The organism is bacterium (assembly GCA_019695335.1).
GTDB lineage: Bacteria > CLD3 > CLD3 > SB21 > SB21 > JABWBZ01.
In genome coordinates this window covers 1-102,872 of the sequence record JAIBAF010000004.1, presented here as the reverse complement: position 1 = coordinate 102,872, position 102,872 = coordinate 1, and the positions used below count along the sequence as shown (strand labels likewise).

91 protein-coding genes are annotated in these 102,872 nt (G+C 43.0%); 45 read left to right on the top strand and 46 right to left on the bottom strand.

The window, feature by feature from the left end; genetic code table 11:
* The 11 genes from K1X84_02100 to K1X84_02050 all read left to right on the top strand — a co-directional run.
* The coding region (locus tag K1X84_02100; GenBank protein ID MBX7150404.1) for an ABC transporter permease at window positions 1–326 on the top strand (326 nt) is incomplete at its 5' end.
* 39 nt (window positions 327–365) lie between these two features.
* Window positions 366–2,732, top strand: coding sequence for an ABC transporter permease (locus K1X84_02095; protein ID MBX7150403.1), 2,367 nt, complete (start codon window positions 366–368; stop codon window positions 2,730–2,732).
* 31 nt (window positions 2,733–2,763) lie between these two features.
* Window positions 2,764–5,139 (top strand): ABC transporter permease, encoded by a 2,376-nt coding sequence (locus K1X84_02090; GenBank protein MBX7150402.1) that lies wholly within the window; start codon window positions 2,764–2,766, stop codon window positions 5,137–5,139.
* A gap of 35 nt (window positions 5,140–5,174) precedes the next feature.
* On the top strand, window positions 5,175–6,284 hold the full coding sequence (locus tag K1X84_02085) for a hypothetical protein (GenBank protein ID MBX7150401.1): 1,110 nt from the start codon (window positions 5,175–5,177) through the stop codon (window positions 6,282–6,284).
* 19 nt (window positions 6,285–6,303) lie between these two features.
* Window positions 6,304–8,697, top strand: coding sequence for an ABC transporter permease (locus K1X84_02080; GenBank protein MBX7150400.1), 2,394 nt, complete (start codon window positions 6,304–6,306; stop codon window positions 8,695–8,697).
* A 133-nt stretch (window positions 8,698–8,830) separates the two neighbouring features.
* Complete coding sequence (locus K1X84_02075) at window positions 8,831–11,224, top strand: ABC transporter permease (protein ID MBX7150399.1); 2,394 nt, start codon at window positions 8,831–8,833, stop codon at window positions 11,222–11,224.
* A gap of 63 nt (window positions 11,225–11,287) precedes the next feature.
* The gene (locus tag K1X84_02070; protein MBX7150398.1) at window positions 11,288–13,687 is read left to right on the top strand and encodes an ABC transporter permease; all 2,400 of its coding nucleotides are present in this window, start codon (window positions 11,288–11,290) and stop codon (window positions 13,685–13,687) included.
* Window positions 13,680–14,438 (top strand): hypothetical protein, encoded by a 759-nt coding sequence (locus K1X84_02065; protein ID MBX7150397.1) that lies wholly within the window; start codon window positions 13,680–13,682, stop codon window positions 14,436–14,438. The genes K1X84_02070 and K1X84_02065 overlap by 8 nt, the downstream gene beginning before the upstream one ends.
* 19 nt (window positions 14,439–14,457) lie before the next feature.
* Window positions 14,458–16,830, top strand: a complete 2,373-nt coding sequence (locus tag K1X84_02060; protein ID MBX7150396.1) for an ABC transporter permease — start codon at window positions 14,458–14,460, stop codon at window positions 16,828–16,830.
* A 44-nt stretch (window positions 16,831–16,874) separates the two neighbouring features.
* Window positions 16,875–19,283, top strand: coding sequence for an ABC transporter permease (locus K1X84_02055; protein MBX7150395.1), 2,409 nt, complete (start codon window positions 16,875–16,877; stop codon window positions 19,281–19,283).
* An 88-nt stretch (window positions 19,284–19,371) separates the two neighbouring features.
* The gene (locus tag K1X84_02050; GenBank protein MBX7150394.1) at window positions 19,372–20,037 is read left to right on the top strand and encodes an ABC transporter ATP-binding protein; all 666 of its coding nucleotides are present in this window, start codon (window positions 19,372–19,374) and stop codon (window positions 20,035–20,037) included.
* Window positions 20,038–20,075: 38 nt separating this feature from the next.
* Here K1X84_02050 and K1X84_02045 read toward each other — a convergent pair whose 3' ends face one another.
* On the bottom strand, window positions 20,076–20,465 hold the full coding sequence (locus K1X84_02045) for a response regulator (GenBank protein MBX7150393.1): 390 nt from the start codon (window positions 20,463–20,465) through the stop codon (window positions 20,076–20,078).
* Window positions 20,462–22,711 (bottom strand): PAS domain S-box protein, encoded by a 2,250-nt coding sequence (locus K1X84_02040; protein MBX7150392.1) that lies wholly within the window; start codon window positions 22,709–22,711, stop codon window positions 20,462–20,464. Before K1X84_02040 ends, K1X84_02045 begins: the two co-directional genes overlap by 4 nt.
* Window positions 22,712–23,266: 555 nt before the next feature.
* On the opposite strand from K1X84_02040, the gene K1X84_02035 reads away from it, so the two are divergent.
* The 16 genes from K1X84_02035 (at window position 23,267) to K1X84_01960 (ending at window position 40,558) form a co-directional block, all read left to right on the top strand.
* Window positions 23,267–24,844 (top strand): S41 family peptidase, encoded by a 1,578-nt coding sequence (locus K1X84_02035; GenBank protein MBX7150391.1) that lies wholly within the window; start codon window positions 23,267–23,269, stop codon window positions 24,842–24,844.
* A gap of 11 nt (window positions 24,845–24,855) precedes the next feature.
* Window positions 24,856–25,974, top strand: coding sequence for an alpha/beta hydrolase (locus K1X84_02030; GenBank protein ID MBX7150390.1), 1,119 nt, complete (start codon window positions 24,856–24,858; stop codon window positions 25,972–25,974).
* Window positions 25,975–26,049: 75 nt separating this feature from the next.
* Window positions 26,050–26,403 (top strand): YciI family protein, encoded by a 354-nt coding sequence (locus tag K1X84_02025; protein ID MBX7150389.1) that lies wholly within the window; start codon window positions 26,050–26,052, stop codon window positions 26,401–26,403.
* The gene (locus K1X84_02020) at window positions 26,400–27,677 is read left to right on the top strand and encodes a sigma-70 family RNA polymerase sigma factor (GenBank protein ID MBX7150388.1); all 1,278 of its coding nucleotides are present in this window, start codon (window positions 26,400–26,402) and stop codon (window positions 27,675–27,677) included. The genes K1X84_02025 and K1X84_02020 overlap by 4 nt, the downstream gene beginning before the upstream one ends.
* A gap of 49 nt (window positions 27,678–27,726) precedes the next feature.
* Window positions 27,727–28,806 (top strand): histidine kinase, encoded by a 1,080-nt coding sequence (locus K1X84_02015; GenBank protein ID MBX7150387.1) that lies wholly within the window; start codon window positions 27,727–27,729, stop codon window positions 28,804–28,806.
* Between the two features lie 6 nt (window positions 28,807–28,812).
* Window positions 28,813–29,616 carry a LytTR family DNA-binding domain-containing protein gene (locus K1X84_02010; protein MBX7150386.1) on the top strand — a complete coding sequence of 268 codons (804 nt, stop codon included), beginning with the start codon at window positions 28,813–28,815 and terminating at the stop codon, window positions 29,614–29,616.
* An 81-nt stretch (window positions 29,617–29,697) separates the two neighbouring features.
* Window positions 29,698–30,825, top strand: a complete 1,128-nt coding sequence (locus tag K1X84_02005; GenBank protein MBX7150385.1) for a helix-turn-helix domain-containing protein — start codon at window positions 29,698–29,700, stop codon at window positions 30,823–30,825.
* 218 nt (window positions 30,826–31,043) lie between these two features.
* The gene (locus tag K1X84_02000) at window positions 31,044–31,676 is read left to right on the top strand and encodes a TetR/AcrR family transcriptional regulator (protein ID MBX7150384.1); all 633 of its coding nucleotides are present in this window, start codon (window positions 31,044–31,046) and stop codon (window positions 31,674–31,676) included.
* 137 nt (window positions 31,677–31,813) lie between these two features.
* Window positions 31,814–33,109 (top strand): TolC family protein, encoded by a 1,296-nt coding sequence (locus tag K1X84_01995; GenBank protein ID MBX7150383.1) that lies wholly within the window; start codon window positions 31,814–31,816, stop codon window positions 33,107–33,109.
* 28 nt (window positions 33,110–33,137) lie between these two features.
* Complete coding sequence (locus K1X84_01990) at window positions 33,138–34,187, top strand: efflux RND transporter periplasmic adaptor subunit (protein ID MBX7150382.1); 1,050 nt, start codon at window positions 33,138–33,140, stop codon at window positions 34,185–34,187.
* Between the two features lie 46 nt (window positions 34,188–34,233).
* Window positions 34,234–34,611, top strand: a complete 378-nt coding sequence (locus K1X84_01985) for a hypothetical protein (protein MBX7150381.1) — start codon at window positions 34,234–34,236, stop codon at window positions 34,609–34,611.
* A 24-nt stretch (window positions 34,612–34,635) separates the two neighbouring features.
* Window positions 34,636–37,785 carry an efflux RND transporter permease subunit gene (locus tag K1X84_01980; protein MBX7150380.1) on the top strand — a complete coding sequence of 1,050 codons (3,150 nt, stop codon included), beginning with the start codon at window positions 34,636–34,638 and terminating at the stop codon, window positions 37,783–37,785.
* Between the two features lie 153 nt (window positions 37,786–37,938).
* Complete coding sequence (locus K1X84_01975) at window positions 37,939–39,024, top strand: outer membrane protein assembly factor (GenBank protein MBX7150379.1); 1,086 nt, start codon at window positions 37,939–37,941, stop codon at window positions 39,022–39,024.
* Window positions 39,025–39,119: 95 nt separating this feature from the next.
* Complete coding sequence (locus K1X84_01970; GenBank protein ID MBX7150378.1) at window positions 39,120–40,094, top strand: alpha/beta fold hydrolase; 975 nt, start codon at window positions 39,120–39,122, stop codon at window positions 40,092–40,094.
* The gene (locus tag K1X84_01965; protein MBX7150377.1) at window positions 40,091–40,306 is read left to right on the top strand and encodes a hypothetical protein; all 216 of its coding nucleotides are present in this window, start codon (window positions 40,091–40,093) and stop codon (window positions 40,304–40,306) included. The genes K1X84_01970 and K1X84_01965 overlap by 4 nt, the downstream gene beginning before the upstream one ends.
* A gap of 39 nt (window positions 40,307–40,345) precedes the next feature.
* Entirely contained in the window at window positions 40,346–40,558 is a 213-nt protein-coding gene (locus K1X84_01960; protein ID MBX7150376.1) for a hypothetical protein, read from the top strand.
* Between the two features lie 4 nt (window positions 40,559–40,562).
* Here the strand turns inward: K1X84_01960 and K1X84_01955 are convergent, their stop codons facing one another.
* The 5 genes from K1X84_01955 to K1X84_01935 form a co-directional block, all read right to left on the bottom strand.
* Window positions 40,563–41,729, bottom strand: a complete 1,167-nt coding sequence (locus tag K1X84_01955) for a hypothetical protein (GenBank protein ID MBX7150375.1) — start codon at window positions 41,727–41,729, stop codon at window positions 40,563–40,565.
* 3 nt (window positions 41,730–41,732) lie between these two features.
* Window positions 41,733–42,407 (bottom strand): hypothetical protein, encoded by a 675-nt coding sequence (locus K1X84_01950; protein ID MBX7150374.1) that lies wholly within the window; start codon window positions 42,405–42,407, stop codon window positions 41,733–41,735.
* 177 nt (window positions 42,408–42,584) lie between these two features.
* A complete protein-coding gene (locus tag K1X84_01945) occupies window positions 42,585–44,558 on the bottom strand; it encodes a hypothetical protein (protein MBX7150373.1) in 1,974 nt (657 codons plus the stop codon).
* A gap of 28 nt (window positions 44,559–44,586) precedes the next feature.
* On the bottom strand, window positions 44,587–45,123 hold the full coding sequence (locus K1X84_01940; GenBank protein ID MBX7150372.1) for a hypothetical protein: 537 nt from the start codon (window positions 45,121–45,123) through the stop codon (window positions 44,587–44,589).
* 150 nt (window positions 45,124–45,273) lie between these two features.
* The gene (locus K1X84_01935; GenBank protein MBX7150371.1) at window positions 45,274–45,912 is read right to left on the bottom strand and encodes a response regulator transcription factor; all 639 of its coding nucleotides are present in this window, start codon (window positions 45,910–45,912) and stop codon (window positions 45,274–45,276) included.
* 142 nt (window positions 45,913–46,054) lie between these two features.
* Here K1X84_01935 and K1X84_01930 point away from each other — a divergent pair, with 142 nt between their 5' ends.
* Window positions 46,055–47,413 (top strand): sodium:solute symporter family protein, encoded by a 1,359-nt coding sequence (locus K1X84_01930; GenBank protein ID MBX7150370.1) that lies wholly within the window; start codon window positions 46,055–46,057, stop codon window positions 47,411–47,413.
* Here K1X84_01930 and K1X84_01925 read toward each other — a convergent pair.
* The 8 genes from K1X84_01925 to rho form a co-directional block, all read right to left on the bottom strand.
* A complete protein-coding gene (locus K1X84_01925; protein ID MBX7150369.1) occupies window positions 47,410–50,265 on the bottom strand; it encodes a hypothetical protein in 2,856 nt (951 codons plus the stop codon). The two genes, K1X84_01930 and K1X84_01925, sit on opposite strands and share 4 nt — an antisense overlap.
* A 12-nt stretch (window positions 50,266–50,277) precedes the next feature.
* Window positions 50,278–50,607 carry a hypothetical protein gene (locus K1X84_01920; GenBank protein ID MBX7150368.1) on the bottom strand — a complete coding sequence of 110 codons (330 nt, stop codon included), beginning with the start codon at window positions 50,605–50,607 and terminating at the stop codon, window positions 50,278–50,280.
* A 51-nt stretch (window positions 50,608–50,658) separates the two neighbouring features.
* Window positions 50,659–51,327, bottom strand: a complete 669-nt coding sequence (locus tag K1X84_01915) for an ankyrin repeat domain-containing protein (protein MBX7150367.1) — start codon at window positions 51,325–51,327, stop codon at window positions 50,659–50,661.
* A 14-nt stretch (window positions 51,328–51,341) separates the two neighbouring features.
* Window positions 51,342–51,770, bottom strand: coding sequence for an OsmC family protein (locus tag K1X84_01910; protein MBX7150366.1), 429 nt, complete (start codon window positions 51,768–51,770; stop codon window positions 51,342–51,344).
* Between the two features lie 125 nt (window positions 51,771–51,895).
* Window positions 51,896–52,318: a GNAT family N-acetyltransferase gene (locus tag K1X84_01905; GenBank protein MBX7150365.1), complete on the bottom strand. Its 423-nt coding sequence runs from the start codon at window positions 52,316–52,318 to the stop codon at window positions 51,896–51,898.
* Between the two features lie 23 nt (window positions 52,319–52,341).
* A complete protein-coding gene (locus tag K1X84_01900) occupies window positions 52,342–53,547 on the bottom strand; it encodes a site-specific DNA-methyltransferase (protein ID MBX7150364.1) in 1,206 nt (401 codons plus the stop codon).
* A 3-nt stretch (window positions 53,548–53,550) separates the two neighbouring features.
* The gene (locus tag K1X84_01895) at window positions 53,551–54,675 is read right to left on the bottom strand and encodes a PQQ-dependent sugar dehydrogenase (GenBank protein MBX7150363.1); all 1,125 of its coding nucleotides are present in this window, start codon (window positions 54,673–54,675) and stop codon (window positions 53,551–53,553) included.
* 49 nt (window positions 54,676–54,724) lie between these two features.
* A complete protein-coding gene (gene rho, locus K1X84_01890; protein ID MBX7150362.1) occupies window positions 54,725–55,822 on the bottom strand; it encodes a transcription termination factor Rho in 1,098 nt (365 codons plus the stop codon).
* Window positions 55,823–55,972: 150 nt separating this feature from the next.
* Between rho and K1X84_01885 the strand changes: the two genes are divergently transcribed.
* From K1X84_01885 to K1X84_01855, 7 genes are all read left to right on the top strand, one after another.
* Window positions 55,973–56,533 (top strand): hypothetical protein, encoded by a 561-nt coding sequence (locus K1X84_01885; protein MBX7150361.1) that lies wholly within the window; start codon window positions 55,973–55,975, stop codon window positions 56,531–56,533.
* A gap of 68 nt (window positions 56,534–56,601) precedes the next feature.
* Window positions 56,602–56,937 (top strand): YciI family protein, encoded by a 336-nt coding sequence (locus K1X84_01880; GenBank protein ID MBX7150360.1) that lies wholly within the window; start codon window positions 56,602–56,604, stop codon window positions 56,935–56,937.
* Between the two features lie 47 nt (window positions 56,938–56,984).
* The gene (locus tag K1X84_01875; protein MBX7150359.1) at window positions 56,985–57,329 is read left to right on the top strand and encodes a YciI family protein; all 345 of its coding nucleotides are present in this window, start codon (window positions 56,985–56,987) and stop codon (window positions 57,327–57,329) included.
* A gap of 2 nt (window positions 57,330–57,331) precedes the next feature.
* Window positions 57,332–58,006, top strand: a complete 675-nt coding sequence (locus K1X84_01870) for a DUF2461 domain-containing protein (protein ID MBX7150358.1) — start codon at window positions 57,332–57,334, stop codon at window positions 58,004–58,006.
* Window positions 58,007–58,044: 38 nt separating this feature from the next.
* Window positions 58,045–58,413 (top strand): VOC family protein, encoded by a 369-nt coding sequence (locus K1X84_01865; protein MBX7150357.1) that lies wholly within the window; start codon window positions 58,045–58,047, stop codon window positions 58,411–58,413.
* A gap of 77 nt (window positions 58,414–58,490) precedes the next feature.
* Window positions 58,491–59,750, top strand: coding sequence for a sigma factor, ECF subfamily protein (locus tag K1X84_01860; protein MBX7150356.1), 1,260 nt, complete (start codon window positions 58,491–58,493; stop codon window positions 59,748–59,750).
* A 262-nt stretch (window positions 59,751–60,012) separates the two neighbouring features.
* A complete protein-coding gene (locus tag K1X84_01855) occupies window positions 60,013–62,742 on the top strand; it encodes an insulinase family protein (GenBank protein ID MBX7150355.1) in 2,730 nt (909 codons plus the stop codon).
* A gap of 75 nt (window positions 62,743–62,817) precedes the next feature.
* Here K1X84_01855 and K1X84_01850 read toward each other — a convergent pair whose 3' ends face one another.
* The 18 genes from K1X84_01850 to K1X84_01765 all read right to left on the bottom strand — a co-directional run bounded on the left by K1X84_01850 (window position 62,818) and on the right by K1X84_01765 (window position 81,209).
* Entirely contained in the window at window positions 62,818–63,666 is an 849-nt protein-coding gene (locus tag K1X84_01850) for a hypothetical protein (protein MBX7150354.1), read from the bottom strand.
* 99 nt (window positions 63,667–63,765) lie between these two features.
* Window positions 63,766–64,794: a hypothetical protein gene (locus tag K1X84_01845; protein MBX7150353.1), complete on the bottom strand. Its 1,029-nt coding sequence runs from the start codon at window positions 64,792–64,794 to the stop codon at window positions 63,766–63,768.
* A 103-nt stretch (window positions 64,795–64,897) separates the two neighbouring features.
* A complete protein-coding gene (locus K1X84_01840) occupies window positions 64,898–65,836 on the bottom strand; it encodes a hypothetical protein (GenBank protein ID MBX7150352.1) in 939 nt (312 codons plus the stop codon).
* Window positions 65,833–67,209, bottom strand: coding sequence for a sigma-54 dependent transcriptional regulator (locus K1X84_01835; GenBank protein ID MBX7150351.1), 1,377 nt, complete (start codon window positions 67,207–67,209; stop codon window positions 65,833–65,835). Before K1X84_01835 ends, K1X84_01840 begins: the two co-directional genes overlap by 4 nt.
* Window positions 67,210–67,297: 88 nt before the next feature.
* Window positions 67,298–68,707 (bottom strand): HAMP domain-containing histidine kinase, encoded by a 1,410-nt coding sequence (locus K1X84_01830; GenBank protein ID MBX7150350.1) that lies wholly within the window; start codon window positions 68,705–68,707, stop codon window positions 67,298–67,300.
* 44 nt (window positions 68,708–68,751) lie between these two features.
* Window positions 68,752–69,063, bottom strand: coding sequence for a hypothetical protein (locus tag K1X84_01825; GenBank protein MBX7150349.1), 312 nt, complete (start codon window positions 69,061–69,063; stop codon window positions 68,752–68,754).
* Between the two features lie 203 nt (window positions 69,064–69,266).
* Entirely contained in the window at window positions 69,267–69,953 is a 687-nt protein-coding gene (locus tag K1X84_01820; GenBank protein MBX7150348.1) for a hypothetical protein, read from the bottom strand.
* 88 nt (window positions 69,954–70,041) lie between these two features.
* On the bottom strand, window positions 70,042–71,169 hold the full coding sequence (locus K1X84_01815) for a helix-turn-helix domain-containing protein (GenBank protein ID MBX7150347.1): 1,128 nt from the start codon (window positions 71,167–71,169) through the stop codon (window positions 70,042–70,044).
* Between the two features lie 3 nt (window positions 71,170–71,172).
* On the bottom strand, window positions 71,173–72,210 hold the full coding sequence (locus K1X84_01810) for a leucine dehydrogenase (GenBank protein MBX7150346.1): 1,038 nt from the start codon (window positions 72,208–72,210) through the stop codon (window positions 71,173–71,175).
* 12 nt (window positions 72,211–72,222) lie between these two features.
* Window positions 72,223–73,326 (bottom strand): hypothetical protein, encoded by a 1,104-nt coding sequence (locus K1X84_01805; protein MBX7150345.1) that lies wholly within the window; start codon window positions 73,324–73,326, stop codon window positions 72,223–72,225.
* A gap of 54 nt (window positions 73,327–73,380) precedes the next feature.
* On the bottom strand, window positions 73,381–73,965 hold the full coding sequence (locus K1X84_01800; GenBank protein MBX7150344.1) for a YceI family protein: 585 nt from the start codon (window positions 73,963–73,965) through the stop codon (window positions 73,381–73,383).
* A 153-nt stretch (window positions 73,966–74,118) separates the two neighbouring features.
* Window positions 74,119–74,733: a LysE family translocator gene (locus K1X84_01795; GenBank protein MBX7150343.1), complete on the bottom strand. Its 615-nt coding sequence runs from the start codon at window positions 74,731–74,733 to the stop codon at window positions 74,119–74,121.
* Between the two features lie 14 nt (window positions 74,734–74,747).
* Window positions 74,748–77,129: an ABC transporter permease gene (locus K1X84_01790; GenBank protein MBX7150342.1), complete on the bottom strand. Its 2,382-nt coding sequence runs from the start codon at window positions 77,127–77,129 to the stop codon at window positions 74,748–74,750.
* A 33-nt stretch (window positions 77,130–77,162) separates the two neighbouring features.
* The gene (locus K1X84_01785; GenBank protein MBX7150341.1) at window positions 77,163–77,708 is read right to left on the bottom strand and encodes a pyridoxamine 5'-phosphate oxidase family protein; all 546 of its coding nucleotides are present in this window, start codon (window positions 77,706–77,708) and stop codon (window positions 77,163–77,165) included.
* 11 nt (window positions 77,709–77,719) lie between these two features.
* Window positions 77,720–79,180 (bottom strand): amino acid decarboxylase, encoded by a 1,461-nt coding sequence (locus tag K1X84_01780; GenBank protein ID MBX7150340.1) that lies wholly within the window; start codon window positions 79,178–79,180, stop codon window positions 77,720–77,722.
* Complete coding sequence (locus tag K1X84_01775; GenBank protein ID MBX7150339.1) at window positions 79,180–79,887, bottom strand: RraA family protein; 708 nt, start codon at window positions 79,885–79,887, stop codon at window positions 79,180–79,182. The genes K1X84_01780 and K1X84_01775 overlap by 1 nt, the downstream gene beginning before the upstream one ends.
* 22 nt (window positions 79,888–79,909) lie before the next feature.
* Complete coding sequence (locus tag K1X84_01770) at window positions 79,910–80,425, bottom strand: hypothetical protein (GenBank protein MBX7150338.1); 516 nt, start codon at window positions 80,423–80,425, stop codon at window positions 79,910–79,912.
* Window positions 80,426–80,651: 226 nt separating this feature from the next.
* Window positions 80,652–81,209 (bottom strand): DinB family protein, encoded by a 558-nt coding sequence (locus tag K1X84_01765; GenBank protein ID MBX7150337.1) that lies wholly within the window; start codon window positions 81,207–81,209, stop codon window positions 80,652–80,654.
* Window positions 81,210–81,326: 117 nt separating this feature from the next.
* Here K1X84_01765 and K1X84_01760 point away from each other — a divergent pair, with 117 nt between their 5' ends.
* Complete coding sequence (locus tag K1X84_01760) at window positions 81,327–82,241, top strand: LysR family transcriptional regulator (protein MBX7150336.1); 915 nt, start codon at window positions 81,327–81,329, stop codon at window positions 82,239–82,241.
* Window positions 82,242–82,279: 38 nt separating this feature from the next.
* On the opposite strand, the gene K1X84_01755 is transcribed toward K1X84_01760, so the two are convergent.
* The 7 genes from K1X84_01755 to K1X84_01725 form a co-directional block, all read right to left on the bottom strand.
* Window positions 82,280–82,741: a hypothetical protein gene (locus K1X84_01755; protein MBX7150335.1), complete on the bottom strand. Its 462-nt coding sequence runs from the start codon at window positions 82,739–82,741 to the stop codon at window positions 82,280–82,282.
* A 111-nt stretch (window positions 82,742–82,852) separates the two neighbouring features.
* On the bottom strand, window positions 82,853–83,686 hold the full coding sequence (locus K1X84_01750) for a formylglycine-generating enzyme family protein (GenBank protein MBX7150334.1): 834 nt from the start codon (window positions 83,684–83,686) through the stop codon (window positions 82,853–82,855).
* A complete protein-coding gene (locus tag K1X84_01745; protein MBX7150333.1) occupies window positions 83,683–84,822 on the bottom strand; it encodes a tetratricopeptide repeat protein in 1,140 nt (379 codons plus the stop codon). The genes K1X84_01750 and K1X84_01745 overlap by 4 nt, the downstream gene beginning before the upstream one ends.
* 13 nt (window positions 84,823–84,835) lie before the next feature.
* Window positions 84,836–86,023 carry a hypothetical protein gene (locus K1X84_01740; protein ID MBX7150332.1) on the bottom strand — a complete coding sequence of 396 codons (1,188 nt, stop codon included), beginning with the start codon at window positions 86,021–86,023 and terminating at the stop codon, window positions 84,836–84,838.
* A gap of 147 nt (window positions 86,024–86,170) precedes the next feature.
* A complete protein-coding gene (locus tag K1X84_01735; protein ID MBX7150331.1) occupies window positions 86,171–88,372 on the bottom strand; it encodes a carbohydrate binding family 9 domain-containing protein in 2,202 nt (733 codons plus the stop codon).
* On the bottom strand, window positions 88,373–89,482 hold the full coding sequence (locus K1X84_01730) for an MBL fold metallo-hydrolase (GenBank protein MBX7150330.1): 1,110 nt from the start codon (window positions 89,480–89,482) through the stop codon (window positions 88,373–88,375). It abuts the gene before it with no gap.
* A 36-nt stretch (window positions 89,483–89,518) separates the two neighbouring features.
* The gene (locus tag K1X84_01725; protein ID MBX7150329.1) at window positions 89,519–90,061 is read right to left on the bottom strand and encodes a DUF2911 domain-containing protein; all 543 of its coding nucleotides are present in this window, start codon (window positions 90,059–90,061) and stop codon (window positions 89,519–89,521) included.
* Between the two features lie 313 nt (window positions 90,062–90,374).
* Here K1X84_01725 and K1X84_01720 point away from each other — a divergent pair, with 313 nt between their 5' ends.
* From K1X84_01720 to K1X84_01685, 8 genes are all read left to right on the top strand, one after another.
* The gene (locus tag K1X84_01720) at window positions 90,375–90,761 is read left to right on the top strand and encodes an aspartate 1-decarboxylase (GenBank protein MBX7150328.1); all 387 of its coding nucleotides are present in this window, start codon (window positions 90,375–90,377) and stop codon (window positions 90,759–90,761) included.
* 43 nt (window positions 90,762–90,804) lie between these two features.
* Window positions 90,805–92,436, top strand: coding sequence for a methyl-accepting chemotaxis protein (locus K1X84_01715; GenBank protein ID MBX7150327.1), 1,632 nt, complete (start codon window positions 90,805–90,807; stop codon window positions 92,434–92,436).
* Window positions 92,437–92,525: 89 nt separating this feature from the next.
* The gene (locus tag K1X84_01710) at window positions 92,526–93,929 is read left to right on the top strand and encodes a B12-binding domain-containing radical SAM protein (protein ID MBX7150326.1); all 1,404 of its coding nucleotides are present in this window, start codon (window positions 92,526–92,528) and stop codon (window positions 93,927–93,929) included.
* A complete protein-coding gene (locus tag K1X84_01705) occupies window positions 93,922–95,175 on the top strand; it encodes a peptidoglycan DD-metalloendopeptidase family protein (protein MBX7150325.1) in 1,254 nt (417 codons plus the stop codon). The genes K1X84_01710 and K1X84_01705 overlap by 8 nt, the downstream gene beginning before the upstream one ends.
* Before the next feature lie 55 nt (window positions 95,176–95,230).
* Complete coding sequence (locus K1X84_01700) at window positions 95,231–96,259, top strand: flippase-like domain-containing protein (GenBank protein ID MBX7150324.1); 1,029 nt, start codon at window positions 95,231–95,233, stop codon at window positions 96,257–96,259.
* The gene (gene thiE, locus K1X84_01695) at window positions 96,243–96,866 is read left to right on the top strand and encodes a thiamine phosphate synthase (protein ID MBX7150323.1); all 624 of its coding nucleotides are present in this window, start codon (window positions 96,243–96,245) and stop codon (window positions 96,864–96,866) included. Before K1X84_01700 ends, thiE begins: the two co-directional genes overlap by 17 nt.
* A 24-nt stretch (window positions 96,867–96,890) precedes the next feature.
* Entirely contained in the window at window positions 96,891–97,364 is a 474-nt protein-coding gene (locus tag K1X84_01690) for a universal stress protein (GenBank protein MBX7150322.1), read from the top strand.
* The gene (locus K1X84_01685; GenBank protein MBX7150321.1) at window positions 97,361–97,945 is read left to right on the top strand and encodes a nucleotidyltransferase family protein; all 585 of its coding nucleotides are present in this window, start codon (window positions 97,361–97,363) and stop codon (window positions 97,943–97,945) included. Before K1X84_01690 ends, K1X84_01685 begins: the two co-directional genes overlap by 4 nt.
* Here the strand turns inward: K1X84_01685 and K1X84_01680 are convergent.
* Genes K1X84_01680 through K1X84_01655 form a run of 6 tightly spaced genes read right to left on the bottom strand, consistent with a single transcriptional unit; the run spans window position 97,939 to window position 101,621 of the window.
* Window positions 97,939–98,526, bottom strand: a complete 588-nt coding sequence (locus tag K1X84_01680; GenBank protein MBX7150320.1) for a phosphatase PAP2 family protein — start codon at window positions 98,524–98,526, stop codon at window positions 97,939–97,941. The two genes, K1X84_01685 and K1X84_01680, sit on opposite strands and share 7 nt — an antisense overlap.
* A 3-nt stretch (window positions 98,527–98,529) precedes the next feature.
* Window positions 98,530–98,934, bottom strand: coding sequence for an acyl-CoA thioesterase (locus tag K1X84_01675; GenBank protein ID MBX7150319.1), 405 nt, complete (start codon window positions 98,932–98,934; stop codon window positions 98,530–98,532).
* Window positions 98,935–99,885, bottom strand: a complete 951-nt coding sequence (locus tag K1X84_01670) for an acetyl-CoA carboxylase carboxyltransferase subunit alpha (protein MBX7150318.1) — start codon at window positions 99,883–99,885, stop codon at window positions 98,935–98,937.
* A gap of 13 nt (window positions 99,886–99,898) precedes the next feature.
* A complete protein-coding gene (locus K1X84_01665; protein MBX7150317.1) occupies window positions 99,899–100,636 on the bottom strand; it encodes a polyprenol monophosphomannose synthase in 738 nt (245 codons plus the stop codon).
* Between the two features lie 10 nt (window positions 100,637–100,646).
* Window positions 100,647–101,114: an AIR carboxylase family protein gene (locus tag K1X84_01660; GenBank protein ID MBX7150316.1), complete on the bottom strand. Its 468-nt coding sequence runs from the start codon at window positions 101,112–101,114 to the stop codon at window positions 100,647–100,649.
* A 12-nt stretch (window positions 101,115–101,126) separates the two neighbouring features.
* Complete coding sequence (locus K1X84_01655; GenBank protein MBX7150315.1) at window positions 101,127–101,621, bottom strand: hypothetical protein; 495 nt, start codon at window positions 101,619–101,621, stop codon at window positions 101,127–101,129.
* Between the two features lie 130 nt (window positions 101,622–101,751).
* Between K1X84_01655 and K1X84_01650 the strand changes: the two genes are divergently transcribed.
* A partial coding sequence (locus K1X84_01650; GenBank protein MBX7150314.1) for an anhydro-N-acetylmuramic acid kinase occupies window positions 101,752–102,872 on the top strand: 1,121 nt, incomplete at its 3' end.

The following is a 102,872-nucleotide window of genomic DNA, read 5'->3' as shown; positions in this document are numbered from 1 at the left end:
TGTTCGGACTGGTTTCGTTTGTTGCAGTGCAGCGAACTAAAGAAATCGGTATACGCAAAGTTCTGGGAGCAACTATTCCAAACATTATAATAATGTTTGGCAAAGAATTTTTGATTTTGATCGCATTGGCTTTTCTTGTTGCCTCGCCTGTCGCTTATTTTATGATGAATAGCTGGCTTGAGAATTTTGTTTACAGAGTGTCCATAGGCGCCGGAGTGTTTGTAGTGGCGATCGTGTTTACCGTGACTCTTGCAATTATTACGATCGGCTACCGCATAATAAAAATGGCGTCAGCCAATCCGGTCGAGGCGTTGAAATACGAGTAACAAACGCAGAATCATCATTTTAAATCATTGGAGCAAGGCATGTTCAAAAATTATCTGAAAATTGCCGTCAGGAATTTATCGAAATCCAAATGGTATTCATTGATCACCATTGCGGGACTGGCCATTGGTATGAGTGCGTGTGTTCTGATTGTGATGTACGTTCGTGATGAATTGAAATATGATCGCTTTCATGCTAACGCAGAGCGTACTTACCGTGTCACGACTGATTCACCAAGTTTCGGCCATCTTTCAAGTTCAGCACCTGCATTGGCCGATGTTTTGAAAACCGGTTATCCCGAAGTAGAAAAAGTTACCCAGGTATTTAAGCACTGGTTCTCGCCTTTAATTGCCCATGAACAAACAGCGAATATCGAAGAGAAGTTTTTCTTTGCGGATGAAAGCTTCTTTGATGTTTTTTCATTTGAATTATCTTCAGGCGATGCTCGTACAGCCTTACAAGCGCCGTTTACAATGGTAATCACTCAAGCGGCAGCTACGAAATATTTTGGCAATGAAAATCCTGTCGGCAAAACTTTATGGTATAATTCGAAACATGAATTCACCATTACCGGTGTTTTAAAATCAGTGCCGTACAACACGCACGTTCATCCGGATTTTATTGCATCGGCATCAAGCCTTCCTAAAGTCATGTGGCCGACTTTTCTCAAAGGCTGGGGACAGATGGTAAAAACGTATGCCGTCTTGAACGATGCGGCCAATGCTTCACCGCTTGAAAATAAATTGAGTGTTTTGTACGCACGCCGCTTTGGCGATCAAAATCAAACGCATCTGAAATTGCAGCCGATCACGGACATTCATTTGTATTCGCATTTATCCGGAGAATTCGAAGAAAATAATGACGTCCGTTATGTGTATTTGTTGACGGCCATTGCCGCAATCATTCTGCTGATTTCGGTGATTAATTATGTGAACCTTGCTACGGCGCGTTCGCAAACGCGTTTGAGAGAAATCGGCATGCGCAAAATTCTCGGCGCTTACCGGCGTATGTTGATCGTACAGTTTTTGACGGAATCGGTGATCATTGCGCTGGTTGCTCTGTTCGGTAGCATCGTTCTCATCGAATTTGCATTACCGGTGATTAATCAATATGCCGAAAAACAATTAGTGCTTAATTATTGGTCGGACGGATGGATGCTGTTTGCGATGACTCTGGTAACGGGGCTGGGCGCCGGTTTGTATCCGGCCGTATTTTTGTCGCGCATGCAGCCCGCTAAAACTTTGCGGCCGCAGGCCGAAACACTGCGGCTCGGAGGTTGGGCAAGGCAATCGCTCGTGGTCCTTCAATTCTCAGCTTCTATCGCGATGGCGATTGCAACGATGATTATTTTAGATCAATTGCGTTATATGCAATCGGCAGAATTGGGATTCAACAAACAACAGGTTTTGATCATCCCGATGAAAGACGAATCGATGGAATCCAACGCCCGTGCATTTTCATCGGAATTAACACTGAATTCAAAAATTTTATCCGTGAGTTCTGCCAATGCATTTCCCGGTAAAGGTCACGCAGGCGATTATCTTGGCCGGCCTGGTACTGACGAAACAATTCCGGCTTCATTCAATTGGATTACCGAAGATTTTGTTAAAACACTTGGGCTTAAAATAATTGCCGGCCGCAACGTATCTTCCGCTTTTCCGTCCGATCCTCACCAAGCTGCGTTACTGAATGAATCAGCCGTCAAGGCCATGGGTATTGAGTTGCCGGATCGGGCGATCGGGAAAACTGTTTTTGCCAAAGGTGTTGACGGAGATAAACAGCGTACGATCGTTGGCGTCGTGGCTGATTTCCATTTTCAATCGTTGCATCATGTTATCGAACCGATGGTACTCTTACCACAATGGGATCACCTTGCCTACATGTTAGTTCGCATTGACGGACAAGATATTCCGTCGACGATTAAATTTATCGGCAAAACGTGGGAGCAATTCGCAAAGGCTCAACCGTTTACTTATACTTTTCTTGATCAGGAATTCGACAGGCATTACCGCGCGGAACAAGATTGGAGTTCAGTGATGAGTTACGGAACCATGATTGCGCTTGGAATTGCAGTTCTTGGGTTGCTCGGGCTAGCTGCATTTACCACGCAGCGTCGTACGAAAGAAATCGGGATCCGTAAAGTTCTCGGTGCAACTTCCGGACGAATCATTACGATGATTTCGGCTGATTTTTTAAAGCTGATTTTGATCGCCAATGTATTGGCTTGGCCGGCAGCGTATTGGCTGATGACATCATGGCTTGAAAATTTTGCGTATCGCACAAGTATTCATGCCGGAACGTTCATAGCAGCCGGCTCGGTTGCTATGATCATCACGTTATTGGCAGTTGGCATTCAATCAATCCGCGCCGCTAACGCCAACCCGGTCGATGCTTTGAAATACGAATAAAAATGCAGCATAAAAGACAAAGGTTAAAGACATGTTCGACAATTATCTGAAAATTGCTTTCCGAAATCTTGTTAAGCACAAACATTACAGTTTGATCAATATTTTTGGACTTTCGGTAGGCCTTGCCGTGTGTACGCTGATGGTGATGTACATTCAACATGAATTTTCTTACGATCAATTCCATTCGGAGAATAATAAAATTTACCGTGTGGTCAATTATCTCCAATTAGATCCCACATCTAATTTTGCCCGTACTGCTCCATTACTTGCTCCGACATTGAAGAGCGATTTCAGTGAAATCGAGGCTTCCGGCCGGTTATTCAAATTCATTGGCAATGTTCGTTCAGGTGATCGTCAATTTCAGGAAAACAGTTTCTTTTTTGCTGATCCGGATATTTTCAAAATTTTTTCATTTGAATGGATCGAGGAAAAACCATCGGCCGCTCAAGAAAGACCTAATACGGTCGTCTTAAGTGCATCGGCCGCTAAAAAATATTTTGGTGATCAGAATGCCGTCGGTCAAATTCTGATGATCCGTGACTCGATTCCGCTGACCGTGGCCGGCGTGGTTCAGGATATGCCGACAAATTCACATTTTCATTTTGATTTTCTTGCATCGTTTGCAACGTGGAAAGCCATGGCGCCGGAACGGCAATTGAACACGTGGCGTAATAACATTTATTATACCTATATCAAATTGCACGATGCGGCTTTCAGGTACAGTCTGGAGCAACAACTGCCGTTTTTTGTCAAAAAGTACATCGATCCGGAAGGATCGGTCCAACTTGATTTACAGCCGCTTACCGGCATTCATTTAAACTCACATCTGAAGAATGAACTCGAGCCAAACGGCAGTCTTCAGAACACGTATATTTTTTCCGCCATCGCTTTTTTCGTCCTTCTGTTGGCTTGCATTAATTATATGAATATGGCGACAGCACGCTCGATGCATCGTATGAAAGAAATCGGTTTACGTAAAGTCGTCGGTGCCGGCCGCGGCGAATTGATTCGGCAATATCTGGGAGAAAGCATCTTGCTTTGTGCGATATCGTTTCTAATTGCATTGGGTCTGGTTGAATGGGTTTTACCTTATTTTAATTCTTTTACAGGCAAAGATCTTTCGTTGCAATGGCTGTCAAATCCAGTAATGGCATTGATAGTCGTGCTGCTGGTTATGACAGTAGGTTTGCTGGCGGGAATTTATCCGGCGCTCTATTTGTCCGGATTAAAACCTTCGGAATCCTTAAAAGGGCGTAGCGGTTTAGCAAACCGTTCGACTCTCGGGGTTCGGAAAGTACTGATCATTTTCCAATTTACAGCCGCGGTAGCTTTGATGATCGGAACAGGCGTCGTTTACCAACAACTTCAATTTGTACGATCGCAGAATCTCGGGTTTGAAAAAGAACAAATCGTTGTAGTTCCGTTTTTGTGGGACAAACTTGTTCAGGATCGCTACGAAACGCTCAAAAAAGAATTAATTTCCGAATCGTCGATCCTGAGTGTGACGGCGACCGGCGATATTCCGGGGCGAATGTCCACGCACATGAGCTATTGGACTGAAGGGATGAATGACGATGAATCGCTGGGAATCAATTTACTTACCGTCGATCCGGATTTTGTCAAAACCTATCAATCTAAAATTCTGGCCGGTCGCGATTTTTTTAACGATTCACAAGCTGATTGGAAAACAAGTTTTATCGTCAATGAAGCGGCTGTGCGACAATCCGGATGGTCGTCAGCGCAAGATGCCATCGGAAAACGGTTTGCGATGAACGAGGATGGACGGATTATCGGCGTGATCAACGATTTCCATTTTAATTCTCTGCATGAAACGATCGAACCACTTGTTTTGGCCATTTGGCCGTCATGGAATGGTTATGTTTCGATACGGGTTGATATGAACCGTGCGTCCGATGCCGTCACGGCGATCCAGAGTATTTGGAAAAAAGTTTTACCGACGCGTCCGTGTGAATATTTTTTCCTGAACGACGATCTCGATCGTCAATATCGTGCTGACGAAAAATTCAGCGCCACTGTGATGATCTTTGCGGCTATGTCAGTGTTTATTGCGTGCCTCGGATTGCTTGCGCTGGCATCGTTCGCGACCCAGCAGAGAACAAAAGAAATCGGTATTCGTAAAGTATTAGGCGCTACCGTTCCGGGAATTGTTGTCGAAATGTCCAAAGATTTCATGAAGCTTGTTGTAACCGCTAACGTCGTTGCGTGGCCGATTGCGTATTATACTATGTCCGTTTGGCTCGAGGATTTTGCGTATAGAATTTCAGTAGGTATAGGTATTTTTTTATTAGCGACCGTTGTCAGTCTTGCTTTGGCCTTCATCACGGTCAGCGCGTTGTCCATGCGGGCGGCAAATGCCAATCCCGTAAGTGCTCTGAAATACGAATAAAATACACACAAACAAATCCAAATCTGAGAGGATGTATGTTTAGAAATCTATTTTTGTGCTTTTTTACTTTGACACTGATTTCATTTTCAGCTAAGGCGCAGGTTATTCCATTCGATTCGCCGCGGTGGGAAATTGCGGGCCAAGAATTTAAAATCGTCGATTACCTCGGGCAAAAAGCTTTGTATTTGAAAGGCGCTGGCGCAGGAGTTGCCGATGCTGATTTTACAAATGGTACGATTGAATTTGATATTGCCGTTACCGGAGAACGGGGATTTATGGGCGCGGTATGGAGAGTTCAAGATCCGAAAAATTATGAAAATTTCTATATCCGGCCACACCAATCAGGTAATCCTGATGCGAATCAATATACACCGGTATTCAATGACATACCGGCGTGGCAGCTCTATTACGGCGAAGGATACGGTCATCCGGTTAAATATGTTTTCAATCAATGGATGCACATCAAAATTGCCGTATCAGGCACTCAGGCGGAAGTTTACATTCAGGATATGGAAAAACCAGCGATCTTCATTGACGAAATGAAAATGCCGGTTCGTTCCGGGAGCGTCGGTTTAACGAACAGTAATTTTACCGGCGCCTACTTCGCGAATTTTCAATTTACTAAATCGGAAAACCAACCGCTCAAAGGCACTCCGTCTCCCAAAAAAGAAATGCCATCGGGTTCGGTAATGGCGTGGCAAATCTCTAATACCATTTCTGAAAAATCGCTTGAGAATGTTACAGAATTAAATAAAACGGTTACCGGAAACCTTAAATGGACCAAACTAGAATGTGAAATTACCGGATTGGCCAATCTCGCACGAGTTCAAGGTGTTACCGATAGCCTCAATACGGCATTTGCCAAAATCACTGCCGTTTCTGAGAAAGAACAAATCAAAAAGATGGTGATCGGTTTCAGCGATCGTGTAAAAGTTTTCTGCAATGGAAAATTACTATATGCCGGAATGAATAATTACCTGTCGCGCGATTACCGGTTTCTTGGAACGATCGGATATTACGATACAATTTATTTGCCGCTTCAAAAAGGTAAAAATGAAATCTGGCTGGCTGTTTCAGAGGATTTTGGAGGCTGGGGAATCCAGGCAAGATTTCCGGATATGAAAGATATGGTTATCAATCATTGATAAGAAAAGGAGATGTGGAATGTTCCAAAATTATTTTAAGATTGCCTTGCGCAATCTTCTGAAACACAAGTCATATTCATTGATCAATATTACCGGTCTGTCCATTGGAATGGCGTGCTGCATGTTGATGCTGTTATACATTCAGGATGAACTTAGTTACGACCGGTTTAACGAAAAAGCGGACCGTGTGTACCGGATTGTAGCCAGTAACAGCGGAGACGGACAGCCAACCAATGCGAACGGTGCATTTTCCTGGGCTCCGGCGATGCGTACGGATTTTAGCCGGGAAGTTGAACACGCCGTTCGTTTTCGGAAAATGGGATGGAATGAAAAACGGGTAATCGCTTACGGTGAAAACCGTTTTTATGAACCCAATCTTTTTTTTGCTGATGCTGACGTATTCGATGTATTCACATTTCCGTTTATCAATGGCGATGCTCATACGGCGCTTGTGAGGCCCAATACGTTAGTAATTACCGAATCTATGTCTCGGAAGTATTTCGGCGATCAGTCAGCGCTTGGCAAGACATTGGCCATCGACGCCAATAACGACGGACAATTTACAGGTTACGAAGTAACGGGCGTTATCAAAGATTTGCCGTCCAATTCGCACATTCAATTTGATTTCCTGGCTTCGTTTTCAAGCCTTAAAGGGCGTATCGAAGGCTGGGGATTTGATCCGGTTTTTACGTACGTGTTGCTCGCGTCGAGCACTTCTAAATCGGAAATGGAATCAAGATTCGACGCGTTTTTAAAAAAACACATGAAAGAACCATGGTATTCGATCAGTCTTCAACCTCTGCCTGAAATTCGGCTTCACTCTAAATTACGGGCCGAATTAACGCCCAATGGCGACATGCGTTATATATATATATTTTCGGCCATTGCCGTTTTTATTCTGGTGATCGCATGTATCAATTTTATGAATCTTGCGACGGCTCGCTCGGCCCAACGCGCACGTGAAGTCGGTATGCGGAAAGTGCTTGGTGCATACCGATCTCAATTGATCCGGCAATTTCTCAGTGAAGCTTTGATGTTGAGCTTTTTGTCGACGATAATCAGCTTTGGATTGATTGAATTATTCCTCCCGGTTTTCAATAATATTTCCGGAAAACGCATGACCATTGATTTTCTTTCCAATCTGCCGATGCTTGGTGGTTTAATAATCACAGGTTTGGCGGGTGGGCTTGCCACAGGAAGTTATCCTGCATTTTTTCTTTCGGCATTTCAACCGATTGAAGTGCTGAAAGGCAAACTGAAGAGTGGAAGCGCGTGGACGGCATGGTTTCGAAAAGGTTTAGTGATTTTCCAATTTGCAATTTCGGTTATTCTGATTATTGGAACACTGGCTGTATCGGATCAAATGCAGTTGATTCGTCGATTTAATCTTGGTTTTGATCGTGATCAGATTGTCATTTTGCCGGTTAATGACGGCATTCGTCAGAACGTAGCAGCATTTCGTACGGCTATGCTGAACAACGCAGGCGTGCAAAATATGACGATGACTGAGCAGGTGCCGGCTCGTTCCGGAAATGGTAATGACTATATAGTCGAGGGATTACCTGAAGAACTAGGATTACACCGCTATTTTGTAGATTATTATTTTCTGCAAACGTACGGCATTCCGTTGGTTGCCGGGCGTAACTTCGATGACATGCGTCCTTCCGATGCCACTGATGCATTTCTGGTCAACGAAACATTTTTACGTGAAGCCGGGTGGAAATCTCCGGAGATGGCTCTGGGCAAATCCGTTAAAACGAATTGGGGCGGTCAGGTTATTAAAGGCGTCATTGTCGGAGTAACTAAGGATTTTCAATTATTTTCATTCAGGGAGGAAGTAACGCCGTTGGCCATCAACATGCGGCCGTTAGAAAATTTAAATTTTATTTCCCTTCGCATTGCTACCGACGGATATGCATCCGTTCTGAATCATATTGAATCTGTGTGGAATCAATTTTCTCCCGATTACCCGTTTGATTACTACTTCCTCAATGACGATTTCGATCGATTACATCGGGCCGATGAACAACTTGGCCGCGTATTCGCTTATTTTGCGTCTCTTGCAATTTTTATTGCATGCCTTGGCCTTTTCGGATTGGCTGCATTCACGACCGAGCAGCGCACAAAAGAAATAGGTATCCGAAAAGTACTGGGTGCGAGCGTGGGTGGTATCGTGACTTTGTTATCAAAGGATTTTGTCAAGCTGGTGATCATTGCGGGCATAGTGGCTTGCCCGGCAGCTTATTATATGATGCAACAATGGCAGGCTGATTTCGTTTACAAAGCGCCGTTAAGCGCTTTAACATTTCTGGTAGCAATGGGATTAGCTCTGCTGATCGCTCTTGCAACCGTAAGTTATCAGGCGATAAAAGCCGCTACTTCTAATCCCGTAAAAACTTTGAAATACGAATAGACGGACCTTGTCTAAGGATGGAAAACGTATTCAACTATTGAATCAGGGTGAACGGACGGCCAATGCATAGATTGTAATTTCGAGATCAAATGCATTCCGTTCTCCCGTTTCCATTTTAATAAGGAGAATTTGCATGTTCCGAAACTATTTCAAAATTGCCGTGCGCAATTTATGGAAGCAGAAGACATATTCGTTTATCAATATCGCCGGATTAAGCGTCGGCCTGGCCGCGTTTATTTTGATCTTTATGTATGTGAAAGAGGAAATCCGCTATGATGCGTTTCACGAAAAAGGCTCCCGCATTTACCGGATGTATTATGAAAGACAAGATGAAAGTAATTTTGTCAGCGCTCCGGCATTACCAACCGGTGTAGGCGCAACGCTCAAAAACGATATTCCCGGGATAGAATCGGTCGTACGATTCTACGCAACAAAACCCATCTTAACAATCGGGGATCAACCGTTCAGAGAAGACGCGTTTTATTTTACCGATCACGGCGTGTTCGAAATGTTTTCTTTTCCGTTGATTACGGGGGATCCGAAGACCGCTTTGTCTGAACCGTTTTCAATCGTGCTGACTGAAACAATGGCCAAAAAATATTTCGGCGATAAGGATCCTGTCGGTAAAATTGTTCGTTATGAAAATCAGTACGATATGAAAGTAACTGGAGTAATGAAAGATATTCCAAAAACCTCTCATCTTCAATTCGACTGTCTTGCCTCCTTCCTTTCATTACAGGAAATTCTGAGATACTTGTTAAAGGAACGGGTGCTCAATGACTGGGTGATGTGGTCATTTAATACGTACGTATTGCTGCCTGAAAATTTATCGCCGGCCGAATTGGAAACTCCTTTCCGGGCTTTTCTGGATAAAAATGTCGAAGCGCCTGAAAATAAAAAATTGAAACTTGGGCTTCAGCCGCTTATGGATATTCACCTAAAGTCCAACCTTAAAAACGGTGATACTCCCACCAATAGCGACATTAAAAATATTTATATTTTTGCAATGGTAGGGTTTTTTGTATTGCTATTGTCATGCATCAATTTTACGAACCTTTCGATTGCCCGGTCAGGCGCGCGTTTAAAAGAAGTAGGCTTACGAAAAGTTGTAGGGGCACAACGTGGCCAGTTGATCCGTCAATTTTTTGGGGAGTCAACTTTGTATTGTGCGGTATCTTTTGCATTGTCATTATTATGGGTGGAATTGCTTATTCCGGCATTCAACGATTTGTCTGGGCGTCAGTACACATTGAGCTCTAGTATCTCCGGATTGGAGTGGGCCATATTATCAATCGTGCTGATGATAGTAGCGTCTGTTGCCGGAGGATATCCCTCACTGTTTTTGTCCTCATTTCGTCCGGCTTCAATTTTAAAAGGCAATTTTAAAATGAAGTCGCGTACAGGATTGCGGCGCATTTTGATTATGGCCCAGTTTACAATTTCAATCGCCCTGATGATTGCGACATTGGTCGTTCATAGGCAGTTACAATTTATGCAGAATTCCAAACTCGATCTGGCTAATGATCAAATCGTTGTGATGCCGCTGTCTGAAGGAATTAAAAAACAATACGAGGCTTTTAAACAGGAGCTGCTTAAAAATCCGTCCATTGTCGATATGTCGGCGGCTTCATCTGTTCCGGGCCGCGGTCAATTTCACCAAACGTATCATGCGGAAGGTGCCAATGAAGGCGATAATTTATTTTGGTCGACGGTGATTACTGATCATGAGTTTGTCAAAACGTATGGAATTGAAATTTCCAGCGGCCGCGATTTTTCGGAAAGTATCGCTACAGATGCCAGCGAAGCTTTTATCCTCAACGAAACCGCAGCGTTACAACTTGGATGGACCGAACCGCTCGGCAAGGAAATTACATTACTGAATGAAACACCGCCTCTTAAAGGGCGTGTGATCGGTTTGGTCAGAGATTTTCATTTCCGGTCGATGAAAGAACAAATTGAACCGCTGGTGATTCGTATCCAGTCATTCTGGCATCGAGTTGTTTCGATCCGTATACACAGTTCAGGAATATCTGAAACGATGACTTCACTCGAATCGGTTTGGAAGCAATTTGCTCCAGATCGCCCTTTTGAATATTCTTTCATTGATCAGGAATTTGAAAAATTCTATCGATCAGAGGAACGATTATCCGACTTGTTTCTTTATTTTTCCATTCTGGCTATCGGTATTGCTTGCCTGGGGCTTTTCGGATTAGCGTCGTATTCTGCTGAACAACGGACAAAAGAAATCGGTATCCGTAAAATATTAGGCGCAAGCGTGCCGCGTTTAATTGCTTTATTGTCTAAAGAATTCACGCTGCTGGTTGTTCTTGCCAATATCATTGCGTGGCCGGCGGCGTACTTTTTTATGAGCCGTTGGTTACAGGATTTTGCGTATCGAACTCCCGTGACTGTGGATATCTTTGTCATTGCAGCCCTTATGGCATTATTGATTGCCTTTTTGACTGTAAGCGGTCAGGCATTGAAAGCAGCGACCTCGAATCCTGCAGAAATTTTGAAATACGAATAAAAAAGAACCATGGAGAACGGGTGTTTTATACCCGTTCTCCCGGTTAAAAATAAGGAGAATTTCATGTTCCAAAATTACCTGAAGATCGCGCTTCGTAATTTACTGAAACACAAATTGTTTTCTTTCATTAATATTGCGGGATTGGCAGTGGGTATGACGTCATGCCTGCTCATTGTGTTATACGTTTGGGATGAAGTCAGTTATGAAGCTCAGCATGAAAAAGCCGACAGGATTTTCAGGTTAAATTGTGAATATTTCCTCCCAAAAAATGCCGGTTCTGAAGCCTATGCTGTCACCGGCCCCGGTGTGGCGCCCTTAATCGTTAAAGATTATCCTGAGATAGAATCTATCGTTCGCCTTCGCCGTTTGCAAGATAACTTAATCCAAAAGCCGAACACGACAGAGAGATTTTATGAATCAATCGTTTATGCCGACTCCACTCTTTTTGATGTCTTTACGTTGCCACTTTTGTCAGGTAACGCTTCGACGGCACTGGATAATCCTTATTCGATAATTATTTCTAAAGCTATGGCACATAAATATTTTGGTAATGAAGATGTTGTTGGAAAGACATTAACGTTGCCGATGGATACGGTCAATTTTACCATTATGGGCGTTTTGGATGATCCTGCCAAACCTTCGCATCTGCAATTTGATTTTATCGCTTCCTTTTCGACGCTGAGAAATTTTCACTTTAATCTTACCGGCTGGTGGAATTTTAGCTATCATACATTTGTATTGTTGAAACCGGAAACCGATGTAGCGGCGTTTGCAGAAAAAATAAAGGATATTTCGCACCGATATATTCCAGAGCAAGAAAAAATGTCCGGTTATTCTCAGGACTATTCACTGATCAATCTTAAAAATATTCATCTCGATTCTCATTTACGTACGGAATTCTCTGTGAATGGTAAGCGCATTTATGTGTATACGTTTTTTGGGATTGGCATTTTAATACTGCTAATCGCCTGTATCAATTTTATGAATCTCTCGACGGCGCGTTCATTGATTCGTGCGAAAGAAGTCGGTGTTCGGAAAGTCGTAGGGGCGTTTCGTTCACAGCTCATCCGTCAATTTTTGACGGAATCCTTGGTGATCACAACGCTTGCACTGGTTATGTGCATTATTTTTGCTGAGATGGCTTTACCGTGGTTGAATCAATTAGCGGACAAACAATTAACGCTCAATCTTACTAGAAATCCTCTTGTGGTCGCGGCTGTGGCCTTCATCGTTTTATTAACGGGGTTCGGTGCAGGTATGTATCCGGCTGTTTTTCTATCCTCGTTTGCACCGATATCGGTTCTCAAAAGCTTTCGCAATTCGTCCAAAGGCGCTTTTCTTCGTAAAAGTCTTGTAACGTTTCAATTTTCGATATCCATCGGCCTCATTGCAGGAATCGTGTTGGTGCATAATCAAATTCAATTCATGCGTGAAGCGGAACTGGGATTTTCTAAAGATCAGGTAGTGGTCATTCCGATTCGTGAAACGTCATCACTCTCACTATTCCAAACGCTGCAGAAAGAGTTGGAAAAAATTCCTGACGTAGTTGAAACCAGTGTTGCATCCAAAGTGCCTGGAAAAGAAATGGGTAACAACGTCGTTCGGCTTGGCTGGGACGATCAGGCGGCATGGAGTGACATGCGCTTTTTGTCGGTCGATCATGATTACCAGAAATTGTATGATCTGGAATTGATCGAAGGACGTTGGTTTGACAGGCAATTTCCTGCCGATGAAGAACAAAGTTTTGTGATCAATGAATCCGCAGTAGCTCGCCTCGGATTTGCATCCCCGTCGGCGGCTATCGGCCAGCCATTGCAGTGGCAGCGCAAGAAAGGACGCGTAATCGGCGTATTAAAAGACTTTCATTTTATGTCATTGCAAAACGCCATCGAACCGTTCATTGTTGTGATGGCGAACGGGCATTTTTCTGAAAATCTTTCAATAAAAGTTTCTACTCAGAATTATCATGCGATAGTGGATCAGATTAAAACGGTATACGAATCGGTATTACCGGGTCGAATTTTCGAATATCAATTTCTGGACGAAGACTTCGATCAATTGTACCGGGCTGAAGACCATTTTAATTCGATTCTGCTCGTGTTTACAGGATTGGCGATTTTCGTGGCCTGCCTTGGACTTTTGGGTTTGATTTCATACACGGCGCAACAGCGAACCAAAGAAATCGGAATCCGCAAAGTCATGGGCGCGACGGTAGGCAACATTGTTTTCCTGATTTGCCGTGACTTTATGAAGTTGGTCGTTTTGGCGATGGTCGTCGCAACACCGTTAGCTTATTATTCGATCAATCTTTGGCTTCAGGATTTTCCATATCGAACGGATGTGGCGTTGTGGGTTTTTCCGTTCGCAGGTTTGTTGGCCGTAGCGCTTGCGTTTTTGACCATTAGTTTTCAAGCCATCAAAGCGGCCGTGGCGAATCCGGTACAATCGTTAAAATATGAATAGAAAAAAAACATATCTAAAAATAACGATTTTGTTGTCGTTGGGAATGCTCTGTGCGTGCGAAAAAAAACAACACGCTGATGAGAGTAATTTCTATTCAACGGATCATTTTGAGTGGTTCTTGACTTCTCTTGATGAAGATAATGTGGCCGAAATGGCCAGCGATCTTGAAAATGAGTATTCGCGAATTACTAATGACTTAGACGCGACTCAGATGCCGATCGTGAGAATTCACTTGTATGTTTCATCAGAAGAATTGCACCAGGCGCTTTCGGATGAAGTTCCGAATCTACCGACATGGGCTACGGGACTTGTGACCAGCAAAACAGACGTACATATTGTGACGCCGAATAGCCAGCAATTCAGCTCGAGCGAATTCGATGCACGCAAGATTGACATTATTCATGAGTTTGCACATTGTGTCACTTTGCATGTTCGGTCGAATTTTGCAAACAATCCCCGCTGGTTATGGGAAAGCGTTGCAGTTTATGAGGCTAATCAATTCATCGATCCGAATTCGGTTTCATATATGGTTCAAGAATTGCCGCCGACCTTGAATGAACTGAATTCCTTTTCCAATACGAAAGTTTATGAGGTGGGATTTACTGTTACAGAATATATTGTAGAGCATTGGGATCGTAACACGCTGGTGCAATTGATCCTTTCCAATGGAAATTTACCCTCAGTTTTAGGTATAACCGCAGACGAATTTCAGAATAATTGGTTTCAATTTGTCAAAGACAAATATATGTGAGTATGAAAGGGGACGAAAAATGCTTCAAAGTTATATTCGTGTAGCGTTCCGGTATTTAATTAAACACCGTGTGTATTCGCTTATCAATATTCTGGGGCTTGCTGCGGGCATTGCTTCATGTGTTCTGATATTTCTATTCTCAAAACACGAATTGACGTATGACGCTTTTCATAAAGACGCCGGCAGAATATTCCTGGTTCAAAAACACCGAACGACTGCGTTGGGCTTGAAAGTTCTTAGCGACACATGGATTCCGCTATTGCCGGCACTTGCACAAGACTTTTCAGGCGTGGAAAATGGGGTACGCTTTTGGTCTTCTAAGCGTTGGATTCAATTGAACGAGAAAAAGTTTGAAGAAGAAGTTACATACACCGATCCGGAATTTTTGAAAGTTTTTGATTTTCCTCTCCAAAGCGGTGCGGCCGAATCGCTAAACGATCCGAGTTCTTTGGTGATCACACAATCAGTCGCCAAACAATATTTCGGTACTGAAGATCCTATTGGAAAAACATTGACTATTAATTTCGATAAAAACTTTGTTGTTCGTGGCGTTCTGGTTGATATCCCGCAGAATTCATCGGTTACCATAAAATTTCTAGCGCCTTTATCGAGTTTTCTTGATCTCACCGATCCTAAAGTTCAGAATTATTGGGATGGGTCCTTCCTGACGACGTTTATAAAACTGAAAGAAGGGATATCACCTGCAGCATTTGAAGAACAAATGGTCTCATTAGTCAAAAAGCAATTTGGTGATGACGGACCCAACGGAACGAAACAATTACAATTAAAGCTTTTGCCGTTACTGGAATATCGTGACAGTGAATTCAATACGCGCATTTATGCATACGCGCTGTTGTGCATTGCATTCGGCATTATCGTGATCGCATCGATCAATTATATGAATTTGGCTACGGCGCGTACCATGGAACGCGTTCGGGAAATCGGGATGCGCAAAGTTTTGGGAGCTGAGAGAACGCAACTCATCCGGCAATTTCTTGGCGAATCTATTGCGACGTCCTTGATTGCAATGTTACTCGGTATCGGGTTAGCAGAGCTTTTGCTTCCAGCGGTCAACGATCTTTATCATATTAAACTGTCATTAAATATCTTAGAGCCTTCATTGCTTGGAGTTGTTATCGGTGCCGCATTACTCAGTGGTGTTTTGTCGGGGATTTATCCCGCGTTGATTTTATCCGGTTTTAAGATACTGGACTCTCTCAAGGGGCAAAAAATTAAAACTAGCACAGGTCATTCCCTTCGTCAAATTCTAGTAACTCTGCAATTTGTCATCACAACGGTTCTGATCATCGGAAGTCTTACAGTATGGGATCAGATTGCTTTCATGAAAGGGCATCGTTTAAATTTCGACCAAAACAATGTCATTGTAATACCACTATCGTTGCGTGACTTTTCCAATCCTGATGCGAGCAAATCATCCGTAGAAGCTTTTAAAAATGATTTGCTGCAACAAACAGGCGTTGTATCTCTAGCGTCATCGATGTCGGTTCCGGGGCGTGTGAACGATGCCAACACTTTTGTCAGGCCAGAGGATTGGAAATCAGACGATCCGTTGCGAATGCGCTGGACAGCAATTGATGAAAATTTTTTTGAAACTTATCGTATGGAATTGGTCGAAGGAAGAAATTTTTCATTCGCTTCGGATAAGGATGAGTCCGTCATCATCAACGAAACAGCTTTAAGCGCAATGGGTTGGAAAACGGCGGTAAATAAAAAAATAAAAATTGGATCCAAATTTTATACGGTGATCGGCGTGGTTAAAGATTACCATACGGAGTCGTTACAACGCGCCATTTCACCGGTTGTACATTATTATCGTACCAGCGAAAGCGCGGCACCTCGGTTTGTTTCTGTCCGCCTCAAGCCGGAAAGCATCAATTCCACGATTGAATGGATTACCCAACGTTGGCAAAAACTCGACTCAAGCCGTGAGTTTAATTATTTCTTTGTTGATGAAAATTTCAATCAGCTTTATCAAAACGAAGAACGTATCGGCAAAGTGGTCGGCATCTTTTCTTCTCTGGCCATCGGTATCGCGTGTCTCGGTTTGTTCGGGCTTATTTCATTTACCGTGACACAGAAAACCAAGGAAATCGGCATTCGTAAAATCTTAGGGGCATCGGTGCCGAGCCTTGTGTATATGTTGTCAAGCAAACTAATAGTCGGGACTTTAATCGCGAGTTTGTTGGCTTGGCCTCTTGCTTATTTTGCGTTACAGCGATGGCTTCAGGATTTTGCGTTTAGAATTGAACTCAATGCAGGCGTATTTATCCTGGCTACGTTTGCCGGGGCATGCATTGCATTCATTACTGTGGCATTACAAGCAGTGCGGGCCGCAAACGCCAATCCAGTCGATGCTCTGCGCTATGAATAATTGGATAAAACCGTATTAACCTATACTCACTGAGAAAAAAAACTATGTTTGAAAATTACATCAAAGTCGCTCTTCGAAACCTGATTCGCGGAAAACTGTATTCTTTTATCAATATCACTGGGTTGGCGATCGGAATTTCGTGTTTCATGTTGATCATTTTGTTCATTCAGGATGAATTGAGATTTGATCGATTTCATAAAAAAGCTGAAAGAATTTTTCGTGTGGCGCAAAAATTAGACCACACTGAAGGGCAAGGCGAAAATTCTTCAAGCAATCCCTTCCCGGTCGCTCAGGCTTTAAAAACAGATTATCCGCATTTGATTGAAGAAACTGTCCGTTTTTTTAATTTTCAGGTTCCTTCGTTCAGTTTGCAGTACGGAGATGCTCGATTCAATGAAAAAAAACTTTTCTATGCTGATTCCAGCTTGTGGAAAGTATTTGATTTTCCTTTGGCGCAAGGCGATCCGAACACAGCACTGGCACAACCGAATTCCATTGTCTTAACGCAAGAAATGGCAAAAAAATATTTTGGCAATGAAAATCCTATAGGTAAAGTGCTTCGATTCGAAAGCGCAGTTGATCTGAAAGTCACCGGAGTATTTGAATCGTTGCCGACTCAATCGCATATCACTTTTGACGGTCTGATCTCGTTCGCCACAGTATATTCACAGACCGGTCCGAATTTTGGGCAAAGTTGGATTTGGAATCCTTGCTGGACTTATGTTCTTCTTAAAGAAAGTATTTATCCGTCTGAACTGGAATCACAATTCCCGGCATTTGTAAACAAGCATTATCCTGATTTTATCAAACCGCAGATCACGCATTATTTACAACGGCTTGAAGATATTCACCTTAATTCAAAATTGGATTACGAAATTCAGCCGAATAATAACAAGTCTGATATTTATATTTTTGCAGCGATTGGAATATTTATTCTGATTATTGCATGCATTAACTTTATGAACCTCGCAACAGCGCGATCGGCAGGGCGCGCGCGCGAAGTTGGGATGCGTAAAGTCCTTGGCGCCGAACGCAAACAATTGATCCGTCAATTTTTTGGCGAATCGTTATTCATGAGTTTCATTGCCGTTTTGGTTTCCATGATTTTGATCGCTCTTGCGTTGCCGGTATTTAATAATCTGGCGCAAAAACAACTAAGTCTGAATTTTCTGGCCAATCCGTTGATTTTTGCAATGATGGTATTGGTCGGTATTATTGTTGGCGTATTAGCCGGAGTCTATCCGGCACTGTATCTATCATCGTTCGAAGCAATCTCAGTAATGAAAGGCCGGATCAAATTCAGCGGCCGTAGTGGTACCTTGCGTAAAGGATTGGTCACACTGCAATTTGCTATTTCAATGGCGTTGATCATCGGTACGATGATCATTTACAATCAGTTGAATTATCTGCGTAATGTCGATTTAGGTTTCACGAAAGAGCAAGTGGTTATTGTGCCCGCCAAGCCTCCAATTGCTGGCCGTTATGAAACACTGCGGAACGAGTGGATGCAGGATAACAGCGTCATCAACGTGGCGACCATGAACGAAATTGTTGGTGCTCACCACAATACGCATGAATACAATTATGAGGGTATGGAAGCTGGCAAGTGGATTTATTTTCCGTCATTGATTGTCAGTGAAACCTTCGTTGAAACGTTCAATATGCAACTCGTAGCCGGTCGCAATTTTTCAAAAGATTTTCCGCGCGATGATTCGTTAGCTGTAATCATTAATGAAGCGATGGTGAGTCATCTCGGTTGGGAATCGCCGGAAAAAGCCGTCGGAAAACGTATGTATACGCCATCCGGCGATGAACGTGTCGTTGGTGTGGTTAAGAATTTTAATTTTGTATCTCTCCACGATCCGATCGGACCGTTTGCGCTGGATATGTCGCCCCAAAATCAGAAACCATTTTGGATTAAATATCTTGCCGTTCGGATTGCTCCGAAAGATTTTCGTGGAACCATTGCACATATTGAAAACAAATGGAATACGGTAGTGCCTGAATATCCGTTTGAATTCTTTTTCCTTGATGAGGATTTGAATAAATTATACAAATCCCAGGACAATCTTGGAAAATTGGTTGGCTATTTTGCCGCTTTGGCTGTAATCGTTGCATGTCTTGGCCTATTTGCATTGGCATCGTTTACGGCTGAACAACGTACTAAAGAAATAGGAATTCGCAAAGTTCTCGGGGCATCCGTCGGAGGAATTGTCGGGCTGTTGTCTAAAGAATTCTTGAAATTGGTGCTATTGTCGAACGTATTGGCATGGCCGGTCATTTATTATGTGATGGACAATTGGCTTAGCGGCTTTGCCTACCGCACATCGATTTCATTAATATCGTTTGTATTGGCGGCGGTACTGGGATTGGCCATTGCACTTTTGACGGTGAGTTTTCAGGCTATACGTGCGGCCGTAGCGAATCCGGCAAAATCGCTGAAGTACGAATAAATTTCTTTGTTTCAAAATGAACTTGTATTACATTTTTTCGTAAACGGATTTACTAAATTTACTTTTATTTTTTCGGAGTATCATTTCTATGATTAAACTCAGCGGCATCGAAAAATACTATTCCAGTGGTTTTGTAAAAACATACGTTTTGCGTGGAATTTCATGCGAAATCAAAGAGGGTGAGTTCATCTCCATTATGGGTCCGTCTGGTTCAGGCAAATCAACGCTATTGCACATTCTCGGTATGCTCGACGAACCAACTAACGGTGAATATTATTTCTTCGATCAAGCCGTACACAAAATGTCAGAAAAACAAAAAACGGAAATTCACAAGCAGTACATCGGCTTTGTATTTCAGAGCTATCACCTTATCGATGAATTGACCGTTTACGAAAACATTGAAACGCCCCTTTTATACAAAAAAATCAATTCATCAGAGCGAAAAGGTATGGTAGCCGATATTCTAGATCGTTTTAACATCGTCGGCAAAAAAGACTTGTTTCCTAATCAACTTTCCGGAGGTCAGCAGCAATTGGTCGGCATCGCTCGTGCAGTAATTACCAGCCCTAAAATCATTTTAGCTGACGAGCCGACGGGTAATCTTAATTCTGCTCAAGGTGAAGAGATCATGGAAATGTTTAAGAAGCTCAATAAAGACGGAACGACTATCATCCAGGTTACACATTCTGAAAAGAATGCTGCCTATGGAAGCCGGATTATTAATTTATTAGATGGATGGATAAAAGAAGGATAGAGAGATTGTCTATCTGAAAGAAATGTTACCAACATCAGTTAGAATTTAACGTTGGTTTCTTTATAAAGTTCGATTGCAGAGTTGATTGCAAACAGAAGTTGTTCTGAACTAAAAGGCTTTGGTAAAAATCCCTGCACTTGTACACTGTTTCCAGTAAGCTGATTTTCGTAAAAGACGTGATCACTGGCGGTAGCAACGATGATAGGAATGGTAGTATTGACTTTTCTTATTTTTTGAATAAGATCGATTCCATTTAATTTTGGCATGCACAAATCCGTTATGATTAAATCGATAGAACCGCGGTGTTTATTGAACAATTCTAATGCCTTCATGCCGTTATTAGTGGTTATAACACTGAAATTGTTCATTATTAAAAAGTGTTTATAGAAAAATAAAATCGATTCTTCATCGTCAACAATTAGAATCATACGGTATCCTTCCGACTGCTAAAATTTATGGCATCCTGATGCTTTGTGAGAGGAAACCGGATCTGAAAAGTTGAACCTTTTCCAACCTCGCTGACTACGGAAAGCGATCCATTGTGTTTTTTAACAATTGAATAGGCTATTGGCAATCCTAATCCTGTCCCTTTGCTTTTAGGTTTTGTGGTAAAAAATGGATCAAAGATTTTGTCGATATGCTCATTAGAAATTCCCATTCCGTTGTCTGAAATACTTACAACGATTACATGTTCACCATTTTTTTTTATTTCATCATCTATAGATACATTTAACGCTCCACCGTGCGGCATTGCGCCGATAGCATTTGAAAACAAATTCATAAACACTTGAAATAATTGGGTAAAATTACCATAAATCTTTGAAAAATCATTCTTTAAAAGAATGTTAAATGTAATGTTACCCGGTAATGTCTTAGCAAGGACTTCGTAGGCCTCATGAATCACGTTTTTTAGATCAACTTCACAAAAAGCAACTGATTTACTTTCATTGCGAGCGAAGAAAAGCACTTGTTTGACCAGATCAATCGCTCTGAATACATAGGATTCAAGACTATTTAACAAGTCACTTGATGGTTTATGCTTTAGCATGTCGATCGACATTAAAACTGGAGTAAGCAGGTTGTTTAAATCATGCGCGAGACCACCGGCAAGTGTTCCTAGAGATTCCATATGTCGGCTTCGTTGAAGATCCAACTCCATTTTTCTACTTTCTGTTACATCAGTATTAATCAGGAGGATTGAAAGATCTTCGTTATCCATATCTTGTACTGCAACCCAACGGCTAAATATTGTCAGTTGCTTTTGATGTCTGGTAGTCTGTAAAAAATCACCACTCCAAGTACCCTTTTGCTGGACTGTTTGACGTGCAATAGCATAGAGTTCAGGATCAGTAGCAATTAATTCATGGAATTGACAGCCTAATGCTTCTTTCGCTTTAAACCCATACACCATTTCAGCGCCGTTATTCCAAAAAGTAATTTGACCAGTATCGGTTGTGACAATAATGGCGTCGGTCGTCAAATCCAACAATCGTGCATACTCTTTCAATTTTTTTTCAGCGTGTTTGCGATCAGTAATATTTCTGCCGGTTGAAACAAAGTGTGTTGCCTTTCCATCGTCAATGATTGGGGTTATAGTTATTTCTTCATAAAACAATATTCCGTTCTTCTTTTTATTAATTAATTCCGATCGAAACACTTTTCCCGATAAAAGAGTTTTCCACATTGTTTTATAGTATTGACTCGGCTGTTTACCTGATTTAAGGACATTTGGCTTTTTGCCGAGCACTTCCTGTTTGGAATAACCTGTCAATGATTCAAATGATGGATTAACATATTCGATGATTCCGTTGGTGTCTGTTATAATAACTGAATCCGCTGTATGATGAATAGCGCTCGACAAAGTAGTGATGTATTCATCTTTTCTTTTTTTATCAGTAATATCTCTTGAGATACCCATGTAACCTATGACATTGTTACTGCAATCGTGCATCACGGTCGTGGTAAGAAAACTAATAAAAATCGTTCCATTCTTTTTTTTGTTGAAAACCTCTCCTTTCCAATAATTAAATTCGCTAAGATGCTTTTTCACCAAATTTGCATTATCTTGATCAGCATACAATAGGGATGCATGTTTTCCAATTACTTCTTCGCGAGAATAGCCGAACACCGATTGAGCTGCTTTGTTAAATTCGACAATCAGGCGGTTGGAATCCACAGCGATAATCATATCCAATGAGCTGTCAATAATCTGTTTGGCATAATACTCGGAAGCTTTCAAAGATAGTTGATTTTGTTTTTTTTCTGTTACATCGTAAAATAGTTCAATTGAACCAACAACCTTGTTTTGAGAATTTGTTATTGCCATTCCACTAACTTCAATCGGGTACAGCAAGCCGTCTTTTTTTCTAATCTTTATTTCGAATGGATCAGCAAATTTCTGTGTGCGATTTTCTTTTTTTTCTTGTACGGCTCTTTTGCCTTGTTCATCGAATAAATTTTCATAGTTAATGTTTCCAACCAATTCATGCTCGGCGTATCCAAACATTTGACAGATTCTCTTATTGACAAAATGTATCGTATAATCGTTATCAATAATTATTACGCCAACGTCGATTCGCTGAAAGAGTTCACGAATGGTTGAGTCGTAAATGTTTAAATCATCATTTATTAAGTTCTCCTTATCCCCCATTACTTGTTTTTCAACAAGAAACATCACAATCCTGAATAAAAGTTTTAAATTAAGATCTTGGAGTATCTGAAGTAGTCAACAGGCAGGATCTTATTATTTAAGATATAAGTCGGAAGTAAAAAGTACACATACGATATAAGCTTAACAACTGCACGAAAGTGTAGTAAATTACTGTTTTAATTCCGTTGATGATCAAAAAACCATCAAAAAAGGCGGGTTAAGTGCTGCTGCTGCGAAGAGTTCAATGGTGTTTAGCCGGTGTGGACCGGCACGTTTCAAGCTCCTGAACAAACGAATGAAAATACACTGAGTCACGCGCGCATTTTTTTTAAATTTTTTTGTTGAGAATTCGATAAAAAATGATTTCCTTGACTGTATTCATCTGGTTTTTCGGAACATTCCCAATGGCAGTTCGTAGTGAAAATTCGTCCTGTCGCTGAATTTTCAGTATGACACGATTAGGTCATTCATTGTCAATAAAAATAGAAGTAAGTATCGATTAAGCTTATGAGTTTGTCCTAGATCGTGCATTGAAACCCTAAAAAAATAAAACGTTTTAACATAATCATAGAGGTACCAATGAGAAGAAAGATTATAGCCGCAACGTTTATTTTGGCGCTGGCGTGTGTCGCATGGATGGGGTTCAGCGGCACGGCTCAAAATGCATACAAAAATATTCTCAAACTTCAACGCGTGATGGATATCGTGAGCCAGGTTTATGTTGAGGAAGTCGACGCCAATGCTATTACTGAAGCAGCCATCGAGAGTATGCTGAAAGAACTAGATCCGCATTCAGTTTACTTTCCCCCGAAGGAGTCCAAAGCCGTTGCCGAGAAAATGCAAGGTGATTTCGAGGGTGTGGGTGCTACAATTGAAATTGTACAAAATTGGCCGGTGGTCGTCACTACCATGGCCGGAGCTCCTGCCAACAGGATGGGGATTCTTGCGGGCGATAGAATAACAAAAATTAATGATGAAAAAACCGAAGGCTGGCAATTGGAGCAAGTAACGTCAAAACTTCGCGGTCCGAAGGGAACGAAAGTACATTTGACAATTCAGCGGCCCGGCACGTCGGAAACAATTGATGTGGATATTGTGCGCGATAAAATTCCGTTGTCTACGGTAGCATCAAAATTTATGCTCGATAAAGAAACCGGCTATGTCAGTATTTCAATGTTTTCAACAAAAACGGCCGATGACGTTGAAAAAGCATTACAGGAATTGGAAGCTCAAGGATTGAAGAATTTGATTTTAGACTTACGCGGCAATGGCGGCGGCGTATTACAGCAAGCGTTTCTAGTCGTTGATAAATTTATTCCTGGCGACAAACTGGTCGTATATACGCGTGGTCGTATTGCCTCGGCTAACGAAGACTTTTATTCGACTGATAAACCCAAATTTCGCCCTTATCCGTTGATTGTATTGATGGACCGCGGTGCCGCTTCTGCATCGGAAGTAGTGGCGGGAGCCATTCAGGATCTCGATCGAGGATTGATACTCGGCGAGCGCAGTTTCGGCAAAGGTCTGACTCAACTGGAATATCCGCTCAATGACGGCAGCGCCGTTCGCATCACGATCGGTCGTTATTACACGCCAAGCGGCCGCTTGATTCAGCGCGATTACAAAGATAAATCCCTGAAGGATTATTATCGTGAACGAATTGCCGAGGATTACACGGATTCGTCGAAAATTTTTCATACGGCTAAAGGCCGCGCAGTCTATGGCGGTGGTGGAATTGTTCCTGATCATCATGTTGACTCGGATACGGTTGGAACCTACGCACGTTATCTGTGGATGAAAGGCGCTATCCGTGATTTCACCAATAAATTTCTCGAAGAACAGGGGTCTGCATTGCGTGATCGTTATAAAAACGATTTTGTGGGATTTCTCAAAAATTATAAAACACCGGAAACCGATTTGCAGGCGGTTGTGAAATCAGGCGAATCGAAGGGCGTACCATTCGACCAGGCTGGATATCTACAGGATAAAGATTTTCTATCCAATGTTTTGAAGGCCGAAGTAGCACGGTACATTTGGGACAATGACGCGTCAGCTCGCGTGCGTATTGAGTTGGACAATGTCGCACTTGAAGCGCTTAAATACTTCAAAGAAGCCCAAAAATTTGCCGATAATTTTATGGATGGCGGTAAGAATTAATCCGTAACAATATGCGAAAATTTATTGGCCTTTTTTTAATTGTTTCGACTGTTGTATATCCACAGTCTCCGAAATTATGGAACGGCTTAAAACCCGGCCCGTATGCTGTCGGATTTAAAGTAATTAATACTCGCGATTCAACTCGATCGGTTGAAAGTCTGGGGGCTTTGCGTCCGATTCAGATCGGTGTATGGTATCCAGCGGTTGCCGTGTCCTCCAGAATGACCTATGGTGATTACATCGCTTACTCTTCTAAAGAGACAGATTTAACAGAAATAGAAGACGATGAACAACTGAAAAGCCTTGAAGTCTATGGAAAATTTCTCGAATCCAATGGTATTCCAACCAAAGTCGTACGTGATTGGTTTGGCAGCGAGATGTTCGCATCGTTTAATACCAAGGAAGTCAAAGGAAGTTTTCCGCTAGTAATCATTGCCCAAGGTAATTTCCATTCCGCCCATCACCAGTCCATTTTAGCCGAATTTCTTGCCAGTCACGGATACGTGGTTGCAACATCGCCGTCTCAAACCAAAATTACAGGTCCGCTGAAATCCAATGACGAAATCTTACCCAGTGCCATTGATCAAAAAAAGGACATGGAAATAATTGAGAAACGATTACGTCAACTTTCGTTCGTGGATAATGAAAAAACGGCTGTAGTTGCCCATAGTCTTGGTGCACGAGCCGGATTGATTTTTATTAACGATCATCCGTCGACAATGGCATTTGTCAGCCTTGACGGAGGCATTGGTAATAAAATCGGTAAAGAATGGATCTCAAGTTGGAAGGAATTTAAACCACAATCCATCCAAACTCCCATACTTCACTTTTATGAGAACATTGAGGAATATATTGTACCGGATTTTGAATTAATTGAATCTTTAGAACACAGCGATAGAATTATCGCCAAAATAGATTCCATGCATCATTACTATTTTTCCAGCCTTGGTTTTGTTGCCGCAGCTTTTCCTGATTTTGATCGTATTGCTTCAAAAAACCTCGATCAGAAATGCAACGCCGTGGCTAACGCAACATTATATTTTTTAGATCAATATGTCAAAAAAGATGCAAACAATTTCCAAGCTTTGATAAAGCAAAACGCGGACTGGAAATATGTTACTGCAAGATAAGAATTTTTGTCCTAATTTTATAATACCATTCGTTCATAAAGAAATTAATTTAACTTATTTTTAAGGAGATTTCTTATGAAGGAATTCATGTTTTTATTCCGCGGTGGCGATGCGCGTCGTCTGCAAGAACAAAAATCACCCGAAGCCTGGCAACAGCATATGATGAAATGGAAGGCATGGATGGAGTCGCTTGGCAAAAAAGGTCAGTTAGCAGGTGGCCAGCCTTTGACAATGAACGGCAAAGTGGTTCGTGAAAGCGGAAAACAAATTACAGACGGCCCGTTTGCAGAAGGCAAAGAAGTTGTCGGAGGGTACCTGTTGATCAAAGCGGCTGATTTGGATGAAGCAGTGGCTATTTCGAAAGGCTGCCCGATTTTTGAACACGACGGTTTTGTCGAAGTCCGTGAAATTACTCAGTTGAACATGTGAATTCATTATCTAAAAACTCTACTGAAATTCAAGAGATTGTGGACCATCTTTTCCGGCACGAGTCGGGAAAGATGGTTTCGCTTTTAACGCGTATTTTTGGTCTTCATAATCTGCAATTAGCTGAGGATGTCGTGCAAGAAACGCTGCTCAAGGCGCTTACGATCTGGCCGTATTCAGGCATTCCTGCAAATCCTTCCGGTTGGCTTTTTCAGGTAGCTAAGAATCTCGCCCTTGATAAAATTCGCAGGGAACGATCTACCGTTCATTATGCGGAGGACATTTCTTTGTTACTGAAATCAGAATGGACTCTTGTTTCTACGTTAAATGATTTATTTATCGACAATGAAATTCAGGACGACCAGTTGAGAATGATATTTGCGTGTTGCCACCCTTCATTGCCGGCGGAATCGCAAATCGCCTTGACTTTAAAAACGCTGTGCGGATTTAGCATTGGAGAAATTGCCAAAGCCTTCCTGACTAACGAGTCCACTATCAACAAGAGATTGTATCGTGCTAAATCTGACATTCGTTCGGAAAAAATCCGTTTTGAAATTCCTATGGGGATTGAATTACAACCGCGTATTGAGAGCGTATTATCGGTATTATATTTAATGTTTAACGAAGGATATGCTTCATCGAGTGCCGATCGTTTGATTCGAGAAGATTTAGTGGCTGAAGCCATGCGGATAGCACATTTATTGATCCATCATCAGGAATTAAAACGACCGGAAGTATATGCGTTACTTGCTCTGATGTCTTTTCATGCTTCACGTTTTTTATCGCGTATCGATGGTCACGGGCACATTCTTTTACTGGAGGAGCAAGACCGATCCTTATGGGATCAAGAATTGATACAGCAAGGCCAATATTATTTGAATGAATCTGCTCAGGGTAATCAATTAAGTTCCTACCATATTGAAGCCGCCATCGCTTACTATTATGTAGAAGCGCAGACATTTAAGAATACGCAATGGAAAGAAATCCTTAAATTGTACGATAAATTGTATATACTTAGACCGTCACCGGTTGTAGGCCTGAATCGTGCGGTTGTTGTTGCTGAAATATTCGGTCCGAGGAAAGCTTTAGAAGCAATTGACGAAATACCGAACAAAAATAAATTGGCTCACTATTATCTTTTCTATTCAGTAATGGGAAATTTGCACGCCCGGCTGGGAGAATCCGACACATCACGATTCTATGTAAGAAAAGCCATCGAATTAACCGATTCACCTCTTGAAAAAGAGCTCCTTCAACGAAAATTATTAAATTGCTAACATCGTAATATATTTTCCGACAACTGGTTTCTAAGTATTCAATTTTCATATGGACCAATCAGCTTCCCTAACTCATCGTAATAGTTTTCAATGGCTGCTGTCATTTCTTTTATGGACGCTGATCGGTTTGATTTTTTTCGGCCAATCATATTATTTTAGTGCTGTCGCTGGACAGAATTTTCCAGTGTTTTCGCGTCTTGTTTTTGAATTGACCAATGCGTATGCATGGGCGTTGTTGTCGCCGCTTTTGTTTTTTTTGGCGCGTCGATTTCCTATCGAAAAACCCGTAATTTTTTCTCGAATTAGTTTACATTTTTTTTTATCGCTCCTTATCGGCCTTATTCATAAAATCGGTTCATTCTGGAGTTCACTTGTTATCGCTCCGCCGAATAGCCCGTTATCTCCTGATGCGGTAGTCTTCAAAATTACCGGGGGATTAGTCAACAGTATTATCGTCTATTGGATTCTTTTGGGAATTTATTCCGCGGTCAGCTATGCCAATCGATTCCGTGAACAAAAATTAGTCGCGACCCAACTTGAAGCACAATTGGCGCAGGCGCAGCTTACCGCATTGAAAATGCAATTGCAGCCACATTTTTTGTTCAATACGCTTCACGCCATTGCTACGCTGATGGAAGATGACATCAAGGCGGCCCAGCGGATGCTGGCGCGTCTTAGCGAATTGCTGCGCCTGACTCTTGACCATGTGGGCGAGCAGGAAGTACCTCTTTCCAAAGAAATTGAATTTTTAAAAAGTTACCTGGAAATCGAAGAAATCCGTTTTCATGACCGGCTGCGGATTAGCTACAATATTTCACCGCAAACTTTGGAAGCGATGGTTCCGACGCTGATCTTGCAACCTCTCGTTGAAAATGCCATCCGCCACGGTATAACTCCCAAAACTTCCGGCGGAGCCATTTCGATTGTTGCTTTGCAACAAAATGGACAACTCGAGCTGACCATAAGTGATGACGGAAAAGGTGCGGGTGAAATCAAACAAGGGGTCGGACTTTCGAATACCAGAAAAAGATTGGAGCAACTTTATGGTAAGAAACAAGTTTTTGACTTTGGAAATTTACCCGGTGGCGGTTTTACCGTTACGTTAAAATTTCCCTTTCACACCATATAAAAAATCATGAAATCCGTTTCAAAAATTAAAACTGTCATTGTAGATGACGAACCCTTAGCCCGGCGGAGAATTAAGAAACTAATTAGTGCTCAGCCAGACATTGAGCTGTTTGCCGAATGTAATAACGGTAAAGACGCTCTGACAGTCATTGAAAATGCACATCCCGATCTGGTATTTCTTGATGTACAAATGCCGGAATGGAACGGATTTGATGTGATCGAAAGGATGGATATTCAATCTTTACCCGTAATCATCTTTGTAACGGCTTACGATACCTATGCAATCAAGGCTTTTGATGTACATGCAATCGATTATATACTTAAACCATTTGATGACGAACGCTTTTTCCATGCTTTGGACCGGGCCAGAGAATTTATTCGACACAAAGAAACCGGCGAATGGGCTAAACGCATTTACAATATGATTACCGGAATACATCCGGAAAGACCGCCCGAGTCAGTTGAAGTATCCCGATATCTTGATCGGATTGTTGTCAAATCATCGGGACGGATTCATTTTGTTCCGGTTGAGACGGTTGATTGGATCGAAGCTTCGGGAAAATATTTAGATATTCATTCGGGTAAAGCAACGCATCGGATCAGGGAATCCATAAGTGAACTTGAACATAAACTCGATCCTGGAAAATTTTTGCGTATTCACCGCTCTTACATTATCAATATCGATTGTATTCGTGAAATGCAATCCTGGCATAAGGGTGAATACGTTGTAATATTGAATAACGATGTCAAACTTATTACCGGGAAAGGGTACAGAAGTAATTTAAATGTGTTATTGAATCGATCATTATGAGTATAAAACTCTAAAGTACAGTTATTGTAACTTTAGCCTGGCATAACCGTATATCGGACATTCACGTCAGATAGGTAAACCATGGATGCTTCAACTTTTAACTGGTGGCCGTTTTTTTACGGTGCAATTATTTTTCAGGGTGTTTTTTTGGGTATTGTATTATTGGCAACTAAAAAAGGATACCCAACAGCTAATCGTTATCTGGCTGCTATGATGTTTATTTTCTCACTGGCTTTAGTTGAACGGGTTATTTCTCTTTCGGGATTGTATCAGACGTGGCCGCATTTGCTGTTCGTTTCCTCACCTTTTTGGTTCATGTTACCTCCCTTATATTATTTTTATGCGAGAAGTTTCACCGGGCAGTCCGTGCATTTTTCACCGATTCAATTGCTCCATGTTGTTCCAGTCATACTAGTGGTAGTCTATTTTACTCCGTATTACCTATGGTCTAAAGAAATGAAATTAATTTTCATTCAGGATCGCTCATTATTTTATAACCACGAAGAAAGCTTCATTTATTCCTCGGTGTACTACATACAAAGCTTAGGGTATCTGATCGGATCCATATTTGTTTTTGGGAACTATGGAAAACAAATTTTAAGTAATAAATGGTTGCTGTTATCATATTCGGCGCTGACGTTATATGTTTTATTCAATACCGTTCAGTCAGTTTATTACTTTCTCACGTATGAAAATTTGTTCGATTTCAAACTATGGGGTACGCCTATTTATGCAGTTGTTATTTTTTCATTGGCATACTTTGCCTTGATAAAACCGGAAATGATATTCGTTCCTTCTTGGAAATTATGGCAACAAAAAAACGGCCGTTTGTCGGCGGATGAGATGGATAATATCATAACCAGTCTCAGGAAACTGATGCAGACACAAAAGCTTTATTTGAATTGCGATTTGAAATATTCAGATGTAGCCGCAGGCTTAGGCATTAGTGTTCGCTCACTATCGGATGCGCTGAACGAGCATGCAGGACTTTCTTTCAATGATTTTGTCAACGAGTATCGTATCCATGAAGCAAAGCAGTTTATTTTAAAAGGTAAGCTCGAGAATGAGACCATGTTAGCCGTTGCCCTCAATTCCGGCTTCAAAAATAAAAGTTCTTTTAATCGGGTTTTTAAGAATCAAACCGGACAGACCCCCACCGAGTTTCTCCAGTCATCCAGCCACGAAAGAGCCTTTAACGTAGCTTTATAAATTATTGTTAAAGCAAAATTTTTCAAGTATTTAATACCAATAAAAAAATTTAAATTTTTTATTGACTTGTGATATGAAACTTTTTATATTGGAAACCGTAAAAACGATTTAAGTTTCCACAGCTCTTTAAAAAGAGCAATTTTTTTAACCTAACGGAAACCCAGAAGCCTAAATTGGTTTCCAGAGTATAATGGCAGAAATGCCTTACGGAGTTTGAAATGTCACACGAATTAAAAATCAGAAATCGAATCCTTGAAGCGGCGGAGGAACAATTTTTTAAACACGGCTGTAGCAGCGTCACGATGGAAGCTTTGGCTGAGCAATTGGGTATGAGCAAAAAAACTCTGTATCAGTATTTTCAGAGTAAAGAGGAATTAATTGCAGAAGTTACTCACATTGTAATGTCCAATTGCGATCGCAATCTTGAAGTAACTATGAATGATCCGGAACTGGATTTTGTAGACAAATTTAAACAGATGATTTACTACATCACACGGATTTGGTCGCGTATGAGCCGCGCAATGATCGATGACTTGAGAAAAAATACGCCAGAATTGTGGAAACAAGTGGATGCTCAACGTCGAGAAAGAATTTTCCGAGACTTCATGAAAGTAATCAGCGAAGGGGTTCAAAACGGCGTTTTCAGAAAAGATCTCGATCCGCACCTTTTTATTTTGATTTATGCGAAAGCGAACGAAGCGGTCATGAATCCTGATGTGTTGGCTGAACTTCCGTATTCAGCTGATCAGGTTTTCGAAAATTTTGCCAAAGTCTTCTTTGAAGGAATTTTGACAGACGACGCCCGAATTAATTACAAAAAAAAACACAGTGAATCCGTAGAAAAAGTGTAAAGCCGTTCGTCTTCTAGTAAGAGAGATCAAAAAAATACAATTAAAAATTAGAATAATATAACACAAAAAGCGTATCAGCAGATTACTATAAGCATACACTAAAGACTTAACTCTCAGACAATCAGGAGATTATTTATATGACTTTTTCTTCATGGCTAATAGCAAGTTTAATCTTTTTTTCGATTTCAGTGCATACACAGGAAAAGCGCAAACTGACGGTCGACGAAGCCGTGGCCATTGGCATTGAAAACAGCAAATCGCTTCATGCTTCATCGCAGAAAGTCGAATCCGCTGTTGCGAAAACCAAAGAAATCAACGGACAAAGACTTCCATCGTTGAAACTGACAGCGGCGTATACGCGCCTGAGCGAAGTGCCGGGAGTTGTTGTTAATGGCATCGCTTTTGTACCATCGATTTTCAATAACTATACCATTAAAACGACGGTACAACAGCCTTTATTCACCGGTTTCAAAATCGACAATACCTATAAAGCGACCAAACTCAGCGAAGATGCTTCGCAATTAGATTACTCGAAAGACAAAATCGATCTGATGTTTAACGTTCGTCAGGCTTACTGGAACTTATTTAAAGCAAACGAAGTGAAAAAAGTTGTCGATGAAAATGTCGAACAAGTTCGTGCCCATTTGAAAGACGCACAGAATTTATACGCTCAAGGACTTTTGACCAATAATGACGTTTTGAAAATCCAGGTCCAGTTGTCCAATACGTTATTGCAACAAATCGATGCAAAAAACGGCGTTCAAATCGCCATGATTAATTTAAATAATCAACTCAGTCTTCCGTTGGATACGCAAATCGAATTGAATGCCGATGTAACTACCCAACTTAAGAATTTAGAAGAAAAAAATTCATTGGTTCAAAAAGGATTAAACCGTCAGGATGTACAGGCAATGGAATTGCGCGTGAAAGCGGCTGAGGCCGGTGTGAAAGCCGCCAAAGGCAGTTGGTATCCTCAAGTATACGCTGTCGGTAATTTTTATTACAATCGCCCGAATTCGCGTTACTTCCCGACGCAGGATAAATTCAAAGATTCTTGGGATGTCGGTATTAACGTAACACTCGATATCTGGAATTGGAACAGCACGTCGCACCAAACTACACAAGCGCAATCACAAGTTGCACAAACTAAAGACGCATTAGGATTGCTGAAAGACGGTATCGGGCTCGAAGTGACTCAAAATTATCTGGGCGTCATTCAAGCCAAAGAAAAAATTGCCGTATCAGAGGAAAGTGTCAAACAAGCTGAAGAAAGTTTTCGCATTACCAGTGAAAAATTTAAAAACGGCGTCGCCTTAACTTCCGACGTGATCGATGCCGAAGTTTCAGTTTTACAAGCTAAAACCAATCACACGCAGGCATTGGTTGATTATGAGTTGGCCTTAGCACGTTTACAAAAATCTATTGGTGAGTAAGAATCATTATTTATAGAAGGAGAATGGTATGAAAAAAATAAAAGTAACTGTTGGTATTCTGATCGTTCTCGGAACAATCATTGGTGTATTGGTTAATAATAAAGCCAAAGTTGAAGCGAGTGCAAAAGTTGACAAACTGACGACGATTCCTGTATCGGTTGTCACAGTCGGTAAATTACCTTTCAAAACCGAATTATCATTAGTCGGTACCATTACCGGCGACAATGATGTGGCGATTGTTTCGGAAACTCAAGGTAAAGCTGTTCGTGTGTTAGCTGAAGTTGGTGAATACAAAGCCGCCGGTGCACCCATTATTCAAGTGGACGATGAAATTAAAAAAGCCAATTTGAATGTCGCGCAAGTCAATTATGAAAAAGCAAAAAAAGACCTGGAACGGTATGAAGCTTTGAACAAAGAAAAAACAGTTTCCGATGCACAGTACGAAACGATCCGTCAGAGTTATCAGGTTGCGGAGTCTCAATATATTATTGCGCGACGCCAGTACAATGACACCCAGATCAAAACGCCCATTGCCGGTGTAGTAACCGCACGCAATGTGGACGTCGGCACTATGATTCAGGAAAAAATGGTTGTGGCAAATGTTGTCGATATTTCCAAGCTGAAAGTTAAGTTGAATGTTGCTGAAGCCGATGTGTTTCGGCTGAAAGTTGGAGATAAAGTCGAAGTAACCACCGACGTTTATCCCGGTGTGACATTTGAAGGACGTATAACAACGATCAGCGATAAAGGCGATGAAGCGCATACTTATCCGGTTGAAATCAATTTGCCGAATCACAAAGACCACCCGTTGAAAGCCGGGATGTTCGGTCGAGTGTCGTTTGTGTCGCTCAGTCAGTCCGAAGCCATAATGATTCCGCGTGAAGCAATCATCGGCAGTGTCAAAAAACCCGAAGTATTTGTTGTAGAGAATGGAATAGCTGTCAAACGGTCGATTATTGCCGGTGCCGAATCCGGAACGAATGTCCAGATTCTGTCAGGATTAAAAGAAAGCGAAACAATTGTGGTAAACGGACATAACAATCTCCGCGACAGCATTGCTGTTTCAGTAGTGAAGTAAAATTTCAATTAAGATTATTAATGTTAGACTCAGATAAAGGTTAAAGATGGTTGCAATAGAATCAAATAATAAAATTTCCCTCGATTGGAATGCAGAAAATTTAAAGATAGTATTGACGATGGCCATTGAAAGTGGCTGGCAGGATATAACGGATTTAGACGTAGCAAAATGGTGCGAAGAATTTGTTTTTCGTTTTAAAGATACCATCGTCAATTCCGGTAATGTTTTTGAGCACGCCGCACTCAGTGTGGCCGAAGAGATTGCGATTCAATGGGATTTTAACGTCTATACGCAATTGAGTTTTTCCCGTGCAGAATTTAATGATATGCAGCGTACGAATATCCATCGCGTCAAATTTCCACGGCACTTGTATCAGGCGTGGCTTAAGAGACTCGATGATGCCAAAGCATCATGTAAAGATTAAGACTAATAGCAGGAGTTTTTGAATATGACTATTACCGAGTTATCCATTAAACGGCCCAGCCTGATCGTCGTATTATTTGCGGCGCTCGGCGTTTTGGGGCTATTCAGCTATACACAATTATCGTATGAATTGCTTCCGAAAATCACACCGCCGGTGGTGACGATTACGACGATTTATCCCGGCGCTTCTCCCAATGAAGTTGAAACATCGGTCAGCAAATTAGTCGAAGATGCAGTTTCAAGTTTGGATGAAATCTCCGCCGTATCGTCTACGTCTTCCGAAGGCGTATCGTTTGTGAATGTGGAATTCAATCAAGGCGCTAATATTGAAACAGCGCTGCAAGACGCACAACGCAAAGTCGGAGAGATCGCATCAAAATTGCCTGACGATGCGTTGACACCGCGGTTGTCGAAATTTGCGATCGATGAAATTCCTGTTCTGCGCCTTGGTGTTACGAGCACCATGCCGTCACGCGAATTTTACCAATTTATCAAAGATCACGTTCAGCCCAGGTTTTCTAAACTCGCCGGCGTCGGTCAGATTACATTGATCGGAGGGGACGAACGTGAGATCAAAATCAATCTCGATCAGGGAAAATTAAAAGGCTATGGACTATCGATTCTTGCCGTTACTGAAGCGATTAAGTCTTCCAATCTTGATTTCCCGACCGGTAAGATCAAAGATTCAGACGGACAATTTATCGTCCGTGTTGCGGGAAAATTCAATTCCGTCGACGAACTGCGCAATCTTGTGATCGGTAAATCCCGTCAGGGCGGAGATATTAAATTGGCAGATATCGCCGAAGTGCAGGATGGTCAAAAAGATTACACGAATATCAGCCGGATCAATGGAAAAACTTCGGTCGGAGTTTTAGTACAAAAACAATCGGATGCAAATGCCGTCGAAGTGAGCAAGCTGGTTCGCAAAGAAATTCAGCTGATGGAAAAAGATTATGCCGAATTTGGATTTAATGTCAATATTGCTCAGGACGGTTCAATGTTTACGGTCGATGCTGCTAACGCGGTGAAATTTGATCTAGCATTAGCTGTTGGTTTGGTTGCGTTGGTCATGTTGCTCTTCCTGCACAGCTTGCGCAATTCCGTCATTGTGATGATTGCGATTCCGGCATCGTTGATTTCTACGTTCATTGCCATGTATGCGTTTGGTTTCTCGCTAAATCTTATGACGTTGCTCGGGCTTTCTCTCGTAGTCGGTATTCTCGTTGACGATTCGATTGTCGTTTTGGAAAATATTTACCGACGGCTTGAAATGGGCGAAGACCGGATGACGGCCGCGGTGAAAGGAAGAAATGAAATCGGATTTGCGGCGCTTTCGATCACGCTCGTTGACGTTGTGGTGTTCGTGCCACTGGCTATGACAACCGGATTGATCGGTGATATTATCCGTCAGTTTGCCATTGTTGTTGTCGTGTCGACGCTTTTGAGTTTGTTGGTTTCATTTACGATCACACCGGCATTGGCTTCACGGTTTGCCAAGATCGAGCACCTTACAAAAAATACATTACTCGGACGATTTGCACTCGGGTTTGAATCGCTGTATGACCAATTCAGCCGCCATTATTTATCGCTACTAAAATGGAGCTTGGCCAATCGTGGTAAAATCGCGCTGGCCACTATTGCTTTGTTTATTGGTTCAGTCGCTTTGCTTCCGCTAGGTTTTATCGGCGGTGAATTTATCACACAATCTGATCGCGGTGAATTTGCGGTGACGATCGAATTACCTCCGGGCTCGACGATCGAAAACACCAATTACACAACTCGAGAAGTTGAAAAAACGATTATGGCGATGCCCGAAGTTTATAAAGTTTTTGTTAACGTCGGAGCGTCAAACGAAGGATTGGTCGGTCAATCATCCAATAACATTGCCGAACTCAACGTCGCGTTGGTTCCAAAAAGTGAACGCGCTAAATCTACGGAAGACGTCGGTTGGGAAATCAAGCAACGTATACAACAAATTCCCGGAATCAAAGTCCGTGTCAATCCGATCGGAATTTTCGGAACGGCCAATCAGACGCCGATTCAGATTGTTGTGAGCGGACCTGTACGTGACGACGTCACGATAGCAGCCAATACAGTTGCCGACATGCTTCGCCATATTCCAGGAACGGCGGACGTCCGCCTTTCGGCTGAAGACGGTAAACCTGAAACGCGTATCGAAATTGACCGCCAGAAAATGGCGACGTTCGGGCTTTCGCTCGCCGAGGTCGGAGCGGCCTTGCGCGTTGCACTGACGGGCGATGACGAATCTAAATTTCGCGACGGCGCCAATGAATTTGATATCCGTATTCAGCTGGATGAATTTGACCGTCACCGTACATCCGACATCGGTTCATTGACATTTTTCAATCATAAAGGACAAGCGGTTGAATTAAAACAATTCGCCAATATTTTTCAAACGACCGGCCCGACAAAACTGCAACGCCGCGACCGTAATGCAGCCATTACAGTTTTTTCACAGGCGCTCAGTCGTCCGAGCGGTAGTATTGCTAATGATTTTAAAGTTATGCTTGCAAAAGAACCGTTGCCTAAAGGCGTTCAAATTGCCTATTCCGGTGACTTGAAAAATCAAGCTGATTCTTTCGGCAGTCTTGGGCTCGCAATGTTGGCGGGAATTTTATTCGTTTACATGATCATGGTCGCTTTGTATGATTCGTATATTTATCCGTTTGTTGTGTTGTTTTCTATTCCGGTCGCCATCGTGGGAGCGTTACTGGCGCTGGCGTTGATGATGAAAACGCTCAATATTTTTTCAATTCTCGGCGTTATCATGTTGATAGGATTGGTTGGCAAAAACGCCATCCTGCTTGTCGATCGTACGAATCAGACGCGCGACGAACAAAAATTAAATACGTATGAAGCGTTGCTGGAAGCAGGCCAGACACGTTTACGCCCGATCCTGATGACGACGCTGACGATGATTATCGGTATGATGCCTATTGCCATGTCGCACAGCGCCGGATCTGAATGGAAATCAGGGCTCGCATGGGCATTGATCGGAGGACTGACGAGTTCCATGATGCTCACATTGATTGTAGTGCCGGTTGTCTATTCTAAAGTTGATGAATGGCGTGAGAAAATTCCGAGCCTTTTCCGTCATGTGTTCCCGAAACGTGCCAAGAAGACGGTAGTTCACGACGTCATCGAAACCGCATAAGCGGTTCTTTATATACATCGAAAAGCCTCATGAAAGAATTTCGTGAGGCTTATTTTATTTAAAAATTTTGCAAAAAAACTCCAAAATAATGTATTGCGGCTCGGTAAAAAATTGCTACATTGCAAAAAAATATAATACAAAATACAAACGTTCATGAAGCATTTTAAGATTTTACTTACAGTTATCGCGGGACTGTATTTTTTTAATACAAGAATATCCGCTCAGGAAATGGATGGGAACAACAAAGCTAAAAAGAGTTTGTATCCGATTCCGATTTTGATTTGGTCTGAAGAAACCAAATTAGGATACGGTGCGGCGCTATTATACACAACCAAAAAAGATTCCTTGTCCAAATCCAATTCCATTGGCGGGATGTTTTTGTATACGCAACGTAAACAAATTTCAATTGGTTTCAGTACGGATCATTATTGGAATGATGAAAAGTATCATTTGATTACCAGCGTTGGTTATTCCAAGTTTCCGAATTATTTCTACGGAATCGGAGCTAGTACACCTGACAGTTCTGAAGAAAACTTCACCCCTCAGGCATTCATGGTTTTAGTTAACTTTCATAAAAAAATCATGCCTAGTCTTTACGTGGGCGGAATTATGGAACTAGATTACAATAAAATCGTCAAAGTCGAAGACGGAAGAATTCTCGATACGGCGAATGTTCCGGGGCGTTACAAAAAATGGACGTCAGGATTGGGTGCCGTTATTTTCTGGGATTCGCGTAACAGCAATATATTTCCAACGCAAGGCAGTTATCACCAGTTTTCAATAGTACCGTTCCACCGTGTCATTGGAAGCAGTTATAATTTTGTTCGCTTCAATATTGACTTAAGGCAATACTTTCCTTTTTGGGGCAATCATGTTTTGGCGTATCAGGTTTTTGCTAATTTTATCCCCGGTCATCCGCCGTATCATAAAATGTCGATGTTCGGAAGTATGACGTATACGCGCGGTTATTACCCGGCAAGATATCGTGACAAACACATGGTGGCATTTCAAACCGAATATCGTTCTCCGATGTGGTGGCGATTTGGTTTGGCTGCTTTTGGAGGTTATGGCGATGTCGCACATACGCTCAGCGATTTTAAATTGAAACGGTTCAAGTATTCTGCCGGATGGGGGATTCGTTTTGCCCTCGACAAAAAAGACCGTACGAATATCCGCTTGGATTTTGCATATGGGAAACATTCATCGTACCCAACTATTGCCTTCGGAGAAGCATTTTAAGGCGCCAATCGGCGGAACTCTTCAAGCCTGTATTGCGTAATATCTGACCAATCCGATTTATAAAATTCAAAGGAAGTAGTATGCAAAAAGCTGCAATGATCTTTGCATTTGTTGTAGGATTGGGGATTCTTGGCTATTGGGTCAAGGACGATGAAGCGCCAAAAACCGATTTTCATTCCGCCATAGCTGAAGAAAAAAAATGGGTTGATACAGTTTCTCTACCATATTTTTCAAAAAAAGAATTTTCGGGTGGTGATCTTAAGACAGGGAAAATCCTGGACGATCAACCGTCTTACACGCGTTATTATATTACTTATCGCAGCGGGGATCTAAAAATTTCGGGTATCATGAACGTTCCGAAAGGAAAAGGCCCTTTCCCCGTTTTAATTTTGAACCATGGATATATCCCGCCTAAAATGTATACTAACGGCCGCGGACTTAAACGCGAGCAGGATTATCTCGCCAAACATGGTTACGTCGTCATACATCCCGATTACCGCAATCATGCCGATTCCGACAAAGATACGACCAACGGTGTACGATTTCGATTAGGGTATGTTGAAGATGTGATCAATGCCGTGGTTGCCGTTAAAAATTCTGACTACAAATTTTTTGATAAAGAACGTATCGGCATGTTTGGCCATTCGATGGGCGGCGGTATATGCCTGAACGTTATGGTAGCGCAGCCGAAACTTGTTAAGGCATTCGTACTCTTTGGCTCCGTCAGCGCCGACGTTCGCGATAATTTCTACCGATGGTCGGTTCGAAGCTCAGAAGGAGACAGCATCATCCGTCAGTATGGCCGTCCGGAGGAAAATCCGGATTTTTGGAATCGTATATCGCCGATGACGTACTTGAATGCCGTAGAAGCGCCGATAATGATCCATCACGGAACATCCGATGAATCGTGTCCTCTCGAATGGTCACAAAAATTAACAGACTCGTTGAAAATACGACAAAAAGATGTTACATTTTACGAGTATCCGAAAGAGCCGCACGAATTTATTAATGCATGGCCTTTGGTCATGCAGCGAACGGCGGCGTTCTTTGATCAACATTTAAAACCATGAAATCGTCTTTGACCCAAACGATCTGTCCATTCTGCCGCGCCAGTGCCGGTTTTGTTTTTGTACACGGGCATTATCAATGCGTACATTGCAAAAATGTTATGGTCCGGTGTTGTGAAGGTGAAGTGGTTCACGAAACCCAGCGCATGTCGAAAGAACCGGCTAAAGAAGTTCAACAACGTTTTCCGGACATTTCTATTGAAGCAACATTCTGATCCGGCCTTTTAAAAACTGCTGAAAAAGAGGAGGAAAGCATGTTAGAGAAATTAGTACGCCGAATTATACCTCAAGTTATCGGCTTGGGTATGATGGTTATCGGATGGTATTTGAGCGTATTAAGTGTTGGGTTAGACAGGTTTACCGGTTCCATTTTTACAAAATGGACGCTCATTGGTCTTTTCCTGATATTGATCGGCGGATATATTCCGCAAATATGGATCGCCGTATTACATAAAATGAATAAATGAGTTTTTATCTGAAATCTTTCTCGTAAGCGCCTTTACCGAAGTAATTATTATATTCCTCTTTTAATTTTTTACTCATTACGTTTTTCTCATCAAAGCGAAAATCCCGATGAGTTTTACGGAGCGACTCGGCTTGTTTGACCAAATCATCTGTAGGGTGTCCGCCGGGTAAACATTGGATCACGGCGCGTTTGATCAATTCAAGCTTTTCCTGTGACAAAAATACATCGACATTGGTCCACGCCGTTTTGAAGGTTATATGTTCAAAAATATCATTCCATTCAAGACCAAACGATTCATTGAAGATTCTGAGTCGCTCGCGTAATCGAAACGGCACTAGTTCTTGAGTTCTCCGAATATTTTTTTGAGTTACTGAAATACCGGCCGCGGATACCCACCGATCATCAGCAGACGCAAACGATGTGAAAGCGTCTAACCAATCATTGACTAAATCGATCAGAATTTCCCATCGTTCCTGAATGGCTTTCCATTCTGTAATCCGCGGTGCAAAATCCCATTCGATCTTGTTCCTCCGTAATCCGAATTCAAATGAATCCGGGATGCCGAAGGGCGAAGTGTTGGCCATCGCATCGAAAGTTGAAAGAATTTCTTCACGCATTTGAATTTCGACCGGATGATTTCTGGATTTTGCCCAATTCACTTCGGTGACCAGGTTATCGCGAAGTATCACGGTACCTTCCATGGCTTTGTCCATACCTTTTTCGATCAGCGTGCGGAGGAATACAGGATACGAAATACCCGATCGCCCTAGATCAATGATCGATTGTAAAACACCGCTTAACGAGCGAACGTCCGAAGGTTTTAACGAAGAATTCTGTGTATCATGATACGACACCAGCGTTTTTTCATAAGCATCAATCGTCTGCTTTAAATACAAATCATCCGTATCGTCATTATTGGTTAGCGATTGTTTAGCGGCCTCAGAAAGGCATTGCGAATAATATTGACTGAAATTTGCAAAATGACCTTCCGTTGCCATTTTTGCGCTATAGGCGTTCAAGTCGTCCATTTCACGACCGAGTGATTCCATTTTTTCCAGTTCGGCCAACATCATCTCGAAGGAAGGTCCCGACATTTTTTTGTCGCGACAGTCTTGAGCCATCGTTCTGAAGGTTCCAAGCATGCTATCGATAATCATTTGATTGATTGGCATAATTTACTCCATACCGGTGTAACGTTGATGCTGCTTGATTCGTTTTTGAACTACTTCTTCGGGGAAAGGAATTTTACGGCGATGACGTTTTTCGCCGATCAAAGCATAATTTATTTTCCAATCCGGTTGGTATTGCCGATAACCCGGTACAATCCGTTGTTCGTAATCGGTTCTGCCCGACTTGCGTAACATATGAACACGGTCCGATTCTTCCTGACGCCACTCTTGCGGGATGTCGCCGACAATCGATTCCGCAACTTCGATTTCTTCTAAAATTTTAAAATCGGAATAAAAACAATCGGCGAATAAATCGACAGTGATAAAAAGATTGTTTTCCGTTTCAATATCCAAAACCATCCTTGTCAGTTCTTCAGGCGATTGAATGTTATCGATGGCCTGTAAAATGCGTTCTGAACTTTTAGCACGAACCGTTTCATGAATTTGATCGTAAAATTCCAATCGTGCTTTTTCAGTGTCTTTTACTTTTGCAATCGCGACGCGAATATTAAGTTGGTTTTTTTCTAAAACTGCACGAAAATCTTCCAATTTTTCTACTTCACTAATTGCCTGAAATAAAGCTTTTTCGGCTTCGTACGAATTTTGGTACATCGGGATGTTCAAGTACCGATTCATTCGTGCTTCGTAATAGTCGGTATATTCACGATGGCGTTGTTCCATAGGAATCGTCTCACTTTAAAATGATATGCGCAACAATCAGTAAAAATAATGAGATCAAAAGGAAAATTAAAATGCGCCAGTTTATTTGATCTGTTTGGTCGTTCATAAATTTGAGTATCAAAATAATAGAAAGGTAAACCGGAAACATCATTTCCGGTTTACCAGTTTATTAAGAATCTATTGCTTCCAATTACCCGATTTACCGATATTTTCTTTAGGTATTTCATAGCCGAAACTAAGCAATGCCGGTTTGATCTGATAACCGGAAGCATTCAAAGCGTAATCATCGGGTATTCCGCCTAAAGCGGTCCAGCGGAATTGACTTTCAGAAGGCTTGCGTAAGAAAGACAAACCTATAATTTCATATTTGCCGTCCGTTCTTTCAAATAAGCCAAATCCCGTACCGACATAATTATCAACCTGATTTTCATTAGGCCACGGCTTCATGACCTGACCGGTTTGTTTACAGGTAAGCTTGAGCAATTTGCCGTATTTCGATAACGCATCGCGGTTAGGAATCTCATTTTGTTGATCGGTCGATCCATATTGATCCGGAAAAACAACTGCCGACAGCTTTTTCGCCCAAAGTTTTTCATAATAAGCTTTAAGCGCTTCCTTGCTTTTACTGTCTAAATTGATGCTAAACTGAATTGTAGCCGCAAAACGATCATTGTATCCGTCGGCGTCGAGGCCGAATAAAATATCATGACGGCCGGGAGTTAATGACAGAAGCCACTTGGTGAAATGCAAAGCCGGCAGGTATTGAAGATGGCTTTTATAATTTGTTTGATCCGGATCGGGGAGCAAATCATATATGATATACGCTTTCTTCATAATCTCCTGATCTTTTCCGCCAATGTTGTACAGGCGAATGCTGGAGGAAGAAGACTGATCGGTTGCGTCCTTAAAAAATGCCGTGGGTAAGGTCGCGACGCTGTAGCCAAGGTCCGGATCATTTTTGGTCGCTCCTAATTCCTTAATTGTTTGACGAAAATAAGCGATCATATAAAACGGCTGGCCCGGAACAATTTCCGTGATAACGTCTGCAGGGTTTTCTTTTCCAACGACCTGAGGATTTTTAAATGCGATAATTTTTTTGATATTTTTTTTATGAAAATCACTGGTGAAAAGGTGGGCGAAATTTGTCATGACACGATCCAAAGCATTATCGGCTTCGCGCGTCAAGTCTTCGAAAACGGAATTATCGGGAAACATCGATTTGAATGAACGCGCCATCAAGCTGGCCGATTCATAGTACGCCATTTTTACATCGTTGGAATAGGTGACTTCGTCGCCTTTGGCAATACAGATGGAAACGCCTTTTGCCAATTCACCTTGGGCGGCTTCCATTTTATCACGCCACAACAGAATGCTGTTGATCGACGAATTGATTTGTTCATCGTCTTTCGTGGTAACACCAATTTCTTTTCCATCTTTCAATTCCTGGCCTTTGGCGGGTTTTTGTAAACGATTTTTCAATGCATAAAAATATTTAGGAAATTTTTCCCTGTCGGTTTTCATACGGTCGGCCATTGACGGGTAATCCATCGCTGAAAGGATATTGATGGTTTCACTCGGTTGCAGGTTATCTCCGGACAATTGCGGGATCATAAATTCAGCAACAATAGATGCAGGGGCATTAGTCAAAAGTTGTGCTTTTCCTTTGTAATAAGCTAGCATTGAGCCAGCCGCATCGGCGTTAGCTGCGTTGCCGCCTTTCGTATCATACCAGGCCTGAAAACGTTTCTGCAAATCTTCGTACTTAGGCAGATCGGCATGATTGGCTTCGAGTTCGCGAACCTTACCGATACGATCCGGAATTTGTTTTAAATATTTCTGAGCCTTGTAATCCCAGTTATAATCATCCCACTGAGGCGCACGGCTCAATTCATCGAGCGCCATAAAATCATTTTGCAGCGCTTTGACAGCATTATTTAAAGCAACGTTGTTGGAACCGCCGGATTTTTTGGAATCATTGTTCGAAGCCCGTCCATCCTGTGATGCAGATTTCTGTTTGTCATTCGTTTCCTTTTTGGATTTGTCTTTGCCTTTCAGTTTTTTTAAATCGATCTGAGAATAGCTGTTGCCGACAGCCATGGATGCGGCTAAGGTGATGATTACCAGCCACGCTAAATTAATCTTCCGTTTCATACTTCCTCCTTCATTTAAGTTAAAGTGATTATGATCGTGTTGAGAAAATTCCTTTAATAGAAGTCATGCCGTCGTCAATATCGATCCGGCCTTGCAGAATTCTTCCGTCGAAATAAGTGATTTCAACTTTTCCGCTTTCATGGTCGTGAAGGTCAATCGAACCATGACTGTTATAAATCGTTGCCGAGAGGCTCTTAGCTGATTTTTTTGAGCACCAATAAACTCCTCGCGCTATTGGCGCATCGGCACAATAAAGGTCGATATTAACTTTTATTTCATCCGCCAGCATTTTTTGCCGGTAAGGTGCGTCAATGGAAGGATCGTAATTGATGATCGCAATCGAATAATTAGCGTCTGTATTTTTGATAAAGTAGCAATCGGTGACAGACAATTCAGTTACTGAGAAACGGTTATATGAAAGATCCGATTGTATTGCAATTTCTGTCCGGATCGTTTCAGGTTTGTAATCAGCTAATGCCTGCGGCTCATCTTTGATATTACAACTGACGGACAACAGTAGTTGAAGTGTGAATGCCAATGTAAATTTCATAACCGAGGCTTTCATGTGAAGGTTCATGGGTCAAAGAACTGATCTCAATATCTTGTAAACGTCTTATCTCAACAACTATCGCAATCGATAAAAAAAGGCCGGAAACAAAAAAACCACCTATCACAAGTGATAGGTGGTTTAAAAAAAGACCAAAGGCGGGTCGCTTCAGATCAAACCTTTGCGGACAGCTTTTGAGATGGCTTCAGATTGGGAGGTTGCGTGGAGTTTCTTGTAGATATTGCCGACATGAAATCGCACCGTAGGAACGCTGATGGACAATTCGTCGGCGATGAGTTTATATGGTTTGCCGGATTCCATCAGTTTGAGTATGGATTTTTCGCGTTCGGTTAACGAAGCGTCTTCATTGTTGCTGGGAACGGATTGACGTTGAAAATGATCGACTACTTTTTTAGCGATAGACGGAGACATTGGCGCGCCGCCTTCCTGTGCTTCTTTTAACGCTTCAAGCATACGGGCCGGAGAAGTTTTCTTGAGTAAATATCCTGAAGCGCCGGCGCACAATGCATCAAAGATAGTTTCAGATTCTTCATACACCGTTTGCATGATTACAATAATATTTGGAGTGACTGCTTTGATTTTTTTTACGCCTTCAATACCGGACATGCCGCCGGCTAAATGAATGTCCATCAAAACGATTTCCGGCTTGCGCACGTTCAATTCTTTCAACAAAGCTTCGCAGCGTTCATATGCGCCGACGCATTTGAATCCTTCCGTTGAATCTAAAATCAGATGTAATCCTTGCCGGATAATTTTGTCGTCTTCGACGACGGCTACTTTAATCATTGTGTAATTATTTGGTTGTTTTGAATAATACGTAAAGAACATTACCGTTTCAACGGCTTTTTCATTAAGCAGTTATTGCAATTGTTCTTCCGTCGTTTTATAATTCGTATCCTTTCAGCTCATTTAACGGATTGCTTTTGTCATGAATTCAACTCTTGCTGGAATACTCGTCTATATAGTTGTACAACTTATCATTGGTTTTCTGGTTTCGAAGAAAATTCGAAACGAAGAGGATTATCTCCTTGCCGGGCGAAGTCTTGGTTATGGTCTGGCGATTTTTTCGATTTTCGCGACATGGTTTGGTGCTGAGTCATGCATCGGGACGGCCGGCGCGGCGTATGAACTTGGTTTAGCCGGTGTGACAGCCGATCCGTTTGGATATGCTGTTTGTTTGATTGTTATGGCGTTGGTCCTCGCTGTACCTTTGTGGAAAATGAAATTGACAACGATCGCCGATCTTTTCAAGATTCGGTTTTCGCAGCGCACAGAACGGTTGACGGCCATTATCATGATTCCGACGTCGCTTTTGTGGGCCGCGGCGCAGATCCGCGCGCTGGGAATGATTTTATCGGCTTCGTCGGAACTGACAGCGACCATGGCCATCACATTGGCCGCCGCCGTGGTGATTGTGTACACCGTGATGGGAGGACTTTTGGCCGATGCTATCACGGACGTCGTACAAGGTGTAGCGCTGATTGCAGGGTTAGTCATATTGATACCGATTGTAATGACCTCCGACACAGTAACGGCCATACCTGATCTTTTTGTGTTTCGCGATTCTGCAACCGTCCACTCGTGGTGGTCGTCACTGGAAGAATGGGCCATTCCGATCTGTGGTTCGCTCGTTGCACAGGAATTGATCTCGCGCGTGATTGCCTGCCGGTCACCGCAGATCGCAAAACGTTCAACACTATTGGCAGCGGGAATGTATCTCGTTGTAGGCATTATTCCGTTGACACTAGGCTTGGCCGGATTTTATTTGATTCCGGGTTTGGAAGAACCGGAACATGTGCTTCCGATGATTGCGCAAAAATATTTACCGTCTTGGATGTACGTATTGTTTGCCGGCGCGATTGTTTCGGCCATTTTGTCGACCGTCGACAGCGCCCTGTTGTCCTGTTCGGCGCTTTTTTCTCACAACATTCTTTTATCAATGAAGCCCGGTGTCGCCGAAAAACAAAAATTGTTATATAACCGCCTGGGCGTGGTAGGTATGGGAATTCTGGCTTACATTTTAGCTCTGCACGCGGAAGGCGTTTATAATTTAGTCAAAGACGCTTCGTCGCTTGGGAGTGCCGGAATTTTTGTCGTCGCTATGTTCGGAGTATTTACGCGGTTCGGAAAAGAAAAAAGCGCCATCACTGCGTTGTTACTGGGAGTTGTTGTGTGGATGGTGGCGAGTTACGGTTACGAATTCGAATTAAGTTATCTGCTTGCATTAGCAGTATCGTTCGCAGGATACATCATCGTCGCTTCTTTTGAAAACGGAAAACCTGCCTAAATTCTTCTTCCTGTAAATCGGATCGTGCACCCTTGTTCATTTCCCGTTTCAATTTCGATACATCCTCCGATAGCACGGGCACGTTCCTGCATATTGACTAACCCGTTGCCATGGCGTTGGTGGGATAAGTCAAAGCCTTTGCCGTCATCCTTTAATGTCATACTGAAAGATTTTCCATTAACGTTTGCCTCCAGCGTAATGCGCTTACAACCGCTATATTTAAGAGCATTGTTGATACCTTCTTTAAAAATCATGTACAGATGACGGCGAAATTCCATCGGCAATTTTACCGATTGCAATGCTGAAAGATTACCAGTAATAAACTCGATGTTATTTTGAAAAATAATTTCCTCAATGGACTCTTTCAGGCGAATAATTAACTCGTACAACGAATCGCGTTTCGGGTTAATCATCCAGATAATATCGCGCATTTCTTCATATAAGGATTGTGAAATATGGTCGATGGTTTGCAGATTTTTTACGACCAATTCGTTTTTATCCGGCTGCAGCGCCGCAATTTGCGTGAGGATATGAACTTGAGTTAGCCCGGCGCCGATTGAATCATGAAAATCGGCAGCAATTTTTGAGCGCATGCGTTCGATAGCAAGAACGCGTTGCACGCGATTGTATACAATCAGCGCAGCCGTTCCACCCACCGTGAAAATGATCAATGCGATAAACCACCATGTTTTCCAGAACGGAGGCCGAATCGTAAAAGTAAATTGCAACGGCTCACTCCAAACGCCCCAGGCATTGGCCGCCTGAATTTCAAACGTATAATGACCGTCATGCAAATTAGAATATTGCACAAAATTTCTCGGTGTTTCGACCCAATCCGGATCCACTTCCGACATACGATAGCGATACATGACTCGCTCCGGCATAGCCAAATGAATGCCGATAAAATCAAATTTCAGATAATTTTCGTTGTAATTAAAAACATGGCCTGCCGGAAGTTTTTTTAAATCCACATCATCTTCAAAAATTCTTAGACGGGTCAAATGGATTCGCGGCGGAATGGTGTTGATTTGATCTTCATTTGGATTGTAACGCGCAACTCCACGAGTGGTTCCAAACCATAAAATTCCATCTGCATCGGCATACGCGGCTCCGTGAATACATTCATCGCTGGGTAATCCGTCGAAACGAGTGAGGATCTTTTTTACTCGCGGTTCACCGCTTACATCCAGAACAGTTATACCTTTATTGGAAGTGAGATACAATTGATTCGACCGGTCTTCAACGATAGTGAAGATGGTGTTATCGGATAAACCTTGCTCCATGGTCATGGCAAAAAAAGGTTTGAGCGTGTCTTGAGGATTAAATACAATCAGGCCACCACCCGTCGTGCCGATAAAAAGTTTTTTTTTAAAAATATGAAGACCGTTGATTTTTTCTGACGTAAGCCCGTCAGCCGCCAGCCATCGCATCACGCGATCGCCTTGAATCGCCCGAAGTCCCTGGTCATCGCATCCAATATATAATGTTCCGGCTGAATCTTCGGTCAAACTGGAAATAATCATATCGCCGAATTCCGGAATTTTTTCAGGAATTCCTAAGGATGCCATCTTATATAATCCCAGATTCGTTCCGATGTAAGTAATGCCGTTTCGGGCTGTGTGGAGGGCAAATACTCTGGGTAACAATTTGCTTGAATTAAGAGTAGACAGTCGGCCGTTACTTAAAGCACTGACGCCTTGATCCGTACCAATCAAAAGTTTGCCTTGTGAGTTTTTGGCAAAGCACCACACGGCATCATTCGCTAGTCCGTCGGCGCTCGTTTTACTCTGCAATGTTGTTGTGTTTTTATCGAGGAGTAACAAGCCCGACCCGTAAGTTCCCAAACATAAATGTCCTCTATCATCTTCTCCGATACTCCAGATCTCATTTTCCGTCAATCCGGTTTTTTTATTATAAAACATCATTTGCTTCGGCGAATATAAACTAACGCCACCGGCAACATAGTGGCCTATATAAATCGTTCCATGTGAATCTTCAAAAAGTGAATTGACGAAATCATCTTGCAAACCATTCGACGATGTCAGGATTTCCGGGTCGCCTTTTCCGAGAATGGTAACGCCGGTCGATGTTGCGACATACAGTTTACCGTCACGCGATTCAATCACATCCCAAACATCGTTACCAGACAAACCACTATTGTCCGTAAGCACTGTATAAATTGAGCCGTTGTAAATGGCCAGGCCCTTATCGGTACAGATATAGATATAACCATTCCCTGAACGAAATAATCGGCGTGTAAATTTCGAAGGCAGTCCTTTGCTTAAACTGGACAGGATGGAATTTTCTAAAATATTCAGACCGCCGGCTGTTGCGATGATAATCTGCTGTTTATAGAGTGCTAAAGAATAGACGATATCACTGTTGAGTCCGTTTGCTTCAGTCCAATTTACGACAACCGAATCTTTGCAATAAAAAAGACCATTGCCTTCCGTTGCGAAGAACCATTCATCATTTCCTATTCGCAAAATTTTACGAATATGTTTTCCTGAAAAAAATTTTTTTTTGAACGGTGACATGACGTCGTTGTGATAAAGAAATACACCGTCACTCGTACCAAGATAAAGTCCCGTGCTGTCTTCCATCATGTCGTAGATGACGGAACCAGTGAGCCCGTTCCGGCCGTCGAAATTAGCAAATGACGTTCCATCCCAGCGCGCCAGTCCGGCAAAAGTTCCGAACCACATATAACCGTCATGATCTTCCAGCATACTCAAAATCTGAGACTGTGGAAGTCCGTCTTCAATGTTTAACGTTCGGTGGATTTTGATTTGCGCAGTACTCATACCGGCATTCACCAAAACCCATACGACGAATGCGATGAATTTTTTCATGAGGCACGCGATTTATGGATTGGATCTTGAATCGCTACGTTTTTTCAGGATCACCGAAAAGAGGATATTCAGAATAGCCGCTGCCATATAGGCATAGGGCAAATACTTTTTATTTTGAGCAAACATGTCGGCGGCTACTACTAATAAGACGGCGCTACCGAAATATACAAGCCATGTTTGCTTGTGATGTTTCGTTTTGAAAAAAACGGCGATATAAATAATTCCTGCGCCTATATAAATCCAACCGAACGGGTTGGCGTTGACCACAGCATCGTAGCCCGCCAACAATAACGGGAGAGCACTGAAGATCAAACTTAATGCAGAAAGTTTTTGTTTATTCATCAAAGCGGTGATTAAAAAAATTATTCTGGCAAACGCTAATAGGATTCTGGATTAATCGCCGGCGCCGTGCCGTCGCAGTAGTCCTGCAATTTCCGGGTGTTTTTTTTCAAGCGACAACATCACGGCCGATTTGCCGTCATCGGTACGGGCATGAATATCTGCGCCGTTTTGAATCAATAACTCGATCATATCCGATTGGCCATTGGCTGCAGCGCTGTGCAAAGGCGTGTACCCTCCATGCTGGCGCGCATTCACGTCCGCTCCGTTTTCGATGAGCATTGCGACAATGGCGAGATGCCGGGCGGCAGCGGCGGAATGAATCGGATGCACTTGCATCGGATTACGCGACGAAGACTTTGGATCCGCACCTTGGCTGAGCAAAAACTTTGCTATTTCTTTATGACCGAAATAAGCGGCTAGATGTAATGCGGCAAATCCGTCGTGTGAATACGCGTGAACAAAATCCGGATTAGCTTGGATGGAAGTTCGAACCATGTCAATCTTTCCGATCGCCGCCGCTTCGAATACAGTCAATTGCGGGTTGAAGCTGAGAAGAAAGTCCAGAATTTCGTGTCTCCCGTAATAAGCGGCCAATAAAAAAGTCGATTCGCCGGTAGAAGTCTTAGCATCGATCAACGAGGGATTTCCTGCTACCAGTGATTTGATGGCTTCCAATTGACCTGCTTTCAAAGCTTCGATCATTTGATGTGCCGCATCCATGAAACCTCCGGAAATCAACTTTTTAATGTAGCTTGCAAAATCAATTTAGTGCCGGTCAGCGCTTTTGATACCGGACAGTTGGTCTTGGCTTCTTCAGCAATTTTTTGGAAGGTTGCGGCATCGATCTTGGGTACCCACCCTTCACAAGTAATTTCAATTTTGGTAATGCTGAAGCCGTCGCCGACTTTTTCGATAAACACTTTGTCTTCGGCTTTGACGGCCGTCGGAGGAAATCCGGCGCTGGCCAGCGCGTGCGAAAAAGCCATGGCAAAACATGCGGAATGCGCGGCGCCGATCAACTCTTCTGGGTTAGTACCGGTGCCATCTTCAAAACGCGAAGTAAATGAATACGGACTAAAAAGGGTTCCGCTCTCGGTTGTCACATTACCGTGACCGCTTTTGAGATCCCCTTTCCATTCGGCTTGTGCTTTACGGACGGGCATATCAGACTCCTTTGGTATGTATCGAATTTAATAACAGTAGAGACTGAAGAAACTTAAAAAGAAAAAATCAAAAAGCAAAGAAGTGAATATATAGGCAGCAATCAGGCTAGGCGGTCATCATTCATTCAGACATCATAAATAAACATGACCGAGTTAGAAAGCTCTTTTACGCCGCCTGTAGAACGATAAAATTCAATGGCCTGAAAATTTTTCTCGTCTGTTAAGACAAAAATTTCAAAACAATTAAGTTGGCGCGATATTTTTTTTAATTGTCCGATCAATTTCGAACCGACGCCTTGTCGCTGGTAAGGTTCAAATACATCAATCGAATACAAAAACATAGCGGGCTTCAGTCGATCCGGGTGCGGCAAAACAAAAGACCATGAATATCCGGCTGTTTCTTTTCCAATATAAGCAACACTCAGCACGTTGAATTTATTTTTAAAAAAGGCGCGATTGGGAACAGCATTTGGTTTACCGGCTTTCAAAAAAAGTTCTTTGAGAAATTTTTTATCGAACTTTGATATTCGTTTAATTTTAATAGTCATTGGAATCAGTTTACTTATAAGCCTTATTTGCTAAATAGTACAATCCTGTTCGTATTCGTTCCTTTACGGTTATTGCCAACGCCCCAAATGTTGGCCGTTTTCGTAAATCGCTGCTCATTGATCAGGACGCCTTTGCAAAAAAAACCTGCATGGATACCGAGCGGAACAACATGTTCGTCAAGACGGATTTTACCATTACGCACTTCGCCGACTTCAAATGCTACGTGGCCGCCGGGTTTGGTTATTCGGTAAAGCTCATAAAAGACATCTTGCATGATCGTTTCCCATTCTGTGACAGAACGAGCTGTCGATATACGTATAGTTTCAGAATTAATGCCGTTGAACCAGCATCGCAGCCAGTTATCACTGGCGTATTGCACGACATCCAGAAACGGAGGCGAAGTGACTGTCAATTGAACAGAGTTGCCAGAAATAGAATCTGTCTGACGCGCGTCGTTTGTCAGGAAAATCGCTTTCTCTCGAATGACCCGAAGGTGTTCGCGCTGTTCGTTCGAGACGTCACGAAGAAGGATTCTGCTTTTTTTAAGAATAATTTTTTTGGTATCTCTGTAATCCGGTTTTTGTTTCCTTTTAGCATTGATTCGTTTCTGATCTGCCGGTGTAACAGCTTGATTAGGCGGCAGCGTATACACTGAAAAAAAACCTGACGAATGTCCGGTTAATCGATTGGTCGCGACCATACGAATCCATCGATCACTATCGTCTTCTTGTCCGCTCGAAATGCGTTTTAGAAAATATTTTTTCAACAATACAATTTCAGTTTCGGTTTTTGGATGAAAAAACATCGAGAGGTCGATATCGGCATGCGCTTTTTTCTCAAATGAAATTTCCGATAATCGTTGTTCGATTTGTTCAAGGGTTGGCGGAGATAAACGCGGGCCGGTAAGCAGGACGCTCAGAGGATTGATATCGTTAGCAATAACACGGCGACGGAGTAGAGCTGCTTCCAATGCTGTAGTACCTCGACCGCTGAAAGGATCATACACTATGTCTCCGGTTTGTGTCAGCGATTCAATGAAAAATTTCGGCAATTGAGGCTTGAAACACGCTCGATAAGCAATTTCGTGAAGCGAATGCGCTTGCCGCTGTCGCGGGGTCCAGAATTCACCGGTAAACTTCTGAAAAGAATTATTGCCGATAAGTATTTTATCTTGAGAGGACGAAAGCACATGATCAAATTTCAATTCAATTTCAGAATCTTTAATCATATGTTACAAAATCTTAATCTTATAAATCTTCCCGTCGAACGAACAAATATAGATTTCCTGCGAACTATCGACACCAAATGAAGCTATCGACAATCCGGATTCGATCAAAAGTTTATTCGTCGCCACATTACCGGTCATTTTGATCGTCCAGATTTTTCCGCTTCCAAAATCGCCGTATATATAAGCGCCGGTGAGATCGGGCAGTTGAGTGCCGCGGTAAACGTAACCGCCGGTTACCGAGAATCCTTCGGAACGCGGGTAATTCCATACCGGCAAGGTCAATCCTGTCGTGTCACATGAAGTCGAGTTATAACAGAAATATCCTTCCATGATATTCCATCCGTAATTACCGCCTTTTTCAATAATGTCGATTTCTTCCAAGGTGTTTTGTCCTACGTCGCCGGCCCATAAAACCCCTGTCGCAGGATCGAAACTAAACCGCCATGGATTACGCAATCCATAAGCAAAAATTTCTTGTTTTACAGAGGTGTTACCATAGAACGGATTTTCCGGAGGGATTTTGTACCGTACATCAACTGTAGCTCCATTGATATCAATGCACAAAATTTTTCCGAGCAGGGTCGTCAAACTCTGGCCGTTGCCGCGCGGGTCGCCGCCGGATCCGCCATCGCCCGTCGCAATGTACAAATATCCGTCCGGTCCGAATGCCAATTGTCCGCCATTGTGATTGTTATACGGCTGTGAAAATTCAAGAACCATGAATTCACTTCCGGCATCGGCAAGATTGGAATCGGTCGCACTGATTGAAAAACGCGAAATCACAGTTCGCTCAGGCTGAGAGGCTGTGTAATTGACATAAAAATACCCGTTGGTTTTAAAATGCGGATCAAAAGCAAGCCCCAGCAAACCTTCTTCATTACCGCGATCGTCAACCTTTGTACGGATATCAAGAAAAACTTCAGATGAGTCCGCTAAAGAATCGTTGGGAAATACTCGAATAATTCCGGCCTGTTCGACGACAAAAATACGATTATCACCCGCATGCTGAAAATCAACCGGACGTTCAAAAGTCAGATTCGGAAAAGCCTGCGCCACGACATAAACGGGCATTTCATCGGGCGTTTCGTCAGGTGTATCTTTTTTATTGTCCCTGCATGAAAAGAACATGCAAAAGGCTGTGATACAACACACATGAAAAACGAACATTCGTTTCTCTTTATTTGAAATGATCGAGGAGTTGTTCATTGGTTGGAGATTTTTCGATGAGTCCCAGAAGCGTTCGCAAAGCTTCTTTAGGTTGAAATTTAGCAATAGAGCGGCGAAGTTTCTGATGCTGCGGTGTACGCTCGCCGAAAAGCAATTCTTCGTTGCGCGTCGCGGAAGCATTGACGGTAATGGCCGGAAATAAACGCTCTTCGGCTAATTCCCGGTTCAATACCAATTCCATATTACCGGTACCTTTGAATTCCTGAAAGATCAGTTCATCCATTCTTGAATTGGTTTCAATCAATGCGGTAGCAATGATGGTGAGCGAACCGCCGCCTTCGAGATTACGCGCCGCGCCGAAAATGCGTTTTGGAATTTCCAGCGCTCGGATATCGACGCCGCCCGACAAAGTACGTCCGCTGCTTTTTTGATGTACGTTGAATGCCCGGCCCATGCGTGTGAGTGAGTCGAGCAACATCACGACGTCTTTGCCGGTTTCGACTTTACGTTTCGCGTACTCGAGTGCGAGCTGAGCCAACCGGATATGACGGCCGCCTTCGCTGTCGCTCGAACTGGCAAATACTTCGCCGCGAATCGTGCGGCGCATGTCCGTCACTTCTTCTGGCCGCTCATCGATCAACAGAACGAGCAATTCGATTTCAGGATTATCCGCGCTGATGGCGTGCGCCATTTCCTGCAGAAGCCTTGTTTTACCGGCTTTGGGTGGAGCTACGATCAAACCGCGCTGGCCCTTGCCGATTGGGCAAAGCAATTCGACCACACGCATACTCAACGCGGAATACGTTCCTACGAGTTTGATTTTTTCATTAGGTTGTATGGCGTCGTGTGCCGCAAATTCTTTGAGAACGGCCCAAACATCCGGCGCCAGTCCATTAACCGTCAGAATGGCGGTTGCCTGCGGACTGCCTTTACCGCTCGGTTTTGCCTCACCTTCGATCATGACGCCGGCGCGGAGATTGTATTGACGGATCAATGGCTGGGGTACATACACATCCGCCGGTGTACTTTTGAGGTCCAGCGATAAAACGCGTGTAAAACCGAAACCTTTTGGATCAATTTCGAGTATTCCGGAAAACGAGTTGGACATGTGAATAAATCAAATAATTCAGTGGAATGGTTGGAGGAGGAATTAAATGAATATTGGAAATAGCGGCTGAACAAGCAAGCGGTTTTTTGACTGGTGAAAAGTTATCAGAACGTGTACATTAATGTCCGTATAACCGGAAAGGGTTCTTTTATGAAAATTTTTTGGTTAGCAGCCTTATCGATTTTTATCGCATGTACGTCCGGCAAAAATACTCCGACGGTGACGATGTCCGCCACCGCTGATTCGTCGAAAATAGTTTTGGTGACCAAGGATGAACCCGGAGATCTTTTGGTGGTATCTGGAACGGTTTATTCTGATGATGGAGTGATGCCTGTCCATGGCGTTCGTTTGTTTGTCTATCATACGGACCAAAAAGGCCTTTATTCAGCCGATAATGATCCACGAAACCCTCGCATCAAAGGCACTTTGATCACGGATTCGCTTGGAAGTTATGAATTTCTGACGATCAAACCCGGAGCCTATCCGTCCGGTGGTGTTCCGGCACATATTCATTTTGTCGTGCAAAAAGACGGATATTTGGAAACCAAACCAGAAATGTTGTTTGAGGGCGACCGCTATTTGCGCCAGACCGATTATCAACGGGAGGAGCTTTTAGGCGATTTTGGCACCATTCGAAAACTCGCTAAAGATTCAGCGGGTGTAAGCCGGTCCACGTTCAATATTAAATTAATCAAAAAACAGTCTCCATAATGGTCGATTTTTTGTTAGTCCGTTCGTCATTTATATAAATTGTTGAATTTTCAAGGGAGGAATACACGATGGCTCAATTTATTTTATTACTCCAAGGCGGAGAGTTTTCCGAATACTCGGAAGAACAAATGCAACGTATTCGCCAGGAATATTACGCATGGTCCCAGAAATTAGCCGCCGAAGGCCGCAATCTCGGAGGAAATGAATTGGCGCATAGCGGCCGAATTTTAAAAAAGAAAGGCGGCCAGTTTGTCGATGGTCCCTTTACCGAAACAAAAGAAGCCGTCGGAGGATTTTTTCAAATCGAAGCGAAAGATCTGGAAGAAGCTACGACTATTTCCCGCGAATGCCCGCATTTGAAATTTAAAGGCAAAGTTGAGGTTCGGGAAATCGTAATGCATTAAAATAAAGAATTCAAATTCTACCTAAAAATTGATTATAAAGGAACATCATGCCACAATATATTTTATTGTTACCGGGCGGGGACTTCGAAGGCGTTTCAGCCAATGAAATGCAAAAAATAAGCGAAGATTATTTATCATGGGTCGACACCTTGAAAAAAACCGGGCGTTACAAACGTGCCGCGCATTTACTTGACGCCGGGCGCGTCTTACATAAAGAAAACGACCGGGTCGTCGATGGCCCGTTTACGGAAACGAAAGAAGCGATTGGCGGATACTATCAATTAGAAGCGAAAGATTACGAAGAAGCGATTGAATTGGCCAAAGCGTGTCCGCATTTGAAATACGACGGCACAGTCGAAATACGCGAAGTTATCGAACATCAAGAGGAGTGATTATGGGTTATTTTACCAAAGAGTTTCTGGAATTTTTCCGCTTATTGGAAAAAAACAATTCGACCGAATGGTTTCGCGAGAATAAACCGTGGTATGAAACGGCAGTAAAAGAGCCGTTTTATCGCCTGGTAGAAGAAATGATTCAACGGATTCACCAATACGATCCGAAAGTTGCTATCGCGCCGAAAGATGCCATTTTCAGGATCAATCGCGACATTCGTTTTTCAAAAGACAAAAGCCCGTACAAAACGCATGCTTCGGCTCTCATTTCGCGTGAAGGCAAAAAATCAAAAGAAGCGCCGGGTTTTTACTTTCAATTATCGGCTCATGAAATCATGATTGCCGGCGGCGCGTACATGGTCGAAAAAGAAAACCTTCATAAGATCAGGACGAAAATTGCGCGTTCGCCCAAAGAATTCGAAAAACTTCTTAAGCACGCTGATTTCAAAAAGAAATTCGGCGCCTTACAAGGTGAAACCAATAAAATTCTTCCTAAAGAATTTCAATCGGCCGTTAAAACGCAACCGCTCATTGCCAATAAACAGTTTTATTATATGGCGGAACTGCCGGTAAAAGCGATTACCGGTAATCTTTTACCGGACGTAATGATGGCTTATTATAAAGCCGGACAAGCGGTCAATAGTTTTCTGAGAGAGGCAATGTACGGAAAACGCTAATATAGTTTTACTTATAAACATTAACTTTTGGAGGTATTATGAACAATGCAATTAATTGGTTTGAAATTCCGGTCAAAGACATGAACCGCGCTGCCGCTTTTTATGAAAAAATTCTAGGCGCATCTTTGCATCGCGATAACATTATGGGATTTGACATGGCTTTTTTACCATGCGATCAGGGCTCAGTCGGCGGCGCTTTGGTGTCCGGTGAAGGATACGTGCCCTCTGATAAAGGAGCATTAGTGTATCTCAATGGCGGCAACGATCTAAGCCAAGTACTCAACCGCGTTGTCAGTGCCGGAGGCACCGTCATTGTGCCTAAAACTAATATTACACCGGAAATCGGTTTTTTTGCGATTTTCAAAGACGTCGAAGGCAATAAAGTTGCTTTGCATTCAATGGAATAAATATTTTATCTTACATCACCCCGTATGTTGATTAATAATTTTTAAATGCGGGGTGATTGTTTTTTCCACTAATAATCATGACTCAAAAAGTCCATCAATTAGTAGAAAATCTTTTTCGGCATCAGACCGGTCAGGTGACGGCAACGCTTAGCCGTATCTACGGATTGGATCATCTGGAATTGATCGAAGACGCGGTTCAGGAGACGCTGCTCAAAGCGCTGCAGACCTGGCCGATCAAAGGTGTTCCCAAAAATCCGGGAGGGTGGATTTATACGTCCGCAAAAAATCTAACCGTAGACAAATTGCGCCGTGAAACCGGCGTCGTTACCCGCACTCACGATTTTGATAATTTATTGGAAATGCAATCGCATATCGGAGACGATCAGGAAATTTTTCTCGACGCCGAGCTCAAAGATGATGTCTTAAAAATGATGTTCGTCTGTTGTCATCCGGCTAATTCGCGCGAAGCCCAAGTGTCGCTGACATTGAACATTCTCTGCGGTTTCAGTGTGTCTGAAATTTCGAAGGCCTTTTTCGCTCAGGATACGACTGTTGCACAGCGATTAGTTCGTGCAAAACGAAAAATCAGGGATGAACAGTTATCTCTCGAAGCGCCGAAAAGCGGGGAATTAAAAATTCGCGTCGAATCGGTTTTGGAAGTTTTATACCTGCTTTTTAATAAAGGTTACAACGCCCATGAAGGCGAGAGTCTGATCCAAGAAGAATTATGTGAGGAAGCTATACGGTTACTGACCATTTTATCCGATCACCCGACCGGAAGGCTTCCGGAAGTGCATGCATTACTTGCGCTGATGTATCTGCAGATGTCGCGATTTCCAGCACGCCTTGATTCTAAAGGCGACATTCTGTTGCTGAGCGAGCAAAATCGCGAATTATGGGATCGTGCGATGATCCAACGCGGATTTTATCATCTGGATCTGGCTCGGCGTTCGGATGAACTGACAGACTATCACGTACAGGCCGGCATCGCGGCCTGCCATGCGCTGGCGCCGTCGTATGAGAAAACTGATTGGAAGACCATCACGGACTATTACGATATTTTATTGTCGATCAACGATTCGCCGGTATATGCTTTGAACAGAGCCGTTGCGTTAGCTATGAGTGGAAGACCTGATGCAGGACTCGATGCTCTCGAAGGACTGGCCCATTTGCCGACCATGCGAACCTATTATTTATATTATGCTACCTTGGGGGAACTGTTTACCCGTGCCGGCCGGAATTCCGATGCCGCTGAGGCCTACCGTCAGGCTCTGCAAACCGTTCAAACCGAACCTGAGAAAAAATTACTCCAAAAACGTCTTCTACTACTCCTCTAAATCTTCTTTTCAGTTAAAAAATTTCAGCTAAAAACTGATTTTCCGAAGACTCCGCATGCCAATGGGGCTACAATTAAGTGAATGTAATAAAAAAATCCTTCCTGCAACGGCGTGCTGATCAGAATTCAATTGCCCCTTAAATTCCCTGTTTTAATTCATAAAAATTTCGGAAATTTCGACCGAATCTTTTATGAAATAGATTCGTAATCTTGTTGCCATTCTATTTTTCGATTATCTGTTATTATTAATCAAGGAGTCGGTTATGAGAACGAAGGGGTTGTCTTTTCTGTGTCTGATACTGGCACTCGTTGTCAGTGCGACCGCACAGGAACAGGAGTTTAAATTTATCCAGGAATTGGGTGGAATTAAAGAATATCAATTGAATAAGAACGGGTTGAAAGTTTTATTGATGGAGGATCACTCGGCGCCGGTTCTAACATTTATGGTAACTTTCAACGTGGGATCGCGCAATGAAGTGATCGGCACAACCGGCGCGACGCACATTCTGGAGCATCTCATGTTCAAAGGCACGCCGAATTTTAATCGCGAAAAAGGCAATTCACTCGACATGTCATTCGGGCGATTCGGCGCAATCAATAATGCCTCAACATGGAACGATTATACTAATTATTACGAAATATTGCCGAGCGAACATCTTGAAATGGTGGTCGAAATCGAAGCGGATCGCATGCGCAATTTGAGTTTGCTGGAAAAAGATAAAGCAAGCGAAATGACGGTTGTCCGTAATGAATTCGAACGCGGCGAAAATGATCCATTGGAAGCGCTCGATAAAAACATCTGGGCTACGGCTTACCAGGCGCATCCGTATCATCATTCTGCGATCGGATGGCGTTCCGATATCGAAAATATTTCGATTCCCAAACTCAAAGAATTTTACGATACGTTCTACTGGCCGGACAATGCGACCGTGACCATTATCGGGGACTTTGATCAGAAAAAAGCATTAAGCCTTATTTATAAATATTTTGGCGTAATTCCCCGGTCACCGAAACCGATTCCGCAGATGACGACGGAAGAACCGGTGCAGGAAGGTCCGCGCCGGGTGATCCTCCGTCGTTCCGGTCCTAACGGTATTGTCGGCGTCGCTCACAAGATTCCGAAGGCCATTTCAAAAGAGCGATATGCTGTGGCCGTTTTAGCAACGGTTCTCGGAACCGGCAAAAACAGCCGTTTCTATAAATCGCTGATCGATCAGGGATTGGCGTCCAATGTCTATATTCAAAATCTTCCTTTCCGCGATGAAGGCCTTCACATCAGTTATGCTTATCTGACTCCCGGCGTTGCTCATGAGAGCGTCGAAAAAATCATTCATGATGAATATCAAAAAATCATCGATCAAGGCATTACGAAAGCCGAATGCGACGCCGCTATCGCCCAGCTTAAAGCGTCCGAGACCTACGCGCGCGACGGGTCGTTTTCTATTGCCGGACGGATCAATACGGCCATTGCAGCCGGCGATTGGAAATGGTTTGTAACGTATGTGGATGAGTTGTCAAAAGTAACGCCGGAAGACGTTAAAGCAGTGGCCCAAAAATATTTGAAAGACGATCAGATGACGGTCGGATATTTTATCCCGAAAGAAGGCGCAACGACCGGCAGCCTTGATCAACATTCTGTAGGCAATTATGCGCGCCATTATCGTGCAGAGAATGAAAATGAATTGATCGAAACCAGCTCTGTTATTGAAGCCACCGGCATGGCCGCAAACATTACCGATAAGAAAGTTGCAGGCATTCGTGTTTTGTCGATGAAAACAGGAGCGAAAAACATTGTCACCATGAAAGGTTGTTTAATGGCCGGCGGTTATTTTAATCCTTCCGGTAACAAAGCAATCGCCGATCTCACCGCAGCAATGCTCGATCAAGGGACGACCAAACGAGATAAATTTGCGATAGCGGCGCAATTGGAAAAAATCGGCGCGCGTATCACTTTCAGCAGCGGTAACGAAACCCTGAATTTTTCCGTCAGTTGTTTAAGCGCCGACGTTCCGACTGTGATCAATATTTTGGCCGAACAACTGCGGTATCCGTTGTTCGATGCTTCCTCATTTGAAATTGTCAAAAAACGGCGTATGGCCTTATATCAGGAAGAGATGGACGATACGGATGTACGCGCCGAAGAAAAACTAATGGAAACGATTTTTCCAGCATCGCATTCGAATCATGGGATTTTATCCGAACAAATGGTAAAGGATATTGGAAAAACAACGTTGACAGAGATCAGTGATTTTTACAAAAAGCACTATGGTCCTGCTTCGATGATTCTGGTGGCTGTCGGAGATGTTCGTGCCGATGAATTACAAAAAAGCATCCAGACCAATTTCAACGGCTGGAGCGGAGGAGTTAATTATACTATTCCTAAACGCGCGGTACAATCCAAATCCAGTAAGCCCATTGTCGTGACTCTCAAAGACAAAACCAGCGCATCCCTGTCTATGGGTTTGCCAACAGGCATCCTGCAAAATGAAAAGGATTACGTTGCTTTGTACGTCGCGACGAATATTCTTGGCAATGATTTTCAGGATCGTTTGATGGCGACAGTTCGTGATAAAGAAGGGCTGACGTACGGCGTATATTCATTTTTAGGCGGACATACCTACAGTGATGGTTACTGGGAGGTTGTGGCTACGTTCAGTCCCGATCTGTTGAAAAAAGGGATGGAGTCAACCCGGCGTCAAGTTGATAAATGGATCGACGAAGGCGTGACCGAAGATGAATTGAAAGACAAAAAGACGAATATCAGCGGCACTTTCAAAGTAAGCCTTTCTACCACAGCCGGCATGGCGAATTCAATCTTGGCGCTTGCCCGCCGCAATGTTCCAATGGTCTGGCTTGACGAATATCCTCAAAAAGTAAACGTTTTGACTCTGAAAGAAGTCAATGATGCCATTAAGAAATACGTGGTCAAAGAAAATATTTACACCGTAGTCGCCGGCAGTGTTGATGAGAAGCTTGAAAAATTATCCGAGTAGGAATCAAAGGTGGTCCCTATAAATAAAAAAGCCGCCTCAGATGAAGGCGGCATTTTTATTGCGTATCAATTTCGTTTATTCTTTCGGTAACTGTACGTCGACAACCATTTTCCATGATTGATCGGATTGTTTTTTCCATACGTGCAAATAATGTCCCTTTTCGGCTTTTGATTCGTACGAACCGTATACATAGCCTAAATCTCCGGATGTCGCAACATCCCCGTCAATGGGTTTCCATGTCAGGTCAGTTTGTTGGCCAAGCAACGCTTTGATTGAATCTGCTGAAGTAGCCGGAAAATGTCCCATGCGGACAATGTGGGCATCTGCGGTAAGATGCTTCATATAAGTTTCGGTGTTGTTTTTGGCTAATTTTGCAAACTCCTCATCCCATTTCGTCAGCGACGTTTCAACAGCTTTAGTATCTACGGTTTTAAATTCACGCTTTTTATCTGAGCCTTTAGGGTAAGTAAGTTTAACTTCGTGCGCCGGTTTCGTCTCGACTCCATTACCCATATCCACAACGACTTTCCACTTACCGTCGGTTTGCTTTTTCCAAATGGAAACGTAATAGCCCCAAAATGGCGGTAGTTTTCTTGGTCCGTAATCCTTCATTTCCCACGGGCCATGCGAAACACCAAAGTCTTCGGACGCGGCAATATCGACAAATTCAGGTTCCCATGTCAGCAAAAGCGGTGAAGGTTTACGTTGGCTGTAAAATTTTTGCCCATCGATCGGATCCGGTTGAAAGACCACGCTTTCATTGGCAAGGTATTCTTTAAATGCATTGACGCGTCCGACTGCAACGGATGAACGCGAGAAATTACGTTCGGCCTCTGCTAAGGAAAATAAAGCGGTCGAACTGTCCGGATCCTGAGCAAACGTCGGCAGTGAACTGACCAGGATCAATAGTAACAAACTTTTCATGGGTTGGGACTCCTTTTGCGTTGTTATTCAACAAGTTTCAACGAGAATACGCAAATGTACACGAATGTTTCAGATTTAAACGGGTAATTTTAAGGGCATTCAGAATTTGCTTTCAAATCCTAAAGAAAGCTGAGTACCGGACAATTTGATGTTATTGTAAATGAGTTCACTGTTTTGGTAAGCAATTTTTGTATAAACGTTTCGGCGCGAGCTCAAATTATAGGCCAATTTAAAATGAACATTACGCTCATTGTTGGCATTGGTATATAGCAAAGCGCCGGTATAACTCGCACGGGGGTTGATATTACGCCAGTAATAATCCAATAAAAAAAATACTGACCATTTCATTGCGAGGGTTTTGCCGGCTACGAAATAAAATTGCTGCTCTGGCGCTGTACCTTTAGTCAATTGCGATGTAAACCATGACAAACCGTATCGTACGTTTAGTTGAATTTTTTTCGTGTATTCCAATTCAATCTCCGAGCCACGGTGCCAGCCTTTATTGGAGTTACGTTCAGGTAAAGGCGATACCGTCACGACATTGCTTTCCGTTATGAAACGTTCCGCATATGCACCAATCGTGACATTCAAATTAGGCGCCATCAAACGATGTATCCGAAATCGGATCGCATATAAATTTATTTTATCATCGGCATCACCGGCCAGATCCAAGAGCGTGTAACTGCCTTCCAGATCGGTACTCATCCATTCCGACCATTTCCATGCCCATCCGGTCGATCCTTGGTAGGTATTGTACCAAACCTGGGTTTGATCAATGTGATGATTTTGTTTGCGGATATTAGCGCCTGCACTCCACAATAGTCGTCCCCATTGCCGCTGATATTGCGCCGCAAATGAGCCGCTCATGGAATAAATACCTTCGTGCGGGCCGTACCACTCCGGCCGTAAGCGAAGTTGCAAATTCAAGAAATGAGGATTGTTCGAAAGCGTGTATTTAAACGTTGCATTAAAAGCCGTGAGATAATCCACATTGTTTTCGCGCAAATCATGGCCAGCCTTAAAATAACCTGCTTCACCGCTCAATCGAGCATCCCATTCGCCCGCAGTCGCTCTGCAGAAAAAAGCGATGAACATCAATATAAAAAGTGATGTAGGTAATCGGCGCACGATTTGATGGAATAAAATGATTGAATAGGTTCAGGCTGAATTAGCCGAAATGTTACGAAAAAAACAACGAAATTTTTAAAAAGAATGGAGGCAGGATGAGGGATTATTTTAATTTTTTCTTAATGAATGTACGATAAATTTCGAGTTCCTTTTCAGCTTGTTTGAGTAACTGAATATAGTCTTCCATGCTCAAATCCTGTTTTTGGAGATTCGAAAATTTTAGCACAACTGGGACATTGGTATTCAGTTGTTTGATTAACGTAACAACAACCTGAGCTTGGCTTACTATTACTTCATTAAATTTAACACCGGCTGAAGAACCAAAATCCGTAGTCTTTTCAGTTCGAGATGTCATAAAAAGCCCGATTGAACGCTGTTCGCTGACGTCTTCGATAAATTCGTCCGTTTTTTTTCTGAGATCGATAATGTCTTCGTATTCGCGGCGTGTTTGCTTGATGCTTTTTGAAAACGCATCGACTTCCGCCAGGGCTTTATTCAAGTAATCTGTATAAATAATTCTTTCAAGCGAGTCTGTTGTGGCTGAAAGTTTGATATCCTGAACACGTTGCGGATCAAACGTCAGAGATTTAATGACCGGTGACAATAGAATGCGTTTTTCAGTCCATGTAAGGATTTTATTTTGCAATGCCGTGCGATCGCCCGGATAATTTTTTTCTACCTCTTTTAGCGAATCGATGCGATGCCGGTACATTTGATCAAGCACATCACGGATTTCAAGAAGTTGATTTTCCAAAACGGCTACGATTTTCTGGTGTTCTTTGATACGAGAAGAAAGATAAACGCCGTTAGTCATCAATGAAGTTATAAGATCGCGATTGGAATAAGTCCGGCTTTTTTCGATATCAATTTGTTTGGCTGAGTATTCAAGTTGCTGACGCAGTGAATCAAGAATTATCTGTTCTTCGCGAAGTGTTTTACCGACTTCATTGTAATTAGATTCAAGATCGCTGATGGACTGCGCTTTTGCGAAAACTACGCTGGCCGACAAACAGACGACCCATTGTATTATAAAGTTTTTCATAGTAATCCAAATTTTTCCATTTTGTAATATAAGGTACTGGTTCGAATTCCCAATAGTTTTGCCGCTTGATTTTTGACGTTGTTGGTTTTTTTCAGAGCTTGTAAAACCAGATTTTTTTCAAAAGCCTCCACCGCTTCTTCGAGCGGCAAATTGTCCAATCCGGCGTGAAACGGTTTGTGATTACCGCTGACATGTTGTGCGATCAATTGCGGATCGATTTCTTTGCCTGTGGAAATGACGCACAAACGCTCAACCAGGTTTTCGAGTTCCCGGATATTACCCGGCCAGGAATAATTCATCAAGAGTTCCATGCCTGCCGGCGGGATAGTTTTTTGGGACTCGCCTTTGGATTGCGACAATTTCCTTATAAAATGATCCACCAAAGCCGGCAGATCTTTTTTACGTTCACGCAGCGGAGGCAGGTGGATGGGAATTACCCGTAGACGATAATATAAATCTTCGCGGAATTTTTCTTCAGCAACCCAGCGTGCTAACGGCCGGTGCGTCGCCGCGATAATGCGAACGTCCACGCCGATCGTTTCTTCTCCGCCAACGCGTTCAAATTCTTTTTCCTGAAGTACGCGCAACAGTTTTACTTGCATTGCGGGAGAAACGTCGCCGATTTCGTCTAAGAAAAGCGTACCGCCGTCGGCCAGTTCAAAACGTCCTTTTTTTCGTTTGATCGCACCGGTGAAAGCGCCTTTTTCGTGTCCGAAAAGTTCGCTTTCGAGCAATCCGTCGTTGAGCGCACCGCAATTAACTTTAATGAACGGCCGTTCTTTACGGGGACTATTGTAGTGTAGCGCACGAGCCACTAATTCTTTGCCGGTACCGCTTTCGCCTTCGATAAGGACAGAACTGTTTTCTGTAGCGACTCGTCGGATGAGGGCGCTGAGGTTTTGCATTGATTCCGACGCGCCGATCATTTCCTGATAATTACTGGCCAGTTCATCCTGCAATAATAAATTTTCTTCCGTCAACCGTGCGACGGTCTGATCGCGTTGAATTTTTTCAATGACTTTGCCGACGCGAATTCGCAATTCTTCGGATGGAAATGGTTTGGTCATAAAATCGACAGCGCCCAGTCGCATCGCTTCGACGGCGGCTTCAACCGTTCCAAAGGCGCTGACTACCATTACTTCAGTGGCCGGATGGGCTGATTTGATTGTTTGCAAAAGCTCCATGCCGCTGACCGGCTCCATTTTCAAATCCGTTATCACCAGATGAACCGTTTGTTTTTTGAAAAAATCCAATGCCGACGGTCCATCGGAAAATTCATGGACTCTGAAACCTTCACGGCGGAGACTTTCAGTCATACCTAAACGCATGACGGCATTGTCTTCAATAACAGCTATTTCATGCCGGGCGTTCATTTTTCACCTGTTTTAATAGAAATATTCAGTTTGGCCTGATGTGTGTGATCGTGCAATAGCACAATAAAAAAACGATTCATTTTATTCTTTAATAGACTGAAATATTGAGTTTTTTAGTGATCGTAAACGTGCAGCCTTTGTGAGCGTTATTCTGCAAATGAATTGCCGCGTTATTTTCTGCGCACAGTTTTTTGCAAATAGCGAGTCCAAGTCCAGCGCCTTGAGCTTGCGTTGTATAAAAGGGTTCGAATACTCTTTCGGGATTAGGGCCCGGTACACCGGGGCCTTCGTCAATTATCTCTACCATAATGAGAGAACCGTGAATGTAAGAACGTATCATAATCAAACCGCCGGATGGCATGATGTGGATCGCATTGGCAATTAAGTTAATTAAAATTTGCCGGAAATGATGGGGATCGAACCAGATCAATGCGGCAGAGCCTTCATATTCACACCGCAGCTTTTTTTCCTGTAGTTCTTTTTTGAATACTTCTTTGACGTCTTTGACGAAATGCGGAATATTCACCCATTCCGATTCAGGAGTTGCGGGGCGACCGTAATTGATGTAAGCATTGATCAGCGATTTTAGTCCGGTAATTTCGTCTAGAATTTTCTGTGCATAACTGACGTTTTTTTGGTCACGATTCAAATCTTCTTTGATCAGGCCTGCCAGAAGTTCCACACCGCCCAAAGGATTACGGATTTCATGTGCAATTTGTGCCAACATAGTTTCTTTCTCTTTTTGGCGTTGTACAAGGTCGCCCCTCATTCCATCCATTGCTTGTGCCAGTATCGATAATTCACCTTTGATTCCTTTCGGAACGGGGGTATTCCAATCGCCTTTCCCAAGCAACTTACTAAACTCTACCAAGCTGTATACCGGTTTAGCTAATGTCCGGCTTACAAAAAGCGCACTGAAAATAGTAAGTACAATTCCTCCAGCCCCGATCCATACAAAAATCCATGATAAGTCTTCGACTTTGGCGAGTCGGTCGGCATTTTCGCGTATTCCCAAAAAATGATTTTCGTCTAAACGGTAAAAACCCCACAAATACCAATGGCCGTCTTGCGTGTTAAATGGTAATGATGTCACCGATTGACCGATCGTAAGCCTTTCGATCTCAGTACGATTGATTAGCAAGATAGGCTCAAGCACCCCACGCGTGTCAGATGTATCGGAAGAGAGAACCGTTTCTAGTGCTGTATTGAAAATGAAAATATTTTGCAATTGGAGGTCGGTTTGTCGGTTCTGAAGATAATCTTTGTAATAGCTGTGAGCGGCACTCTTCGAATCCTGTACGGTCAGGAAAGGCAAAAACTTCGTATTGAGTCCATCGACAATCAAACGCGTAATCAAGTTAACCTGGTCTGTGAGTTGATCCAAATAAATCGCTCGTACAGTGTAGTAACTGACTTGAGACATGACACCGGCTAATATAATTGTAATAAGGCTGAACAAAATTATAATACGTGCTCTGAGCGACAGTCGTAGTTTCATAAAATTTTGTCGGGTCAAAAGGAGTCGCTATAAATGTCTGCGATTCAGTAATGAATTTCAACATCATTTTTTTGGACCTTCCCGTTGATCCGGACTATGGCCGCTTGCAGAGACGGCTGAGGAATCCGGATATACAAATTTTCTAAGGTATTGATCAGCTCAAGATTTTCTTCGCGTGTCAGCGTTACAACGACTTCCAATGATCGTTCGATCTCTGAATAACGTTCCTTTATAAAATTCGCCGGAAAAAATGGACGCTGCGCTACAGGAATGTGGTTGTCTGAATTATCCGGCACGACCATAAACAATAAGACGGCAATCAGTAAATAGAAGCGAATTTCTTTAAATAACGTCATAGAAAATCCATCAAAACTAAAAAAGCGTTATTTGATTAAGACAAATAACGCGCCTAAAAGAGGGATTCAATAGCCGTTGAAAATATGGGATTTACATTTCAAAAAAAGGAATATCACGCAAGGGTCATTATCAGTTTTCTGATAATGGTTCAATTAATAAATAAAAAACCCCTGAAAACTTTGAATCAGGGGGTTTGTAACTTTTATTGTAATTGTCGGTTAGCTTCCGGTATCCAAAAAGGCAACCATTCGCTATTGAAGTTAGTGGTCTTACTCCTGTGCTCTGCTGTTGATTTAAACTCACGTTCTGCAGCTTCGAGAAGGACCTTACCCGCGACAGTTTTTTTTATGTCCTTATCTTGTTTTCCATCTCTAATTAAATTAACGCCAATCATTACCCATACGACGGGATTGGCCGGATCCGTCTGAATGGCTTTAATCAATTCGCCACTGGCTTTCGTACTGAGTTCATTGGCCGCGTCTTTCTGTAAATTTTTTTGAGGCAAATAATTTATCTGAAGCAAATAGATCAGTGACTGTAGCGCCATCGTACTGGATTTTTCTCTGACGGTCATCGATTTAGCTTTAACCTTTATTTGATCAAAATAGAATTGAGCTTGTTTAAAACTTTGAACTGCAGCGTCTGATTTTTTATCCCTGATATATAGCCGGGCAATTTGGGAGTGAACATACGAAGCCCAAAAACAGGATAGCCATTGAAGTGGATAACGTTCGGCCGCCTTCTCGAAAGCATTAATGGCCATCATTTCAGATTCAAGCGTGGAAGAAGTATCGTGGATAGTGAGCGCTGTTTTCATTTCATTAAAAAATTGTTCGTCTTGACCGTAAAGCGTCGAAACAACCAACCATAAACCGATAATTACTTTCATACTTTTTCCTTTTTAAAGTTTATAAAGCTACTTTAAAGAAAGAATAATGAATATTATCAGGAAAGTCGTCTCGGCGTGAAGGGAAGGACTAATTTTGTGCTTTGATTTTCTGAATAAATTCGGTTGGAGTGATTTTGGAATGTTTCTGGAAAGCTTTGTAGAAAGCGGATTTGGAATTAAAACCGACTTCAAACGCTAAACCTAAAATTGTAAACCGGTTTTCATTGGCCATCATATTTTTTTGAAATTCTTCGATGCGGTACTGGTTGATGAAATCATAGAAATTTTGATTAAAACAATCGTTGATAATCTGTGACAAATGATTAGGAGAAACTTGAAGCATGTCAGCCAATTCATTCAAATTCAAGTCGCTGTTTAGGTATGGTTTATTCGCATCCATCGTATCGAGAAGCTTTTGCTTGAATTCCAAAGCTGTGCCGGCCTGTAAACCCGATTTAGCATATTTTTTTTCACTGTCGATGGTTTCAATCGAAAAAATTTCCGGTTGTCTAAATCCCTTATACCCAATGGAGTATATGACCGCTAATAGCAATGAACTGCACAAAAACTCAGGCCAGTCTTTTCCGAGCCGGTAGCCTATAACTGCCATCAGAAAAAGAACAAAAAACACGCTTGCCGTAGCCATCAACAACCGCATTAAAAACCATAACCAGTTGATGGCAGCTACCTGCCTGCCCGAAAATTTATTTTTTACTTCACGAGTATAACGTGACACAGCAATTCCAGCGACGACAAGATAAGATACGAAGTGGATATTTCTAAAGAACAACAGGAAAAGTAATTCCCGAGGAATTCCATCGTGTTTGATTCGGTCAAGATACATGAGTTTGTCAGTTCCACCTGTAATGAAAAACGGTATCAGCCAGAACGTGACTGCTATGAACGGTAAGAAATGAATGATATAATATTTTGGCAATTTTTTATAGATCAGAAGATTAATATAGGTAAGTAACAGCGGTCCAAATAAAAAAAGCAACGGTAAGTGCGATAAAATCAGATGAGGAAACTCCGTCCGCCACACATTGGTGGCTTTAGGAATACCGGCGTCGAGTGAAATGATAAAGATGGCCGATGCCAGAATAAAATTAGATTTCCGTGAAGGTGAGGGATAAACGGCGATAGCGATGGATAACACAATACCGTGTACAGAAAGAATGATGATAATTTGATTTATCCAATCCATTAAACTGGCCAAAGTTTAGCGGCTGTTTAGCATTTTCTCGACCATTTGGTCGGCGATATTCTGAGGAGGAATATGATCGTTTTGCGACGTGTTCAAAATCCGTAAAGTCGTATCGAAAATGCCTTCAAGTTTTTTCAACATCCGATCCAATTCCCAGCCCAACATTTCACGGCAACCGTTGATTATACCGCCGGCATTGGCAATATAGTCCGGAACGTAGACTATGCCAAGCTGATGAATCAACTGGCCATGCTGCAGTTCTTGCAATTGATTATTGGCCGCTCCGCAGACAATTTCTACGCGCAATTGCGGGAGGGTTTTTTCATTAATGATTCCACCCAGTGCACAGGGTGCGAAGATGTCGGCATGCGCCGTATAAATAGCGTCAGGCTTAACGGCAATAGCATCGAACTCTTTGACGCACCGATCGATCTTCGCCTGATCAATATCCGTCACGATCAATTTTGCTCCAAGAAAATGTAATTCTTTTGCCAAATAATATCCGACATGGCCACAACCTTGAATGGCAATAATTTTTCCTCTGAGTTCATCATTTCCCCAACGAAATCGGGCCGCAGCTTTCATGGCATAGACGACGCCTTTGGCGGTCCAAGGTGACGGATCGCCGGAATGTTCCGCCAATCCGGCAACATGGCGGGTTTCCGTACGCACATAAGCCATATCGGCCGGTGACGTTCCCACGTCTTCAGCCGTAATATAATGCCCTCCCAGCCGTTCAACAAATTTGCCGTGCGTCTTAAATATCGGTTCTCGCCGGATTGTATTACCATCAGCAATAATGACGGATTTACCTCCACCGAATGGAATTCCCGCCATCGCGCATTTGTAAGTCATACCGCGCGATAAACGCAAAGCATCGGTCATCGCATTTTCAAAGCGATCGTATCTCCACAATCGCGTTCCTCCTATCGCCGGGCCCAGCCGTGTGTTGTGAAGTGCAAATATGGCGCAGTAATTTTCATGAAGATCTTGACAAATCAAGACCTGTTCATGTCCCATTGTCTGAATGATTTCATAAAATGATAAATCCATAGTAATCCCGTTTTATTTAAACAATCTGATCAGCGCTTCATCCATTATGTCCATCCATGCTTCCTGATTGTGACCTTGAGGAATTTCCCAATACTCGAAAGGCGTATTGGCTGCGCGCAAGGCCATGACCCAAGCCCGTGCATCGGGAAGCCAGTCGGCATCATAGCGTGATTCTATAACGATGACTTTTTTAAATTTTGGTTTAAGCTTAATCCATTGATCGGCAATTTCTACGGGACGAAAAGCCGGGCTGATGGCAACGCATTTACTGAAAATATCGGAATGATTCAATACCAGATCTGCCGTTGCTAAACCGCCGCGTGAACTGCCTACGGCCGAATATTCAGATGCTTTGTATTTAGATTCAAAGTAAGGCAACAATTCTTCGACGATATATTTCCGATAGTCTCCATTGCTCATGTACTCGATTCGACGTGAATTCGGATTTGTAAATAAGCCGATTACCGGTGGAATGAGCTTGGCCGTAATCAGACTGTCAAGAATTTGATGAACTTTCATTCGCTGGAGGTAGGGTGTACCGTCTTTGAATAAAATAACCGGGTAAGATTTTCCCGCTTGATAACCATTGGGCTCATAAATAGTAACCGCACGTTTGTTTTTAAAAATAGAACTGTAAATGGAATCATTGTTCAAAGTTCCCCGTAGCCGATAATCGTCGTATCGGATCAATCGTGAGTTTTTAAATCCCGGCATTTTGAATTCGGATGTCTCAACATCAAAACTCAGGACACGTTTGGGATTATACTCATCGATTTTTTCTCCGCTACCGTATTTGAAGGCGTATTCAATTCGTGCATCCGATGCGACTTTATCAAACCGAAAAAACCAATCCGTACCATTGACCGGCAGCATCCATCCGCGAGTCGTATCCCATTGATTGAAATCAGCAATCATGAAGGGACGTTCGCCATTGAGTGACTTCGCCAGAAATAAGACAGTATCGTTTTCGATAATTGGCGTTCCGCCATTTTGTTCGATCAATTTATGAATCGAAGCATCGGTCGCTTTCGGAAGGATCGAATAAAATTTTTGACCCATCGATTGAGCTGACAATGATGAGCCGAGCAAAAAAGTGGTTAGAATCCATAACTTCATAACACCTCCGATTTAATATCGTTTCTTCTGACACTACAAGTCAATCATCTTCAATTAGCTAGTTGTGGTTACTAACTCAATATTGAATTGTAATTGTACGGTTTCGCCGACCATCATGCTGCCGGTTTCCATCAGCTCGTTCCACTTAAGACCATAATCAAATCGATTGAGCGAACCGGCTGCTGTCCATCCGGCTTTAATTCGGTTGTTGCCCATTTTCACTTGACCTTTGTAACGTGCCTTCAATTCGATCGGCTTGGTTACGCCGCGCATCGTCAAGTCGCCGTTGATCAGATATTCGCCATCTTTGATTTTTTGGAAGGATTTGCTGATAAAAGTAATCTCGGGATATTGATCGGCGAAAAAGAAATCTTCAGAAACAAGATGTTTGTCACGGCGCTCATTATTCGTATCGATGCTCTTAACCTGGATTTTTATTGTAACTTGTGCGTCAGAAAAATCTTCTTTCTGTGCAGTAACTTGTCCTTCAAATTTGTTAAACCGGCCGGAAGTTTCGGAAACAACCAAGTGCGTAACGGTAAAACCAACGTTTGAATGGGAACCGTCAATAATCCACGTGGTTTGTGCCTGTAATGAAATCGTCAATAGCGAAAATATAATCCAACGGATCGTATACATACACGCCTCCTCGATGTTTGGGATTTGATTTTATAAGGAATGGCGGTAATACGATAATGGATTTTAAAGTTTCGCTTTTTGAAGGTGATTTTCGGGTAATTCCACGCCTCGAATTACTATGATTTTCATGTAAAAATCATTACCCAATTTTGGTCATACCTGCGATTGGAAAGCAAGAATTAAACCAAAAACAATCAACACAATCCCTCCGGCTTGATTGATTCTGTGGCTGGCAATGGGTGAGGACAACCATTTTTTTGCAGTGCGTGCGGTAAGCGCGTAGATCGTATGAATGATCAATACCATCAAACAATACGTAAACGAAAGGATGGAAAATTGAAAGATATACGGCGATGCGGGATCAATGAATTGTGGGAAAGCCGAAATAAAAAACAAAATCGCATTCGGGTTGGAAAGTTGGAGCCAGAATGCTTCGGCAAAACGTTTTTGAATTCCCGTGCGCAAAACTTCATTTTCGTCGTTCGCGTCCGGAGATTTTCTCCACATTTTTATACCTAGAAAAATAAGATAAGCTGAGCCCGTAAGCTTCAAAACGGACAATGCGTGTTGCGATGTGGCCATCAATAGACCCAAGCCCGTCGCTGAAACTATGGCCATGATCAAGCCGCCAAAAGCAATACCGGCAATCCCGCCAAGCGTATGGCGTAATCCGTATCGCAACGAGTTAGTCAATGTCAGCGTTACGCCCGGACCGGGGTTAAAAACTGCCGTTGCGGCCACGAGCAAAAATACAGGATAGTTTTCCATGGATAAATTAAATATTACTCATATTTAATTGATTTCAAAGGATTACTTAAAGCTGCTTTAATTGCTTGGTATCCTACTGTAACCAATGCAATGGTCAGAGCAAAAACAGCCGCGAGAATAAAAGCGGATGGTCCAATGTCAATCCGGCTGGCAAAATCCTGAAGCCACATATTCATAGCCAAATAAGCGACCGGCCAAGCAATGATGTTGGCGATCAAAACGAATTTTAAAAACTCTTTGCACATGATGAATACAATGCCGCCGACGGAAGCGCCAAGAACTTTTCGGATACCGATTTCTTTCGTTCGCTGTTCGGCTGTAAATGATGCCAATCCAAATAATCCAAGGCAAGCTATAAGAATCGCTAATCCGGAAAAAGTTCCTATTAACATGCTGAGTTTCTGCTCCGATTTGTAAAGATCATTGATAGCCTGATCGAGGAAATGAAATGTGAACGGTTTGTCATGTTCAAAGCGATTCCAGGCGGATTCGATCACGCTAATGGTCTCGCGCATATTTTCCGGGCGGATTTTGACGGCAAGAAAAGAGGTATTCCCTATACGCATGACGATCGGCGCAACCGGTGTATGGAGTGATTGGAAATGAAAATCTTCGACGACGCCGACGATCTGTCCTTCAACCGTACTCCGGAAAAATCTGACACGTTTACCGACGCCGGTTTCCCAGCCGTATTGCCGTAAAAAAGCGCGATTGACAATATATCCCGATGCACTGTCGGTTGCGCTGCCTTCAATCAGGTCACGGCCTTCGACCAGGCGCAGCCCGTACGTTTTTATAAAATCATGGCTGATGCGCGTTTGTGAAATAAACTGCATTTCATCCTGGCCTTCAACGAAGAAGCCGGTGAAATTAACGCCCGTACCGATTTTGTCGGACAATCCGCTGACACTCACAATGCCTGGATGCTGGAGCAATTGATTCTTGAATTCGGCGTATTTTTGACCCAATATGCTTCCACGAATCGGTAAGATGACCAATTGTTCTTTTTCAAATCCGAGTTTTTTATTTTGAATAAAATATAATTGATGTTGTGCGATAATGGTGCATGTGATCAATGCTATAGAAATGGAAAATTGCAATATCACCAGTATTTTACGCAGCAGAACTCCTTTGCCACCTGTTTTAAACGTTCCTTTCAAAACCTGCGCCGGTTGAAAATTGGAAAAATAAAATGCGGGATAACTTCCTGCAGCCAAGCCAACAACAACAATTACGGCCAGTAAAGATAATACCAACCACGGTTCAAAATTCATCGCTAATGTTTTTCCCGTTAATTGATTAAACATCGGCGTCAGGCCTTCGATCAAGAACAAAGCAATGAAGGCCGACAATACGGTCAATAGAATCGATTCGCCGAGAAATTGTCCGATCAATTGTTTTCGCAACGCACCGGCAACTTTTCGAAGTCCGATTTCTTTAGCGCGCCCTGCGGATCGTGCGGTTACAAGATTCATAAAATTGATACATGCGATAAACAAAATTAGAATTGCTACAAGTGAAAAAATGTATACGTACGTTATATCACCGCACGGTGTGATTTCCCCGTCATTTCCGGGACTCAAGTGAATATCTGAAACCTTGGTAAGATGTAATTGCGTTCCGTTTTTCTGATGCAGGTCTGGAAGGTAACGCTTGCCGAAATCGGGCAATTGCGATTCAAGTAAGGCTGCATCAGAAGGCGTTTTGAAAAGTACGTAGGTCCAGTAAAAATTAATAATCCAATTATTAAAATCGAATCCAGGACCCGTAAAGCCCGAGTTAGCGATGCTAGACATCGACGCAATAAAGTCAATTTTTAAATGCGTCGGACCTGGAAACGGCGCTAAGATACCGGTCACTTTCAAATCTTTTAGCCCGTTGAGGCGCAGCACTTGACCCAGCGGGTTGTTGTCACCGAAATATTTTTTAGCCATTTCCCGTGTCATTACAACAGTATTAGGCTCGTAAAGTGCGTTGGGATTGCCTTGCAGAAGCGGGAGCGTCAATACTTTAAAAATAGTCGAATCACCATAGAAGAAATTTTCTTCATAAAAGCTTTTATCGCCGAATTGCAATACTGGGATTTGTCCTATAAATCGGTAGTCGACTAATCGCGCCGTTTCTTCAACCTCCGGGTAACCGCGCAAGAGGGGAGCGACCGGAAAATGTACGGCCGCATTGCGGTCGGTTTTGCCGGTTACGGTTGTACTCATGCTCACGCGATACAAGCGGTCGCCATTGACGTGAAATTTGTCATAACTTAATTCATCAATCACGTACATTACAATCAATAAGCAACAGGCAATTCCAACGGAAAGCCCGCTGATATTGAGGAGCGAATATCCTTTATGCCTGAGTAAATTGCGCCACGCGATCTTGAAATAGTTCTTAAACATACGACCTCTTTTTTCAAAAAAATTGAATATTAGCTATTTAGCGGTTTTATAATAAAAAGCGTTCGGATGATCATCCGACTCGCGATGTTCTTTTCCGCTCCATTCGGCGATATGCATTTTGTAAACGGTCGTTTTTTTTGCGTCTTCCCAGGTAAACGGCTCGATATGGTCGGAAGGAATGTCCGAAGCATATTTGGAAAAATACCGCTGAAGCACGTCCATGATTTCCGCTTGTTCCTGAACGATAGTCACCGTTCCGAATACAACTACACTGGCGTACTCCACACTAAAGTCCAATGCGCGCGGTCCGGCGATCAATCGGCCCATTTCAAAAATCATAAAACTGGCTTTGGGATTGCTTTCGACGCATTGTCGAAGATGTCCCATGGCCGATGTGTGAAAATAAATGACGTTCTGCTTTTCATCATAAATAAATAGATTGGCGTGAATGTATGGTTGACCGTTATTGGACACAGCCACAACGCCTGAGGGCGCTGCAGTAAGTTTTTGACGAATCCACGATTCGTCGGCAATATTGCGATCGCGGCGTCGAACCTGCGTCAGCGAAGTTTTCTCCATAGTACTCCCAATTATCCGTTTACCATTTCGTTGCCAATCCGAATTGTTTCTTTCACGAGAATATCAAAATCGTCCCAACGGCTGCGATGGTTGGTTATGGCGGCGCGAATGACATAATGGCCATTCAATATGGTACTCGTTGGAACAGCAATACCGCGGTCTTGCAAGGTCATGACAATCTTTTTATTTAAATCGTTCAGGCGGTCGGCTGGATAATTTTTCGGACAATACCGGTAGCATACAACGTTCAACGCAACCGGCGCCATTAATTCGAGCAAAGGCTCGCGTTCGATTTGTTGAGCGAGATAACGTGCCTGAGCGATATTTTGTTTGATGGTGTCTGCAAATGCCTGCAGGCCATATGTTTTCAGGCACATCCAGATTTTGAGTGAGGTAAAACCTTTGGACAATGAAATACCGTAATGATTGAAAGAATCAGGGCCAGCCGCAATTCCGCTTTCGTGTTTGACGAGATACGACGGCATAATATGAAACGAATTGCGGTGAGCCGTCACGTCGCGAATAAGAATACAGGCAGCCTCGTACGGCATGTACATCCATTTGTGTAAATCAAAAGCCAGTGAATCGGCTTGCGTCATTCCATAAAGTTGTTCACGATATTCAGGATCCAGGTATGCAAATGCCCCGAACGCACCGTCAATATGAAACCAGAGTTTTTCTTCGCGCGCAATAGCAAGAAGATCGCTCAGTGGGTCGATTGATCCGGTATTAACCGTTCCGGCATTTCCTACAATGCAAAACGGAAAAAAACCTTTATCGCGATCTTCGCGAATGGCTGCACGCAATTCGGGTAAAAGAACGCGGTAATTTTTATCGACGGGAATTTTACGCAACGATTCGGCGCCGAGACCGAGCAATTCAATGGATTTTTGAACGCAACTGTGTGTTTCAACCGACGCATACAATGTAAGCTGTTGGTCAAGACTATGCAGGCCTTTTTGGCGAATCTGGTTGTGTGCATGATTACGAGCTACGGCAAGACCGGTGAGATTCGCCGTCGTTGCACCGCTGACGAGCAGACCGCTCGCCGATTCGGAAAATCCCATCATTGATTTACACCAATCGATGACGCAACGCTCGACGTAAATTGGCGAATGATCGCCGATTCCTAAATTAGGATTGAGCGACGATGCCAAAAATTCAGCCAAAACGCCTGCGGGAACACTCGAACCTTCTACCCACCCCCAGAAACGAGGATGGATGTTGCCTTTGTTGTACGGCGCGACGAGTTTTAGGAAATCGTCGTAAACCTGATCGAGAGGTTTAGGCGTTTGCGGAAGCGGTTCATTAATTGCTTGTTGTACGGAGGCCGGAGGTTTTTGCCAGGCCGGCTTTTCGCGAATAGTCTGTAACCAATTGATCATATCATCGACCATACGATGCGCGGTCGCGCGAAATGACGACCAATCTTGCGGATCGAGCGGATGCTGTTCGTGTAAAGGTGTTTCCATTATTCTTCGATTGCTCCTTGTATACTGCGTAAATGTTTGCGGAAAGTAAAAGTGGGATCGGCATTCCGTTGGTTCAGGAATTGACGGAATTGCAATTGTTCACGTAATGTTTTTCCTTTTTGAATATCGAGGGCTTGAGCGCGCTCTTTGGTAAAGATCAATTCGGCTGTCTTCAGAACAGATTCGAGTTTTGACCATTCGACAAAAGCAACGCCGTCTTCATCGGCGAATACCGCATCGTTGCGCGTGACAAATTCGGCGGCAAATTGTACACTAATAAGCGCCTCAGGTTCGCGCGCATCAAGCCTTTGCGGTCCGCACGGAAAAGCGCCGTAACTGAAAATCGGGAATCCAATTTGTTTTAATTCCGCCGTATCGCGATGCGTTCCCCAAATGACTATACCGCTTGTGCCGGCAGCTTGTGCCTCGAGCGCGGTCAGATCGCCGATACACCCTTCATCGCTCCGTCCTTTGTTGTCAATCACCAAAACATCGCCGGGATCGGCGTTTTCGAGCGCTTCGAGAAATACATCCACACTTCCATAATGGCGCGCAGGCAAAACCCGACCGGCCAATTTTACTCCCGGCAAAACCGACTTGATCCCGGCCGGAGCTACGCGAAGAGGAATCTTCAAACGCAGACATGCATCCGTGATCAACGGCGTTGAAAGGTTTTTGAAGTGATCGTGTAAAATTTTTCCAGTCATGGTTTCTCCGCCTATTTTATTTTTATAAATATAATTGTTGATGGGTTTTTGACGGGTCGTTGTCGACCATGCGCTCTTCAATAAGTTCTTCTGCGAGGACCGTGTGGAACGATACGATCACCCAATTTTCAGAGCCGGCAATCGGATGATGCCAGCCATTGACCGGAATCGAGACCCAGCGTTCGTCAATAGGCTTCTCGCGTTGATCGACAATGGAATGAGAAACCCATAAGTCATTTTCCATGATACGAAAACTTCCGAAACCACGATACGATAGAGCGCGTTGGTGACTGTTGGGATGACGTTCTGCGCCGGTGTCGGCATTTGCCCGTAAAATAAATACCCAACTCGATCGGATGAGATCAGGTAGTGAACCATAGACGTCTAACGGCACCGGCTCCCAAGCCATCAATGATTTTTCATTTGAGAGCAATTGCTGTTCAACACGCTCGGCAATTTCATCGATCACTCGGACTGTTGCCGGATGATAAATTTTATCATCGAGTAATTTTAAAAAAACACTTTCGGTTTTATTCATCGTAAGCCTTTTTGGTGTGTCGTACTGCAAGGATTGTAACGCTTCAACGCGGTCGCTTTTATCAAAGTTCCCGATGATCGAAAGGTCTACATAAGAATTTTAAATATTGGACTAATCCAATTTTATCAAAAAAACAAACCAAATATCTGTAAGCTCTTGACGATTTAAATATAACGACAATTGACAATTTATAATTGTATAATCACGAAACGAATTTATACGCCGTTCAATAAAGTCTTTGTTCCAGCAGTAAGGGTAACTTTATCTCCTTACTTAATAATTTTCTTATTTCCAGAATTTGACCGATATGCCGCTCACTGTGATCAGCATAAAGCTCGAGTAAGTTCCTGAGAGTCATTTTTCCAAATTCAGGATGGTTACCGGTTTTGGTCCAATCTGAGCCTGTGGACGTCCGAAAAACAGAACTCGTAAACGAACGGAGCAGTTCAAAAAGTTGGATCACATCATTCAGCGCTTTCCTGTCTTTCTGTTGATAGCCAAATTCCTTAACCCAACTCTCTTGGTTATATCCCGGAAACAAAGCTTCAGTCTGGGCAAAAGCCAATTTGACTCTGACAAAACCTACAGTCTCTGAATCGGTAAGATGAAAAATAATTTGCTTGATCGACCATTTTCCATGTCGTAGTTGCGCCGCCATATCATTGTCTGTTAAGCCATCGATCGCTTTTCGCAAGCGTTCGGGAGCCGCTGAAAAAGTTTCTAGTAAGTGTGAGGTATTGATCGATTGATATACTGTTGGGAATGAATGTTTTTGATCCTGCATGATGTTTCCTTTCATATTTTTTGTTTGACTAATATAACGTGTTTTGTATATATTAGTTATACTCATTGTTTTCATCAAATCAATGAATATTGCTCATATATATAAAAATGGCCATTTATGGATATCGAAGTAAGGCATTTAAAACTCATTGCAACAGTGGCACAGGAAGGAAGCCTTTCCAAGGCAGGTCAGGCTTTGCATCTTACGCAATCGGCCTTGAGCCATCAATTACGGGATATTGAAGAGCGGCTTGACGTGGCATTATTTTTACGTTCGAATAAAAAAATGATCCTCACGCCGGCGGGAGAAAAATTACTTCAATCGGCTACGGCCGTAATGCGTGAACTCGAATCGGTCAACCGCCAGATTCACGCAATGGTGAAAGGTGAGTCCGGGACTATCCGGCTCAGCACGCAGTGTTATACTTGTTATCACTGGTTGCCGGAAATTTTACGGAAATATCAGAAAGAATTTCCGAATGTGGACGTCAAAATTATCGTTGAAGCAACGCATCATCCGATCAAAGCGTTGCAGGAAGGCAAACTTGACGTCGCTATTGTGCACAGCCAAAAAAACGACGGACTGATCCGTCGTCCTTTATTTAAAGACGAATTGAAAATAATCGTTTCTCCAAAACACCGATGGGCGAAACGCAAATATATTGAATTGAAAGAATTGGAAGACGAGCCGTTGTATTTATACAACGTTCCCGAAAAGGACAGTCATTTGTTTCAAGAGGTTTTGATTCCGGCAGGTGTGTATCCAAAAAATATTTCGCACATTCAATTGACCGAAGCGATCATTGAATTTGTCAAAGCGGGGTTAGGCGCAGGAGTGATGGCAACATGGGCATCGAAGCCGCATGTGGACAACGGCAGTCTTGTAGCTGTAAGATTAGGCAAATCCGGCGTTGTCCGGCAGTGGAGCGCGGCGGTTTTGCCGAACGGACCGATGCCGCGCTATATCGAAGCGTTTATTAGTGAAATCGTTTCTTTTTCAAAGCCGGCCAAACAGCAGAAAAAAGGAAAATGAGAGAAACAGCAAGCTGCCTATTTTAAACAAACTTTTTCTCACTCACACTTCATCTTCTTCATCGGGAAATCGATTCCCATTTCTTTTCCTTCATTTTTTCCTTCAATGCGTGCTTTCAATGAACCGTTTTTTTCCAGACGGTAAATAATCCGTTGCGGGAAATCGTGATCAGGGTTTTCAAAAATAATTTCTGTTCCCGATTTTTTGATTAGCTTAAAAGATGCCTCGTTTTGGTCCGAAGGTTTCGCTGTGTAAAAAATCTCGCCTTGTTCGTTTTGGTGAATGTGTAAAAATTCGAACTCAGTGACTTTCCCATTACGCACCGTACGACTCATACCGAACATTTCATTACCGGCAGGCTTCATCCATTGTTCCGTCGCTTCTTTTTTGTCTGTACTACCGTCCCAGCAACCCGCCAACCAAGCCAGATCGTTAACCGTCATTTTTTCCTGGGCGCACACGGGCAAGACACTAATTAGAAATAAAAATACCATACGCATAAAAAAGCTCCTTAAATGAAAATGACTTTAAAAATTCATTTTAATATAAGGAGCTGCAATCTAAAAAGATTGTAAAAAACCGACATCGTGGACGATCGGACAAATAAAAGTTCAAGGATTCATCTGGACGACAATCCGGAAACCCAGGTCTTGCGCGCGGGCTTTCGGGCCATGGCCAGGTTGACGAAAAGTTGGACTGGCAAATTCTGCAGGGAAATTCCAGCTACCGCCGCGCACAATTTTTCCCCGGCCAAGATCGGTTGACTGACGCGGATTGGTTACGGTGCTTGCCGTATAATCGCTATACCAGTCGGAAGTCCATTCCCAAACATTGCCAAGCATATCATATATCCCAAATGCATTTGATTTTTTGGAAGCTGTTTCGTGCGTAAATAATTGTGTGCTGTCCTGAATCCATGCGATATCTTTTATTTCAACGTTGTCCGCTGATCCGGCTTTGCAGGCATATTCCCATTGCGCTTCGGTTGGCAAACTCACAGCAAGTCCCGTAGTTCTGGAAAGCCATTCGCAGTACGCTTGAGCGTCAAACCATGTTACTAAAACGGCCGGATGATTAGAATTTTGATCCATATACGGATGTTTCCAGGTAGCATCTTTTTTGAAAGCCATATTGGAAATGGTAGTGTCGAAAATCCATCCGCCGCTGTCTTTTTCGGCTGTAGTGAGATAACCTGTCGCCGTAACAAATTCGGCAAATTGTCCGACGGTAATTTCCGTTGACGACATCCAGAATTCGGAAATTGTAACGGCATGCGCCGGCTTTTCGGAAGGCGTGTTATGATCACTGCCCATAGAAAAGCTTCCGCCGGGCACTTTAACCAATCGAGGCGATTGGATATTCAATGATTCAATGACTCGGTTCGGATCGGATTTACTGCAGCTCAATAATAAAATCAAGGTAAGTAACAGACTCCATTTCTTCATTTCCGTAACTCCTTAAGTTTTTCCTGAATGCCGTCTTGTAACGTTTTTCGAAATTGGTCACCAATGCTTTTATCCGTCAATGTTTTCTCATATGCTTGAGTATAATACTGAATGGCCTCCCCTTTTTTTCCAAGAAGCGAATAACATTCAGCAAGGCTGTCATAACAATTAGCCGTTTCCGGGAATAATTTCAAATTAGCTTGAAATATAAGCAGTGCGTCCTGCGGTTTATTTTCATTGATCAGCCGATAACCGACCGCATTCAGCGTTCCTGCATTCGTAATAGAATACAATGCAGTCAGCGAATCGGCATGCTCACTAAAATAAAGCACACCGCGATTCACAATGATGTCCGTCAACCGAATGGAGTTTAATTCTGTAGTCATAAAACGGTTACCGGGGAATGATTCGTGATATAGTTGAGTATAATATCGCGCATTGTCCGGATTTGGTTCTAAAAACTGATAGATGCGTGATAAAATAAACGTCGCTTCGTCTTTATTAAAAAGGCTTTTTTCCTGCACTAGCCTTAGACTATTGATTGCGTTGTCCTTATTGTTTTCGAAGCCGCTTAAAAAGGCCAGCCCGCTTTGCCACCAATTGGCGCGTGTAGCAACAAAATATTCAGCAACGGCCGGCGACAAATAAGCGTCATAAAAGTAAGGATTCTCTTCGATCACATCTTCAAAATACCCGTTCGCTTTTTTGGCTGCAAAATAAGCGTCCGTCAATGATTGGCTCATTACGTGAACCCGGCTGAGATAACCATACGCCGAACCAAGAAAAAATTTATTTTCCGTTGTTTCCGGCAATTTTTCACAACGATTGATTGTTTGTTGACAATAATTTGCGAGCAATTGTTTCAATGAATCACGGCTTACACCTTGATCGGAAAAATAACGGGCGTGGTAGAGCATGGAACTTTTAAGAAAATAATATTTCGGTTCGCCGGGAAACTCTTTGATGCGTGTTTCAATCAGTCGGTTGGCGACAATAAAATCCGTGTTATGAATAGCAAAAAGAATTCGCTGATCGACTGAATCGGCTACAGGCAATTTGCCGGTATTACTTTCAGAGCCTGAACATTGAATAAACCAAGTCGTACAAACGATCCACAAAACCATGACGTTTTTCATAAGTATTCTCCGGTTATTTTTTTAATCGTTTGATTTTATCTTCCGCGCTGGTTCGAATACCGTTTTTAAAATTTTCATTGAGATTCGTTGGTTTCGCAAGCAGATCCAGCGCTTTCTGAGCCGTGCGTACAGCCATGTCATTTTGCCCGTCGGCTTCATACGCGTCGGCAAGACTGTCGAATGCATTGGGCGATTCAGGGTGAATGTCAGTATTCATCTGGAAAATTGTCAAAGCCTCTTTGATCTTTTTAGCTTGGAGCAATTGGTAAGCAACTGTGATCAGTCCGTTTTCATTGATCGCCCATGTATAAAAAGGATTGTAAGTTCCGGCCGCCTGAATGTATTGGACAAAATAGCGGTATTCCCGAAAAGCGTTTATTGTATCGCCTTGCTCGATCAACGTTTTGAAGCGTTTGGCTGTGAGTGGCCGTACTTCCGAAGATTTTTTATTTAAATTATACACGAAAAAATCGACGGTTTGCCGGATGATTTGCCTCGAGCGATCGGTATCGTCAAAAATGTCAAACGCATGTTGAGCTTCGGCGTAATGGATGAACGTCAAATCGCATTCCACTTCGGTCATATGACGAATAGTTTGCTCGATCCCGGTATTGATATTGGTTCCATCAAGACCACTTCGGACATACAAAACAGGAAGATCGGTTCGCATGGTTTCCAGTTGAGCGCTGCCGTAATAAATAACGCCACACTTGATATACGTTCTATCCGGCTGCATCATCAGCGGCAAGCCGACGGTTACATTGGCTGAACACGTCCAAAGACCGATTCGATCACTGTCGATGTTCAATTCGCCGGCATGTTTTCTCACGTACGTAAGCAAATCTTCCGAATCCTTGAATGCCCGGCCTTGCCGGCTTTGATAATTGATCGCGATCAAGCCGTTGGCCGCAATGAGCTTTGCCCAATCGGCATAGGCCCGCCAGTTCAAAAGTTCCAGCGATCCGACGCCGTTGTTAAAAATGACGACCGGTAATTTGGATTTTTTATCAAACGAAGCCGGGTAATATACATCCAGCGTTAAGGAAGTATCATTAACGGTTTTGTAGACAATGCCTTTTTTGATTTCAACTTTGTTCATTTCCGGAATCTGGTATACCAGCGGCCGTTGTGTAACAGGAATTTGAGCGGTAATATCCGCTACGATGAAAATAAAAAGGGCGAATGTAATTCTTGAAATCATGTAATCTCCTCCTTTTGTGGTGCGACAAGGAAATTACGCTTGCTCAAAAAGGCGGTTTCAAATGTGGCATGAAAAGGATGAAAATAGGAATGAGCGGTAACAATCTGAGAATAAAGCGGGATCAAAAATACAATCGAGCGCTGAATTTTACAGGGTAAATGTGTGGGTATATTTGACGATCAAGACATTGCTGCTCGTGAGTGGCAACGCAGGTTGTTGCCGCATACGGTCCGTGTTCAGGTTATGATTGTACACAATCCATAAATCCGTTCCTTCACTCACGTTGTAACGGATGATAGTATTGGCTCCGACGACATGAGCCGCCGTGCTTAATTGGACATAGGCTTGAGCCGAAAAACGGGCATTGACGGCCGTTTGAATTTTTAACCGGCCAAGGTGCGACGTAAACGACTGGTCGCGTTTGGAAAAACGGATAATGTCGATGTCATAGGTTCCACCCAATTCGAGATGTTTGGAAATACGCCATGTTGGCGACAATGAAAATGAATACCGCCAGCCATCGTAAAACGTTCCTATAATCGCATCGCCTTCCGCATACAGCAGTCCACCGGGAGCCGATTTATAATTAAGCCACATATCAAAAAAATGATACCGGCCCGACGGCACGTTGGCCTTTTCGGATAATTGAAACGTGTCCGGAACGTTTTCGTATTGCCAGCGCGGTTCAATCCAGCCGGTCGCGCCGCTTTTGGTTTCAAAATCCCACCATGGCGCGAAATACGATGATTCAAGCTTGTTGTCGTCATTACGAAAGCGAAGAATAGTGACATTATTCCACGAGTGATTGCGTAACGTTTCACTTTGAGGAAATAGGGTGTATGAAATGACGCCTTGTAAGAAAGTAAAATCGCTGTGCTGGACAAATCCGATCCCAGGATCGTATTGCGATCCGGCTCGGGCGAATTGGGCCGAGTACGACAAACCTTTAATTGTACGCCGCGCCCACGTTGCATACATTTGTCCGGTTTCCAAAGGTCTGAAACCGTTGTCTTTTATATAATCTTCCTGCAACGACTGAGACCATTTTAAGGTAAGATACTCATCGCCGGCGACACGGACTGTTCCGTCCAATCCGTAAGCCAAACTATAATGACCATTTTGATCGATACGGCTCGTCATCATGCCACCGGCGTAGGAGTATGAATTGAATACCGGATGCTTCAATCGAAGCACGCCAAAATTTTCCGAAGGAGTTGAAGCATTTTGTTTCTCAGTTTGCATATTTATAAAACCAATGTTCCATAAACCTGCTCGGCCAACCAATCTTGCTCCACCGAGAATGCGCACCGGCTCGCCTTGATCGGTAAGACCGATTCGGCGCGTATGGAGTAACCGATTGCCATGACCCATGTTAAAGTCGAACAGCGACGAACGCTCTTGAAAAAATTGTCGTTTCTCCGGAAAGAAAAGTGAAAACCGAGTCAGATTTACTTGCCGGTCGTCCGCTTCGACCTGGGCAAAATCCGTGTTAGCCGTTAAATCCAGAGTCAAGTTGTCGCTCAACGTATATTTGACATCGGCGCCGATATCGTTTTGATAATCGCGTTGGTAATTAAATTTTGTTTGGTCGTTGTTTAATTGAGACGAACGTGCCAGTCCACCCAGCGCATACGGCGTCACATATACCGGTTTGCGTGAGTGAATACCCGACAAAACCACGTCCTGAGCCACGGATGGCTTCCGAAAAGCATATTTAGGTTCGATAGAAGGAAATGTAACGCGTTCGTTTTTACGTGCGATGTAGCGCGTGACTGTCAAACCCATGACAACGCGGCCATCCGACTCTTGAAACCGCAAACTGGAAAGTGGAATCCGCATTTCAGCGAACCAACCTTCGCCGGTGACTTTCGTAGCGACGTCCCAAAATGTATTCCAACTCGGATTGTCCGTACCTTCCGCATCGCCGGACAGCGCGATGTCCGAACGAATGCCGGCCGGCGTCGTCATGAACCACAATGCATTTTCATTATCATTCAGTGGATCGATATAAATCGCAAAAGCGTCGTCGCCGCTCCACCGGTCGCGATACAGCGAATTGATCCGGATGCCCGAAGGATCATTGTCATAAAAACGGCCGGATGCATAAATGAATTCGTCGTCATAGGCAACGCGAATTTCCGTACGTTCCGACGATTGTCCCTGAAAAACCGGTAAATACATCGTCAAAGGCAATGGCTCGATTGTCTCCCACGCCGGTTCGAAACTCAAACCATCCAATTCAATCGATTCCGTAAGCCGTTGCAGTTCGATGGGCTGACTGTTTTGACTGAAAATATTTAACGGAGTTAACAGCGCGATTGCAATAAGAAAGCATTTGGGTTGTCTCATTTATCTGCCCCACGCTTCTGCATAAGCTGCGGTTACGACACCTTGCACGCTGAAACCGTCAAAAAAATCGCCGTCTTCTTTACTGTCGCCCACGATTTTCTTTTTCCATGCATCAAAGTCAATCGTCTTATGAACGGTTTGCCTGACGATTTCCAGATTGCGCGGACCGCCGCCAACCTGGAAGATGGCTTTGCTGACTTCATCGACAACTGTTTGAATGAAATCGGCGACCAGGTTCAAATAAGTTTTTCCTTTGAGGGTATTGCCGTGACCGGGAATCAGTATTTCAAAATCCAGTTGGGCCATTTTACGTAACGTCTTGGCGTGTTGAGATGGATAACCGCTCCCGAGATACGGCACGGGGCTATCGAGTAAATCTCCGGCAATCAGAATTTTTTCTTTGGGCAGATAGACGACAGCATCTCCGGCCGTATTGCCGCGGCCAAGATATTTAATTTGGATTTCACGATTACCGATGTCGAGAGTCAGTTCACTGTCAAAGGTCAGGTTGGGCATTCGATCTTTGATTTTTTTGAACTCTTGCCACACCGGTTCAATTCCGGCGATAAAGGATGTGTAATCTTTTTTATCTTGTTCGGATAAAGGATTACCGTTAGCGTCTTTACCGGTTTCAACATACTTTTTAAAAAGATCGGCACGATTAGGAAAGCGTTGGAACCAACCCGGATTATAACCCTCCATTTGTTTGCAAGTTTCCTGATGCGCGATGATAGTGATAGAGGGAAAAGCTTCTGCGTACGTGCCATTGCCCATTGTATGATCGAAATGCCAATGTGTATTGAGCAAATAACGAACCGGTTTGTTCGTCCATTGCTGAATCTGTGCAATGTCCTCTTTGGCCGATGATGGCAAATAACATGCATCGACGACAAACACTTCACGGTCACCAATGATGACAGTCGTATTGCCTTGCGGAAAACCGTCGGGTGAATCTTTGTGCCGGATCATATATATACCGTCTGCAATTTTAGAAACCGTTCGGGTACGAGTACTGGATGAATCCGTTTGTGAAAAAAGTGGAAGCGATGACCATAGAAGTAATCCGAAAAAGATAAATTTTATGCGGCATGAATTCCAAAACAGTGCCATATGACGATTCCTTTAAATATTGCCATTGATCGAAAATTATTTGGCGATTTTAACGCTAATGGGTACTCTCAGTTTTTCCCAATACAAATTAATTGTTCCTGAAGTCTGTGTCAGATCGTCAAAACCGTACTCAAGCCATTCTTTCATTGGTGCAGCTATGGGCTTTACCATCACGCGTAAGGCATCTTCATCTTTATTATATTTAAAACTTCCCCATGAATTATTTTTTTTGCTGAAAATAATCGTCCATTGATCCTGTTGCGGTGCCATGTGCAATCCATATTTGCCTGCAGGCAATTTTTTTCCTTCTATTTCCACGTCGGTCGAGAAAGAAATCGTTGTGTTTTCATTGGCTCCTGCGCGCCATGGAAATGGTTTTTCACCCCAAGGCACTAATTCGCCCCAGATTTTCCTGCCTTTCACGCCGGGCCGACTATAAGTAACAACTATTTCCGTTGCGCCGATTTTTTGAAAAGTCGAAGCCGCCTGACTCACGCGCTCTTCACTTTGAGCAAATAAGTTGCCTGCAATTACGCCGACAACGAAAAGAGCTACCCAAAACGATTTCAATGCCTTCATAGGACCTCCGATTAATGATTTCTTTCTGTGATGTGCGGCAATATAGATAAAAAGGGACGGCTTGTCGTCTCATTGGCGGCAAATGAGGCAAGGAAAACAATTGAAAAAGCATTTTTTAGTGAAAAAACTCACGGGGAGTCAATTTGTCATGACACCTTTCATCTAAATCCTAATCTAATATTGCGTTCGAATTTCATGGAAAACGGTGCTAATGATTAATTTATCCTTTCCTCTCACGTTCAGACCTATTATATTGGCGCGGAATAGATGGCCGAAACTTGCGTTGAACAGGCGATTCGGCTAAGGATAAATTATGCAACGAGAAATGTTTCGCGCCAAAATCCACAGGGCGCGGGTGACGCAATTGGATTTAAATTATCACGGCAGCATCACGATCGATCAGGATTTGCTGGATTTGACGGACATCTGGCATAATGAACGCGTTCAGATCGTTAATGCGAATAATGGTGCCAGGCTGGAAACGTACGTTATCGCAGGAAAACGCGGTAGTCGTGTGATCGGCCTCAATGGTCCCGCCGCTCGTCTGGCAATGCCCGGCGATATTATTTCGATCATTTCGTATGGTATCATGGACGAAAAAGAAGCACGGCAATTCAAGCCAAAAGTGATTTTGCTTAATGCGAACAATGAAGTCATCGAATCTCACATCATCTCCTCGCACGACGAAACTCTGAAATAGATTATACAATCCCGACCATTTTCAACCCTCATGGAGTGAGGCAATGTTTAAAAACCTCAAGCTCATTCAAAAATTATGGATTGGCTTCGGCACGATCATTCTGCTGATTCTTGTCATTTCCATTTTTTCTTATCAGCAATTCGGCTTTCTGGTGGAAGAATCGGAAACGGCCATCAACGATATTCCGATCCATAACGCAATTTCGGAAGTCCAATATCTTGCTACCAAAGGCCATTTGTATTTTGAAGAAATTATGGCCGGCGATGCTCACGAATCGGTTGAAGAAGTGTACCGGGTTTGGGAAGAAGCTATCTCTTATTGCAATATCATATTGGAAGGAGGTCGAAAAAACAATCGTACTTATAAATCTTTCCGGCATGCAACAGGACGTGGCAAAATTACTGAAATGCGCGATGCTCTGAACGCTATGATCGAAGCCGGTAAACAGCGTTATGCCAATAAAGAATCAAGCGGCATCGGCAGTAATGCCGATCAGAATTTCGATGCTGCCTACGAACGCGTCATGGCGTTGGCGGAGGAGGCTAAAATTGTCGCGACCGAACTTACCCAGATCAGTCAAGAACGTTTAGAATCAACCTATGAGCGAGATGAGATATTGATTTATGCCATGGCCGGCGTATGTATTGTTCTGGGGATTGTCATTAGTGTGAGTGTGGCACGAACTGTTTCGCGTCCGGTCGGTGAAGCGGCACAATTGATCCAACTCGAAGGCATTAATACAGTCTTCAAGAATCAAACGAACGACGAAATTGGACAACTCATTAGGTCATTCGATTCCTTTCTTCAATCTTTCCGGCAGACTTTACACGATCTTTCAGAGGCATCCTCCGTCGTATCGAGCGCAAGCAAAGAGATTTCCACCGGTGCCGATGCGATTTCGCGTAATGCGCAGCAACAGGCCGACGAATCCGAGAGCGCATCGATTGCCATTGAAACGATGACAAAAACGGTTTACGAAATTTCACATAGCGCCGTGAATACCAAAGACATGGCTTTGCAGGCGCAATCGAGCGCGCATCATGGTGAACAAATTATCGAAGAAACCGTTGCCGGTATGAATCGTATTGGCGTGATGGTGAAACAATCGGCGGAAGTCATTAATTCACTCAGTGACGCGAGCGGAAAAATCGGAAAAGTTTTGAATATCATCGATGATATTACACGCCAGATCAACCTGATCGCTCTTAATGCTTCCATCGAAGCAACGAAAGCAGGCGAACACGGTAAAGGTTTTGCCATTGTATCGGAAGAAATTAAAAAATTGGCTGAACGTACTGCACATTCTACAACAGAGATCAATGAGATCATTACGCGCATTCAAGCCAATGTTAACGAAGCCGTGACCATGATGAATAAAAGCCAGGATGAAACCAACGAAGGCATCGGCCTGGCCCAACAAGCCAAAAGCAGCTTGGACGACATTTCCAATACTTTCCAAAATGTTACGCAAATGGTCAGTCAGATTGCAGTCGCCAGCAAAGAACAATCCGTTACGAGCGATCATATTGCCCTGAGCGTTAAATCGGTGAATAACGCGACTCAACAAATTGCCGTGGGCATTCAGCAAATCGCGCAGTCTGCGGGACATTTGAATGAATTGACGACACGATTACAAGAGCTGATCCGGCGATTTAATTTGAAAGACCGCTCCTGATAATTTAGAGGCATTTCCTACTTTTCATTTTGCTAATCTCTCTCCAAATTTCTACATTTCATAAATTGCTCAATTTGATCTTTTCAATCATGAAACGACCGGCCATTTTGTTGGTCAACCCATATTTGTATGATTTCGCGGCATACGATCTATGGATTAAACCGCTTGGATTGCTTTACATCGGTGCCGTACTCGAAGAAAACGGTTGTGACATTACTTTGCTGGATGCCCTAAACCGTCATCATCCCGATGTATTGGCCTTGCAATGTCGTACGGAAGCCAAATCAAAAAAATACGGAGACGGCTATTTTTATAAAGAAACCATTGAGAAACCATCGGAATTTTCGGACGTGCCCCGTTTATATTCTCGCTATGGAATGCCGCCTGAAATTTTTAAAAATAATTTGGAACGTATTCGACGAGAATGTTCTATCGATTTGATTTTGGTAACTTCAGGAATGACTTATTGGTATCGCGGTGCGCATGAAGCCATCGCTATGTGCCGTGAAGTTTTTCCTGAAATCCCTGTTTTGTTCGGCGGTATTTACGCAACCTTGTTTCATGAATTTGCAAAACATCATTCGGGCGCCGATCTCGTTTTTAAAGGGGAAAGCGAACGTGCGGTCTTAGAGTTCATTAAAGAAAAATTCAAATTACCTTCTACTAAAACCTATCTCGGCTACGATGATTATCCCCATCCGGCGTATCATTTATATCCAAAGCTTGAATACGTTGGCATGATGACAACCCGCGGTTGTCCCTATACATGTTCGTTTTGCGCAACGCATGAATTTACCGATGTCTTCCGGCGGCGGCATCCTCAAAAAGTTGTGGAGGAAATTCGAAGCTATGCTGAGAAGAGTATTCGCAACGTAACGTTTTACGACGATGCCTTATTCGTCAATTCTGAACGGCATATCAAACCGATTTTACGGCAAATTATTGATGAAAAGTTAAATCTTAATTTTCACACCCCGAATGGATTATTTGCTAAATTGCTGGACAAAGAACTCGGGGAAATGCTGGTTGAGAGCGGATTTAAGACCATTCGTCTGAGTTACGAATCAAAAAATCCCGAACGACAAAAACAAATGCGAAAAGTTACCGATTCTGATCTTGAAAACGCATTGAATAATCTTGAAGCTGCAGGTTTTCCGCGTGATGAAGTTACGGTGTACCTGATCATGGGTCTTCCTAATCAAACGCCGGATGAAGTGCGTGACAGTATCAGATACGTTCATGAGTTGGGTGCTCGCATCAGCTTATCCTCTTATTCACCCATTCCCAACACACCCGATTGGGATTCGGCCGTTCGGGATTACAGTTTTCCAAACGATAATCCGCTTATGACCAATAAATCCGTTTATCCGTTAAAAAATGCACACTTTACTGGAGAGGATTTCAACCGTCTTAAGAATGACGCGATTGAATGTAATCGGCGGATCAAAAGCAGCGAGAATATCAATATTTCAGATTATAACGTCTATGCTTGACCTCAACAATTTAAAACTTATTTCAAAGCGGGTTCTGATTGGATTTCTCGGTGCGGTTATCCTTACCGGTTTGATTGTCAGCCAAAACTTCCAGAAGAAAATTACCGATCATCAGAAAAACCTGAAAAAACTTCAGACAGAAATTAAAAACTACGAATCAAAATTATCATCGAAATCTCAAAGTGAAAAAAGCGAACTGGAAAAATTGAATGACGTAAACGGTAAGATCGGTTTGCTACAGCAACTTATCGGCGAATTGGAAAAAGGGCGACAGATTACGGAAGCCAATATCGCAACTCTGCGTGTTATTCTGGAACAAACACAGGATGAATTGGCCCGATTAAAAAAACTCACGAGTCAGCGGCTGGTTCAGGTTTATAAACATCGTGAAGAAGATCCGCTGGCGTTTATTCTTACGTCCCAGTCGTTAACGCAGGCTTATTCGAGAATGAAGTATCTGAAGATTATTACCGATCAGGATAAAAAAGACTTGTCGGTTTTGCGTCGCAAAAAAAATTCAATCGTTTCGCAAAAAAAGCAAATCGAAGGCGAATTATTAATGCAAACACAATTGATTCGCCTGAAAAAGAATGAAAAAGCCTCATTGGACGGTGAGTTAAAAAAGCGAACACAGGCGCTGCAAAAAATCCGAAAAGACAAAAAGCTTCTGGCCTCTTTGATCGAGCAACGAAAAGATGATATTGAAACGATGCAAACTTTGATTGCCGAACTGGAAAGAAAGAAAAAAGAACAGGAGGCATTAGAAGAAGCCAACAAACAAAAAGCTTTGGCTGAAAATAAGACAACTGTCAAGACTTATAAAAGGCCTGTATATGAAGAAAAGTCTAATTTCATTCAATACAAAGGTAAGCTGCCTTTGCCGGCGGCTGGCCGCATCGTTAAAAAATTTGGCGATCACATCCATCCGGTCTTAGGTACAAAGACTCGCAATCCCGGCGTAGATATTTTGACGAATACTAATAGCGAAGTTCATGCGGTTGCCAAAGGTCGTGTCTCTGTTGTCACGTGGCTCCGGCGTTTTGGCAATACGCTGTTGATTGATCACGGCGGCGGCTATTATACAGTCTATGCGCATTTAGGAGAAATCTACGTTAATCCGGATCAGACTCTCAATGCCGGTGACGTGATCGCGCGGGTCGATGAATCCGATGAAGGCCAGCCTATTTTACATTTTGGCGTTTATAAAAGCGGCGAACCGTTGGATCCGCAAGGCTGGTTGAAATGATCTCTGATACAAAAAAATCATTATCGTAAGAATTTTGATGGCATAAGATTTTTCCATGACCGATAATCCTATCGAAAATAGCCCGGAAATCAATTCTACTCCAGATGGCAATCCAAAAAACAGTTTAAAAAAAACTCTGTTATTGTTGATCAAAATCGGAATTACGGTTTTTTTATTTTACTTTATCGCTACAAAAATTCAGCTGACCGAGATACGCGCGGAATTCAGTGAGATCAATTGGAACGCATTCGGGATTGGATTAGCCATGACCATTCCGAATATTTTAATTCAACATTACAAATGGCGTTATCTGACTCACATTTTGAATCCGGCGATATCGAACCGGGATATCTTTGCTTCACTGATGTGCGGTTTTTCTATCGGATTAGTAACTCCGGGCCGGTTGGGTGAATTGGGAAAAGGCCTTTTTTTGACTTCCGTCCGGCGTTCAGAAATTACCGGGATGTCAATCATCGACAAAGTTTTCTCACAACTGGCGCTTTCCGTTTTTGGTTTAATCGGAATGGTAATGATGATTGAATTCCAATTTCAACCGGGGACCGAGATTAAAACACTCGTAATAATTTTTGGTGTTTTACTCATTACTATTTTGTCGATGGTGGCGTTTGTGCCCGAACGTGTCCGTGATGTCATCCGGTCATCCAAAAAGATATTTCATTATGCGCCGTTTCGCGATAAAATATTTTCATTGATTTCGGCGTCGGAGAACTTCAAGAAACATCATTTTGCGCCGAGTCTTGCTTATGCGCTGATTTTTCAATTGATTATTTATGTCCAGTTTTACTGGTTTATCAACGCATTTACTCCTATGCCAATCAGCGACGGATTGATAGGCGCGTCGAGCGTTATGTTTGCCAAGTCTTTACTGCCCATCGCATTAATGGACATTGGAGTGCGCGAAGGCGCATCGATTTATTTTCTTGGTAAGCTCGGTATTTCAGCCTCGGCCGCATTCAATGCCTCTATCATGATTTTTCTGAGCAACGTTTTGCTGCCGGGAGTGATCGGTCTTTTTTATCTTGTTCATTTTAATTTCTTCAAACGTCATGATTCCAGGGTTTAAATTTTACGGGATCACCGATCGCAACCTTACCGGTGAAAAATATTTTCACCATCTTGAAAAAGCTTTTCAATCCGGTGTTGGCTGTATTCAAATTAGAGAAAAAGATTTATCGCCGGTTGAGTTATATCAATTATGCGAACGGATCCGGTCGATTGCCGAGCCGTACGATGTAAAAATTCTGATCAATGATCGCATCGATATTGCTTTGAGTCTTGGATTAAACGGTGTACATTTGACAAGCAATAGTTTGCCGGCTGATCGGGCGCGAATGATTTTAAGAAAACAAGCTCTCATTGGAGTTTCGACTCATTCCGAATCCGATGTACAATCGGCGTCCGGGCTCGGAGCGGATTTTGTGGTATTGGGACCGGTCGCTCCATCGCCGTCGAAACCGGCAGGGCATCCGATTCTTTCACTCGACGAATTTCATTCGATCTGTGATCATTCGCCGATTCCAGTATATGCGTTAGGTGGAATGACATTGGCTAATGTGAAAAAATTCATAGAAGCAGGAGCAGCCGGCGTTGCGGGCATTTCATTGCTCATGCAACCGGAAGGGCTTGAACAGCGTCTGTATGATCTGAAAGTGATTTTGGGAAGTTTGTAGACTTTTCAAAGAAAGGAGACCATTATGTTTAAAAAAATTCTGGTTCCTACCGATTTTTCCGACGCTTCCAAAGCGGCTCTGGAAGAAGCGTTAATGTTGGCGAAAATTTTTAAATCAAAAATTATTCTGATGCATGTATACGAACCCATCGTGTATTACACCGATGTGCCGATGGGTATGCCTGACTTGGTAGAAATCGAGCAAGGAATTCGTTCGACAGCCGAAGCGTCACTTCATACAATGGTTGAACGGGATATCAAGGGGCGTGAAAAAGATTTTGGAATGATCGAACTCGAAACGTTACTTGTACAGGGAAAAGCGTTTGTTGAAATAGTTAGAACGGCCCGTGAACAAGCCGTTGATCTGATTGTTTTGTCGACGCATGGGCGGAGCGCTATCGAGCATATTCTGCTTGGAAGCGTAACCGAAAAAGTAGTTCGTAAAGCATCCTGTGCCGTGCTCACGATTCGCGCAAAAAATCAATTTAGTATGCCATGAACTTTTCTGTAATTATTCTTGCTGCAGGGTCGTCGCAACGTTTTCAGGAAAACAAATTGCTTCTTTCGTTTGCCGGTAGCACGATTCTTCATCACGTGATTGAAAAATTCATTCAGTTATCTCCGTCTGAAATTATCGTAGTTACCGGAAAGTACGATGAGCCCATCCGTGAGGCATTGAAGAATTGGCCCTGTAAACTTATTTATAACCCGGATCATGTTTTGGGAATGAGTACATCTGTTCGCCAAGGTTTTTCTGCGATTTCAAAACACTCGGATGCCGCTTTTATTACGCCGGGAGATTTGCCGTTATTTCGGGCTGACACACTCGATTTGATCGTACAAAATTTTTCGGATAATATTGTAATTCCGGTTTACAATGACCAAAAAGGCCATCCGGTTTTGGTCAATCGATCACTTATAGAGTGGTGTTTATCACACGACGAAGACAAGTTGTTATATAAAGCGATTGAATTCTTTACAAGGAATGTGAAGAAAATTGCTGTCACTGATCCGGGAGTTGTATGGGATATTGATTCGCGGGAAGATTATGAGAAGTTGAAAACTAATTCTAGTCAGTGAAAAATTTTCAGGATTGGTTTTTGAAGTTTATAAATAAGATAAGAACTTCCGGCTCCGACCAGCGCTCCGACGATCACATCGCTCGGATAATGATACCCCAATGCCATACGGCTATATCCTACCAAACTTGCCCATGTGTATGCAGGAACAGTCACGTACCATTTTTTGTATTGTAGTGAGACCATTGTTGCAGTGGCGAATGCAGCACTGGTATGACCGGACGGCATGGATGCAGTACGTTCTTTATAATTTCCCAAATGGACATTTTTAAGTGCTTCGTAAGGTCTTTTCCGATTAATAATATCTTTCGAAGTGTAGGTAATACCTGCTGTGAGTATGGCAGAAGCGGCCAGCAAGATGCCAGTGTCTGTGGCTTGCCGGTCTTTTGCAAGTATTCCGGTAGCCACAAAGCCGATTGGCGTAGCAATTGTAAGCGGCTTTGCGCTGTTCGTGGTTGTTTTAAAAAAATCATCTGTAAAGGGTGTGTGCTGATTATTAATCGCACGGAAAATATTAACATCAAATTTATTTTGCGCAAAACCTATCGAAGATAATAAGCAGAACAACAAAAACGTTTTCATTTTTCACTTCGTAAGCTTTTCTAAAAATTTTTGTGGGGGGCGAATCGGCCTGCCTTGTTTGTCTGTAAAAGCATGAATGGTATGGCCTTTGGCCACCAAAATTTTATCCCGATACATTTCATAACCGATCTTCAAACGCGAGCCGGATTGTTCAAGAGGAAATGAATGAAGTTCCAATACGTCATCGTAATGAACAGACCGGATATAGTTGGCCTGAACTTCGATTACCGGCAGAAGTACACCATCGGCTTCCATTTCTTTGTAAGGGTAACCCATAGCGCGGATCATATCGGTTCGGCCAACTTCGAACCATGGTAAATAGCTCGCATGATGCGCAACGGCCATCGCATCCGTTTCAGCATAACGAACGCGAATGATCGTTACGCATGGTTGAGAGAAGATGCTCACTTATTTCATTTCTCCCCAAAAGCCCATGTGAGAATACTTATCAATACGTTCATCAAGAAGTACGGAGACGGGTTTGGCAGTGAGGTTTCTGTATTCTTCCATCACAGCCACCTTAACGAATTGTGCCGCAAGATCATAGTCGCGATTAGCGCCACCCAATGGTTCTTTGATGATCCGGTCAATAACGTTCAGTTTTAGCAAATCGTCGGCTGTTAGTTTGAGCGCGGATGCAGCTTTTTCTTTATGCTCCCAACTGCGCCATAAGATACTGGAACACGATTCAGGCGCAATGACCGAGTACCATGTATTTTCCATCATAAGCAGTTTATCGCCCACTCCAATACCCAAAGCGCCTCCGGATGCGCCTTCTCCGATGACGACGCAAATGATCGGAATCGGAAGGCGGGCCATTTCAAGCAGATTACGTGCAATGGCTTCTGCTTGTCCGCGTTCTTCGGCTTCGATTCCTGGAAAAGCGCCGGGTGTGTCGATGAGTGTCAATACCGGACGATTGAACTTCGAGGCCATCCGCATCAATCGCATGGCTTTACGATAACCTTCGGGATTAGGCATTCCAAAATTGCGGTACAGATTGCTTTTAGTGTCTTTGCCTTTTTGCTGGCCGATGACCATAAAAGGTTGGCCATCAATTTTTCCGAAACCGCCGACAATCGCATGATCATCGCCAAAAAGTCTGTCACCGTGCAGTTCAGTAAATCCTTCGCAAAAACGCTCAATGTAATCCAGTGAGCGGGGGCGCTCGGGATGTCGTGCCAACTGCACTTTCTGCCATGGCGTCAACTTGGAATAAATTTCCTCGCGTAATTGTTCAAGCTTTTGTTCAAGAGCGTTCACCTCGCTTGAGAGATCGACATTGGCCACGCTCTGCATGCCTTTAATTTTGTTCTCAAGCTCGGCAATCGGCTTTTCAAAATCTAAAATAACAGGCAATAGAAATCCTCCTTTATAATTTTCCGAAAAAATTTCTGATTTTTAATTTCCAAACGAGTAGAAACCCTTCCCGGATAATATTGGTAGACATTTTCGATGCACCGATCGTACGGTCATAAAATATAATAGGAATTTCGCAAATTTTAAATTTTAAAATCCATGCGCGATAATTCATTTCAATCTGGAAAGAATAACCGCTTGCACTGACCCGGGTCAAGTCGATGGACTGGAGAGTTTCACGCTTGAAACATTTATATCCCGCCGTAGAGTCCTGGATCGGCATTCCTGTAACCCACCGAGCATATTTATTGCCAAAATAACTGATCAGCAGGCGCGACAGCGGCCAATTGATCACGTTGACGCCTTTGACGTAACGCGAACCGATCACGAGATCGCAATGCTGGATCCGATTCAAAAAATCCGGGAGATAATTGGGATCATGCGATAAATCTGCATCCATTTCAAAAATATAGTCATAACTGTTTTGAAGCGCGTAATCAAAACCGGCCACATAGGCTTTACCAAGACCTTGTTTTTCAGATCGTAAAAGGAGATGAATTCTTGAATCGCTTTTTTGGAGCGTGCGAACAAGTTCAGCAGTACCGTCGGGAGAATTATCATCGACTACCAAAAGATGAAGTTCGGACACATACACACTCAGATCTATTTTGAAAATACGTTCGATGAGAATCGGCAGGTTGTCTTTTTCGTTGTAGGTAGGTATGACAATCAACGCGCGTTTATTCGGCATTCCGTAATCCTTAAGCGAATTTGCAGCCGTTTTGTTTAAAAAAACGAAGCCTTTCCTTGAGCCGTGCGTCGGATAGAGCAAGAATTTCGGCAGCCAGCACTGCGGCATTTTTCAAACCGTGTATCCCGATTGACACCGTTGCCACCGGAACCCCTTCTGTCATTTGTACCATCGCATACAAAGCATCCACGCCGTTGATGTCGGTTGTAGCCAGCGGCACGCCGATGACCGGCACGAACGTTTTCGAAGCAATCACGCCGGCCAATTGAGCGCCGATTCCCGCAGCGGCGATAAAAAGTTTAATGCCGCGTTCCGGCCCCTTCACGACATATTCGGCCAACGCATCAGGATCGCGCATGGCCGATAAAACTTGTACATCGTACCGAACACCGAAATGATCCAGGTATTCTTTACAAGGGCGAATGTGTTCCATATCATTCGCGTGATCGATGATGATCGCGACCTCGGTTAAATGCATGTCTGCGTTTCCTCAGTTATGAAATTTAGGAGCTAATTCCAATAACGTTTGCGCCTGCAACTTTTTTGCTTCCGCCATGGATTCTAAAAAAGTTTGAATACCTACGTGATCAAACATAGGTATTTGCTGGCGATACAGGTCGTATAATTCATGCGCGTATTGAATATCCAGCGATAAAGGTACACCGATTTCCCTGGGTACATCCGGTGACGCCGCCTGAGGTTCTTCGCCTGTCAGTTCAGCTATTTTGTCTTTGAGTTGCTGCATTTGGCTGCGCTGCTCGTGAATGACTTTTTCTAAAATTGTTTCGATAAAAGGATAACGCGATTGCAGGCGCGAAACTTCCAAATGACGCAACAATTGCCATTCGTATTCATAATCCATGATCAAAACTTCGGCCGTGACCGGTGCCTCTGTTTCTCGATTAAATGAGAGCCGGTCCCACCAGTTTAATAATTTATCAAGTGTTTTACCTGCGCCGGTCGTGTCTTTTATTGCCGTATTCATAAGCGCTCCGCTTTTTAAAGTGGAAAAAGAGCGTTACCAATTTAAGCCAAAATACAACATCGCGCAAGAAATTAAAACCAAAGATTAGAATTCAATTGTTTTTCTACGTCAAAAGTTTCATTTTAGATTCATGAAAATAAATTTTATAGAGCCGGAAAAAAATCGTCAGGTGATCGGCATTAATTCCGGTACTTCGATGGATGCGCTGGACATCGCGTTAGTACGGGTCAGCGGAACGGGCGATTCGCTTCGTCTGCGTCTTGATGCATTTGAAGAATTTCCTTTTCCGGAAGGGTGGAAACGTTATTTACTGGATCTGATTGATCGAGGGACCCCAAGTCAAATAAGCCAGGCCAACATGCTCATCGGGAAAGTTTTTGCTGATGGGATTAATCGCTTTATCGAAAAACACCAGATCGAACGCAAGACAATAACGGCGATCGGTTCGCACGGCCAAACGATTTTCCATCATCCTGCAAAAGAAATTCTATTTGATAATGCCGTTCATTCGACGTTGCAACTCGGCGATCCGTCGGTGATAGCCCAGCAGACGGAAATCCTGACAGTCGGAGATTTTCGAATGGCTGACGTTGCAGCGGGTGGAAGCGGAGCTCCGCTCGTGCCGTATTTCGATTACATTGTTTTTCGCGATCCTCAAAAGCATCGCGGCATTTTAAATATCGGCGGAATTGCTAATATAACGCTCCTTCCGGCCGGCGGAACACTGGATGAGTTGGCGGCGTTTGATACTGGCCCTGGGAATATGTTAATCGATTATGCAGTGCAGGAATTTTTTAATGAGCCGTTCGACGATAACGGCAATATCGCTCGGTCCGGAAAAATTCATGAAGGAATTGCAAGCGCTATTTTGCAGCATGAATATTTTAACATTAAACCGCCAAAATCGACCGGAAGGGAAATGTTTGGGAAGAAATTTTCTGAAGAGATTTTCAAAGATTTTATAGATATTGCGCCGGCCGACAAAGTCGCTACGCTGGCCGAGGCAACAGCACGAAGTATTTTTGATCAGGTTAAAAAATTTTCCAAACACGATTTGCACGAGCTGATCGTCAGCGGTGGTGGCATTAAGAATAGTTACTTGATGGAAAGATTGAAGTTTCATTTTCAAACCGCGACCATCCGCTCATCGGCTGAATTTGGAATTCCGGCCGAAGCCAAAGAAGCAATGTTATTTGCATTGTTGGCGAATGAATGTTTGACGGGCACGCCTGCAAATGTACCGGCTGTGAC

Bases quoted from the DNA above. Each gene is read 5' to 3' on its own strand.
- K1X84_01660 (MBX7150316.1), bottom strand. From the start codon at position 101,114: ATGCATTTAACCGAGGTCGCGATCATCATCGATCACGCGAATGATATG.
- K1X84_01820 (MBX7150348.1), bottom strand. From the start codon at position 69,953: ATGAAAGTAATTATCGGTTTATGGTTGGTTGTTTCGACGCTTTACGGT.
- K1X84_01930 (MBX7150370.1), top strand. From the start codon at position 46,055: ATGAATTCAACTCTTGCTGGAATACTCGTCTATATAGTTGTACAACTT.
- K1X84_01900 (MBX7150364.1), bottom strand. From the start codon at position 53,547: ATGATTAAAGATTCTGAAATTGAATTGAAATTTGATCATGTGCTTTCG.
- K1X84_02000 (MBX7150384.1), top strand. From the start codon at position 31,044: ATGTCACACGAATTAAAAATCAGAAATCGAATCCTTGAAGCGGCGGAG.
- K1X84_02025 (MBX7150389.1), top strand. From the start codon at position 26,050: ATGAAGGAATTCATGTTTTTATTCCGCGGTGGCGATGCGCGTCGTCTG.
- K1X84_01740 (MBX7150332.1), bottom strand. From the start codon at position 86,023: ATGATTTCAAGAATTACATTCGCCCTTTTTATTTTCATCGTAGCGGAT.
- K1X84_02095 (MBX7150403.1), top strand. From the start codon at position 366: ATGTTCAAAAATTATCTGAAAATTGCCGTCAGGAATTTATCGAAATCC.
- K1X84_01690 (MBX7150322.1), top strand. From the start codon at position 96,891: ATGTTTAAAAAAATTCTGGTTCCTACCGATTTTTCCGACGCTTCCAAA.
- K1X84_01970 (MBX7150378.1), top strand. From the start codon at position 39,120: ATGATCTTTGCATTTGTTGTAGGATTGGGGATTCTTGGCTATTGGGTC.
- K1X84_01955 (MBX7150375.1), bottom strand. From the start codon at position 41,729: ATGCCAATCAATCAAATGATTATCGATAGCATGCTTGGAACCTTCAGA.
- K1X84_01755 (MBX7150335.1), bottom strand. From the start codon at position 82,741: ATGCGTATGGTATTTTTATTTCTAATTAGTGTCTTGCCCGTGTGCGCC.
- K1X84_01870 (MBX7150358.1), top strand. From the start codon at position 57,332: ATGGGTTATTTTACCAAAGAGTTTCTGGAATTTTTCCGCTTATTGGAA.
- K1X84_01705 (MBX7150325.1), top strand. From the start codon at position 93,922: ATGCTTGACCTCAACAATTTAAAACTTATTTCAAAGCGGGTTCTGATT.
- K1X84_01960 (MBX7150376.1), top strand. From the start codon at position 40,346: ATGTTAGAGAAATTAGTACGCCGAATTATACCTCAAGTTATCGGCTTG.
- K1X84_02090 (MBX7150402.1), top strand. From the start codon at position 2,764: ATGTTCGACAATTATCTGAAAATTGCTTTCCGAAATCTTGTTAAGCAC.
- K1X84_01775 (MBX7150339.1), bottom strand. From the start codon at position 79,887: ATGACTGGAAAAATTTTACACGATCACTTCAAAAACCTTTCAACGCCG.
- K1X84_01770 (MBX7150338.1), bottom strand. From the start codon at position 80,425: ATGAATAAAACCGAAAGTGTTTTTTTAAAATTACTCGATGATAAAATT.
- K1X84_01680 (MBX7150320.1), bottom strand. From the start codon at position 98,526: ATGAAAACGTTTTTGTTGTTCTGCTTATTATCTTCGATAGGTTTTGCG.
- K1X84_02060 (MBX7150396.1), top strand. From the start codon at position 14,458: ATGCTTCAAAGTTATATTCGTGTAGCGTTCCGGTATTTAATTAAACAC.
- K1X84_02070 (MBX7150398.1), top strand. From the start codon at position 11,288: ATGTTCCAAAATTACCTGAAGATCGCGCTTCGTAATTTACTGAAACAC.
- K1X84_01975 (MBX7150379.1), top strand. From the start codon at position 37,939: ATGAAGCATTTTAAGATTTTACTTACAGTTATCGCGGGACTGTATTTT.
- K1X84_01790 (MBX7150342.1), bottom strand. From the start codon at position 77,129: ATGTTTAAGAACTATTTCAAGATCGCGTGGCGCAATTTACTCAGGCAT.
- K1X84_01985 (MBX7150381.1), top strand. From the start codon at position 34,234: ATGGTTGCAATAGAATCAAATAATAAAATTTCCCTCGATTGGAATGCA.
- K1X84_02065 (MBX7150397.1), top strand. From the start codon at position 13,680: ATGAATAGAAAAAAAACATATCTAAAAATAACGATTTTGTTGTCGTTG.
- K1X84_01785 (MBX7150341.1), bottom strand. From the start codon at position 77,708: ATGGAGAAAACTTCGCTGACGCAGGTTCGACGCCGCGATCGCAATATT.
- K1X84_01965 (MBX7150377.1), top strand. From the start codon at position 40,091: ATGAAATCGTCTTTGACCCAAACGATCTGTCCATTCTGCCGCGCCAGT.
- K1X84_01795 (MBX7150343.1), bottom strand. From the start codon at position 74,733: ATGGAAAACTATCCTGTATTTTTGCTCGTGGCCGCAACGGCAGTTTTT.
- K1X84_01920 (MBX7150368.1), bottom strand. From the start codon at position 50,607: ATGAATAAACAAAAACTTTCTGCATTAAGTTTGATCTTCAGTGCTCTC.
- K1X84_01830 (MBX7150350.1), bottom strand. From the start codon at position 68,707: ATGAAACTACGACTGTCGCTCAGAGCACGTATTATAATTTTGTTCAGC.
- K1X84_01700 (MBX7150324.1), top strand. From the start codon at position 95,231: ATGACCGATAATCCTATCGAAAATAGCCCGGAAATCAATTCTACTCCA.
- K1X84_02035 (MBX7150391.1), top strand. From the start codon at position 23,267: ATGAGAAGAAAGATTATAGCCGCAACGTTTATTTTGGCGCTGGCGTGT.
- K1X84_01655 (MBX7150315.1), bottom strand. From the start codon at position 101,621: ATGAATACGGCAATAAAAGACACGACCGGCGCAGGTAAAACACTTGAT.
- K1X84_01860 (MBX7150356.1), top strand. From the start codon at position 58,491: ATGACTCAAAAAGTCCATCAATTAGTAGAAAATCTTTTTCGGCATCAG.
- K1X84_01885 (MBX7150361.1), top strand. From the start codon at position 55,973: ATGAAAATTTTTTGGTTAGCAGCCTTATCGATTTTTATCGCATGTACG.
- K1X84_01990 (MBX7150382.1), top strand. From the start codon at position 33,138: ATGAAAAAAATAAAAGTAACTGTTGGTATTCTGATCGTTCTCGGAACA.
- K1X84_01915 (MBX7150367.1), bottom strand. From the start codon at position 51,327: ATGGATGCGGCACATCAAATGATCGAAGCTTTGAAAGCAGGTCAATTG.
- K1X84_01725 (MBX7150329.1), bottom strand. From the start codon at position 90,061: ATGAAGGCATTGAAATCGTTTTGGGTAGCTCTTTTCGTTGTCGGCGTA.
- K1X84_01865 (MBX7150357.1), top strand. From the start codon at position 58,045: ATGAACAATGCAATTAATTGGTTTGAAATTCCGGTCAAAGACATGAAC.
- K1X84_01835 (MBX7150351.1), bottom strand. From the start codon at position 67,209: ATGAACGCCCGGCATGAAATAGCTGTTATTGAAGACAATGCCGTCATG.
- K1X84_01730 (MBX7150330.1), bottom strand. From the start codon at position 89,482: ATGGCACTGTTTTGGAATTCATGCCGCATAAAATTTATCTTTTTCGGA.
- K1X84_01980 (MBX7150380.1), top strand. From the start codon at position 34,636: ATGACTATTACCGAGTTATCCATTAAACGGCCCAGCCTGATCGTCGTA.
- K1X84_01855 (MBX7150355.1), top strand. From the start codon at position 60,013: ATGAGAACGAAGGGGTTGTCTTTTCTGTGTCTGATACTGGCACTCGTT.
- thiE (MBX7150323.1), top strand. From the start codon at position 96,243: ATGATTCCAGGGTTTAAATTTTACGGGATCACCGATCGCAACCTTACC.
- K1X84_02080 (MBX7150400.1), top strand. From the start codon at position 6,304: ATGTTCCAAAATTATTTTAAGATTGCCTTGCGCAATCTTCTGAAACAC.
- K1X84_01895 (MBX7150363.1), bottom strand. From the start codon at position 54,675: ATGTTCTTTTCATGCAGGGACAATAAAAAAGATACACCTGACGAAACG.
- K1X84_01825 (MBX7150349.1), bottom strand. From the start codon at position 69,063: ATGACGTTATTTAAAGAAATTCGCTTCTATTTACTGATTGCCGTCTTA.
- K1X84_01840 (MBX7150352.1), bottom strand. From the start codon at position 65,836: ATGAAAAACTTTATAATACAATGGGTCGTCTGTTTGTCGGCCAGCGTA.
- K1X84_02050 (MBX7150394.1), top strand. From the start codon at position 19,372: ATGATTAAACTCAGCGGCATCGAAAAATACTATTCCAGTGGTTTTGTA.
- K1X84_02030 (MBX7150390.1), top strand. From the start codon at position 24,856: ATGCGAAAATTTATTGGCCTTTTTTTAATTGTTTCGACTGTTGTATAT.
- rho (MBX7150362.1), bottom strand. From the start codon at position 55,822: ATGTCCAACTCGTTTTCCGGAATACTCGAAATTGATCCAAAAGGTTTC.
- K1X84_01905 (MBX7150365.1), bottom strand. From the start codon at position 52,318: ATGACTATTAAAATTAAACGAATATCAAAGTTCGATAAAAAATTTCTC.
- K1X84_01950 (MBX7150374.1), bottom strand. From the start codon at position 42,407: ATGGAACAACGCCATCGTGAATATACCGACTATTACGAAGCACGAATG.
- K1X84_01805 (MBX7150345.1), bottom strand. From the start codon at position 73,326: ATGAAGTTATGGATTCTAACCACTTTTTTGCTCGGCTCATCATTGTCA.
- K1X84_01940 (MBX7150372.1), bottom strand. From the start codon at position 45,123: ATGAAAGCCTCGGTTATGAAATTTACATTGGCATTCACACTTCAACTA.
- K1X84_01995 (MBX7150383.1), top strand. From the start codon at position 31,814: ATGACTTTTTCTTCATGGCTAATAGCAAGTTTAATCTTTTTTTCGATT.
- K1X84_01745 (MBX7150333.1), bottom strand. From the start codon at position 84,822: ATGAAAAACGTCATGGTTTTGTGGATCGTTTGTACGACTTGGTTTATT.
- K1X84_02005 (MBX7150385.1), top strand. From the start codon at position 29,698: ATGGATGCTTCAACTTTTAACTGGTGGCCGTTTTTTTACGGTGCAATT.
- K1X84_01800 (MBX7150344.1), bottom strand. From the start codon at position 73,965: ATGTATACGATCCGTTGGATTATATTTTCGCTATTGACGATTTCATTA.
- K1X84_01765 (MBX7150337.1), bottom strand. From the start codon at position 81,209: ATGCAGGATCAAAAACATTCATTCCCAACAGTATATCAATCGATCAAT.
- K1X84_01810 (MBX7150346.1), bottom strand. From the start codon at position 72,210: ATGGATTTATCATTTTATGAAATCATTCAGACAATGGGACATGAACAG.
- K1X84_02010 (MBX7150386.1), top strand. From the start codon at position 28,813: ATGAAATCCGTTTCAAAAATTAAAACTGTCATTGTAGATGACGAACCC.
- K1X84_01665 (MBX7150317.1), bottom strand. From the start codon at position 100,636: ATGCCGAATAAACGCGCGTTGATTGTCATACCTACCTACAACGAAAAA.
- K1X84_01880 (MBX7150360.1), top strand. From the start codon at position 56,602: ATGGCTCAATTTATTTTATTACTCCAAGGCGGAGAGTTTTCCGAATAC.
- K1X84_01945 (MBX7150373.1), bottom strand. From the start codon at position 44,558: ATGAAACGGAAGATTAATTTAGCGTGGCTGGTAATCATCACCTTAGCC.
- K1X84_01925 (MBX7150369.1), bottom strand. From the start codon at position 50,265: ATGAAAAAATTCATCGCATTCGTCGTATGGGTTTTGGTGAATGCCGGT.
- K1X84_01850 (MBX7150354.1), bottom strand. From the start codon at position 63,666: ATGAAAAGTTTGTTACTATTGATCCTGGTCAGTTCACTGCCGACGTTT.
- K1X84_01750 (MBX7150334.1), bottom strand. From the start codon at position 83,686: ATGAAGAAATGGAGTCTGTTACTTACCTTGATTTTATTATTGAGCTGC.
- K1X84_02015 (MBX7150387.1), top strand. From the start codon at position 27,727: ATGGACCAATCAGCTTCCCTAACTCATCGTAATAGTTTTCAATGGCTG.
- K1X84_02075 (MBX7150399.1), top strand. From the start codon at position 8,831: ATGTTCCGAAACTATTTCAAAATTGCCGTGCGCAATTTATGGAAGCAG.
- K1X84_01780 (MBX7150340.1), bottom strand. From the start codon at position 79,180: ATGGAAACACCTTTACACGAACAGCATCCGCTCGATCCGCAAGATTGG.
- K1X84_02045 (MBX7150393.1), bottom strand. From the start codon at position 20,465: ATGATTCTAATTGTTGACGATGAAGAATCGATTTTATTTTTCTATAAA.
- K1X84_01875 (MBX7150359.1), top strand. From the start codon at position 56,985: ATGCCACAATATATTTTATTGTTACCGGGCGGGGACTTCGAAGGCGTT.
- K1X84_01935 (MBX7150371.1), bottom strand. From the start codon at position 45,912: ATGATTAAAGTAGCCGTCGTCGAAGACGACAAAATTATCCGGCAAGGA.
- K1X84_02055 (MBX7150395.1), top strand. From the start codon at position 16,875: ATGTTTGAAAATTACATCAAAGTCGCTCTTCGAAACCTGATTCGCGGA.
- K1X84_01760 (MBX7150336.1), top strand. From the start codon at position 81,327: ATGGATATCGAAGTAAGGCATTTAAAACTCATTGCAACAGTGGCACAG.
- K1X84_01720 (MBX7150328.1), top strand. From the start codon at position 90,375: ATGCAACGAGAAATGTTTCGCGCCAAAATCCACAGGGCGCGGGTGACG.
- K1X84_02040 (MBX7150392.1), bottom strand. From the start codon at position 22,711: ATGTTTCTTGTTGAAAAACAAGTAATGGGGGATAAGGAGAACTTAATA.
- K1X84_02085 (MBX7150401.1), top strand. From the start codon at position 5,175: ATGTTTAGAAATCTATTTTTGTGCTTTTTTACTTTGACACTGATTTCA.
- K1X84_01735 (MBX7150331.1), bottom strand. From the start codon at position 88,372: ATGAGACAACCCAAATGCTTTCTTATTGCAATCGCGCTGTTAACTCCG.
- K1X84_01710 (MBX7150326.1), top strand. From the start codon at position 92,526: ATGAAACGACCGGCCATTTTGTTGGTCAACCCATATTTGTATGATTTC.
- K1X84_01910 (MBX7150366.1), bottom strand. From the start codon at position 51,770: ATGCCCGTCCGTAAAGCACAAGCCGAATGGAAAGGGGATCTCAAAAGC.
- K1X84_01715 (MBX7150327.1), top strand. From the start codon at position 90,805: ATGTTTAAAAACCTCAAGCTCATTCAAAAATTATGGATTGGCTTCGGC.
- K1X84_01685 (MBX7150321.1), top strand. From the start codon at position 97,361: ATGAACTTTTCTGTAATTATTCTTGCTGCAGGGTCGTCGCAACGTTTT.